Annotated in this window: 93 protein-coding genes and 1 riboswitch (2 of these 94 running past the window's edge); of the genes, 24 read left to right on the top strand and 69 right to left on the bottom strand. The window is 72.1% G+C overall.

Annotation, left to right across the window (positions count from 1 at the left end):
* Positions 1–1,476: the 5' portion of a type VII secretion integral membrane protein EccD gene (gene eccD, locus AAFN69_RS26450; RefSeq protein WP_347731277.1), read on the bottom strand. It extends 24 nt beyond the left edge of the window; the window shows 1,476 of its 1,500 coding nt (coding positions 1–1,476); the start codon lies at positions 1,474–1,476; the stop codon falls past the left edge of the window.
* A gap of 554 nt (positions 1,477–2,030) precedes the next feature.
* Here eccD and eccCa point away from each other — a divergent pair.
* From eccCa to AAFN69_RS26430, 4 genes are all read left to right on the top strand, one after another.
* The gene (gene eccCa / locus AAFN69_RS26445) at positions 2,031–6,002 is read left to right on the top strand and encodes a type VII secretion protein EccCa (RefSeq protein ID WP_347731276.1); all 3,972 of its coding nucleotides are present in this window, start codon (positions 2,031–2,033) and stop codon (positions 6,000–6,002) included.
* A gap of 159 nt (positions 6,003–6,161) precedes the next feature.
* The gene (locus tag AAFN69_RS26440) at positions 6,162–6,671 is read left to right on the top strand and encodes a hypothetical protein (RefSeq protein ID WP_347731275.1); all 510 of its coding nucleotides are present in this window, start codon (positions 6,162–6,164) and stop codon (positions 6,669–6,671) included.
* The gene (locus tag AAFN69_RS26435) at positions 6,671–8,953 is read left to right on the top strand and encodes a hypothetical protein (protein WP_347731274.1); all 2,283 of its coding nucleotides are present in this window, start codon (positions 6,671–6,673) and stop codon (positions 8,951–8,953) included. The genes AAFN69_RS26440 and AAFN69_RS26435 overlap by 1 nt, the downstream gene beginning before the upstream one ends.
* A gap of 20 nt (positions 8,954–8,973) precedes the next feature.
* Entirely contained in the window at positions 8,974–9,549 is a 576-nt protein-coding gene (locus AAFN69_RS26430) for a hypothetical protein (protein ID WP_347731272.1), read from the top strand.
* A gap of 129 nt (positions 9,550–9,678) precedes the next feature.
* Here AAFN69_RS26430 and AAFN69_RS26425 read toward each other — a convergent pair whose 3' ends face one another.
* The 7 genes from AAFN69_RS26425 to eccB all read right to left on the bottom strand — a co-directional run bounded on the left by AAFN69_RS26425 (position 9,679) and on the right by eccB (position 17,166).
* The gene (locus AAFN69_RS26425) at positions 9,679–9,978 is read right to left on the bottom strand and encodes a WXG100 family type VII secretion target (RefSeq protein ID WP_347731271.1); all 300 of its coding nucleotides are present in this window, start codon (positions 9,976–9,978) and stop codon (positions 9,679–9,681) included.
* 105 nt (positions 9,979–10,083) lie between these two features.
* Complete coding sequence (locus tag AAFN69_RS26420; protein ID WP_347731270.1) at positions 10,084–10,446, bottom strand: WXG100 family type VII secretion target; 363 nt, start codon at positions 10,444–10,446, stop codon at positions 10,084–10,086.
* 97 nt (positions 10,447–10,543) lie between these two features.
* Complete coding sequence (locus AAFN69_RS26415; RefSeq protein WP_347731268.1) at positions 10,544–11,785, bottom strand: S8 family serine peptidase; 1,242 nt, start codon at positions 11,783–11,785, stop codon at positions 10,544–10,546.
* 61 nt (positions 11,786–11,846) lie between these two features.
* Positions 11,847–13,670: a hypothetical protein gene (locus AAFN69_RS26410; RefSeq protein WP_347731267.1), complete on the bottom strand. Its 1,824-nt coding sequence runs from the start codon at positions 13,668–13,670 to the stop codon at positions 11,847–11,849.
* A 3-nt stretch (positions 13,671–13,673) separates the two neighbouring features.
* Positions 13,674–14,099: a hypothetical protein gene (locus tag AAFN69_RS26405; RefSeq protein WP_347731266.1), complete on the bottom strand. Its 426-nt coding sequence runs from the start codon at positions 14,097–14,099 to the stop codon at positions 13,674–13,676.
* 251 nt (positions 14,100–14,350) lie between these two features.
* Entirely contained in the window at positions 14,351–15,613 is a 1,263-nt protein-coding gene (gene mycP, locus AAFN69_RS26400; protein WP_347731264.1) for a type VII secretion-associated serine protease mycosin, read from the bottom strand.
* Between the two features lie 14 nt (positions 15,614–15,627).
* Complete coding sequence (gene eccB, locus AAFN69_RS26395) at positions 15,628–17,166, bottom strand: type VII secretion protein EccB (RefSeq protein WP_347731263.1); 1,539 nt, start codon at positions 17,164–17,166, stop codon at positions 15,628–15,630.
* A 178-nt stretch (positions 17,167–17,344) separates the two neighbouring features.
* On the opposite strand from eccB, the gene eccE reads away from it, so the two are divergent.
* The 5 genes from eccE to AAFN69_RS26370 all read left to right on the top strand — a co-directional run bounded on the left by eccE (position 17,345) and on the right by AAFN69_RS26370 (position 24,522).
* Positions 17,345–18,703 (top strand): type VII secretion protein EccE, encoded by a 1,359-nt coding sequence (gene eccE / locus AAFN69_RS26390; protein ID WP_347731262.1) that lies wholly within the window; start codon positions 17,345–17,347, stop codon positions 18,701–18,703.
* Positions 18,700–19,410 (top strand): hypothetical protein, encoded by a 711-nt coding sequence (locus AAFN69_RS26385; protein ID WP_347731261.1) that lies wholly within the window; start codon positions 18,700–18,702, stop codon positions 19,408–19,410. The genes eccE and AAFN69_RS26385 overlap by 4 nt, the downstream gene beginning before the upstream one ends.
* A gap of 233 nt (positions 19,411–19,643) precedes the next feature.
* Positions 19,644–19,877: a DUF397 domain-containing protein gene (locus AAFN69_RS26380; RefSeq protein WP_347731260.1), complete on the top strand. Its 234-nt coding sequence runs from the start codon at positions 19,644–19,646 to the stop codon at positions 19,875–19,877.
* A gap of 460 nt (positions 19,878–20,337) precedes the next feature.
* Complete coding sequence (locus tag AAFN69_RS26375) at positions 20,338–23,388, top strand: SCO5717 family growth-regulating ATPase (RefSeq protein WP_347731259.1); 3,051 nt, start codon at positions 20,338–20,340, stop codon at positions 23,386–23,388.
* Between the two features lie 207 nt (positions 23,389–23,595).
* Complete coding sequence (locus tag AAFN69_RS26370; RefSeq protein ID WP_347731258.1) at positions 23,596–24,522, top strand: DMT family transporter; 927 nt, start codon at positions 23,596–23,598, stop codon at positions 24,520–24,522.
* A 79-nt stretch (positions 24,523–24,601) separates the two neighbouring features.
* Here the strand turns inward: AAFN69_RS26370 and AAFN69_RS26365 are convergent, their stop codons facing one another.
* The 11 genes from AAFN69_RS26365 to rimP all read right to left on the bottom strand — a co-directional run bounded on the left by AAFN69_RS26365 (position 24,602) and on the right by rimP (position 40,542).
* Positions 24,602–25,561 carry a bifunctional riboflavin kinase/FAD synthetase gene (locus tag AAFN69_RS26365; protein WP_347731257.1) on the bottom strand — a complete coding sequence of 320 codons (960 nt, stop codon included), beginning with the start codon at positions 25,559–25,561 and terminating at the stop codon, positions 24,602–24,604.
* Positions 25,562–25,606: 45 nt separating this feature from the next.
* Complete coding sequence (locus tag AAFN69_RS26360; protein WP_347731256.1) at positions 25,607–29,248, bottom strand: serine protease; 3,642 nt, start codon at positions 29,246–29,248, stop codon at positions 25,607–25,609.
* Positions 29,249–29,512: 264 nt separating this feature from the next.
* Positions 29,513–30,961, bottom strand: a complete 1,449-nt coding sequence (locus tag AAFN69_RS26355; RefSeq protein ID WP_347731304.1) for a S41 family peptidase — start codon at positions 30,959–30,961, stop codon at positions 29,513–29,515.
* Positions 30,962–32,311: 1,350 nt separating this feature from the next.
* A complete protein-coding gene (locus tag AAFN69_RS26350) occupies positions 32,312–32,842 on the bottom strand; it encodes a GNAT family N-acetyltransferase (protein ID WP_347731254.1) in 531 nt (176 codons plus the stop codon).
* 134 nt (positions 32,843–32,976) lie between these two features.
* On the bottom strand, positions 32,977–33,876 hold the full coding sequence (gene truB / locus AAFN69_RS26345; protein ID WP_347731253.1) for a tRNA pseudouridine(55) synthase TruB: 900 nt from the start codon (positions 33,874–33,876) through the stop codon (positions 32,977–32,979).
* A complete protein-coding gene (gene rbfA, locus AAFN69_RS26340) occupies positions 33,873–34,316 on the bottom strand; it encodes a 30S ribosome-binding factor RbfA (RefSeq protein ID WP_347731252.1) in 444 nt (147 codons plus the stop codon). Before rbfA ends, truB begins: the two co-directional genes overlap by 4 nt.
* A gap of 38 nt (positions 34,317–34,354) precedes the next feature.
* Positions 34,355–34,648: a DUF503 domain-containing protein gene (locus AAFN69_RS26335; protein ID WP_347731251.1), complete on the bottom strand. Its 294-nt coding sequence runs from the start codon at positions 34,646–34,648 to the stop codon at positions 34,355–34,357.
* Between the two features lie 168 nt (positions 34,649–34,816).
* A complete protein-coding gene (gene infB / locus AAFN69_RS26330; RefSeq protein ID WP_347731249.1) occupies positions 34,817–37,951 on the bottom strand; it encodes a translation initiation factor IF-2 in 3,135 nt (1,044 codons plus the stop codon).
* A 168-nt stretch (positions 37,952–38,119) separates the two neighbouring features.
* The gene (locus AAFN69_RS26325; RefSeq protein ID WP_347731247.1) at positions 38,120–38,407 is read right to left on the bottom strand and encodes a YlxR family protein; all 288 of its coding nucleotides are present in this window, start codon (positions 38,405–38,407) and stop codon (positions 38,120–38,122) included.
* Between the two features lie 552 nt (positions 38,408–38,959).
* Positions 38,960–39,970 carry a transcription termination factor NusA gene (gene nusA, locus AAFN69_RS26320; protein WP_347731246.1) on the bottom strand — a complete coding sequence of 337 codons (1,011 nt, stop codon included), beginning with the start codon at positions 39,968–39,970 and terminating at the stop codon, positions 38,960–38,962.
* A gap of 2 nt (positions 39,971–39,972) precedes the next feature.
* Positions 39,973–40,542, bottom strand: a complete 570-nt coding sequence (gene rimP / locus AAFN69_RS26315) for a ribosome maturation factor RimP (RefSeq protein WP_347731245.1) — start codon at positions 40,540–40,542, stop codon at positions 39,973–39,975.
* A 153-nt stretch (positions 40,543–40,695) separates the two neighbouring features.
* Between rimP and AAFN69_RS26310 the strand changes: the two genes are divergently transcribed.
* From AAFN69_RS26310 to AAFN69_RS26300, 3 genes are all read left to right on the top strand, one after another.
* Positions 40,696–41,184, top strand: a complete 489-nt coding sequence (locus tag AAFN69_RS26310) for a hypothetical protein (protein WP_347731244.1) — start codon at positions 40,696–40,698, stop codon at positions 41,182–41,184.
* A gap of 82 nt (positions 41,185–41,266) precedes the next feature.
* The gene (locus AAFN69_RS26305; protein ID WP_347731303.1) at positions 41,267–41,734 is read left to right on the top strand and encodes a DUF4439 domain-containing protein; all 468 of its coding nucleotides are present in this window, start codon (positions 41,267–41,269) and stop codon (positions 41,732–41,734) included.
* Between the two features lie 446 nt (positions 41,735–42,180).
* Positions 42,181–43,044: an aminoglycoside phosphotransferase family protein gene (locus AAFN69_RS26300; RefSeq protein ID WP_347731243.1), complete on the top strand. Its 864-nt coding sequence runs from the start codon at positions 42,181–42,183 to the stop codon at positions 43,042–43,044.
* An 88-nt stretch (positions 43,045–43,132) separates the two neighbouring features.
* Here AAFN69_RS26300 and AAFN69_RS26295 read toward each other — a convergent pair whose 3' ends face one another.
* The 10 genes from AAFN69_RS26295 to AAFN69_RS26250 all read right to left on the bottom strand — a co-directional run bounded on the left by AAFN69_RS26295 (position 43,133) and on the right by AAFN69_RS26250 (position 58,953).
* Complete coding sequence (locus AAFN69_RS26295; protein ID WP_347731242.1) at positions 43,133–44,830, bottom strand: proline--tRNA ligase; 1,698 nt, start codon at positions 44,828–44,830, stop codon at positions 43,133–43,135.
* A 70-nt stretch (positions 44,831–44,900) separates the two neighbouring features.
* Entirely contained in the window at positions 44,901–45,449 is a 549-nt protein-coding gene (locus tag AAFN69_RS26290) for a GNAT family N-acetyltransferase (protein ID WP_347731241.1), read from the bottom strand.
* A 29-nt stretch (positions 45,450–45,478) separates the two neighbouring features.
* Positions 45,479–46,321 (bottom strand): GNAT family N-acetyltransferase, encoded by an 843-nt coding sequence (locus tag AAFN69_RS26285; RefSeq protein WP_347731302.1) that lies wholly within the window; start codon positions 46,319–46,321, stop codon positions 45,479–45,481.
* A gap of 549 nt (positions 46,322–46,870) precedes the next feature.
* A complete protein-coding gene (gene ispG, locus AAFN69_RS26280) occupies positions 46,871–48,025 on the bottom strand; it encodes a flavodoxin-dependent (E)-4-hydroxy-3-methylbut-2-enyl-diphosphate synthase (protein WP_347731240.1) in 1,155 nt (384 codons plus the stop codon).
* 183 nt (positions 48,026–48,208) lie between these two features.
* A complete protein-coding gene (locus tag AAFN69_RS26275) occupies positions 48,209–49,513 on the bottom strand; it encodes a site-2 protease family protein (RefSeq protein ID WP_347731239.1) in 1,305 nt (434 codons plus the stop codon).
* A complete protein-coding gene (gene dxr / locus AAFN69_RS26270) occupies positions 49,510–50,763 on the bottom strand; it encodes a 1-deoxy-D-xylulose-5-phosphate reductoisomerase (RefSeq protein ID WP_347731238.1) in 1,254 nt (417 codons plus the stop codon). The genes AAFN69_RS26275 and dxr overlap by 4 nt, the downstream gene beginning before the upstream one ends.
* A 104-nt stretch (positions 50,764–50,867) precedes the next feature.
* Positions 50,868–52,814, bottom strand: coding sequence for an acyl-CoA dehydrogenase family protein (locus AAFN69_RS26265; RefSeq protein WP_347731237.1), 1,947 nt, complete (start codon positions 52,812–52,814; stop codon positions 50,868–50,870).
* A 381-nt stretch (positions 52,815–53,195) separates the two neighbouring features.
* Positions 53,196–54,641, bottom strand: coding sequence for an aldehyde dehydrogenase family protein (locus AAFN69_RS26260; protein WP_347731236.1), 1,446 nt, complete (start codon positions 54,639–54,641; stop codon positions 53,196–53,198).
* Between the two features lie 236 nt (positions 54,642–54,877).
* Positions 54,878–56,695 (bottom strand): PucR family transcriptional regulator, encoded by a 1,818-nt coding sequence (locus AAFN69_RS26255; protein WP_347731235.1) that lies wholly within the window; start codon positions 56,693–56,695, stop codon positions 54,878–54,880.
* A 128-nt stretch (positions 56,696–56,823) separates the two neighbouring features.
* Complete coding sequence (locus AAFN69_RS26250) at positions 56,824–58,953, bottom strand: ATP-binding protein (protein ID WP_347731234.1); 2,130 nt, start codon at positions 58,951–58,953, stop codon at positions 56,824–56,826.
* A 410-nt stretch (positions 58,954–59,363) separates the two neighbouring features.
* Between AAFN69_RS26250 and gabT the strand changes: the two genes are divergently transcribed.
* Together gabT and AAFN69_RS26240 are read left to right on the top strand one after the other, a co-directional pair.
* Positions 59,364–60,698 (top strand): 4-aminobutyrate--2-oxoglutarate transaminase, encoded by a 1,335-nt coding sequence (gene gabT / locus AAFN69_RS26245; protein ID WP_347731233.1) that lies wholly within the window; start codon positions 59,364–59,366, stop codon positions 60,696–60,698.
* Positions 60,699–61,120: 422 nt separating this feature from the next.
* Entirely contained in the window at positions 61,121–61,720 is a 600-nt protein-coding gene (locus AAFN69_RS26240; protein ID WP_347731231.1) for a phosphatase PAP2 family protein, read from the top strand.
* Here AAFN69_RS26240 and AAFN69_RS26235 read toward each other — a convergent pair.
* The 8 genes from AAFN69_RS26235 to AAFN69_RS26200 form a co-directional block, all read right to left on the bottom strand.
* Positions 61,671–63,482 carry a glycoside hydrolase family 18 protein gene (locus AAFN69_RS26235; protein WP_347731230.1) on the bottom strand — a complete coding sequence of 604 codons (1,812 nt, stop codon included), beginning with the start codon at positions 63,480–63,482 and terminating at the stop codon, positions 61,671–61,673. The two genes, AAFN69_RS26240 and AAFN69_RS26235, sit on opposite strands and share 50 nt — an antisense overlap.
* Before the next feature lie 263 nt (positions 63,483–63,745).
* The gene (locus AAFN69_RS26230) at positions 63,746–64,207 is read right to left on the bottom strand and encodes a hypothetical protein (RefSeq protein ID WP_347731228.1); all 462 of its coding nucleotides are present in this window, start codon (positions 64,205–64,207) and stop codon (positions 63,746–63,748) included.
* Positions 64,208–64,571: 364 nt separating this feature from the next.
* Complete coding sequence (locus AAFN69_RS26225; RefSeq protein WP_347731227.1) at positions 64,572–65,996, bottom strand: FAD-dependent oxidoreductase; 1,425 nt, start codon at positions 65,994–65,996, stop codon at positions 64,572–64,574.
* Positions 65,997–66,033: 37 nt separating this feature from the next.
* Positions 66,034–66,831 carry an ABC transporter permease gene (locus AAFN69_RS26220; RefSeq protein ID WP_347731226.1) on the bottom strand — a complete coding sequence of 266 codons (798 nt, stop codon included), beginning with the start codon at positions 66,829–66,831 and terminating at the stop codon, positions 66,034–66,036.
* Positions 66,831–67,775, bottom strand: a complete 945-nt coding sequence (locus AAFN69_RS26215; protein WP_347731225.1) for an ABC transporter permease — start codon at positions 67,773–67,775, stop codon at positions 66,831–66,833. The genes AAFN69_RS26220 and AAFN69_RS26215 overlap by 1 nt, the downstream gene beginning before the upstream one ends.
* Positions 67,772–69,001 (bottom strand): ABC transporter ATP-binding protein, encoded by a 1,230-nt coding sequence (locus tag AAFN69_RS26210; protein ID WP_347731224.1) that lies wholly within the window; start codon positions 68,999–69,001, stop codon positions 67,772–67,774. Before AAFN69_RS26210 ends, AAFN69_RS26215 begins: the two co-directional genes overlap by 4 nt.
* Positions 69,002–69,051: 50 nt before the next feature.
* Entirely contained in the window at positions 69,052–70,299 is a 1,248-nt protein-coding gene (locus tag AAFN69_RS26205; RefSeq protein ID WP_347731223.1) for a spermidine/putrescine ABC transporter substrate-binding protein, read from the bottom strand.
* A 118-nt stretch (positions 70,300–70,417) separates the two neighbouring features.
* On the bottom strand, positions 70,418–71,923 hold the full coding sequence (locus AAFN69_RS26200) for a gamma-aminobutyraldehyde dehydrogenase (RefSeq protein ID WP_347731222.1): 1,506 nt from the start codon (positions 71,921–71,923) through the stop codon (positions 70,418–70,420).
* Positions 71,924–72,196: 273 nt separating this feature from the next.
* Here AAFN69_RS26200 and AAFN69_RS26195 point away from each other — a divergent pair, with 273 nt between their 5' ends.
* The gene (locus AAFN69_RS26195; RefSeq protein WP_347731221.1) at positions 72,197–72,796 is read left to right on the top strand and encodes an NADAR family protein; all 600 of its coding nucleotides are present in this window, start codon (positions 72,197–72,199) and stop codon (positions 72,794–72,796) included.
* A 77-nt stretch (positions 72,797–72,873) separates the two neighbouring features.
* Here the strand turns inward: AAFN69_RS26195 and AAFN69_RS26190 are convergent, their stop codons facing one another.
* A complete protein-coding gene (locus tag AAFN69_RS26190; RefSeq protein WP_347731220.1) occupies positions 72,874–73,638 on the bottom strand; it encodes a DUF4190 domain-containing protein in 765 nt (254 codons plus the stop codon).
* A 119-nt stretch (positions 73,639–73,757) separates the two neighbouring features.
* Here AAFN69_RS26190 and AAFN69_RS26185 point away from each other — a divergent pair, with 119 nt between their 5' ends.
* From AAFN69_RS26185 to AAFN69_RS26175, 3 genes are all read left to right on the top strand, one after another.
* Positions 73,758–74,783, top strand: coding sequence for an adenosine deaminase (locus tag AAFN69_RS26185; RefSeq protein WP_347731219.1), 1,026 nt, complete (start codon positions 73,758–73,760; stop codon positions 74,781–74,783).
* A 110-nt stretch (positions 74,784–74,893) separates the two neighbouring features.
* On the top strand, positions 74,894–75,631 hold the full coding sequence (locus AAFN69_RS26180; protein WP_347731217.1) for a glycerophosphodiester phosphodiesterase: 738 nt from the start codon (positions 74,894–74,896) through the stop codon (positions 75,629–75,631).
* Positions 75,632–75,695: 64 nt separating this feature from the next.
* A complete protein-coding gene (locus AAFN69_RS26175) occupies positions 75,696–76,484 on the top strand; it encodes an SAM-dependent methyltransferase (RefSeq protein WP_347731216.1) in 789 nt (262 codons plus the stop codon).
* A gap of 107 nt (positions 76,485–76,591) precedes the next feature.
* Here AAFN69_RS26175 and AAFN69_RS26170 read toward each other — a convergent pair whose 3' ends face one another.
* Positions 76,592–78,031, bottom strand: a complete 1,440-nt coding sequence (locus AAFN69_RS26170; RefSeq protein ID WP_347731215.1) for a gamma-aminobutyraldehyde dehydrogenase — start codon at positions 78,029–78,031, stop codon at positions 76,592–76,594.
* A gap of 188 nt (positions 78,032–78,219) precedes the next feature.
* On the opposite strand from AAFN69_RS26170, the gene AAFN69_RS26165 reads away from it, so the two are divergent.
* The 5 genes from AAFN69_RS26165 to AAFN69_RS26145 all read left to right on the top strand — a co-directional run bounded on the left by AAFN69_RS26165 (position 78,220) and on the right by AAFN69_RS26145 (position 82,950).
* Positions 78,220–78,711 (top strand): Lrp/AsnC family transcriptional regulator, encoded by a 492-nt coding sequence (locus AAFN69_RS26165; RefSeq protein WP_347731214.1) that lies wholly within the window; start codon positions 78,220–78,222, stop codon positions 78,709–78,711.
* The gene (locus tag AAFN69_RS26160) at positions 78,696–80,075 is read left to right on the top strand and encodes an aspartate aminotransferase family protein (protein ID WP_347731213.1); all 1,380 of its coding nucleotides are present in this window, start codon (positions 78,696–78,698) and stop codon (positions 80,073–80,075) included. Before AAFN69_RS26165 ends, AAFN69_RS26160 begins: the two co-directional genes overlap by 16 nt.
* Positions 80,076–80,275: 200 nt before the next feature.
* Entirely contained in the window at positions 80,276–81,004 is a 729-nt protein-coding gene (locus AAFN69_RS26155; RefSeq protein WP_347731212.1) for an ATP-binding cassette domain-containing protein, read from the top strand.
* Complete coding sequence (locus tag AAFN69_RS26150) at positions 80,986–82,128, top strand: hypothetical protein (RefSeq protein WP_347731211.1); 1,143 nt, start codon at positions 80,986–80,988, stop codon at positions 82,126–82,128. The genes AAFN69_RS26155 and AAFN69_RS26150 overlap by 19 nt, the downstream gene beginning before the upstream one ends.
* Positions 82,129–82,452: 324 nt before the next feature.
* Positions 82,453–82,950, top strand: coding sequence for a nuclear transport factor 2 family protein (locus tag AAFN69_RS26145; RefSeq protein WP_347731210.1), 498 nt, complete (start codon positions 82,453–82,455; stop codon positions 82,948–82,950).
* A gap of 35 nt (positions 82,951–82,985) precedes the next feature.
* On the opposite strand, the gene AAFN69_RS26140 is transcribed toward AAFN69_RS26145, so the two are convergent.
* The 9 genes from AAFN69_RS26140 to rpsB all read right to left on the bottom strand — a co-directional run bounded on the left by AAFN69_RS26140 (position 82,986) and on the right by rpsB (position 93,328).
* Positions 82,986–84,011 carry an ABC transporter ATP-binding protein gene (locus AAFN69_RS26140; protein WP_347731209.1) on the bottom strand — a complete coding sequence of 342 codons (1,026 nt, stop codon included), beginning with the start codon at positions 84,009–84,011 and terminating at the stop codon, positions 82,986–82,988.
* Complete coding sequence (locus AAFN69_RS26135; RefSeq protein ID WP_347731301.1) at positions 84,011–85,633, bottom strand: iron ABC transporter permease; 1,623 nt, start codon at positions 85,631–85,633, stop codon at positions 84,011–84,013. Before AAFN69_RS26135 ends, AAFN69_RS26140 begins: the two co-directional genes overlap by 1 nt.
* Positions 85,634–85,710: 77 nt before the next feature.
* A complete protein-coding gene (locus AAFN69_RS26130; RefSeq protein WP_347731300.1) occupies positions 85,711–86,802 on the bottom strand; it encodes a thiamine ABC transporter substrate-binding protein in 1,092 nt (363 codons plus the stop codon).
* Between the two features lie 95 nt (positions 86,803–86,897).
* A riboswitch (TPP riboswitch) is annotated at positions 86,898–87,007 on the bottom strand.
* Positions 87,008–87,136: 129 nt separating this feature from the next.
* Entirely contained in the window at positions 87,137–88,243 is a 1,107-nt protein-coding gene (gene rlmN, locus AAFN69_RS26125) for a 23S rRNA (adenine(2503)-C(2))-methyltransferase RlmN (protein ID WP_347731208.1), read from the bottom strand.
* A gap of 229 nt (positions 88,244–88,472) precedes the next feature.
* Complete coding sequence (locus tag AAFN69_RS26120) at positions 88,473–89,711, bottom strand: phosphatidate cytidylyltransferase (protein WP_347731207.1); 1,239 nt, start codon at positions 89,709–89,711, stop codon at positions 88,473–88,475.
* On the bottom strand, positions 89,711–90,268 hold the full coding sequence (gene frr / locus AAFN69_RS26115; RefSeq protein WP_347731206.1) for a ribosome recycling factor: 558 nt from the start codon (positions 90,266–90,268) through the stop codon (positions 89,711–89,713). Before frr ends, AAFN69_RS26120 begins: the two co-directional genes overlap by 1 nt.
* Before the next feature lie 159 nt (positions 90,269–90,427).
* The gene (pyrH, locus tag AAFN69_RS26110) at positions 90,428–91,222 is read right to left on the bottom strand and encodes a UMP kinase (RefSeq protein WP_347731205.1); all 795 of its coding nucleotides are present in this window, start codon (positions 91,220–91,222) and stop codon (positions 90,428–90,430) included.
* Between the two features lie 193 nt (positions 91,223–91,415).
* Positions 91,416–92,261: a translation elongation factor Ts gene (gene tsf, locus AAFN69_RS26105; protein WP_347731204.1), complete on the bottom strand. Its 846-nt coding sequence runs from the start codon at positions 92,259–92,261 to the stop codon at positions 91,416–91,418.
* 140 nt (positions 92,262–92,401) lie between these two features.
* Positions 92,402–93,328, bottom strand: coding sequence for a 30S ribosomal protein S2 (gene rpsB, locus AAFN69_RS26100; protein ID WP_347731203.1), 927 nt, complete (start codon positions 93,326–93,328; stop codon positions 92,402–92,404).
* Between the two features lie 588 nt (positions 93,329–93,916).
* On the opposite strand from rpsB, the gene AAFN69_RS26095 reads away from it, so the two are divergent.
* A complete protein-coding gene (locus tag AAFN69_RS26095; RefSeq protein WP_347731202.1) occupies positions 93,917–94,453 on the top strand; it encodes a M23 family metallopeptidase in 537 nt (178 codons plus the stop codon).
* A 55-nt stretch (positions 94,454–94,508) separates the two neighbouring features.
* On the opposite strand, the gene AAFN69_RS26090 is transcribed toward AAFN69_RS26095, so the two are convergent.
* The 21 genes from AAFN69_RS26090 to AAFN69_RS25990 form a co-directional block, all read right to left on the bottom strand.
* Positions 94,509–95,069: a helix-turn-helix domain-containing protein gene (locus tag AAFN69_RS26090; protein WP_347731299.1), complete on the bottom strand. Its 561-nt coding sequence runs from the start codon at positions 95,067–95,069 to the stop codon at positions 94,509–94,511.
* A 70-nt stretch (positions 95,070–95,139) separates the two neighbouring features.
* The gene (whiG, locus tag AAFN69_RS26085) at positions 95,140–95,976 is read right to left on the bottom strand and encodes an RNA polymerase sigma factor WhiG (RefSeq protein WP_347731201.1); all 837 of its coding nucleotides are present in this window, start codon (positions 95,974–95,976) and stop codon (positions 95,140–95,142) included.
* A 274-nt stretch (positions 95,977–96,250) separates the two neighbouring features.
* The gene (gene dprA, locus AAFN69_RS26080; RefSeq protein WP_347731200.1) at positions 96,251–97,420 is read right to left on the bottom strand and encodes a DNA-processing protein DprA; all 1,170 of its coding nucleotides are present in this window, start codon (positions 97,418–97,420) and stop codon (positions 96,251–96,253) included.
* Complete coding sequence (locus AAFN69_RS26075) at positions 97,417–99,027, bottom strand: YifB family Mg chelatase-like AAA ATPase (RefSeq protein WP_347731199.1); 1,611 nt, start codon at positions 99,025–99,027, stop codon at positions 97,417–97,419. The genes dprA and AAFN69_RS26075 overlap by 4 nt, the downstream gene beginning before the upstream one ends.
* Positions 99,027–99,389: a YraN family protein gene (locus AAFN69_RS26070; RefSeq protein ID WP_347731197.1), complete on the bottom strand. Its 363-nt coding sequence runs from the start codon at positions 99,387–99,389 to the stop codon at positions 99,027–99,029. The genes AAFN69_RS26075 and AAFN69_RS26070 overlap by 1 nt, the downstream gene beginning before the upstream one ends.
* Positions 99,390–99,541: 152 nt before the next feature.
* On the bottom strand, positions 99,542–99,850 hold the full coding sequence (locus AAFN69_RS26065; RefSeq protein ID WP_347731196.1) for a DUF2469 domain-containing protein: 309 nt from the start codon (positions 99,848–99,850) through the stop codon (positions 99,542–99,544).
* Between the two features lie 55 nt (positions 99,851–99,905).
* Positions 99,906–100,463, bottom strand: coding sequence for an NUDIX hydrolase (locus tag AAFN69_RS26060; protein ID WP_347731194.1), 558 nt, complete (start codon positions 100,461–100,463; stop codon positions 99,906–99,908).
* The gene (gene lepB / locus AAFN69_RS26055) at positions 100,453–101,205 is read right to left on the bottom strand and encodes a signal peptidase I (protein WP_347731193.1); all 753 of its coding nucleotides are present in this window, start codon (positions 101,203–101,205) and stop codon (positions 100,453–100,455) included. Before lepB (AAFN69_RS26055) ends, AAFN69_RS26060 begins: the two co-directional genes overlap by 11 nt.
* A 34-nt stretch (positions 101,206–101,239) precedes the next feature.
* Positions 101,240–102,172, bottom strand: a complete 933-nt coding sequence (gene lepB, locus AAFN69_RS26050; RefSeq protein ID WP_347731192.1) for a signal peptidase I — start codon at positions 102,170–102,172, stop codon at positions 101,240–101,242.
* On the bottom strand, positions 102,057–103,151 hold the full coding sequence (gene lepB / locus AAFN69_RS26045; RefSeq protein WP_347731191.1) for a signal peptidase I: 1,095 nt from the start codon (positions 103,149–103,151) through the stop codon (positions 102,057–102,059). The genes lepB (AAFN69_RS26050) and lepB (AAFN69_RS26045) overlap by 116 nt, the downstream gene beginning before the upstream one ends.
* Positions 103,144–103,938 (bottom strand): signal peptidase I, encoded by a 795-nt coding sequence (gene lepB, locus AAFN69_RS26040; protein WP_347731298.1) that lies wholly within the window; start codon positions 103,936–103,938, stop codon positions 103,144–103,146. Before lepB (AAFN69_RS26040) ends, lepB (AAFN69_RS26045) begins: the two co-directional genes overlap by 8 nt.
* A gap of 331 nt (positions 103,939–104,269) precedes the next feature.
* Positions 104,270–104,620: a 50S ribosomal protein L19 gene (rplS, locus tag AAFN69_RS26035; RefSeq protein WP_064070301.1), complete on the bottom strand. Its 351-nt coding sequence runs from the start codon at positions 104,618–104,620 to the stop codon at positions 104,270–104,272.
* A gap of 129 nt (positions 104,621–104,749) precedes the next feature.
* Positions 104,750–105,571, bottom strand: coding sequence for a tRNA (guanosine(37)-N1)-methyltransferase TrmD (gene trmD / locus AAFN69_RS26030; RefSeq protein WP_347731189.1), 822 nt, complete (start codon positions 105,569–105,571; stop codon positions 104,750–104,752).
* The gene (gene rimM / locus AAFN69_RS26025) at positions 105,571–106,170 is read right to left on the bottom strand and encodes a ribosome maturation factor RimM (protein ID WP_347731188.1); all 600 of its coding nucleotides are present in this window, start codon (positions 106,168–106,170) and stop codon (positions 105,571–105,573) included. The genes trmD and rimM overlap by 1 nt, the downstream gene beginning before the upstream one ends.
* A 170-nt stretch (positions 106,171–106,340) precedes the next feature.
* On the bottom strand, positions 106,341–106,580 hold the full coding sequence (locus AAFN69_RS26020) for an RNA-binding protein (RefSeq protein ID WP_005311361.1): 240 nt from the start codon (positions 106,578–106,580) through the stop codon (positions 106,341–106,343).
* A 2-nt stretch (positions 106,581–106,582) separates the two neighbouring features.
* On the bottom strand, positions 106,583–107,029 hold the full coding sequence (gene rpsP / locus AAFN69_RS26015) for a 30S ribosomal protein S16 (RefSeq protein ID WP_347731184.1): 447 nt from the start codon (positions 107,027–107,029) through the stop codon (positions 106,583–106,585).
* Between the two features lie 205 nt (positions 107,030–107,234).
* Positions 107,235–107,828 (bottom strand): hypothetical protein, encoded by a 594-nt coding sequence (locus AAFN69_RS26010; RefSeq protein WP_003958960.1) that lies wholly within the window; start codon positions 107,826–107,828, stop codon positions 107,235–107,237.
* 1,053 nt (positions 107,829–108,881) lie between these two features.
* On the bottom strand, positions 108,882–110,297 hold the full coding sequence (proS, locus tag AAFN69_RS26005) for a proline--tRNA ligase (RefSeq protein ID WP_347731182.1): 1,416 nt from the start codon (positions 110,295–110,297) through the stop codon (positions 108,882–108,884).
* 137 nt (positions 110,298–110,434) lie between these two features.
* On the bottom strand, positions 110,435–111,985 hold the full coding sequence (ffh, locus tag AAFN69_RS26000) for a signal recognition particle protein (protein WP_347731181.1): 1,551 nt from the start codon (positions 111,983–111,985) through the stop codon (positions 110,435–110,437).
* Between the two features lie 176 nt (positions 111,986–112,161).
* Complete coding sequence (locus tag AAFN69_RS25995; RefSeq protein WP_347731180.1) at positions 112,162–114,615, bottom strand: [protein-PII] uridylyltransferase; 2,454 nt, start codon at positions 114,613–114,615, stop codon at positions 112,162–112,164.
* A 429-nt stretch (positions 114,616–115,044) separates the two neighbouring features.
* Positions 115,045–115,343 carry the 3' portion of a P-II family nitrogen regulator gene (locus AAFN69_RS25990; RefSeq protein ID WP_347731179.1) on the bottom strand. The gene runs 40 nt beyond the window's last position, so only the last 299 of its 339 coding nucleotides appear in the window; its start codon lies off the right edge, out of view; it ends in the stop codon at positions 115,045–115,047.

Genomic DNA, 115,343 nt, shown 5'->3' with positions numbered 1-115,343 from the left:
GTGGTAGACGTCGAAGACCGCCAGCGCGAGGGGTACGAGGGTGAGCAGTACGGTCGTCTCGGCGATCTCCAGGAACCGGCCCCAGAACGGGGTGACGCCCTTGCTCGGCACGATCAGCCCGATCGCGGTGATCAGGGCGGCGACCGCGGCGACCGCGGTGGCCAGCCAGATCGTCCGGATGTCCAGGGCCGCGGTGTCGCCGCGCAGGGCTTCCCGGATCAGGCCCTGGGGCGGATTGAGGCAGAGCCCGATGCCGAGCAGGAGCAGCGCGCCGAGGCCGGCGGCGAGGGAGCAGCCGACCTGGGCGGTGTAGCGGAAGAGGTGGGCGCGCATCAGCATCGCGATTCCGGTGCCGAGGGCGAGGAGCTGGGCCCAGACGCTGTCGGAGAAACCGAGCACCGCGGCGGAGCCCGCGGCCACCAGAGCGCAGCCGCCGACCAGGCCGACCAGCAGCTCATGACCGCGGCGGGCCCGGATCGCGATGCGGGCGGCGTCGACGGGGCCCTGCGGCGCACCCTCCGACCCGTGGTCTCCGATGGCGGTGCGCGGCGGGTCGAAGCCGATGGGCAGCCGGGCGAAGCGGGTGGAGAGGCCGGGCAGGAAGGCGAGCGTGCCGACGGCGAGCGGGGCGCAGACGGCGGCGCTCTCGGCGGGCGTCAGCCGGTACAGGATCGCGGCGAAGGTGACCAGGACACCGATGGCGGCGGCGAGGACGAAGGCCACGAAGGGCCCGTCGCCGCCGGGGGCGACGATGGTGAGGATCACGGCGACGACGAGGACGGCGGCACAGGCCAGCAGGAACTGGAGCCGGCCGATGCCCTGGCCGTCGGCGGGCGGCAGCAGCCCGGATCCGGCGACGGCGGCGTTGGCCATGGCGCCGATGCCGAGGGCGACGGCGGAGCCGCGGTCCTCGTACACCCGGGCGCGGACGGCGGCGAGGGCGAGCAGGAGCACTCCGGCCACGGCGGCGAGGATGCCCTGGAGGCCGTGCATGTCGTGGCCGGGTACCGCGCTCCACAGGACGAAGGCGAGCAGCAGGAGCAGCGCGCCGCCGCCGAGGAGTCCCGCGCCGCGCATCAGGGCGTCGCTCCACAGGGTGCGGTCCCGGGCGACGGCGGTGGCGACGGCGTCGGTGACGTCGTCGAAGACGGCCGGGGGCAGGGAGTCGGCGAAGCGGCGCATGGAGAGGAGCTCGCCGTCGAGGATGCGCTGGGCGCCGAGGGAGCGGGCGCTGTCGAGCACGGTGCCGTCGCGGCGGACCAGGTGGTAGCCGACCGGGGCGCCGGGCTCGGCGCTCTGGCCGGAGAGCCGGAGGATCTCCGGGTAGAGGTCGGCGACGGCGATGTCCTCGGGGAGCGCGACATCGACCCGGCCGTCGGGGGCGACGACCGTCACCCGGCAGAAGCCGGTTCCGCCGCCGGACGCGCTCGCCTGACCGGGGTGACCGGTTCCGGTGGCCGCCGCTGAGGCCGTCATACTCACCTGCTGCATCCCCTCGTGGTGTGCTGGTTGTCCGCTGCTCCGTGCGCCGGCCGCGTTCGCCGCGCGGGTGTCGCGGCCGGCCGCCTTGCGGGACGGGACGGGGCGCGGGCGCCGGGTGCGGACCGTCCGTCCGTCGTCCGGTGCCGCGGGTCCCGGTGGGACCGTACCGGGCCCGTGCGGTGGGCCGCGGTCGTTGACCCGTACGGGTGAGGCGTTCCGCGGTGCCCTGTCCGGCGGGTGTGCCGGCGGATGTGCCCGCGGCGGAACCGGTCCGCACCGCCGCGCACGGCGAATCCGGATCGGTGCCCCGCGGATGTGCCGGAACAGCGCGTACGGCGAGTGAAGGCATTCCGCTCGCCGCAACTCCGGCATTCTCCTCCGAATACCCATTCCCCGGCGGTGATTCACCGGTGTGGGCGACACCTCGCGTCACCCTACCGCCCGCCCCTCGGCGGGGGCGCAAGTAGGATCCCTCCCCGCGGACGGAACCCGTCGCCACGGGGGCGCCGATAGGAACATTCCCGTCCGGCGAGGGAATTGGTGAGCTTGTGAGTCAGATCGTCGTCAAGCGCCCACCGCGGGTCCTGCCTTCGGAAGTGCCCGGCGAGCAGGTGCAGTTGCAGCCGCCTCCGGAGCTGCCGCGCGGTGAGCGCGAGGGCGTGCTGATGCAGTTGCTGCCCACGCTCGGTATGGGCGGTTCGGTGGTGTTCTTCTTCATCACGCCGAATCCGATCATGCGCATCATGGGCATGGTGATGATCGCCTCGACGGTCGCCATGGCGATCGCGATGATGGTCCGCCACCGCCGGGGCACCCAGGGCGAACTGGCCGATCTGCGGCGCGACTATCTCAAGTACCTGACCCAGACCAGACGTGCGGTCCTGCGGACCGCCAGGCTCCAGCGCGACGCCCAGTACTATCTGCACCCCTCCCCCGAGCAGCTGTGGGCACTGGTCGCGGAGGGCAGCCGGGTCTGGGAGCGGCGCATCGGCGACCCCGACTTCGGGCAGGTGCGCGTCGGTCTGGGCAGTCAGCGGCTCGCCACCGAGCTCATCGCGCCGGAGACCGCGCCGGTGGACGAGCTGGAACCGCTGACCGCGGGCGCGATGCGGCAGTTCCTGGCCACCCACGGCACGCTGGATGGGCTGCCGCTGGCGATATCCCTGCGCGCCTTCTACCACCTGACGATCGGCGGTGAGGCGGAGTCGGTGCGGGCCACCGCGCGCTCGGTGATCGGCTCGCTGGCCGCGCTGCACTCCCCCGAGGATCTGGTGATCGCCGTCGGGGTGAGCCGGGACGCGGCGCCCCACTGGGAGTGGGCGAAGTGGCTGCCGCATGCGCAGGCGCCGGGCCCGGGTGACGGCGCGGGCAGCCGGCGGCTGATCGCGGTGGACCACCGGGAGCTGGAGGAGCTGCTGGCGGCACGGCTGGAGGGCCGTCCCCGCTTCCAGGGCGGCGGGCATCCGCTGCTCGACCAGCCTCATGTGGTGGTGGTCCTGGACGGCCAGTCGGTGCCTTCCACCTCTGCCCTGGCGGCGGCCGAGGGGCTCCAGGGGGTGACGGTCGTCGAGGTGGTTCCGGGGGAGGTCAGCGGGGCGCGGGGCAGTCTCTCGATCACCGTCCACCCCGATTCGCTGCGCCTGGAATCGGGCCACGGCATGGTCTACGACGGGGTTCCGGATCTGCTCAGCTCGGCGGCGGCGGAGGCGCTGGCGCGACAGCTGGCGCCGCTGCGGGTGGGCACCGGCGGGGACGACGACCAGCCGCTGCTGGCCAATCTGGACTTCACCGATCTGCTCAATCTGGGCGACGCGGCGTCGGTGGACGTGAGCCGTACCTGGCGCCCCCGGTCCCAGTCGGAGCGGCTGCGGGTGCCGATCGGCGTGGGCGAGGACGGCACTCCGGTGATGCTCGACCTCAAGGAGGCGGCACAGGAGGGGATGGGCCCGCACGGGCTCTGTGTCGGTGCGACCGGTTCCGGCAAGTCGGAGCTGCTGCGCACACTGGTGCTCGGGCTGGCCGTCACCCACTCGTCGGAGACGCTGAATTTCGTCCTCGCGGACTTCAAGGGCGGTGCGACGTTCGCGGGAATGTCGCAGATGCCGCATGTGGCGGCGGTCATCACCAACCTGGCGGACGATCTGACGCTGGTGGACCGGATGGGCGATTCCATCCGGGGTGAACTGAACCGCCGGCAGGAAATGCTCCGCGACGCGGGCAATTACGCCAATATTCACGACTACGAGAAGGCGCGGGCGGCGGGTGCGCCGCTTCAGCCGATTCCCTCACTGGTACTGGTGATCGACGAGTTCAGTGAACTCCTCACCGCCATGCCGGATTTCATCGAGATGTTCGTCCAGATCGGGCGTATCGGCCGTTCGCTCGGTGTCCATCTGCTGCTGGCTTCGCAGCGCCTGGAGGAGGGCAGGCTCCGCGGGCTGGAGACCTATCTCTCGTACCGCGTCGGTCTGCGCACCTTCTCCGCGGCCGAATCGCGGGCCGCGCTGGGGGTGCCCGACGCGTACTCCCTGCCGAATGTGCCCGGCTCCGGATATCTGAAGTTCGGCACGGATGAGATGGTGCGGTTCAAGGCGGCCTATGTCTCCGGTGTGTACCGGGCGGACGGGCGCCACGCGGTACGGGCCGGCGGGCAGCTTCCGGTGGACCGCAGGCCGGTGCCGTTCACGGCCGCGCCGGTGCCGGTGCGGTACGTGGAGCCGTCGGTGACGGCCCCGGTGCCGGACGCGCGCGCCGCCGAGGACGACGCGCTGGCCGATTCCGTACTGGATGTGATCGTGCGGCGGCTGGAGGGACGGGGCGCGGAGGCCCATCAGGTGTGGCTGCCGCCGCTGGACAATCCGCCGACCCTGGACGAACTGCTGCCGGGTCTGGCGAGTGTGCCGGGGCGGGGTCTCGCCCAGCCGGGGTACGAGGGCGCCGGGCGTCTGGTGGTCCCGCTCGGGGTCGTGGACAAGCCGTACGAGCAGCGCCGCGACACGCTGTACCGGGACTTCTCGGGCGCGGCGGGGCATATGCAGATCATCGGCGGCCCGCAGTCGGGCAAGTCGACCCTGCTGCGGACGCTGATCTCGGCGTTCGCGCTCACGCACACCCCGCAGGAGGTCCAGTTCTACGGTCTGGACTTCGGCGGCGGTGGTCTGTCGTCGGTCTCGGGGCTGCCGCATGTCGGCGGAATCGCCTCCCGGCTCGATCCCGAGCGGGTGCGGCGGACGGTCGCCGAGGTGTACGGGATCCTCTCCCGGCGGGAGGAGTACTTCCGCGCCTCGGGCATCGACTCCATCGCCACGTTCCGCCGGCTGCGGGCCCGCGGTGACATCTCGCCGGCGGACCAGCCGTGGGGCGATGTCTTTCTCCTGGTCGACGGCTGGGGCAATTTCCGGACGGATTACGAGAGCCTGGAGCCCGCGGTGGTCGACCTGGCCGCGCGCGGTCTGGGCTACGGCATCCATGTGGTCGTCACCGCCTCGCGCTCGATGGAGGTCCGCGCCAATCTCAAGGACCATCTGATGAACCGGCTGGAGCTGCGGCTGGGTGACACGATGGACTCCGAGCTGGACCGCAAGGCCGCGGTCAATGTCCCGACCGGGGTGCCCGGGCGCGGTCTGACCCCGGAGAAGCTGCACTTCATGGCGGCGGTGCCGAGGATCGACGGCATCAACTCCGACAGCGATCTGTCGGAGGCGACGGCGGCGATGACACAGGAGTCCGCCCGGCACTGGACGGCGCCGGGCGCTCCCCCGGTACGTCTGCTGCCGCGCGAGCTGCCGGCGGCGACACTGCCGGCGGGGGCGGCGGATCCGCAGCGCGGGGTCGCCTTCGCGATCGACGAGAACAATCTGGAGCCGGTCTTCGCGAACTTCGAGCGCGATCCGTTCTTCCTGGTGTTCGGCGAGAGCGAGTCGGGGAAGTCGAATCTGCTGCGGCTGCTGATCAAGGGGCTGACGGAGCGGTACGACGGGAACTCCTGCAAGTTCTTCGTGATCGACAACCGGCGCGCGCTGCTCGATGTCACACCGGATTCGCATCTGGCCGAGTACGTCCCCATGTCCAACAACATGGAGCACCATGTGGACGCGCTGGCGGATCTGATGCAGCGCCGTACTCCGTCGGCGGATGTCACCGCTCAGCAGCTCAGGGACCGCAGCTGGTGGCACGGTCCGTCGATCTTCGTGGTCGTGGACGACTACGACCTGGTCTCGACCTCCAGCGGCAATCCGCTGGCGAAGCTGACGGAACTGCTGCCGTTCGCCCGGGACGTGGGCGTCCGCTTCATCATCGCCCGCAGTTCGGCGGGGGCGAGCAGGGCGTCGTACGAGTCCTTCATGCAGCGGATGATGGAGCTGGGCGCGCAGGGCGTGCTGCTCTCGGGCGATCCGCAGGAGGGCGATGTGCTGGGCGGCGTCCGGATGCGGCCGATGCCGGCGGGCCGGGGTGTGTTCGTGTCGCGGCAGCGCGGGAATCCGCTGGTGCAGACGGGGCTGATGCCGCCGGTGGAGTAGGGGGTGGGGCGAGGGTGTCGGCGGGGTGCCGGCGGGGGCTGTCGGCCCGGGGTTCCGCCCGTGGCCGGGTGGCCGGGGTTGCGCCCGGCCCGCCCTCGCTCCGTGATGTGCTGAGTGGCCCGGCGGGCTGTTCCCGTCCGGGGGAAGGGAGCCAGGGGTATGACCTGGGATGAGTGGGAGTCGCTGAAGGCGTCCGCGGCCGAGCGGAGTTCGGCCCGGATGCGGTTGAACGGTTTACCCGCCGAGGGCGGAGGCGGATCGGCCGGGAGCGGGCAGGGCGACCTCCGGGTCAGCCAGAAGGATCTGGCGGGCATCGGTGACCAAGCCTTCAAACTCCACAACCGGTTACAAAAGGAGGCCCGGGTCGCGGTCCCCAGCAGCGACCGTGCCGCCGGTGATCTGGCCGGGCAGGGGTTCGCGGTCGGCGGTGCCCTGCGGCATGTGTCAAAGCGCTGGGAGCGACAGCTGAAGTCGCTGATGGACGCGTGTGCGCACATCTCCAACCATATGAAGTTCAGCGAGAAGACCCATCGCGACGACGATGAGTTCATCCGGCGCGGCATGAGCGGCATCGCCACGCTCGATCAGGGATTCGACGAGTCCTACGCGCCGGCCGGGAAGAGGAACCCGGTCTACGACCCGCCGGCCAAGGGCAAGAGTGACAGCTGATGGATCTGGAAGCACTGCGGTTCGCCCGGTTCCAGCTGCTGGACGAAGCCGTCGCCGACTGGTCCACCATGGTCACCAACCTCGACGACCTGGAGAAGGAGGCCCGCGACGGGTTGCGCGGCCGGGCGAACAAGGCCAACTGGGTGGGTGTGAACGCCACCGTGTCACGCGAGTTCATCGGCCGTACGGCGGGGGAGTTCGCCGACGCCCGGACGCAGGCGACCTCGATCCGGAACATCCTGAAGGACGCCCGGGACGAGTTGCGGGACTGGCAGCGCAAGCTGAACGAGGCCATCGAGCGGGGCCTCGGAAGGAATCTGACGGTCACCTCCACCGGTGCCGGGGAATTCACCGTGACGATGAACATCCACCCCGACCGGGCGGCGATGGGGAAGAGCCTTCCCGACCACTCGACTGGGGATGTGACCGCTCTCCGGGACGAGATCCAGTCCATCCTGGACAAGGCCACGGAGAGCGATACCTCTGCCGCCGCGGTCCTCAAGGCCCTGGCGGACCAGGCCGACCACGGATTCTCCGGCGCCCGCTACGCCGACCGGGATTCGGCGGCGAACGCCATCCGCGAGGCGGAGAAACTGGCCGCGCTGGCGAGGAAGAAACCCGAGGATCTGACAATCGCGGACTTTGACGCGATCAACGCCGGTCTGGGCAAGTACTCCGGCGACGAGCTCTTCGCCTCCCGGTTCGCGGAGCGACTGGGCCCGAAGGGCACGCTGGAATTCTGGGGCGGGATGAACGACCCCCGCAGGCTGGACTGGGAGCTCGGCAGCGAGCGCTCCGGCCGGTTCGACGAGCTCCAGAGAAATCTCGGACTGACCCTCGCGCAGGCCACCCAGAGCGACACCCAGGGCATGACTCAGTGGAAGCGCGAGATGGTGACGCTGGGCGGGCAGCCCGTTTCCCAGTACAGCTCCGCGCTGGGGTTTCAGGTGATGGGCAACCTGATGCGCTGGGGAAACTACGACGACCAGTTCCTGAGGAGCTACGGCACCGAACTCGTCACGACCGAGAAGAAGCTGACGGACAACGGCGGCCATGGAGCATGGCGACGGCTGGGCGGGGATCCCCTTCTGAACAGGACGGGAACGGATTCCGGCTGGGATCCCGTGGTCGGGTTCATGAAAGCGCTCTCGAACAGCCCGGACGCGGCGACTGGATTCTTCAACGACGCCTTTGTGACGAAGGGCGAGGACCACGACTTCAAGGACGGAAAGGGCAGGGCTGAGCTCAGCAACTTCGACTACTTCTTCGAAGAGCGGGATTGGCCGACGGATCAGGACCACCAGGGCGCGGACAGTATCGACGGACGCAACTCCATGGCACTGGCCCTGGAGGCGGCGACGACCGGACACCCGGCAGGCCAGTTCGCCACGGTGGACACACCACCGCACAGTGCGGAGCAGGCGCGGTTGATGGAGAACATCGTCGCGTCCATTTCGGATGATCCCGCACGCCTCACGGAACATAAATACATGGGGGACAGTATCGGGCAGATCGCTTCGGAGTATCTGCCGGATATCAACCGGGCCACCGCGGATGACAAGTTCGGTAACACGGAGAGGCTGTTCCCCATAGTGGGCGCACAAGCGGACCTGAGCCATACGGATGTGACGCGGTTCCTCACCACGGTGGGTCAGAGCCCGCAGGGATTCGCGGCCGTTGAAATCGGCCAGGCCGCGTACGTCGGCGCACTCATGGAATACCACCTCAACCCCGACCTGCCTGCGGACCAGCGATATCCGCACCCGCCTCAGAGCATCATCGAGAGCATCGCCAACAGGACCGGCGAAGTCAGCGGAACGCTGGCGATCGGCAGACAGGAAGCCATCACGGGCCCGGCGGCGCAAGCCGCGAGCGATTTCACGAACTCGGTGGCACAGCAGAAGAACACCTGGTCGGGGGCGATCGGTACCGGTGTGGGTGTCGGGGTCAGCTTCATCGCGACGCCGGTTGGCGGCGCGATCGCAAGTGGCGTCGCGGGCACGGTCAGCAGCGTGGTTCTGGAGCACGTCTTCCAGCAGTCCGAGACCGACATCCTCAAGAACGCCGGCAGGGAGGCGAGCAAGCTGTGGGAGGTCAGCATGGAAAACAGCTTCCAGGTGAGCCAACTGGCTGCTCAAGCGGCGGCCGAGAAGTACGGAATCGATCCGAGGGGACAGTTCACGGATTGGGCCAAAGCAGGAACCGAACAGGGGTTCAATTCCGCCGAGACCAATGCATCGCGTTCGGCCGACGACCTGACCACGGATATTCAGCCCGGATGATTCTTCGACACGGAAATTCAATGACTCGTCTCAGCAGGGCGGACCGCCCGGCCAAATGGATCACGGCCCCGGCATGGGTGGCGATCCTCTCAACCATGGCCTTCGGGTGCGGCAAAACTGAGCCGGAAGCCGAGAGAAACTACGCGACTCCGGAACGGATCTGCGGCACAGAGATCCCGGCACGCATTCTTGAACCAGCCCTGCCACCGGGAGAGGAGATCCGGGAGAAAGTGAAGGATCTGTCCGGGTACAAGCGGTGCACACTGCTGGTGGACGGCGAGTCGGAGATCTCACTGGCAACCGACTGGAACGATCAGGACTTCCCGATGGAGGGTATGGCGAGTGCATCCTTCGGCCCTCTCTACAGGGGCATGAAGATGATCTGGAAGGAAACTCACGGCTTCTCGGCCACGGGCGCGGTGGGCAAGGTGGACTGCCCCAGCCCGCGCGTCGCCCATCGGAGCGAGGACATGCAGCTCTTCGTCATCGTCAACACATATGAGCGACAGGTGAAGGAAGAGGACATGGAGGCTCTTGTCACCGGCTTCGCCAGGGCGGTTGCGGTATCGGACGAGTGCACCGCGAGAAGGGCGTGAGGTAGCCGGTCGTCCGGCAGCCGACGGCCCCCGGGCCGGTCCCGGACGACGCGAACAGGGTGGGCATCTCCCGCACATGCCCCCCCTGTTCGTGTATTCGTGTTCGTACCGCTCGCCGGGCGTCCGGACCTAGAAGTAGCCGGACGCCTTCTTGTCTCCGGCCTGGTACGTCGGGGCCGCCTCGCGGACCGCCCGCGCGATGCTCTTCAGCGCCTGGTGGATCATCCGCGTCTCGGTGTCCCACTGCTTGTGGTACGCGTGGGCGGCGGTCGCGGCCTCACCCTCGAAGGTGGCCGACACGACCTTGATCTTCGTCTGAATGGCTTCCAGGCTCTCGTCGAGACGGTCCGCCTGGCGGTCGATGGCAGCCGCCGCGTCGGTCAGCGAACCATAGGTGACGACCATCTGACCGGGGTCTTTGGGGGACATCGATCCTCCGACTTCTCTCTGTGTTCATTGCACTGGTACTCAATACACTCGATGTGATGAACGCACCGGGTGCGAGGAGGGTGACTCGGGTGACGTCACCCGCTCCTAGTAGCTGCTGAGCCTCGACGTGGCGGCCCGCTCGGCACCCGCGTCACCGGAGAATCCGGCGGTGACATCGACGCCCTTCAGCGCCGCCTGGACCTCGTCCTCGGTGTTGCCGGTGGTGGTGCGGGTGACCTGAATCGCTTCCTGGAAGTGGAGCAGCATCTTGGCGACGCGCACCATGCCCTGGTTGATCTCGGTCTGCTTCGCGTCGAAGGCGCCGGCACCAATGCCCTGCCAGTTGCCCTCCAGGCTGTCGATGACCCCCTGGAGATTCTGAAGCTGAGACTTGACGTCCTCGAACTTCGTGCTGATTTCGTCCTGGAATTCCTTGAGGCTCTGATCGCCGACCTTCAGGACTGACATATGCCCGTATCCCTTCCCGCGTTCATTCTCGGTGTACTGAATCGTGCTGGTTCATGAATCCGCCGCGCCAAAACACAGGGAGCGCGGACGGTGACGGTCATGCGTTACGGCGCTTCCGGAGGACCAGGAATCCCGCGCCGGCGAGAACCAGCAAGGCCGCGCCCCCGCCCAGGACCGGGCCCACCCAGCCCGCGTTCCCCGCCTTCTCGGCCTCGCGGGAGCCTGCCACAGCCTTGTCCCCGCCGGGCCCGCCCTTCGGCGGTTGTGACGAAGCCGGTGCGGAGGGAGACTTCCCGGCCTCCGGCGAGGCCGACGCCACGGTGGTCTTCCGGTTGGTGAGCGGGCTGATGTCGGGGGCACCCGGGTCACCCTTCCCCTCCAGGAGGATCTGCCGGGGGCGGATCAGTCCATGGCCGAGATAGGTGCTCTTGGTGCCCTTCTTCCAGTCTCGCCCGGCGGTGTCGATCATCGCCCGCAGCACCTGGTTCGCGGTCCAGTCGGGGTTCGCGGACCAGATCAGCGCGGCGGATCCGGAGGCGATGGCGGTGGCGGAGCTGGTGCCGCCACTCCCGTCGCAGTAGCGGGTGAAGGTGGTGTCACACCATCGCGGAACGATGCCGCCGGGAGCGCCGAGATCGACGTTGTCCCCGTGCTGGGAGTAGTCGGCCACGAGCCCCGTCCTGTCCGCTGCGGCCACGCCGACCACGTCGGGGTACGCAGCGGGGTACTGGGGTTTGTTGCCGTCCTCGGCGTTGTTGCCGGTGCCGGCGAAGAACAGCTTGCCCTTGCTCCTCGCGTACTCCACCGCAGCTCTTTCCGAGACCGTGGAGAACTCACTCGCGAACGACATGCTGATGATCTGGGCACCGCTGTCAGCCGCAGCTCGAATGGCGTCCTCGGAGTCCTGGGCGTTGGTGTCGCCCTCCTGATTGTCGCGTTCCGTGTCTGCGATTCTGAAGGGAATGATCTTGGCACTCGGAGCCATGCCCCGGATCCCGCCGTTCTTACCAGTACCGGCGATCAACTCGGCCATGGTCGTGCCGTGCCCGGAGTAGTCGTCCGTCTCATCACCTGGCAGGCCCGAGGCATCCAGCCCTTTGAGGGCCCGGCCCTGCAGAGAGGGAGTGTCAACCTTCACGCCGGTGTCGATGACAGCAACAGTGATGCCCTTGCCGGTGGAGACCTTCCACATCTCCTCGACGCGCATCGTCTCGAAGTACCACTGCTCCAGCCGGCTGTTCGAGGCCGACGCTGGCTGAACAGTGCCCGTGACTCCGACCGCCCAGACGCCGGCCACGGCGAGGGCGCGCCATACCCCTCGGCGCAGCGAACGAGGCATGCCTTTTCTCCGGTCCTGGCCCATTCCTGGCGTCATTCTGACTTCCGAACCTTCCCTGTCCCTACTCGACAACTGGGGGTACGGTGCCGCGCCGCTGCACCGCCCATGTCTGCTGGTCCTCCGTCAGGTAGTCAGGCCGCGGAGATCCCGTGTCGAGCTCTTCTTCGTCGGACTGCGGACGACGGGCAGGACCACGGACAAGGCCCGCACCGCCCTGGGTGAATTCTCCGGTTCGCGAGCGCGGCACCGGAGCATTGCCACGAGGTGTGCCGACGACTCCGTTCGCGCTGGGAGTGCCTCGTCCTCCCTGGCTGGTGGCACCGTTGACCGGATTCGCACCGACGACTCCGAACTGACCGGGGCGTCCCGTCGAGGCACGCCCCTGCGGCGTGCCCTCTCCTCCGACGACGGTGCCAAGTGGAATACGTGTTCCCGAAGTGCCGGGCGAGGCAGCGCGCTGAGGAGTACCGCCCACGACTCCGTCGGGGCGGCCCGGACGTGAGATTCCCGCCGGGCCCGTGGATGCACGTCCGGAGATTGCCTGTCCCGCTGCACCGGAGCGGCCTGCCGTCGGAGCTTGCCCCATCGGTCCCATGGGGCCTGTGCCACTGGCACGGCCCGCCATGGGGCCCTGCCCACCTCCACCGACCGGTCCGGTCATGCCTGTCCGGCCGGCTGTGGGCTGCTGGCCTGCGGTACCGGGCACGGCGGGACCAGCCACACCGGCACGACCCGCTGCGATGGGACCACCGCCAACAGCGCCCGGACGGCCGGCCACAGGAGGAACGCCCGCGCCGGCCACACCCTTGCCACCCATCGCGGGTGCGCCCTGGGCTGCCGGTCGACCACCGCCGCGCGCACCCGACTGCGGTGCCGGCTGAATGGGCGGAACCCTGTTCATCACGGGAGGTGGTGGCAACGTCTGCTGTCCGGGTACCGCAGCGACCGGCGGAGTCGGTGTTCCACCGGTCGCTGCCGGTGGCGCCACAGGCGTGGCGACGCCGTCGATCTGCATCGACGTGTCCGGCCTGTTCTGCACAGGTGGCGGGACGGTACTGACCGCTTGGGGCTGCGGTGCACTGGTGAGAGGATCAACACGAGAGGGCCCTGATTCGGGGCCCGCCGCAGGGCTGGCCGAGCTTGAGCCGCGCCGGCCCAGGGGAGCCCCGCCGGGGTCCCAGACGTTCCCGGCCGGCGGAGGCACCTTCGCGCCCAGCGCCCGGTCGAACCTCGGCGCCTCCTGCCCCGCCAGGCGTTCCTCCGACACCGCGTAGAACGACGCCAGGCGGTTCATCTGGTTGATGGCCTCCTGGCGGTTCTTCTCCGCCTTCAGGGCCGCCGCGTACTCCGGGTTGCCCTCCACCCGCTTCGGCAGCGCGATTTCGCTGACGTTCTGCTTGTTCAGCCGGGTGTCGCGGGCGGGCATCGACTTCTGGACCGAGGCCAGGCCGGTGCCCGCCACCGTGATCTGGGTGCCGGCCACGTCGGCGAAGGCGGCCAGATTGTCGGCATGCCGGACCAGAGCCTCGCCGAAGGAGCGGAATTCGTCGCCCGCCGTGCCCTTCCACTGGACCTCGCCCACATGGTGCTTCAGCTCCCGCGAGGCGGACTTCAGGGCGTCCCTCGCCTGCCACAGCGCGCGGCCGGCCTCTTCAAGGTCGGCCGGGTTGGAGTGCTCCACCAGGTCGACCATGGCGTTGAGCTCGTGGTTCTCGAAGCTGGTGCGGGAGTGGGGGCCGGGGCCACGGGAGCTGCCGAAGATGCCGCTGAACACCTTGGAGACCACGCGGGTCGCCTCGGTGACGCCCAGTTGGGCCTGGACGCGGGCCAGGTCCTCCTGGTGCTGTTCCGCGGCGGTCGGTTCCTGGGGAGTCTGATCAGTCATCGGTCACCACTCACCGCTCTTGTCGTTGGTGGTCGGCTGCTCCGGCTTGACGGTCTGCTTGTCCCGCTCGGCCGCCAGGTCGCGGTCGATGCGGGCCTGGATCTCCGCGTACCGCCGGCGGACGTCCTCCTCCACATTGTCGAAGCCGACATCGGCGGCATGGACGCCGATGCTCAGGCTCTCGATCTGGTCGCCCAGGCTCCGGGAGAGCTGGACCAGCGCCTCGTGTACGCGGTTGTACTGGCTGAAGAGGCCGTCCGCCTCGGCGAACGGCGCGTTGGTGCCGCTCAGGGACGTACGCGGAACCGCCTGGGCGGCCACCTTCGTATTCCCCGCCGCGCTGTTCTCCAGGTCCGCCAGGAGAGCGTTCACCCTGGTCTGAAAGGTCTTCAGCGCTCCGACACCGCGCTCCAGATCACTCGGGCTCACACCACGCCCCCCGCCGCACCGCTCTCTGCACAGAGCACGATGACCGTTCCTCCCCGTTCACTTCCGCATGCCGGCCGCGTACCGCGCGTACCGCCTCCGAAGGCCGCCGATCGACCGATTGTCACTCTAGTCACCGGCTCTGACACTCCCAACCGCGTTAACTGCGCTCCCCGTCACGCGTGGTGACGGTTGAGGGGAGCCGGAACGGCGGCATCCGATCCCAACATGTTCGTCCTGTACCGGTCAATTGCTCATCCTCCGGTGATACGCCGGGTCCGGCGGCGGGCGTCGCGGAGCGCCACCGCGCTTCCGGTGATCGCGGCGACCAGTACGCCGCCGCCGACCACCGCGTAGGTGGCGAGGCGGGCCTCGCGTTCCTCGGGGCTCTCGCCGAGGTGGAGTTCGGCCGGGGTCGGCGCCTCGGCCCGGGTCAGGCCCTCGCCCGCGACGGGGCGGTCGATGCGTTTGTCGTCCTCGGTGAGGGCGCGCACCGGGTCCACCACCCCCCAGCCGACCAGGCGGTCGTGGCCGGGTGTCGAGCGTTCGGCCGTCTGCTGGAGCTGGGCGACGATCTCCTCCTGCGTCCAGTCCTTGTGCTTGCCCCGGATCAGTGCCGCGATCGCGGCGACATAGGGGGCGGAGAAGCTGGTGCCGTTGTCGGAGCAGTGTCCTCCGCCCGGGACGGTGGAGACGATGTCGACGCCCGGGGCGGCGATGCCGACGAAGTCGCCCGACTGGGAGAACGCGGCCCGTTCGTTGTTGCGGTCGGAGGACGCGACGGCCAGCACTCCCTCGTAGGAGGCCGGGTAGGTCTTCTTGACATTGCCGCCGAGCCCGTCGTTGCCCGCCGAGGCGACCACCACCACGTCCTTGTCGAGGGCGCGGTCGACGGCCCGCTTCAGCAGCGGGGTGGGCTCCACCGCCTTGGCCGTGTCCTGGGAGATGTTGATGACATGGGCGTCCGCCTCGACCGCCGCGTCGATGGCGTCGGCGAGGGTCTCGGCGGTGCCGTTGCCCTCCGCGTCGTTCTGCTGGATGGGAATGATCGTGGCCTGCGGCGCGAGGCCGACGAAGCCGGTGCCCCGGGCCGGGCGGGCGGCGATGATGCCGGCGACCTTGGTGCCGTGGCCGACTCTGTCCGTGGTGCCGTTCTCCGCGCCGCGCTCGATCGCGTCGCCGTTGGCGTCCTTGATGTCCCGGCCCATCAGATTGAGCCCGCTCCCGGCGTCCACGGCGGGTCTGAGCTGGGGGTGGACGATGTCGACGCCCGTGTCGATGACCGCGACGCGCACCCCCTTGCCGGTGGACTGCTTCCACAGTTCGTCCAGGAGCACCCGCTGGAGGGCCCAGGGGGTGCCCTCGTACGGCTCTCCCGGGTACTGGCACTGGGTCGACGCGACGGCGGCGGTGCGCGGTACGGGGAGGGCGAGGGAGGCGATCGTGCAGGCGGCCGTGACCGCGCAGGCGGCGAGCAGGCGCCGCCGGGCGGCGCGCCGGGCATGGGGGTGTGTCATCTCGGTCTCCGCCCTCACGAACCCTGCGGGAGCTTCGCCGAGCCCGTGGAGAGCCGGGGGCCGGTCGGCAGGAAGGCCGACCAGGCGGCGGGCACCGGCTGCGGATCGACGTCCTTGTAGCCGAGGCGGTTCTGCGCCTGCTGTGCCTCCTCCCGGCGGGCCCGCTTCTCCTCGGCGGTACCGGACTCGCCGATGCCGGAGCCGTCCGTGTCACTGTCGCTGTTGGACTGCATGGCATAGCGCAGTCCGGTGTCGGTCACCAGGAAGAGGAATCCCGCCGTCGTGGTCGAGCCCTTGAACTGGCGGAACATCTGGCCGGAGCCGGGGGTGACATACGCGCTGGTCGAGCCGGGCGGCAGCGGGGCCGGGAAGTCGGCGCCCGCCCAGGTGCTCAGTGTCGTCTCACCACTGTCCCGGTCCACGTTGCGCAGCACATTGCAGACGGTGTTGCGGCTTCCCTCGGTGGTGCTCGCGGTGTTCACCGACTCGGGGGCTTCCTGCGGCCACTTCTTGTCGGCGTTGAACGCCTCCCCCGGCCGGAAGGACGAGGGGTGGACGGAGGCCGGTTTTCCCGCCTGCCCAAGGACGGCCAGTTCCCTGCTGCCGAGCAGGAGTTTCGCGGTGAAGTCGGAGACGGGGGCCACCCGGCCCCGCAGCACCAGATAGTGCTGTTCCCTCGTGCCGTCGGTCGCGGTGAGGACCATGCCGATCCTGTTCGCGTCCTTCTCCAGGCCGCCGGGGACCCCGGCGTCCGCACCGGGCCTGTCCTCGATCCGGGGGAAGTCGACCGGATCGCCCTCGCGGAGCGTGTCCAGCCAGGCGGCCGAGACCCGCTGGGGCACCCGGTCCCTGCCCCGGTCCTGGCCGACGACCTGGCGCAGCAGCAGTTCGTCCCGGCCCACCGGGTAGGCCGTCCCCCGGGCGTCGACGATGTGGCGGTTCCGGTCGGGCCCTTCCACGTAGAGGAGTTCGCCGCCGGTCAGCCGGTTCTCGCCGTCGGTCCGGCCGTGCTCCCGCTCGGCGAGGACGAACGCGGCCTTCTGAATGGCCCGGCCGCCCGCGCCCGGGCGCTCGCAGACCGCCCAGCGCTTCGCGGCGCCGGCCTCCTGCGCGGAGGGCAGCCGGTCGGGGGCGTAGGGGATGCCGAGGGTCGCACCGCGCGAGATCTTGCTCTTGTCGAGCAGCGACTCATCGACATTGATGACCTTCCCCTTGTCGGGAAGGAGCAGGAGTTTCGCGGACGACATATTCAGCACGGGATGCAGATAGGTCTTTTCGCCGGTCTCCAACACCACATAGCGCGTGGTGGATTTACTGGCGATGATGACATTCTCCCCGGGCTTGTCCCAGCCTTTGGGGGCAACCGGCTTGAACATTCCCCAGGCCGCGAATCCCGCCAGAATCACCACGCCGATGATCACGCCCGGCAGCACCGCGCGCAGCGGCCGGGGCGCGCCTTCCTCCGAACCGGTTGTACTGGGCTGCAAGAACTGCGCGATCAGCCTTCGCTTGGCGAAGGTGTAGGCGTTGAGTTCGTCCCGACGTGATGCCATCTGTCCGCTTGTCCCTCTCCCCGCTGGCGGCCGGGCTCCGTACTCACCGGGACGCCCGCCCTCTACCGCCCCCCTACTATGCCTGCTGGTGGTTGCCGGTTACTGCTCAGGTAGGGTGATCGCCCGGTCAACGCCCATGGTAATTCGGCAATTACGGACACGAGGGGGCAACGCGGCGATGGGTACGGCGACGCGCGCGCGAAATGGGCGGACTTCGGAAGGGCGGCGACGCGCTTCCCGGAGAGTGCGCGCCGATCAGCCGGAGCCCGCCGGACACTCTTCCGGTTCCGCTTCCGAGTCGGTGCTCGGCCCGCCCACCACCACACCGCGCCCGCTGTCGCGGACCAGCCGTGTCGGCCCCTTCCAGTTGCGCCAGCTCGCCCTGGTGGAAATCGCCCTGGCCCTGGCCCTGATCGGGGTGGTGCTCGGCGGATTCTGGCTGATACCCGCGGTCGCCGCGGGCACGGTGCTGGTGCTGCTCGCCTTCGTGCGGCGCCGCGGCCGGCCCCTCCAGGACTGGCTCTCCACCGCCGGCGCGCTGCGGGCGCGCAGACGGGCGGCCGGCGCGCCGGCGGCGGACACCGACCCCTCACTCGCCCCGGTGGCGGAGGCGGTACCCGGATTCCGCCCCTCCCCCTACGTCGACCGCAACCGGCGCACGGTGGGCATGCTGGGCGACGGCACCTTCCTGACCGCGGTGGTCCGCGTCGAGGCCAGCGGTGACGGTCTGCGCCCGGCCGCCGGCGAGCGGGCGCTGCCGCTGGCCGCGCTGGCCGGCGCGCTGGCGGTGGACGACATCGTGCTGGAGTCGGTGCAGCTGGTGCAGCAGGTACGCCCGGCTCCCGCGCCGCATCTGCCCCAGCAGGCGATGGCCCGCCTCTCGTACGCCCCCCTCCAGGAGCGGACCGGAGCGCCCGCGCTGCGGATGACCTGGGTGGCGGTGAAGCTGGATCCCGAGCTGTGCCGGGAGGCGGTGGCGGCGCGCGGCGGCGGGCTCGAAGGGGCGCAGCGCTGTCTGGTGCGGGTGGCGGACCATGTGGCCAGCCGGGTCACCGGAGCCGGATTCCAGGCCGTCGTCCTGGATCAGCAGGAGCTGAATTCCGCGCTGGCGACGGCGACCTGTGCGAGCCCCCGGCTCGCGGCGCGGGCCGCCCGGCCGGACGCGGCGCCGCAGCGGCGGACGATGGAGACGGCCCGGGTCTGGCGCTGTGACGACCGCTGGCACACCAGTTACGCGGTGGCCCGCTGGCCCGAGCTCGGCCGGGCCGCGGTGCCGCTGCCCCGGCTGGTGTCGCTGCTGACGGCGGCTCCGGCGTACGCGACGACTCTCAGCCTCACCCTGCGGCGGGGCGCGCATCAGGGGGAGATGTCCTTGGCCGGTCATGTCCGGGTCACCGGTGGTTCCGACACCGAACTCATCGGGGTGCGCGGGGCGCTGGAGCAGGCCGCGCGGGGGGCCGGGGTCGGTCTCGTCCGGCTCGACCGCGAGCAGCTGCCCGGTGCGCTGGCCACGCTTCCGCTGGGCGGTGCGCGGTGAGGGCGGGGATCCGCGCGGCGCGCGGGCTCCTCGGCCCCGGGCATCCGGGGCACACCGTGGCCGCCGGCGATCTGCGGGCGCTCTCGGTGCCGGTCGGCGACGACGGTGTGGTGATCGGCGAGGACTCGGACGGACGCCCGCAGATCGTGGGGTTCCACCGGGCGGCGCCCTATGACGTACTGCTGATCGGCGGTCTGTGGACGGCGCAGGTGATCGCGCTGCGGGCGGCGGGCACCGGTGCCCGGGTGGCCGTGGAGACCGGCCGTCCCCAGGCGTGGGCCGGGCCGGCGCGGGCCGCCGGTGCCGGGCTGGACTGCGTCACCCTGCACGAGGTGGGCCGGGTCCCGCCGATGGGGGCCGCGGTGGGCAGTCCGGTGGTGGTGGTGCGCGACTGCGGTATGCGTCCGCCGCGCGGCCGGGTGGTCTCCTCGCCGTGGCAGTCGGTGCTGACGCTGCTGCCCTATCTGAGCCCGGTGGCGCCCCGGCTGCTGCGCGATTCCACGCTGGTGGGTGTTCAGCGGGTGTCGCCGCAGGAGGCGGAGCAGATCGGCCGGATCCTGGGGCTGAACACGGAGGAGACCTCCGCGCTGCCGTCGCTCTCGGACGGGGTGACGCTCTGGTGCTCCAGCCGCGAGCGGACCTGGGTGCGGACGATCGGCACGGACGCGGAGAACGGCCTGCTCGGCGCGGCCCGGCGCATCGACTGACCGGCGAGGCGCATCCGTACGCGTGTACGAGCAGACACTCGTTCCCGTGATTCCTTGCCTCCGGGTCCCGCTCATACACGGCCGATTCCGCCGGAAACAGCGGCCGTTGCCCCGGTGGAGTCCGCCTAGACTGCCGGGAGATGTGGACCGGCCGCGCCCGTCCGGCCTTCGCGGCGGTACGGGCGGGCGGCGCGGACCGGTCCGTTCCGAATACCGAAAGGGAGCCCGAACCGATGGGGAGCGAACAGGAGAAGGACGAGCTCTACGCCCTCGACATCTCGGACGTCGAGTGGCTGAGTGCTCCCGGCACGAGTGAGGACGAGGAGCGGGTCGAGATCGCCCATCTGCCCGGTGGCGCGGTCGCGATGCGGTCGTCCCTGGACCCCGACACCGTGCTGCGCTACACGGAGGCCGAGTGGCATGCCTTTGTGCTCGGCGCCCGCGACGGGGAGTTCGATCTGCGCTGACCCACCGGGGCGTGGGTGGCCTCGCGGACGAGGTCGGACGAACAGGCGGCCGATGGATCGGCCGCCTGTTCGTTCTCCGGGCACGGCGGCCGATCCCCCGGCCGGGCGGGTACGGGGAAGTCCGCGCCGGGTGCGCCGCCGGGGCCGTGTGGGGTCGGGCGGCCGATATGGCGGGCCTCTGTACGGCGTTCATCCCGTTCGCCCCTTCTTCCTGCACTTCGTCCGTGTGCCGCGCCCGGCGGAGCGGCCGGACGCGCCGCGCGGGGCGGCCGGCGGACGTCAAGGGAGCGGTCGGCCCTGCCGGGTTGTCATGGTTGGCGACTAGGGTGGGACGGACAGCGGCAGAGGACCTGTGGGGACGCGATCCGCGTCCCCGGGCGGAGAGCCGGGCCGGTCGGAGGACAGCGACCGCCCCCACCCACGACGGCACAGAGGGTGCTCGACCACACCAGGAGGCACAGTGAACGGCGATCGGGACGAGATCCGCGGGGGATGGAACCTTCCCGCCGACGAGTCCGACGCGGAGCCCGCCGAGATGACGGGTGAGTTCACCATCGACTACACCCCTCCCGCCTGGTACACGCAGAACGCGTCGGGTGACGGCGGCACGGGCGGGGGCGCGCCGGGGTCCGCCCCGCCGCCACCGTCGCAGGCGGCTCCGGGACTGCCGGCGGGGAGTGGATTCGAGCCGGGCCCGCTTTCCGCGCCTCCCGCCGGGCAGAGTCCGGCGCAGGGGTACGGCGACGGCGGCCGGGGCTCACAGCTACCTCCCTTCGCGGCTCCGGGCGGGGCTTTTCCGGCTGCGGCACAGCCGTCGCCGGAGGCCACGGACGCGCGGGCGGGCGCCGGGCCGGCTCCGGATCAGCCGGAGCCCCACCGCGGCGGGACCGAGGAGAGCGGCGCCACCATGCGTTTCTCCCCGACCGCGCTGAAGCATGAGTTCGCCAGGCTGGACGCCGCCAAGGAGCAGGAGGAGCGCGCGCGGGCGGAGCGGGCCGCGGCGGGGGACGGCGCGGTGGCCGAGGTTCCGGTTGCCGCTTCCGCGGAGAGCTCCGGCGGGTCCGATGGCGCGCTGTCCGGCGGTTCCGCCGGGCCCGATGGGCGTGCGGAGTACGGGGATTACGGGCTCGCCGCACCCGATTCCGACCCCGATTCCGGGGCAGAGTCCGAGGCCGATGGTGGAAGCGGGGGCGGTGCGGCCGGCGGGGAGTCCCGGGAAGCCGGCACGGACAGCGGCACGGACACCGGCGCCGACTTCGACGGGCCGACCGGTTCGGCCGGTTCAGCCGGTTCAGCCGGTTCAGCCGGGCAGGGTCCCGCCGCCGACGCCGCTCCGGAGCCCGGGGAAGCCGGTTCCGGTTCGCACGGGGCCGGTGAGCCGGAGGGCGCGCGGCCCGGGGCCGGGGTGCCGGGGGACGGCGCTCCGCCGCCGTTGCCCGCTCAGCCGTGGGCCGCGGCGCCCGCCGCCCAGGAGCCCGGGCTGCCTCCGCTGCCGCCCGCCTTCCAGCCCGCGGCACCGGCCGCTCCCCCGGCCGCACCGCAGTGGCCGGTCTCCCCGCAGAGCCCGCAGCAGCCGGCGGCACCGGCTCCGGTGCCGTCCCAGGGCGGCGTCCGGCAGCCGCCCCCCGCCCCCGGGGGCTTCGGCCCCGTGCCGCCGGCCGCCGGTCCCGGACCGCAGGGGCCGGAGGTGCGGATTCCGCAGCCGGGGACCGGGTTCCCGCAGCAGGGTCCGGAGGCGCCGCAGGGCATGCCCCCGGCCGGTTACGGCTTCCCGCAGCCGCCGCCCGGAGCGCTGCCGCCGCAGGCCGGGTACGGCTACCCGCAGCAGCCGGGGGCCGGGGCGGAGTCGCCCGTACCGCAGCAGCCGCAGGCCCCGGCGCCCCACCAGGGCGGGCAGCCGCAGCCGCCGCAGTATCCGTATCAGCAGGGGCCGCCGCAGGCCGGGCCGTACGGCGGGGCGCCGGCGGATCCCCGGTCGGGTGCCGCCTGGCCGAGTGCGGTGACACACGATCAGCGCGAGCGTTCGGTTCCGGGGGCGCTGCTCGGCTACACCGCGGCCGTCGAGCTCTCCTCGGACCGGCTGCTGCGCAACAACAAGCAGAAGGCGAAGTCCAGCCGCAATCCGTCCGGGGCCTCCCGGTTCAAGCTGGGCGGCCGGAAGGAGGAGGCGGAGCGGCAGCGGAAGCTCGAACTCATCCGCACTCCGGTGCTCTCCTGCTACCGGATCGCCGTCATCAGCCTCAAGGGCGGCGTGGGCAAGACCACCACGACCACCGCACTGGGCTCGACCCTGGCCACCGAGCGGCAGGACAAGATCCTGGCCATCGACGCCAACCCGGACGCCGGAACACTCGGCCGCCGGGTGCGCCGGGAGACGGGGGCCACCATCAGGGATCTGGTCGGGGCGATCCCGTATCTCAACTCCTACATGGACATCCGCCGGTTCACCTCGCAGGCGCCGTCCGGCCTGGAGATCATCGCCAATGACGTCGACCCGGCGGTCTCCACGACCTTCAACGACGAGGACTACCGGCGCGCGATCGATGTGCTCGGACGGCAGTATCCGATCATCCTCACCGACTCCGGCACCGGTCTGCTCTACAGCGCGATGCGCGGTGTGCTCGATCTGGCCGACCAGCTGATCATTGTGTCGACGCCTTCGGTGGACGGCGCGAGCAGCGCCTCCACCACGCTGGACTGGCTCTCGGCGCATGGCTACGCGGAGCTGGTGCAGCGCTCGGTGACGGTCATCTCCGGAGTGCGCGAGACCGGCAAGATGATCAAGATCGAGGACATCGTGGCGCACTTCGAGACGCGCTGCCGGGGTGTGGTCGTGGTCCCCTTCGACGAGCATCTCGCGGCCGGCGCCGAGGTCGATCTGGACATGATGCGGCCCAAGACGCGGGAGGCGTACTTCAATCTCTCCGCGCTGATCGCCGAGGACTTCATCCGCGCCCAGCAGCAGCAGGGCCTGTGGACGGCGAACGGCAACCCGCCGCCGACGATGGCCCCGCCGATGCCGGGACAGCAGCCCGGACCGATGCCGGGCGGGCAGCCCGTGCCGCCGGTGCCGCCCGGTCTGCCGGGGCACCATCCGGGCGCGCAGCCGGTGCCCGGCCAGCAGCACCTGCCCCCGGGCGCGCGGGGTTCCGTGCCGCCGGGGCCGCCCGGGGGTCCGCCGCCGGGACAGGGTTACCCGGAGCAGGGCTTCCCCGGGCAGCAGCCGACGCCGGGCCAGGGCTTCCCCGGGCAGCCCGCGCCGGGGCAGCCGCCCGCGCAGCCGATGCCCGGATACGCCTATCCGCCGCAGCCCTGGGCCCCGGCGGCCGGCGGGGCCGGGGCGCCGTCGCCGTACGGACCGCCGCAGCACCAGGGCGGCCCGCAGCCGTATCCGCCGCAGCCGCAGGCGCCGGGGGGTGCCGGGCCGGAGCAGCCGGGCGAGCCCGGGCAGCAGCCGGAGCCGCCGGCCGGATGGCCGCAGCAGCCCCCGCAGGGACCGCCCCGGCAGTAGGCGGGCCGGACCGTCCGGCGAGGGGCCCGTACCGCACCGTGTGAGCACGGCACGGCGGTACGGGCCCCTCGGGCATTCCCCGCGGCAGATGCCGGCGGCGGGGCCCGCGCACACCCCTGTTCCGGAATGGATCAAGCCGGTACCGTCATCGTTCCGTGTACGAGCCAACGAGGTCTCGAACGTACTCCGTACTCCCGGGAGACCGCCGTGTCGTCGTTCGCCGTACCCTCCCCCGCCCTCGCCCCGAGACGGGCCTGGCTCACCGATCTGCCCGTGCTGGCGGTGGCCGTCGTCTGGGGCGCCAGCTATCTCTCCGCCAAGGGCATCACCACCACCCACACCGTGATCGCCGTCCTGGTGCTCCGGTTCGCGCTGGTGCTGCCCGTGCTGGTGGTGGCCGGACACCGCAGGCTCCGGGCGCTCACCGCCGCGCAGTGGCGCGCGGGCGCGCTCCTCGGCGCCATTCTGAGCGTGGTCTTCCTGCTGGAGACCTATGGAGTCGTCCACACCTCGGCCACCAACGCCGGACTCATCATCAGCCTGACGATGATCTTCACCCCGCTCGCGGAGGCGGCGGTCACCCGGACCCGGCCGCCGAGGGCGTTCACGGGCGCGGCGGCGCTGTCGGTCGGCGGGGTCGTGCTGCTCACCCAGGGAGGCGGATTCACCGCGCCGCCGGCGGGAGATCTGCTGATGCTGCTGGCCGCCGTGGTCCGTACCGTCCATGTGCTGGCCATGGCGCGGCTGAAGGCCGCCCGGGGTGCCGACTCGCTCTCGCTGACGACCGTTCAGCTCGGCGCGGCGGTGGCGGTCTTCGCGGTTCTCGCCGCGCTGCCGGGAACCGGTGCCGGACCGTGGTCGGTGGCGATCGGCTTCGGGCCGCGCGAGTGGGCCGGGCTGGTCTTCCTCGCCGTCTTCTGCACGCTGTTCGCCTTCTTCGTGCAGATGTGGGCGGTGCGCCGCACCTCGCCGTCGCGGGTCAGCCTGCTGCTCGGCACCGAGCCGCTCTGGGCGGCGGCGGCCGGGATCATGATCGGCGGGGAGCGGCTGGGCGCGGTCGGGCTGCTGGGCGCGGGGCTGGTGCTGATCGGTACGGCGTGGGGACGCCGTACCGTCGACCGCGCGGCCGGGTGAGCGGGTGAGCGGGTGAGTGGACCCCCGGCCCTCCCCGGCGGGCTCCGGAACGCCCGGCGGGTTCCGGAGTGCTCGGCCCTCAGCCGGTTCCGGAGTCCTCCGCGGCCGTCAGCTCACGGCACTTCTTGACGTCGTCGCCCATCGCCACCAGCAGCGAATCGATCGAGTCGAACTTCTGCTGGCCGCGCACATAGGCGAGGAAGTCCACGAACACGTGGAGCCCGTAGAGATCGAGGCCGACACGGTCGATGGCGTACGCCTCCACGCTCCGCTCCGTGCCGTTGAACTGGGGGTTCGTGCCCACCGAGATGGCCGCCGGCATCCGCTCGCCGTCCGCGGTCAGCCAGCCCGCGTACACCCCGTCCGCCGGGACCGCGGTGTGCGGCAGCGTCTCCACATTGGCGGTCGGGAAGCCCAGTTCACGGCCGCGCCGGGCGCCGTGCACCACCACTCCCTCGACCCGGTGCGGACGGCCCAGGATCTCGTGGGCCCCCGCGACGTCGCCCGCGGCGATCAGCCGGCGGGTGAGGGTGGAGGAGAACGGCTCCCCGCCGCCCGCCTCGCCCGTGACATGGAGATCGATGACCTCGACCTCGTAGTCGTAGGTGGCGCCCAGCTCGGCGAGGAAGGCGACATTCCCGGCGGCCCTGTGGCCGAAGCGGAAGTTGGGGCCCTCCACGACCCTGCGCGCGTGCAACTTGTCGACCAGCACCTTCACGATGAAGTCCGCCGGGGAGAGCTTCGAGAACTCGGCCGTGAACGGCAGGATCAGCACGGCGTCGACGCCCAGTTCGGCCATCAGCTCCGCGCGCCGGTGGTGCGGCGCGAGCAGCGGCGGGTGGCTGCCGGGGCGCACGACCTCGCTGGGGTGGGGGTCGAAGGTGACGACGACCGAGGGTACGGAGAGCTCGCGGGCCCGCTCCACCGTCCGCCCGATGATGAGTTGATGCCCGCGGTGCACCCCGTCATAGGAGCCGATGGTGACGACGCTGCGTCCCCAGTCCTGGGGAATGTCCTCCAAGCCACGCCAGCGCTGCACTGTGACCGCTCCTCGCCCGGTATGAAACGACTGTCTCTTGCGCTCTCACGCAGGTCTAAGACTGCCATGTCCACGGCCCGCCGTTCGCATCGGCATCGGACTGCCCAGGGTCTCCAGCGCCCGGCGGGTCTCCGGGGCGATCAGCGGGGACCAGTCGCCGGGGTCGTGGGCCACCCAGCCGGCGACCCGGGCCGCGAAGCCGGGGACCTCCCGGGCGAGCCGGATGAGCTGCTGGTCGAAGCGGTGCGCGCCGTCGGGGGTGCGGGCGAGCAGCACCCCGGTCCGGTGCGTCAGCTCGCGGGTGCGGGCCTCGGGGCGGGCGGTGCAGCCGAGGGCGGCGGCCCGGAGGAGGGATTCCAGTACGGCTTCGCCGGTGGCGGCGTCGGGGTCGGCGTCGGGGGTGCCGGGGGTGCAGGGGCGCGCCCGGTCGTGCAGCGCGTCGAGGAGGACGGCGAGCAGTTCGCGCCGCAGGGGGCCGGAGCGGGCGGTGCCGGGGGCGGCGAGCACCGGTGCCAGGGCCAGCCCGACCCGGTGGGGCCGCTCCCGCAGCATCTCGCTCACCAGCGGGAACAGTACGGAGCGGACGGCGGGTCCGTGTTCCAGCCGGCGGTCCACGAAGGCGGCGGCCCCGGGTGCCCCGGACGGGTGCCGGTCGAGATGCTCGGTGACGAGGGCCGCCGCGCGGCGGGCCTGGGTGAGTGTGGTGGTGTCCGCGAGGGCGGTGAGCACGGGTACGGCGTCGGTGTCCGTCCGCAGCCGGGCGCGGAAGGCCGCGAGGACCTGCTCGGGATGGGTCTCGACGGCGGCCATCAGCGCCAGGGCCGGCGGTCCCGCGGGCCCGGCGGCGGCGAACGCGTCGAGTGCCCGTTCCAGATGGCGGGAGCGGGTGTGCGGATCCCGGACGAGCAGGGCCAGCGCGGCTCCGTGCGGTCCGGGGTCGTCCGGCCGGCCGAGCAGGGCGAGCGCGGCATGGCGCAGCAGCAGCCGCTGGGCCCCGGTGGTGATGTGGGGGGCGACGGCCGGCGCGTGCGCGGCGGCGGCGGCCCGGCGGGAGGGGCGGGGGTCGTGGGCCCAGCGGTCGACGGCCCGGGCGAGGGCGGACGGCTCGTCCTCGGCGAGGGCGAGGAGCAGTTCGCCGGCGCGGGGGTGGTTGGCTGCCAGCAGGGCCTCGGTGAGGTCGTCCACGGCGAGGGTCCGGCGGGAGTGGAGCAGCGCCTGGGCCGCGACGGCGACCGTGGGGCGCTGCTCGGCGCCGGGGGTGACGGGCAGCGGGGTGCCGTCGATGAACCAGCGGCAGAGCAGCGGCTGGACGCCGACCGGGTCGGCTTCGAGCAGGGCGGCGACGGCGTCGAGGAACCGGGGGCGGGCGGGGGTGCGCGCATCGGGCGGCGGTGTGCGGAGGGTGCCGGACGGCGGGGGTCGCAGGGCGCCCGGTGGCGGGCCGTCCGCCGGGATGAGTCGGCGCAGGAGATCGAGCCGGTCGGATTCGGACACCCGCAGGCTCAGCCAGAACCAGGGGCCGAAGAGTCCGGTCCCGGCGGGCCGGTCCGGTCCGCCGCGCACGGAGCGGCGCGTGACGCGTTCGGCGAGCAGATGCAGCACGGGGAGGTACGCGGAGGGGTCCGGGAGCCGCAGCAGGGTGCGGGCGAGCAGCTGGGCGCCCCACCAGAGCGGGTCCCCGGTGCCGGCCGGGAGATCCACGGCTTCGACGAGCTCGCGGAGCCGGCGGGTGAGGGCGGGCGGGCCGTGGACCCGGTCGAGCAGCAGCAGGGCCTGGACGACCGGGCCGATGCGATGGCGCGGCACGGGCAGCGCGGTCGGGGGTTCGCTTCCCGCCGAACCGGGCGGCGGCGGGACATGACTGCCCGGGAGCCGGGTGCCGGGGCGGGCGGGCAGGCCCCTGGGGGGTCTGGTGTGCCGGCGGTGGACCAGGGAGTACAGGGCGGCGTCCAGATCGAGATGGGCGCCCTGGATCCACTCGGCGACCTCCTCGTGGGCGAAGCGGTAGCCGGTGCCCGCGGGGACGAGCAGGCCCTCGGTGAGCACCGCGGCGGCCCAGCCGGACCGCCAGGGGAAGAGCTCCTCGAAGGATTCCCGGTCCAGAGCGCCCTGTCCCGCTCCCAGACAGCGCCGGGCCGCCTCGTGGACCCGCCCGGACACCCCGGCGGCGAGCCGGCGCACGGCACGGCCGCCCGGCGGGGACGGGGACCCGGCGGCGACGCGCACCGCCGTGCGCAGACAGACCAGGGCGAGATGGGCGGCGAATATCTCCTCCCGGGCGGGGCACCCGGGGACCTCGCCCGGCAGGGCCTCCCGGACCTCGGCGAGCAGCCGCAGTGCGAGGGGGTGCCGGGCGTCGGCGTCGGCGATCGACCCGGGCGGGATGCCGTACCGGGCGCGCACCCGCTCGGCCTCGGCGGCGCCGAGGTCACCGAGGTGGGCGGCGGGCAGCCGGACGGCTCCGGGGGGATGGAGCGGGGCGGCGTACTCCCAGTACTCGGGTCGGCAGCCGATGGCCAGGCCCGCGCCCCGGGTGCTCAGCCAGTGCACGGTGCCGGCGGTCCACTCGGGCAGCCGGCGGGCGAGCGGGGGCGGCATCTCCTCGGGTCCGTCGAGCACCACCAGCAGGGGGCGGCCGGCCTCCTGCGCGAGGTGGGCGACGCGCTCGGGGGTGACGGCGTCCCGGTTCCCGGTGGCGCGGGCGGGCTGGGAGGCCGTGAGGCCCCGTCCGGCGCGCCGCAGGGCGCGGGCGACGGCGTCGGCGACCGAGGTGTCGCCGGTGCGCAGGTCGGCGCCGCGCAGCCAGACGGTCGGGGCGGGCTCGGGGCCCCGCGCGCGGCGGGCGGCGAGCGCGGCGAGCTCGGTGGTGCGGCCGGTACCGGGGGCGCCGGTCAGGGCGAGGACGAGACCGGGTGCGGCCCCGGCGCCGCCGGCCCCGCCCGGGTCGGTGAGGGCACGGCGTCCGCCCTGCTCGGCGGCGGAGTGGAGACCGGGTCCGAGGGTGCCGGCGGTGAGTTCGAGGACGGCGGCGAGATTGAGATCGTCGCCGTGGCCGGGGACGGTGGCCGCGTTGCGGCGCAGCAGTACGGGGAGGGGGCCGTCGGAGAGCCCGCCGAGGGGGCACAGGGGCAGCGCGAAGCCGGCGGCCCGCCGGCCGGACTGGAGCGCGGTGCCGAGGACGGCGAGCGCGGCGCCGGTGGCGGCGTCGAGCACCGGGCCGCCGGCGGCCTCGCTGCCCAGCCGCAGCATGTCGTCGCACCCCGGTCCGAGGAGCAGTTCGGCGGCCTCGGCGATGAGATGGAAGCGGTCGGTGGCCGTGTAGGTCACCGGGACGGAGCGCAGTACCCGGGCCTCGTACCAGCCGCGGGCCGGAAGCCGTACCGGGGTGCCGGGGTCGATCCGCTTCCGGGCGCTGATGGGCACCGGCCGCAGCCCGAGCCCTTCGGTGCGGACCAGGGCGAGGCCGTACGCGGGCAGGGGGGTGATGTCGGCGGCCTCGGCGAGGCAGGTGCGCGCACCCGGGGCGTGCAGTACGGCGCGGGCGAGGCCGTCGATGGTCTCGTGGCTGGTGACGACCGTGCCCAGCCGGTCGGCGGCGAATCCGGTGCCGCGCGGCCGGCCGGCGAGATCGCGGATGTCCACGAGTGTCGGCAGCTCCGGGTCCCCGTGGTTCATCGCTCCGGCCATGCTCCGACGGTAGGCACGGGCCGGCCGGCCGGTGAAGAACGCCTCGCGAACGCGCCCCCGGGGTGCCCCTCCGTTCGCTCCGAGCGCCTGCCCGTTGGGGTGAACGGCCGGGCCTCGCCGGTGGACGGACCCGCCGCGCAGAGGGATCCCGGGGTGGGCGGGCGGCCCGGCCGTGCCGTGCCGACCGTGCCGCGCCGGCTGTCCCGGGCTGGCTGTCCCGGGCCGCACCCCGCCCGGACGGGGCGGGGCACGGCGCGGCGGGACTCAGGGGCGCCGGGTGAGCAGCGCCCTGGCGCGGTCGAACGCCGAGTCGCGGTCCGCCGCGAACTCCTCCTCGGTGAACACGGGGGTGGATATGTGCGGGGGGATCCCCGGCCCCTCGTGGGAGAACCCGCCGGGGGTGGTGTATTTCTCGTTGGAGAGCGTGAACTGCCAGCCGTTGGGGAGCGAGCGGCCGAGGGTGTCGGAGAGGATGCCCTGGGTGTTCTCCCCGATCAGGGTCGTGGGGGCGGGGCGCTCGGCCAGTGCCTTGGCGAAGGTCTCCCCGGCGCTGACCGTGGATCCGCCGGCCAGGAGTGCGATGGGGCCGGTGTAGCGGGGTGAGCCGGCGGCCGGGACCACGCGCAGGGTCTGGCGCCGGGTGAACCGGGTGTCGTCGGCGGGGTGGTTGCGGGCCTGCTTGGCGTAGGCGGGGTAGGAGCGGTTGGTGAGCCGGGACGCTATCTGGAGCCCCAGGGCGTCGCTCCCGCCCGCATTGACCCGGGCGTCGATGATCAGACCGCGCCAGGCGCGGGGGCCGGAGGTGCGGGCCCGGGTGATGATCCGGTCCAGCACCCGGGTGAGCTCGGCGGTGTCGGCCTCGAAGTCGGGGGTGCCGGCGGCGTAGGCGACAAAACGGTTGATCCGCAGATAGCCGATGCCGCCGGGCAGCTCCGCGTATCCGATGGCGCCCTGCGCATGCTGTTCGAGCGGGGTGCCGCCGAGATCGCGGCGCTCGATGAACTCCCGGACCCGGTCGTCGTACTCCTGGCTCGGCGGAATGGTGCCGGGCCGGATCATCCGGAAGGAGCGGGTGAGCTCGGGGCTCTCCGCCTGGAGGGCGACATGGGCGTCCTGGAGCGGTGCGGTCATCTCGCTCAGGATGTCGAAGAGCTCGCCGGGGGCCGTCCCGGCGTGGACCTTCGGCCGGTACTTCGCGCGGGCGGCGTCCCAGTCGACTCCCCGGCTCGCGAAGAAGGCGTAGTTCTCCTTGAACGTCTGCCAGAAGACGTCGAAGGAGGCGACCGGCCCGGCCGGCTGTTCCCGGCCGCAGAGCTCGGGCAGTGCGGCGATCCGGCGCAGTGCCCGGTCGCCCACCGTGCCGTGGACGCGCAGGGCGGCCCGGTCCCGGGTCTGCGGCCGTACGGTCAGGGCGAGTCCGTCCGCCGCGAACCCGACGGCACCGCCGGGACCGGGGGTGCCCCGCTGCGGGACGGTGAGGGCGGGACGGCAGCTGATGGCCGTGGTGTCCCAGCTCCGCAGCTCGCCGTCGCGGACGGTGACCACCATTCCGTAGCCGTCCATCCGCCAGATGCCGTCCGCCGAAGGGCTCTTCCCGGCGGGCTGCCGGGCCGCGGTGCCGGCGTCCGGGGAGCGGGTGCCCGGCTGTGCGGAGGGTGCGGCGGCGGCCGTGCCGAGCGATCCCGCGAGCGCGAGGACGGTCCCCGCCGCCATGAGCGCGCCGCGCCGGGCGCGGCGGCGCGGGGCGGGGGTGTCCGGGCCGCCGAGGGGTCCGCCGGCGGCGACCGGACCGTATGGTCCGCCGGCCGCATCCGGGCCGGCGGTACCGCCGGCTTCCCCGGCACCGGCCGAGGGCATCGCTGATGTCACTGGGTTCCTCCCCATGGATCGATCGGCCTTCATCGTTCCGCGCCGGGTGCCTCCGGCGCGTCCTCCGAGGGGTGTCATCGTGATCAACCCGCAGGTGGAGAGGGGGAGTTGCGGGCCCCTAAGGGCGCCCCGGACCGGAATCGGCCGGAGCTGGAGTCCGCCGCGGCCCGGCGGGGCGGGGTGGCCGGGGGCGCCCCCGAGGGCGTACCCGCGCGCGGCGGCCGGCGGCCGTCCGGACCCGTAGGGGCGGCGGGGCGGATCGCCCCGCCGCCCCTACGGCTGTCCCCTACGCCCATCCACCGCCGGTGTGGCACCGCCCGCCTGAAGCGGACCTCGCGACTCCTCCTCGCCTCAGCCGTATCCGGCGGGCGGCCCCTTCGGACACCGGGGGCGCGAAGGCCGGCACGGGCCGGTGGCATCTGTGCCCGGGGCCCTTGCCCACTACCCGTGGCGGCGGCCGGCGCCCGGGGCCGCCGCCTCGCGTTGCGGCACGCACCCCGCTCGGCGCGGAACACCGCCCGAAGCGGCGCGGCCGTCCGGCGGGGCGCGGCCCCTGCCGGACAAGGACGAGCCGGCGGCCCCGCATCCAGAGGGCGGGGTGCCGCCGGGACGGCCCGGCGGACGCGGGGCGCCGGGCCGTCCCGGCGGCACCACCGGCGTACGAGCCGCCCCGCACACGGCGTGGCAGCTCTGCCGGGGCCGCGCGGAGGCCGGGCAGCCGTCCCGCGACGACGGCGTACCACCGGCGCCGGGTCCGGAGGCCGACGCCATCGGTGGACAGGCCATGCCCGACACGGCCCAGCAGCTCTGCCGGGGCGGCAGGGAGGACGAGCGGGTGCCCCGCCCCGCGACGACGAGCCGAGAGTGTTCGATCCGGGGCCGGCACCACCCGCGTACGGACCGCGCCGCACACGGCGTGGCAGCTCTGCCGGAGCCGCGCGGCAGCGGGCAGGCGTCCCGCGACGGCGCCCGCGGAGGGAGCGCTCTCCACGCAGGAGATCGCCGACCGGGCACTCCGGCAGTTCCGGACAGCGCTGGACGGTCCGGCGGCTCACTCCCGGGCGCCGGTTCCACCGCCGAGCCCACAACCCCGGCCCCGGCAGCCCCTCCTCAAAGCGCCGCGATCAAACCGCCGGGATCAAACCGCCGGGATCGAACCGCCGCGATCAAAGCACTCCGATCAGAGCACTGCGATCAAGGCGCCGAGATCCGGTAGACCACATTCCGGCGCAGGGGACCCGCCGGGACGTCCGGGTCGTCGAAGTCGTCGGCGGGGTCGTGGGTCATGCCGAGCCGGCTCATGACCGCCCGCGAGCGGACATTGCCCTCCGCCGCGACCGCCAGGATCTCCGGCAGGGCGAGACTCTCGAAGCCGAAGGCCAGCACCGCCCGGCCGGCCTCGGTGGCGATGCCGCGGCCCCATGCCGCACGGGCGAGCCGCCAGCCCGCCTCCACCCCCGTGAAGGGCACACCCGCGTCGACCGGATCCAGCCCGGCGAAGCCGGCGAACTCTCCCGAGGCCACCTCCTCGACGGCCCACCAGCCCCAGCCGCGCCCGTCCAGATCGGCCTGGAAGGCGGCGGCCGACGCGTCCGCCCGCTCCCGGGTCAGCAGTTCCGGGAAGAACTCGCGGACCTCGGGGTCCGCGTTCAGCGCGGCCCAGGGGGCGAGATCGGATTCCCGCCAGTCGCGGAGCAGCAGACGTTCGGTACGCAGTTCGGGCATCACGCAATCATGGGGTGATCATCTGCCCGGAGCAATCGGAATACCGCTCCAAGGGGACGGAACGGCCCGGCGGGCGGCCCGAAGGCCGCCCGCCGGGCGGTGAGAAAACGGGCCGGCACGGGGCCGGCCGGGGATCAGCCGAAGACGGCCAGGCTCTTGGCCTTGCCCTTCACTTCCTCCACCAGGGCGAGGAAGCGGTCGCCGGGGCCGAAGACCGCGACCGGGGAACGGTCGTGGGTCGGCATGTCCAGGCGTACCCCATTGGCGAGAAGCTTGGCCCGCCGCTCGTCCACGTCCCAGCGCGGGAAGGCCGCCGAGGCCGCCTCCGCGATGGGCATCACGGTCAGCTCCTCCTGGAGCTGGTCCAGGGTCCGTGCCGCGTCCAGGCCGTACGGTCCCACCCTGGTGCGCCGCAGCGCCGTCAGATGACCGCCGACGCCGAGACCGGCGCCGAGGTCGCGGGCGATGGCGCGGATGTACGTACCCGAGGAGCAGACCACCGAGACGACGAGGTCGAGCACGGCGGTGCCGTCCTCGGCGACGGCCTCGCGGATGTCGTAGACGCGGAAGGAGGAGATGGTGACCGGACGGGCCGGGATCTCGAATTCCTCGCCGCTGCGGACCCTGGCGTAGGACCGCTTGCCGTCGATCTTGATGGCGCTGACCTTGGACGGCACCTGCATGATGGCGCCGGTCAGGGCCGCGACCCCGGCGTCGATGGCGTCCCGGGTGACCCGGGAGGCGTCCGCGGCGGAGATGATCTCGCCCTCGGCGTCATCGGTGACGGTGGTCTGGCCGAGACGGATCGTGCCCAGATACTCCTTCTCGGTGAGGGCGAGATGCCCGAGGAGCTTGGTGGCACGCTCCACACCGAGGACGAGGACTCCGGTGGCCATGGGGTCGAGGGTCCCCGCGTGTCCGACGCGGCGGGTCCGTGCGATCCCGCGCATCTTGGCGACGACGTCGTGAGAAGTGAATCCCGACGGCTTGTCGACAATGACCAGGCCGTCGGGAGGGGTGATGCGCTCTGTCATTCGGACGCTTCGTCCTCGTCCTCCGGCTTGCGGTACGGGTCCGCCTCGCCGGCGTAGCTGGCGCCCGAGGACGCCTCCCGGACCTTGGCGTCCGACGCCCGCGCCTTGTCGAGCAGGGCGTCGATCGTCTTGGCGTTCTCCGGCAGGGCGTCCGCCACGAACGTCAGGGTGGGGGTGAATTTGGTGCCCGCGGCGGCACCGACCGCGGAGCGCAGTACGCCCTTGGCGCTCTGGAGCCCGGCCGCGGCACTGGCGCGGTCCTCGTCGTCGCCGTAGACCGTGTAGAAGACCGTGGCCTCCCGCAGATCGCCGGTGACCCGGGTGTCGGTGATCGTGACATGGGTGCCCAGCCGCGGGTCCTTGATGCCGCGCTGTAGCTTCTCGGCGATCACTTCCCGGATGAGGTCCGCCAGTTTCTTCGCCCGCGCGTTGTCGGCCACTGGTCCTTCTCCTTCTTACCTGCTTGCTTGCCTTGCCGTCAGTCTTCGTCGCTGTGGAGCCTGCGTCGAACCGACAGCAGTTCCACCTCGGGCCGGCCGGCGACAAGGCGCTCGCACCGGTCCAGTACCTCGGCGAGGTGGCCTGTATCGCCCGACACCACCGCCAGGCCGATCTCGGCCCTGCGGTGAAGGTCCTGGTCCCCGGTCTCCGCCACGCTCACCGCGAATTTCCGCTGGAGCTCGGCGACGATGGGGCGGATCACGGAACGCTTCTCCTTCAGCGACCGCACGTCGCCGAGAAGCAGATCGAAGGACAGTGTCCCCACATACATGAATGATCCGGATGTCCCGCCGGTTCGGGTTCAGGACGCCTGCCAGCGCTTGGCAGGGACATCCTGAACCGTACACGCGGCGGCCGGGGCCGATCGACGGATTTAACCCCGCCCACCGGCCCCGGCCACCGCGCTGCCCGGGGGCCGGAGCCCCCGGGATGTGCACGATCAGCCGCGCGGCTTCTCGCGCATCTCGTACGTCGCGATGACGTCGTCGATCTTGATGTCGTTGAAGTTTCCGAGGTTGATACCGCCCTCGTAGCCTTCGCGGATCTCGGTGACGTCGTCCTTGAAGCGGCGCAGACCCTCGATGTTGAGGCTCTCCGCGATGACCTTGCCATCGCGCAGCAGTCGCGCCTTGGTGTTCCGCTTGACCTCGCCGGAGCGGATGAGAACACCCGCGATGTTGCCCAGCTTGGAGGAGCGGAAGACCTCGCGGATCTCCGCCGTACCGAGCTCGACCTCTTCGAACTCCGGCTTGAGCATCCCCTTGAGGGCTGCCTCGATCTCCTCGATGGCCTGGTAGATCACCGAGTAGTACCGGACGTCGACACCCTCGCGCTCCGCCATCTGCGCGGCACGGCCGGCCGCGCGGACGTTGAAGCCGATGACGATGGCGTCGGAGCCCATGGCCAGGTCGATGTCCGACTCGGTGACCGCACCCACACCGCGGTGCAGGACACGGATGTCGACCTCTTCGCCGACATCGAGCTGGAGCAGCGAGGACTCGAGGGCCTCGACGGAACCGGAAGCGTCACCCTTGATGATGAGGTTGAGCTGCTGGATCTCGCCGGCCTTGAGCACCTTGTCCAGGTCCTCGAGGGAGACGCGGCGGACGCGCTTGGCGAACGCTGCGTTCCGCTCACGGGCGGCACGCTTCTCGGCGATCTGACGGGCCGTACGGTCCTCGTCGACGACCAGGAAGTTGTCGCCCGCGCCCGGGACATTGGTGAGACCGAGGACGAGGACCGGAGTCGACGGACCCGCCTCTTCCACGTTCTCGCCCTTGTCGTCGAGCATGGCGCGGACTCGGCCGTAGGCGTCACCGGCGACCATCGTGTCACCGACGCGCAGCGTTCCGCGCTGGACCAGGACGGTCGCGACGGCGCCGCGGCCGCGGTCGAGGTGGGCCTCGATCGCGATGCCCTGTGCGTCCTGCTCCGGGTTGGCGCGCAGGTCGAGGGAGGCGTCCGCGGTCAGGACCACGGCCTCCAGCAGGGATTCGATGTTCAGCCCCTGCTTGGCGGAGATGTCGACGAACATGGTGTCGCCGCCGTACTCCTCGGCCACCAGACCGAACTCGGTGAGCTGTCCGCGCACCTTGGTCGGGTCGGCACCCTCGACATCGATCTTGTTGACCGCGACCACGATCGGCACATCGGCCGCCTTGGCGTGGTTCAGCGCCTCGATGGTCTGCGGCATGACACCGTCGTTGGCCGCCACCACGAGGATCGCGATGTCGGTCGACCGGGCACCGCGGGCACGCATGGCGGTGAACGCCTCGTGACCGGGGGTGTCGATGAAGGTGATGCGGCGGTCCTCGCCGTTGACCTCCGTCGCGACCTGGTAGGCACCGATGTGCTGGGTGATGCCACCGGCCTCGCCCGCGACGACGTTCGTCTTGCGGATGGCGTCGAGCAGACGGGTCTTGCCGTGGTCGACGTGACCCATGACGGTCACGACCGGCGGACGGGAGACGAGGAACTCCTCGCCGCCCTCGTCCTCGCCGAACTCGATGTCGAAGGACTCGAGAAGCTCGCGGTCCTCCTCCTCCGGGCTGACGATCTGAACCGTGTAGTTCATCTCTTCGGCCAGCATGACGAGGGTGTCGTCGGAGACGGACTGCGTCGCCGTGACCATCTCGCCGATGTTCATCATGACCGCGACGAGCGACGCCGGGTTGGCGTTGATCTTCTCCGCGAAGTCGGTGAGGGAGGCACCGCGCGACAGGCGAATGGTCTCGCCATTGCCGCGGGGCAGCATCACGCCGCCGACCGACGGGGCCTGCATGGCCTCGTACTCCTGACGCCTCTGCCGCTTCGACTTGCGGCCGCGACGGGCCGGTCCGCCGGGACGGCCGAAGGCGCCCTGTGTGCCACCGCGGCCACCGGGGCCGCCGGGACGGCCCGCGAAGCCGGGACGACCGCCGCCGAAGCCGCCGCCGCCACCGGGAGCGCCGCCGCCACCGGGACGACCGGCGAAGCCGCCGCCGCCACCGGGACGACCGCCGCCGCCACCGCCACCGGGACGACCGGCGAAGCCGCCGCCGCCACCGGGACGGGCGCCGGTGCCGGCACCGCCGGGACGACCGCCGCCGCCACCGGGACCACGACCGCCGCCACCGGGACCGGGACGGGGGCCGGCAGCCGGACGCTGCGGCATCATGCCCGGGTTCGGGCGGTTACCGGCCGGAGCGCCGCCGGGGCGCGGGGCCTGCGGACGGGGCATGCCGCCGGGAGTGGGACGAGCACCGCCGGGAGCGCCCTGGCCGCCCTGGGGACGGGGTGCGCCACCGGGACCGCCCTGCGGACGCGGGGCACCGGGGGCGCCGCCGCCGCCGGGGCGGGGGGCACCGCCGGGACGGGGCGCCTGGGGGCGCGCCATGCCGGTGGAACCGCCGGAGGTGAAGGGGTTGTTGCCCGGACGGGGACCCGCCGGACGGTTGCCGCCGGGGCGGGCACCGCCCTGGCCGGCCGCGGGGCGGGCCGGACGGTCACCGCGGTCGCCGCGGGCACCGTCGCGCTGACCGCCGTCACGCTGGCCGCCGTCGCGCTGACCGGCCGGGGCCGGACGTGCCGGACGCGGGCCGGGGGTGGCGGCGGGGCGGGACGCCTGCGGGGCGGCGGGCTGCGCCGGAGCCGGGGCGGAGAACTCCGCCTGGGGCACCGGTGTCACCGGACGCGCGGGGGCGGGCTTGGGACCCGGACGCGGGCCCGGGGCGGCCGGAGCCGCTGCGGGGGTGCTGCTCGCGGGGGCCTCCGCGGCGGCCGGCTTGGGAGCCGGGGCGCCGGGCTTGGGGGCACCCGGACGGGGCGCGGCCGGAGACGGCGCGCCGGGGGTGGGTCCGCCCGGACGGGGGGCGGGGGAAGGCGCTGCCTTGCGGGGCGCGCCGGGCTTCGCTGCGGACTTGCCGGCGCCTGCGCCGGGTCCCTGCAAAGCATCAGTCAATTTGCGTACAACCGGCGCCTCGATCGTCGAGGAAGCCGAACGGACGAATTCACCGAGTTCTTGGAGCTTGGCCATGACGACCTTGCTCTCGACGCCGAACTCCTTGGCGAGTTCGTATACCCGGACCTTAGCCACTTCGCTCCTTTTAGGTCCGGGTTACCGCCGGACCGTCGCTACTTCATGGGCGTACTCATCGCGTACTCATCGAGTGCTCATCGCAATCTCGACCTACTTCCAACTCGCGAGGTACCTGACCGCACGGGGTATCCGTGCCGTGCTTATTGCAACGGGGCCTGCCGCTCCTTACGGGGCTTGCCGCTCCGCCTCTTGCACATATCGCTGCACTCCGGCCGTGTCGAACGGTCCCCTGCCCCGGAAGGCCCGGGGGAAGGCCCGGCGTCGTACAGCCAGATCGAGACAGACCGTGACGGGGTGTACATATGCACCCCGGCCGGGCAGCGTACCGCGATCATCGGGGACGCATTCATCCCCGACGGCCACGATGCGCAGCAGATCGGTCTTGGCCGCTCGCTCCCGGCATCCCACACAGGTGCGTTCAGGGCGTGCGCAGGCGTGCGTCCGGCCAGACATCACTAAGTCTACCTCCCCGTAGCGACCTCACCCCTATGGGGCAGGAATCGAACGATCGTTGTTCCGTATTCCGTCGGTGCCGCTGCCTCCGCGACAACACAGGTCACGGCGTTCCGCTTCCGCACCCGGGGACGATGCCCTGGTCAGGGCGGTGCCGGGGGGCCGGTGGAGCCCGGGTCGAGGCTCCGTCGGAGCGGTGTCCGAGATCACGGCCGGTACTCCGGTCGGGCCCGGGCGGGGCGTCGGCCGGAGCCCGCTCCGGGGCCCGGCGGCGACCGGGTCGGGCCGGAGCGGCGCGGCCGGCCGGCGGTGACACCCGCGAACGGGCGGCACCGGTGCGCCGGCCGGGAACGGAACCCGATCGGTACCTTCCGGGCCGTGCGCGGGACCTTTCCGGAAGCCGGCCGGGGACCTCGGGGCCGTACGCCGCGACTCCCGGTCCCGGCTCGATCCCGGTCCGATCCCGGCCCGGGCCCGGCTCCATGGAGGGCCGGGCTCCGGTTGGGCCCGCCGACCGGCCCTCGCCCGTCGTGCCCGGGCGCCCGGTCCCCGTCAGTCGCGCTCGGGTGCCCGGTCCTCGTCGGTCTGCTCGGTGTCGGGGCGGATGTCGATGCGCCAGCCGGTGAGACGGGCGGCCAGGCGGGCGTTCTGCCCCTCCTTGCCGATCGCCAGGGAGAGCTGGTAGTCGGGCACGGTCACCCGGGCGGAGCGGGCGCCGAGGTCGACGACCTCCACCTTGTTGACCCGGGCCGGGGAGAGCGCGTTGGCGACCATCTCGGCCGGGTCGTCCGACCAGTCGACGATGTCGATCTTCTCGCCGTGCAGTTCGGCCATCACATTGCGCACCCGGCTGCCCATCGGGCCGATGCAGGCGCCCTTGGGGTTGAGGCCGGAGCGGGTGGAGCGGACCGCGATCTTGGTGCGGTGGCCGGCCTCGCGGGCGATGGCGGCGATCTCCACACTGCCGTCCGCGATCTCCGGGACCTCCAGCGCGAAGAGCTTCTTCACCAGATTGGGGTGGGTGCGGGAGAGCGTCACGGACGGACCGCGGACACCCTTGGCCACCCGCACCACATAGGTGCGCAGCCGCAGGCCGTGGGTGTACTCCTCACCGGGGACCTGCTCCTGCACCGGCAGGATCGCCTCCAGCTTGTCGTCCAGCCGGACGAGGACGTTCTTCGGGTCCTTGCCCTGCTGCACCTGGCCGGAGACCACATCGCCCTCGCGGCGGGCGTACTCGCCGAAGGTGACGTCGTTCTCGGCGTCCCGCAGCCGCTGCTGGATGACCTGGCGGGCCGTGGTGGCGGCGATCCGGCCGAAGTCGGTGGGGGTGTCGTCGAACTCCTTGGCCTCCTGCCCCTCGTCCAGATCGGCCGGGTCCTCCTTGGCCCACACCGTCACATGGCCGGTCTCCCGGCTGAGCACGGCACGGGCGTGCCGGCGGCTTCCCTCGGTGCGGTGGTACGCGATGAGGAGGGCCGACTCGATCGCCTCGACCAGCAGGTCGAAGGGGATCTCCTTTTCTTGTGCCAAGCCCTTCAGGAGCTTTACGTCAATGTCCACGGCTACGCCTCCTCTTCCTTCTTGTCGGTGTCGATCTCGGTGTCGATCTCGATGTCGGTGCCGGCGGTACCGGAGGCGGGCTCGGGCTCGGCCGCCTTGCGGTTGAACTCGATCTCCACCCGGGCGCGGGCGATGTCGGCGAAGGCGATCCGGTGGGCCTTGGGCTTGCGGCCCTTCACACCGGGCACTTCGAGGTCGAGTCCTTCGCCGTCCACGGCGCGGATGCGGGCCACGAGCTCCCCGCCCTCCTCATTGAGCTGGAATCGGACCAGCCGGCCGACGGCACGCGTGTAGTGGCGGTGCTCGGTCAGCGGGCGGTCCGCGCCGGGCGAGCTGACTTCGAGGACGTACTCGCCCTCGCCCATCGCGTCGGTCTCGTCCAGCTTCGCGGAGACGGCGCGGCTCAGCTCCGCACAGGCGTCCAGAGTGGCGCCTTCCTCGGAGTCCACGATGATCCTCAGCTGGCGGCGGCGTCCGGCGCGGGAGATGTCGATCTCTTCCAGATCCAGGCCCGCGGCGCCGACGAGCGGCTCCAGCAGCTCGCGCAGCCTGTCGCTCTGGGTGGTGCTCATCCGGGTGACTCCTCGGCCGCGTGTGCTGTTGTGGGTTCGTCGCGTGTCGAGACAAAGGGTATCCGGTCCCGCAGGGTGTTGCCGTCCACCCGCGGCCCGCCCACGGGTACGCTCGCCTGCGGCGATGATCATCGACGGTCGAGGGAGACTCGCATGGGGCGCACGGGGACGACGCGCAGGCGGGCGCTCATGGTCACGGGAGTGATCGCGGCGGGCACACTCAGCGGCTGCGCGGGTGGTTCATCCGCCCGTGTGAGCGGCTCACCGGCCGCGCGGGCGAGCGCCGACGCCGAACTGCGGAAACGGTTGGCCACGGCGAGCGGCACGCTGCGGGACCGGTACGACGCCACCCTCGCGCTCCATCCGGGGCTGGCGGAACGGCTCAGTCCGATGCGGGCCTCGGTGACCGAGCACATCACGGCGCTGGGCGGGCCGCCCGGCAACGCCCCGCCCGTACCGCTGCCGCCGCCCGTACCGGCGGACGAGACCGCGGCGCTGGCCTCGCTGGCGGCGGCGGAGCGGCACACCGCGGACACCCACACGGCCGCGCTGGACGACGCGGGACCGGAACTCGCCCGGCTGCTGGCCTCGCTGGCCGCCGCGGGGGCGGCGCATGTGTATCTGCTGGGGGGCGCCCGGTGAACCGGGCCGTGGTGCCGGAGCGTGCGAGGGAGCGGCGCGCGGGCGCGCGCCGGGCGATGGACAGGGGTGCCGGATGAACGGGATGAACCGGACGGACACGGCGGACGGCGTGCTGACGGCCGTGCAGGCCGCTCTCGCGGCGGAGCATGCGGCGGTGTACGGGTACGGGGTGGCCGGAGCCGGGGTCGGCGAGGGCCGCGCGGGCGAGGCCGCCGCGGCTCATGGCGCGCACCGCGCCCGGCGGGACGCACTCGCCAGGGCCGTCCGCGATCTGGGGGGCGAGCCGGTGGCCGCGGCCCCCGCGTACGCGCTGCCCTTCCCGGTGCGGGACGCCGAGGCGGCCGTCCGGCTGGCGGTCTTCCTGGAGGAGCGGGTCGCCGGGGTCTGTTCCGATCTCGTCCGGGCGGCCGAGGGGCCGCTGCGGCGCGAGGCGGCGGCGGCGCTGCGGGAGGCCGCGGTGCGGGCCGCGCGCTGGCGGGGCGGCGGCGTAGCCTTTCCCGGGCTCGCGGAGCGGGGGGAGCGGGCGGGGGCCGTGGAGCCGGCCGGTTAGGTCGTTTCTTACGGATCAGGCTGGATCAGTGAGCGGGGTCTGGTGCCGTGGATCGCAAGGCGGAGGATTGAGCCACTGCGGAGCATTGGTGATTGACGACAACGCGGCGAGGCGCGGTGCCAGGGCACGCGAGCCCAGCAAGATCCGTAAGAGACGGCCCAGCCGTCGGCGTACGGGCGGGCACGGTGCGCCGGCCGGATGTGCGGGGCCGGTGGCCGGTCCGGGTGGCTCCCGAACGGGGCGAACGATGCGGACCGGTCGAGTCCGGTTGACTTCCGTATCCGTATAGTCCGGTTGTCCGGTTCAGTCGGTTCGTTCGTTTCAGTCGGTTTCAGTCCTTCTCCGGTCCGTTCGGTTCCTCTCGGTTCCTCTCGGCCGGCGGTGTTCGTCCGCGGAGTTCGTTCGGCTCGTTCCATGAAAGATCAGCGGAAGGGAGGAACGCGCGCATGGGTTTCGAAGCGCCCCGGCGTCTGGCACGGGCGCTGGGCGAGAGCGGCACATGGCTCGGCCGGCTGCCCGCGATCACCGAGGAGACCGTGGCCCGGCTGGGTCTTGAGGTCGAGCGGGTGACCGAGCCCGGCGGCCGGAGCAGTCTGGTCCTTCTGGTGCGCCTGCCCGACGCCACTCCGGCGGCGCTGAAAATCGCACCGCCGTCCGCCTCACCGGCCCTGGAGCGGGCGGCGCTGCGTCACTGGAACGGGTGGGGCGCGGTGCGCGAGCTGGGGGCGCCCGGCGCCGGGGACGCGCTGCTGCTGGAGCGTCTGCACCCGGAGGTGTCGCTGCGTTCCCTGCCGGAGGCCAAGGCGCTGCTGGAGGCGGCCGGCATCGTACGGCGGCTCTGGGTGGAGCCGCCGGCGGACCACGGCTTCGAGACGGTCGCGGAGCGGACCGCCCGGCAGGCGCGCGCGCTGCGGGAGCTGGACGACCCGCTGGCCTCGGCCGCGCTGGACGCGCGGGAGGAGCTGATCGCCGATCCCGGGCAGGGGGAGGCGCTGCTGCTGCACGGCTGTTTCCGCCAGGGGAAGGTTCTCGCGGCGGACCGGGTCCCCTGGCTGACCGTGGGCCCCGATCCGCTGGTCGGTGAGCGCGCCTACGATCTGGCGCGGCTGGTCCGCGACCGGGTGGAGGATCTGATCGCGGCGGCGTCGGGCCCCTCGGTGGCGCGCCGCAGGGTGAACAAGCTGGCGGACTCGCTGGAGGTCGATCCGGAGCGGCTGCGGAAGTGGGCGCTCTTCCGTGCGGTGGAGTCGGGGATGCGGGCACCGGCGCGGCAGGCGGAGTCCTCGCTGGAGTTCGCCTCCTGGCTCTGACACTCCCCCGGGTCCGGCATCCGGGGACACGGCACCGGCCGGGACGCGTGACGCGTCCCGGCCGGTGTCCGTCTCCCCGCGGCGGCGGTCAGCCGCGCAGCCGGGCCACCGCTTCGGCGACCGGGAGCTCCTCGCGCTCACCCGTCCTGCGGTCCTTCAGCTCCACCACTCCCTCGGCGGTGCGGCGGCCGGCGACCAGGATCTTCGGGACGCCGATCAGCTCGGCGTCGGTGAACTTGACGCCCGGGGAGACCCCGGGCCGCTCGTCCACCAGCACCCGCAGGCCCGCCGCCGCGAGCTGGTCCGCGACCTCCAGGGCCAGCTCGGTCTGGGCGGCCTTGCCCGCCGCCACCACATGGACATCGGCCGGGGCGATCTCGGCCGGCCAGCACAGGCCCTTGTCGTCGGCGGTCTGCTCGGCCAGCGCCGCGACCGCGCGGGAGACGCCGATGCCGTACGAGCCCATGGTGACCCGGACCGGCTTGCCCTGCTGCCCGAGGACATCGAGCTGGAAGGCGTCCGCGTACTTGCGGCCGAGCTGGAAGATGTGGCCGATCTCGATCGCGCGGTCGAGCTTCAGGCCCGTACCGCACTTCGGGCAGGGGTCGCCGTCGCGGACGACGACGACATCCGCGTACTCGTCGACCTCGAAGTCGCGGCCCGCGACGACATTGCGCGCGTGCACGCCCTCCTTGTTGGCGCCGGTGATCCAGGCGGTGCCGGCCGCGACCCGGGGGTCGGCGAGGTAGCGGACCTTCCCCAGGCCCTGCGGACCGACATAGCCGCGGACGAGGTCGGGGCGGCCGGTGAAGTCCTCGGCGGTGACCAGCTCGACCTCGGCCGGGGCGAGGTGGTCGGAGAGCTTGCCCAGGTCCACCTCGCGGTCGCCCGGGACGCCGACCGCGATGATCTCGCCGTCGACCTTCACCAGCAGGTTCTTCAGCGTCGCGGAGGCCGGGACGCCCAGGTGGGCGGCGAGGGTCTCGATGGTGGGGGTGTCGGGGGTGTCGATCTCCTCGGCCGCCGGGTGGTCCGCGGCGGCCGGGGCGCCGGCGGTGAAGGTCACGGCCTCGGTGTTCGCCGCGTACTCACAGCCGGTGCAGTGGACGAAGGTGTCCTCGCCCGCGGCGGCCGGGGCCAGGAACTCCTCGGAGGCGGAGCCGCCCATCGCGCCGGAGACGGCCGACACGATGCGGTGGTCCAGGCCGAGCCGCCGGAAGATCTTGATGTACGCCTCGCGGTGCAGGGCGTAGGACTCGGCGAGGCCCTCGTCGGTGGTGTCGAAGGAGTAGGAGTCCTTCATCAGGAACTCGCGGCCGCGCAGGATGCCGGAGCGCGGACGCGCCTCGTCGCGGTACTTCGACTGGATCTGGTAGAGGGTCACCGGCAGGTCCTTGTAGGACGTGCACTGGTCCTTGACCAGCAGGGTGAAGATCTCCTCGTGGGTGGGGCCGAGGAGGTACTCGGCGCCCTTGCGGTCCTTGAGACGGAACAGCTCGGGGCCGTACTCCTCCCAGCGGCCGGTGGCCTCGTACGGCTCCTTCGGGAGCACGGCCGGGAGCAGCACCTCCTGGCCGCCCATGGCGTCCATCTCCTCGCGCACCACACGGGTGACGTTCTCCAGGACCTTCTTGCCGAGCGGCAGCCAGGACCAGATGCCGGCCGCGTTCCGCCGGACGTAGCCGGCGCGGACGAGCAGCTTGTGGCTCAGGGTCTCGGCGTCCGCGGGGTCGTCGCGCAATGTCTTGACCATCAGACGGGACATGCGCTGGACCTGGGCTGCCATGGGGGAATCTCCTGCGTCGGATCGGGACTGCTCTGCGTGAGGTTAGCCGGGCGGTGGCGGCGGGCGGAAATCAGTTCCGCCGCAGCAGCGGCAGCGGGGCCCCCATCACGGCGTACGGGCTGGGGGCGCTCGGGAAGACCACCCGGCGGGCGAGGTCCTCGTAGCCGAGCGCGCGGTAGAGCCTGCGGGCCGGTGACTCGATGTCGATCGCGGAGAGGATGGAGCGCGGCTGCTCCGCCGCGTCGGTGATGGTGGTGATCAGCGAGCGGCCGATGCCCCGGGCGTGGAAGGCGGGGTGCACATGGAGTTCGGTGATCACGAAGGAGTCGTCGAGCCAGTGTTCACGGCCGGTGTGGCGCAGATACGGCTCCACCACGGTGGACCACCACTGGCCGCGGTCGTTGGGCATTCCGTAGACGAATCCGACCAGCCGGCCGGTGCCGGTGAGCGCGCCGAGCGCGCGGGCGCCGGGCTGGCGCAGATGGCGGTGGACGATATGGCGGCGCAGCTCGATCTCGTCCTCGGTGAGACCGAAGGCGAGGGCCTGTACGGCGAGGGCTTCGTCGATCCGCGCGTCCAGGTCGAAGGGCTCGACGGCGACATCGGGGGGTGCTGCCATGCGGGAACCCTACTTGCCGCGGGGCGGGGTCAGAACAGCACGCTCATGAACGCTCCGACCTCCTGGAAGCCGACCCGGCGGTAGGCGGCCCTGGCGGGGGTGTTGTAGTCGTTGACATAGAGGCTGACCACGGGTGCGACATCGGCGAGGGCGTACCGCAGCACGGCGGCCATACCGGTCTCGGAGAGGCCCCGGCCGCGGAATTCGGGGTCCACCCAGACGCCCTGGATCTGGCAGGCCCGGTTGGTCGCGGCGCCGATCTCGGCCTTGAAGATCACCCGGCCGTCGTCGATCCGGGCGAAGGCGCGGCCGGCGCCGACGAGTTCGGCGACCCGGGCCTGGTAGAGCAGACCGCCGTCGCCGACCATCGGGGAGACGCCGACCTCCTCGGTGAACATGGCCACACAGGCGGGCATGATCACATCCATCTCGTCCTTGCGGATCCGGCGGACATACGGGTCGGGGGTGATGTCGGCGGGGACACCGTCGGTCACCATCAGGGGCTGCCGGGTGCGTACGTCCCGGGCGGGGCCCCAGCTCGGTTCGAGCAGCCGCCACAGCTGGGCGGTGGGCTCGGCGGGGCCGACGATGGAGGAGCAGCGGCGGCCGGCCCGGCGGGCCCGGTCGGCGAAGGCGCGGACGGCTTCGGGGCCGGCGCAGATGGGGACGAGATTGGCGCCGGAGTAGCAGAGGGAGCGGAGTCTTCCGCCGGTGTACCAGCCCCACATCTCACCGCCGAGCCGCCAGGGGTCGAGGCCGGCGACCTGGACCCTGGACGTGACAAAGGCATTGGCGACGGGGTCGCTCTCCAGCACGGCGAGGGCGGCGCCGAGGTCGCTGGGTTCGAGGACCCGGGTGGTGGTCTGCGTCAACACGAGGGGGCCTCACATACCGTCTGCTGATCTCCGAACTGTACCTGGCGGGTGGGGTGGGTGCCGAGGGGAGCGGGGGCCCTGGCGGGGGCGGGCTCGCGGGTGCGAGGGCGGGGCGGGTGCGAGGGCGGGGCGGGTGCGGGGGCGGGGCGGGTGCGTGCGGGTACCGGTCCGCGCGGGTGCCGGTCCGCGCGGGTGCCGGTCCGCGCGGGTGCCGGTCCGCGCGGGTGCCGGTCCGCGCGGGTGCCGGTCCGCGCGGGTGCTTGCGGGGCTCCGCCCCGGACCCCGCGCCTCAATCGCCGGCGGGGCCTGACAGGGGCGCCCCCGCCCCTGCGGGGCCACTGGTGACGGCCGGCCGGGACGGAGAAGCCGGGATGCGCGGGCCACCGCGGCGGAGCTTGATCGGTGCTCCCGGCAGGGCTTGATCGGTAACCCGCGCCGCCGACGGGGTGTCAAGGGGTGGCTGTCGGCCGGAAGGGGGCGGGAAATGGCTCGGGCCCGCCCCGCTCCCGGTGGGGAGCGGGGCGGGCCCGGAGGGTCGGGGTGGGGTCAGCCGACGGAGACGCTGGGCTCGCCGGACATCACGCCGTCCTTCTCCATCTGCTCGGCGATCTTCATCGCCTCGTCGATCAGGGTCTCGACGATCTTCGACTCGGGGACGGTCTTGATGACCTCGCCCTTGACGAAGATCTGGCCCTTGCCATTGCCGGAGGCGACGCCGAGGTCGGCCTCGCGGGCCTCGCCGGGGCCGTTGACGACACAGCCCATCACCGCGACGCGGAGCGGGACCTCCATGCCCTCCAGGCCCGCCGTGACCTCCTCGGCCAGCTTGTAGACGTCGACCTGGGCGCGGCCGCAGGAGGGGCAGGAGACGATCTCCAGCCGGCGCTGGCGCAGATTCAGCGACTCCAGGATCTGCATGCCGACCTTGATCTCCTCGGCCGGGGGGGCCGACAGCGAGACGCGGATCGTGTCGCCGATGCCCTCGGCGAGCAGGGCGCCGAAGGCCACCGCCGACTTGATCGTGCCCTGGAAGGCCGGGCCCGCCTCGGTGACGCCGAGGTGGAGCGGGTAGTCGCACTGGGCGGCGAGCTGGCGGTAGGCGTTGACCATCACGACGGGGTCATTGTGCTTGACCGAGATCTTGATGTCCCGGAAGCCGTGCTCCTCGAAGAGGGACGCCTCCCACAGGGCCGACTCGACCAGGGCCTCGGGGGTGGCCTTGCCGTACTTCTTCAGCAGCCGGGCGTCGAGCGAGCCGGCGTTGACGCCGATCCGGATCGGGGTGTTCGACGCGGAGGCCGCCGCGGCGATCTCCTTGACCTTGTCGTCGAACTGCTTGATGTTGCCCGGATTCACCCGCACCGCGGCACAGCCGGCGTCGATCGCGGCGAAGACGTACTTGGGCTGGAAGTGGATATCGGCGATGACCGGGATCTGGGACTTGCGCGCGATGGTGGCGAGCGCGTCGGCGTCGTCCTGGGTGGGGCAGGCCACCCGGACGATCTGGCAGCCGGACGCGGTGAGTTCGGCGATCTGCTGGAGCGTGGCACCGATGTCGGAGGTGCGGGTGGTCGTCATCGACTGGACCGACACCGGGGCATCACCGCCCACCGCCACGGACCCGACCTGAATCTTCCGGCTGACGCGCCGCTTGGCGAGCGTGGTCGGAACGGAAGGCATACCGAGAGAAATCGCGGTCATCTGCTGTGCAACCCCAAGGTGTGGATCGAGAGGTCCCGAGTACGGCGGGCTCCAGCATCCGAGATTACGGCACAGGGGTTACGACAAGCACATCGCCGAGGAAAACACGGCGATCAGTGATCGGCCGGGTGCAAAGTGCACCCGGCCGACATACCGAAGCGATCAGCAGATATACCGAAGTGATCAGCTGATCTTCACGGGATTCACGATGTCCGCGACGAGAACCAGCAGGGTGAAGCAGATGAAGATCCCCGCCACCACATAGGCGACCGGCATCAGCCTCGCCACGTCGAAGGGGCCGGGGTCGGGGCGGCGGAAGATCCGGGCCGTCCTGCGGCGCACGGACTCCCAGAGGGCGCCCGCGATGTGCCCGCCGTCCAGCGGCAGCAGCGGCAGCATGTTGAAGAGGAAGAGCGAGAGATTGAAGCCCGAGACGAGGAGCAGGAAGGTGGCGATGATGTTCTGGCTCGGGATGTCGAGATTCATCACCTCACCGCTGATCCGGGCCGCGCCGACGACTCCGACCGGGGAGTCGTCCTTGCGCTCGCCGTCGCCGAAGGCCGCGCTCCAGAGATCGGGGACCTTCGCCGGGAGGGCGATGATCGACTGGACACCGTCCTCGATCATGGTGCCCATGCGGTCGACCGAGGCGGTGAAGGAGAGCGGCAGGATCTCGGTCTTCGGCTGGAAGCCGAGATAGCCGGCCGGGACGAAGTCGTCCGGGATGACCTCGCCGTCGGAGTTCTTCGCCACCACCATGTTCTTGATGAGGTCGACCGGAAGCGTCCGCTCGGCGCCGCCGCGCTCGATGGTGAGCGTGGCCGGGCCGATCGTGGCGCGGATGCGGTCGGAGAGGGTGTCCCAGTCGCCGACGGGCTTGCCGTTGAACCCGGTGATCTTGTCGCCCACCCGCAGGCCGGCCGCCTGGGCCGGTGAGACCGGATCGCTCGCGGCGCAGGTGTCGCGCCGCTTGAGGCTCTGGTCGATCGCGCACTTCTGGACGCCCGCCACCGTGGTCGTCTCGGTGGCGAAGCCGAAGGACATGGCCACCCCGAGGAAGATCGCCACGGCCAGGATCAGATTCATGAACGGCCCGGCGAACATCACGATCACGCGCTTCCACGGCTTGCGCGTGTAGAAGAGCCGCTTCTCGTCCCCCGGCTGGAGCTCTTCGTACGCGGCGGTCCGCGCGTCCTCGATCATGCCGCGCCAGGGCGAGGTGGAGCGGGCCTCTATCCGGCCGTCCTCACCGGGCGGGAACATGCCGATCATGCGGATGTAGCCACCCATGGGGATGGCCTTGATGCCGTACTCCGTCTCGCCCTTGCGCCGGGACCAGAGGGTCGGGCCGAAGCCGACCATGTACTGCGGCACCCGGATGCCGAAGAGCTTGGCCGTGGAGAGATGGCCCAGCTCGTGCCAGGCGATGGAGAACAGCAGGCCGACGGCGAACAGCGCTATGCCGAGAACCGTCAACAACATCGTCATGCGTGAGCCTCCGCTGTGGCCTTCACTGCCAGTTCCCGGGCCCGCGACCGGGCCCAGCTCTCCGCTTGCAGGACGTCCAACACCGTCAGCGGAGTTCCCGTTCCGGGCACTCCGTGCTCGGTGACGACCTCCGTGACCGTATCCATGATTCCGTTGAAGGGCAGTCGGCCGGCCAGGAAGGCCGCCACGCACTCCTCGTTCGCGGCGTTGAACACCGCCGGGGCGGTGCCGCCCGCCTCACCCACCTGCCGGGCGAGCCCGACGGACGGGAACGCCTCGGTGTCGAGCGGGAAGAACTCCCAGGTCGAAGCCTTGGTCCAGTCGAAGGCGGGGGCGGCGTCCGGGATTCTCTCGGGCCAGCCGACACCGATGGCGATGGGACCGCGCATGTCCGGCGGGGTGGCCTGCGCGATGGTCGAACCGTCGCTGAATTCCACCATCGAGTGAACATAGGACTGCGGGTGGACGACGACCTCGATGCGGTCGAAGGGGATGTCGTAGAGGAGGTGCGCCTCGATGACCTCCAGCCCCTTGTTGACCAGGGTCGCGCTGTTGACGGTGATCACCGGGCCCATCGCCCAGGTCGGGTGGGCCAGGGCGTCGGCGGGGGTGACATCGGCCAGCTCGGCGCGGGTGCGCCCGCGGAAGGGGCCGCCCGAGGCGGTGACCACGAGCTTGCGCACATCGGCGCGGGTGCCGGCGGCCAGCGCCTGGAAGAGGGCGGCATGCTCGGAGTCCACCGGGATGATCTGGCCGGGCCGCGCGAGGGCCTTCACCAGGGGCCCGCCGACGATCAGGGATTCCTTGTTGGCGAGCGCGAGGGTGCGGCCCGCCCTCAGCGCGGCGAGGGTGGGAGCGAGGCCGATGGAGCCGGTGATTCCGTTGAGCACGGTGTGGCACGGCGAGGCCGCGAGCTGGGCGGCGGCGTCCGGGCCGGCCAGGATCTCGGGGAGGCGTTCGCCGGCTCCGTACCGCGCGGCCAGTGCCTCGCGCAGCGCGGGGACCGCGTCCTCGCGCGCCACGGCCACCGTCCCCGCGCGCAGCCGCCGCGCCTGCTCGGCCAGCAGCTCCGGCCGGCCGCCGGCCGCGGAGAGCGCGGTGACCCGGAAGCGGTCGGGGTTGCGCAGCACGAGATCGATGGCCTGCGTGCCGATGGACCCGGTCGATCCGAGGATGACGAGGTCCCGGCGGCCGGCGGCCGGGTCGAAGGCGGTGTGCGGGTCGGCGAGGGGGGATGGGCTGTCGCTCATCCCCCCATTGTGTCCGCAACGGCGCCGGGTCCGAACCGGGGTGCCCGTGAATCCTGCGCCCGTGTCGGGGCGGGTGTCCGCGAATGAGGCGCGTGTGCCGGGGATCAGGGGATGGGGCGGTGCAGATTCTCCCGTTCCGACGGGCCCGGGGCGGCGTCCGCGATCCAGGGGCCGTCGCCGCTGGGGTCGATGACGCCCGCCTCCAGCCACTCGTACCGCCCGGCCAGGACACCGTCCACCACCTTGGCGTCGATCGCGTCCGTATTGGACCAGAGCCGCCCGAAGAGCTCCTCCACCCGGAGCCGGGACTGCCGGCAGAAGACATCCGCCAGCTGGTACGCCTCCCGGCCGTGCTCGCCGGTGGTGCGCAGCAGCTCCGCCCGTACGCAGGAGGCGCTCATCGCGAAGAGCTCGGCGCCGATGTCCACGATCCTGCCGAGGAACGCCTGCTTGGTCTCCATCCCGCCCTGCCAGCGGGCCATGGCCAGGAAGGTGGCGCGGGCCAGCCGGCGGGAGGAGCGTTCGACCCAGCGCAGATGGACGGCGAGATCGGTGTGGCCGGCCGGGTGGAATTCACCGTACGTACGCGGCAGCTGTCCGGCTCCGGTGACCAGTTTCGGCAGCCAGCGGGCGTAGAAGGCGGTGGCCTGGGCTCCGGCCCGCGCCTTGTCGCCGAGCGGTTTGCCGGGGTCGATCAGATCGCCCGCCACCTTGAGATGGGCGTCGACGGCCTCGCGGGCGATCAGCAGATGCATGATCTCGGTGGAGCCCTCGAAGATCCGGTTGATGCGCAGATCCCTCAGGAGCTGTTCGGCCGGTACGGCGCGTTCGCCGCGGGCGGCGAGCGAGTCGGCCGTCTCGAAGCCGCGTCCGCCGCGGATCTGGACCAGTTCATCGGCCATGAGACAGGCCATCTCGGAGCCGTAGAGCTTGGCGAGGGCCGCCTCGATACGGATGTCGTTGCGATTCTCGTCGGCCATCTGGGAGGAGAGGTCGAGCACGGCCTCCAGCGCGAAGGTGGTGGCGGCGATGAAGGAGATCTTGGTGCCGACCGCCTCGTGCCGGGCGACCGGTTTGCCCCACTGCTCCCGGACCGCGGACCATTCACGGGCGATTTTCAGACACCACTTCCCGGCGCCGACACACATGGCGGGCAGCGAGAGCCGTCCGGTGTTGAGCGTGGTGAGAGCGATCTTCAGGCCCTCCCCCTCGGCACCGATCCGGTTGGCGGCCGGGACTCTGACCTGGTGGAAGCGGGTGACTCCGTTCTCCAGCCCGCGCAGCCCCATGAAGGCGTTGCGGTGCTCCACGGTGATGCCCTCGCTCGCCGCCTCCACGACGAAGGCGGTGATGCCGCCGGGCCGGCCCTCGGACCTCGGCACCCGGGCCATCACCACGAGAAGGTCGGCGACCACGCCATTGGTCGTCCAGAGCTTCACCCCGTCGATGAGGTAGGAGTCGCCGTCCGGGACGGCGGTGGTGGCCAGCCGCGCCGGGTCTGAGCCGACATCCGGTTCGGTCAGCAGGAAGGCGGAGATGTCGGTACGGGCGAGGCGGGGCAGGAACCGGTCCTGCTGCTCCTTGGTGCCGAAGAGCTTCAGCGGCTGCGGTACGCCGATGGACTGGTGGGCGGAGAGCAGCGCGCCGATCACCGGACTGGCGGAGCCGGCGAGGGCGAGCGCCTTGTTGTAGTAGACCTGGGTGAGGCCGAGACCGCCGTGGGCGACATCGATCTTCATCCCGAGCGCGCCCAGCTCCCTGAGACCGTTGATCACCTCGTCGGGGATGCGGGCCTCGCGCTCGATCAGCGCGCCGTCCACCCGGGTCTCGCAGAATTCGCGGAGCCGGGCGAGGAATTCCTCGCCGCGCCGGGTGTCCTCGCCCGCGGGCAGCGGATGGGGGTGGATCAGATCGAGCCGGAAACGGCCCAGGAACAGCTCCTTGGCGAAGCTGGGCTTGCGCCAGTCCTGTTCCCGGGCGGCCTCGGCGACCTGCCGGGCCTCCGCTTCGGTGACCTTCGGAGGACGGTTCTTCTCCAGTGGTGCGGTCATGAGGTCCACCTCGCCGCGAGTCGGGGTTGCGGGCGTCGGAGGGCGGCGGCGGGAGCGCCGCGCACAGCCGTGCGACGGGCCGTGCGACCGGCCGCGCCGGCCGCCCGCCTTCCGGTGCTACTCGTCCGTCGTACCCGATGGCGGGGGTGTGCACCAGTCTCCGTACTCCGTACGCCTCCGGTGCGCCGCGCGCCGCCGGTCGAACGGGTGACGGGGAGGAGCCGGGGCCGTACGGGAAAAACCGCGGCCGGAGCCCCCGCACAGTGGGCTCCGGCCGCGGTCGTCCTTCCGGCGGCACCGGTCCCGGGACCGGCTCCCGGACAGCGCGTCGGATCGTACTCCGGCCGGCTCTCGCGCCGGGCCGGCTGTGCTCGTGTCCGGCTAGAGAGCGAGGCCCGTCAGGACCAGTACCCGCTCGTAGGTGTAGTCGGCCATCGCGTGGGCGACGCCCTCCCGGCCCACACCGGACTGCTTGGCGCCGCCGTACGGCATCTGGTCGGCGCGGTACGAGGGTACGTCACCGATGATCACACCGCCGACCTCCAGGGCCCGGTGGGCCCGGAAGGCGGTCTGGACGTCATGGGTGAAGACGCCCGCCTGGAGGCCGTACGGGGAGTCGTTGACGGCCGCGAAGGCCGCCGTCTCGCCGTCCGCCCTGGCGACCGTGAGGACCGGTCCGAAGACCTCCTCGCAGGCGATGGTGGTGCCGGCCGGGACATCGGCGAGGACGGTGGGCGCGTACGCGGCGCCGTCCCGCTTGCCGCCGGTCAGCAGCGCGGCGCCGGCGGCGACGGCCTCGTCCACCCAGGACTCGACGCGCTTGGCGGCGTCCTCGCTGACCAGCGGGCCGACGTCGGTGGCGTCGTCGGAGGGGTCACCGGTGACCTGGGCCTCGACGGCGGCGACGATCTTCGGCAGCAGCCGGTCGTAGACGGAGGTGTCCGCGATCACCCGCTGGACGGAGATGCAGGACTGGCCGCCCTGGTAGTTGGAGAAGGTGGCGATCCGGGTAGCCGCCCAGTCCAGGTCCTGCTCGGAGGACCAGTCGGGGAGCACGACCGCGGCGCCGTTGCCGCCCAGCTCCAGGGTGCAGTGCTTGCGCGGCACCGAGTCCATGATCGCGTAGCCGACCGGGCCGGAACCGGTGAAGGAGATCACCGGCAGCCGCTCGTCCCGCACCAGGGCGGGCATCCGGTCGTTCGGGACCGGCAGCACGGACCAGGAACCGGCCGGGAGCTCGGTCTCGGCCAGCAGCTCGCCCAGGATCAGGGCGGAGATCGGGGTGGCCGGGGCCGGCTTGAGGATGATCGGGGCGCCGACGGCGATGGCCGGGGCGACCTTGTGGGCGCTGAGGTTCAGCGGGAAGTTGAACGGCGCGATGCCGAGGACGGTGCCCTTGGGGACGCGGCGGGTGAGCGCGAGCCGCCCGGTGCCGCCGGCGTCGGTGTCCAGGCGCTGGGCCTCGCCGCCGTTGAAGCGGCGGGCTTCCTCGGAGGCCAGCCGGAAGACGGAGACGGCACGGCCGACCTCGCCGCGGGCCCACTTGATCGGCTTGCCGTTCTCGGCGGAGATCAGCCGGGCGATCTCCTCGGTGCGCTCGGCGAGGCGCCGGGAGACATGGTCGAGGGCGGCGGCGCGCACATGGGCGGGGGTGGCGGCGAACTCGTCCCGCACGGCGTGCGCGGCGGCGACGGCCTCTTCGACCTGCGCCTCGGTCGGAATGGAGACCTGGCCGACGAGACGTCCGTCCCACGGGGAGGTGACATCGAAGGAGGTCTCACCGGTGGCCTGGCGACCGGCGAGCCAGAAGGCGTGGGTGGAGGTCATGTCCCGGCCCTTCGGAGATGGATGCGGGTGCGGACAGCGGTGTGTCCGGGCGGACAAGGGTGTGTCCGCCCCCACGGTAGGTCGGCGGGGGCGTTCCCGCGTTGGACGGGGTGGAGTGATCGGAGGTGATTTGCCTACGGAATGGCGGGGGCGCCGGTCGGCGGTGAGCGCCGCCGACGCGTTCAGGGGGTCGGCGGGGCGACCCGTCAGGGGCGGCGGGCCGGCGGTCCAGGCCGTCAGGGGGTCCGCGGGTCGGCCGTCGTCTTGAGCGCGAGCCACAGTTCCATCCGTACGTCCGCGTCGTCCAGGGAACGGCCCAGGATCTCCTCCACTCTGCGCATGCGGTAGCGGAGGGTGTGCCGGTGCACCCCGAGCTCGGCCGCGGCGGCGTCCCACTGGCCGTGGCGGGAGAGCCAGGCCCGCAGCGAGGCCACCAGATCGCCGCGGCCGGTCGCGTCGTGCTCGTACAGGGCGCGGAGCATGCCGTCGGCGAAGGCGCGCACGGCGTCGTCGGCGAGGAGCGGGAGGATCGAGCCGGTGGCGAGCTCCTCGTGCTCGACGAGCGCCCGGCCGCGCCGGCGGGCGACGGAGAGGGCCTGTTCGGCCTGTTTGTACGCGCCCGCGGCGGCGATGGGGCCGGTCGGGGCGGAGAGGCCGAGGACGATCCCGGTGTCCCCCTCGCGGCCGGCGGGGACGCTCCCGTACACGGCGAGACACTCGGCCACGACCGCTCCCCCGTCGGCGGCGAGGACCACCAGGCGGTCATCGGTGTCCGGGACGGCGAGGAGGCTCTCACCGGTGCGGGTGGCGGTCGCTTCGAGGGTCTCGGCCAGTTCCCGGAGGAGCCGGCGGGGGTCGGGGGTCCCCGCCGGGGCGGTGCCCGCCGCGCCGGACTTCCCGGCGGCGGCGGGTCCGGCTGTCCCGGTGGTGCCCGTCCGGCCCCGGGTTCCGGTACCGGTTCGGCTCGGGGTTCCGGTTGGGGTTGCGTGCCCGGTTCCGGTTGGGGCTCCGGTTCCGTCCGGGTTCGCGGGCGGTGCGGGGGTGCCGGTGCCCGGCTCCGCCGCGGCCTCCGGTGCGGAATCCGCCGCCGTCACGGGCGCCGGGGGCCCGGATACGGCCGGTTCCGCGATCAGCAGCCGGAAAGGGGCGTCGAGCAGGGTCCCGTAGAGATCCCCGGCCACCGTGCGGGCGGCGTCGGACTGCCCGGAGAGCAGCATGCGCAGCACGGCCGCGCCGAGGCGTTCCCCGGCGAGCCGCAGCGAGCGGGAGCGTTCGCCGGCGAGGGTGAGCAGGGCGACCGCCGAGTGCACCGCGTACCGCTCGGCGGTGCCGAGGGCCGCTCCCGTGCCGACGGCGAGAGCGCCGCGCATCCGCCGCCCGGTGCCCAGGGACTGGAGCTCGACCCGGTCGTCCCCGGTGCCGGCGACCACCGCGCTCGCGGGGGCGGGGCGCTCCCTCAGGCGGGTCACATCGGCGCCGAGACGGGCGGCCCGGCGGGCGGCCCACTCCGGGGAGGCGGCGACGACGGATCCGGCCGCGTCGTAGAGGGCGGACCAGCCGTCCACGTATCCGGCGAGCCGGGCGACGACCGCGGCGGGCCCGTCGGTGAGCGCCGCGCGGGTGAGCTCCCGCTGGGCCTCGAAACCGGCGGTGACGGCACGGTACTGATCGGCCGCGATCGCCGCCGATACGGCCTTGCTGATGGCGAGGAAGGGGGTGCGGCGGGGGACCGCGAGCAGGGGGAAATCCGCTTCCCGGGCGGCGTCGAGCAGGGCCGAGGGGATGTCGTCGTACGAGACGCCGATCCCGAAGCCGAGGCCCGCGACGCCCGCGCGGTCGAGTCTGCGCACATAGCGGCGCATCGCCTCGGGATCCTCGGCGTCGAGGGTCATCGCGGTGACGAGGAGGAGCTCCCCGCCCTCCATATAGGGCACGGGGTCGGTCAGCTCGCTCGCGTGCGCCCACCGGACGGGGGTCGCCAGTCTCGCCTCTCCGGCACGCACGGTGAGTTTGAGCGCCGAGTGCTGGACGAGTGAGGCGAGGGTGGGCGGCATCGGACCTTCAGGGTCTCTCGGGCTCGGTCGGGTGAGGGACACCATGTACGCGGTGTACCAACGGTGTGGTCCGATTCTGCCAGCCCGTAGCAGTGCGGGTCATGTCCGCGGCTCCCCCGGCGCCGCGGTCATGACCGGAGGTCGACCAGGAGGGGCGGGGCGTGCTCGCCGCTGACGGAGGTGAGGGAGAGCACCGCATGCCCGGCGGGTACGGAGTGGGCCAGATCGGACGCGGACCACCGGGCGCGTTCCACCTCGCGGACGGTGATCGCCTCGGCGGTGGCCGCCTTGCCGGTGACCAGGCGGCGCATCATGTGCATCGCCTTGGTGAGGGGCTCGTCCGAGATGATCTGCCGGTTGGTGACATCGCGGGTCTGCACCCATTCGGTGCCCCAGGTCTCCGCGAACCGGTTGCCGTCCCAGGGCGCGAGCCCGGAGAAGGCCATCCGGCAGCCGACCGCGCCGAGCAGCGGGCCGCGCAGCGGCTCGGGCACATCCTCCAGGGTGCGCAGGGCGAGGACGACACCGGCGTTCGCGGAGCGCAGCCGCTGGACGGCCCCCACGGAGTCGGCGGTGACGGTCCGGGTCGCGTCGTCGAGTACGAGGGCGGCGAAGAGCGACCGGTCGGCACGGTGCAGGGCGGCCTCGGTGAACTGGGCGAGGAGCAGCCGGGCGATGATCCGCGAGGCTTCGGCGTGGCCCCGCTCGGGGAGGTCGACCCGGACGCGCAGCGGATGCTCGATGGCGCGGAGCGAGAAGCGCCGGCCGCCGCCGTCGGTGCGGAAGAAGCCGGCGAAGGCGGGCCGGTCGAGGAAGGCGATGCGTTCGGCGAGCAGGACCCCGATGTCGTCGGCGCGGGCGGCTTGGCGCTGCCGGGCGTCCAGCTCCCGCAGCTGCGCGGCGTCGCCGGGCCCGCCCCGGGCGGTCAGCGCGTCCCGCAGCGCGGTGTGGGCGGCGGGGGCGCCGCCGAGGAGCTCGCGCAGTTCGGGCACGGAGGGGAAGCGGCCGTGGACGGCGTGGAAGGGGCCGATGAGCTGGGCGATGGCGGTGGCGGCGCGTCCGCTGTCGCCGCCGGGCAGGCCGGCGGTGAGATCGCCGACCAGGGCCTCGGCGAGGGTGCGGGCGGATTCGTCCGGGTCCTCGGTGCCGCCGTAGAGGTCGAGGTCATGGGTGGCCCCGGGCCGGCCGACGGCGATGACCAGGTCGAAGGCGTCGTCGGGGGCGAGGCCGGCGCCATGGGCGGTGACGGCGACGACGGCGGCCCGGTTGGCGAGGGCGAGCAGACACATGGACTCGACGACGGGCCGGACCAGCCGGGCGCTCTTGCCGGAGCCGGAGGGGCCGACGGCGAGGAGCGAGGTGCCGAGCAGAGCGGGGTCGAGGGCGACGCCGGTGGTGCGGCGGGGGTAGGGGTTGCGCACCCCGCCGTCGGCCGTGCCGATCCGTACCTGCTGGAGCAGGAGATCGTGCCGGGCGGCCCGTACGGGCAGATCCCGGACGCGCGAGGGGTGGGTGAAGGCGGCGGCTCCCTGGTTGAGCACCCCCTCCGTGAAGGCTGTCAGCCGGGAGGGGTCGGCCTGCACGCTCTGCCAGGCGCGGCGGATCCGGGAGTGGTCGACATCATTCATCCGGCCGGAGCCGGCCTCCTGCGCGAGCCGGTCGGCCAGGGCCGTCTGACCGGCGCCGCGCAGCTCGGGCCATTGGGCGGGATCCGCGGGCGAACCGGCCGGTACAGCGGCCACCGGCCTGATTCCCGATGGGCGGCGCACCCCGACGATTGGCAGCAGATAGCGGCGGGCGACCTCGGCCCAGCGGCCGAGCCGGGCGAAGAAGACGATGCCGCCCACGATGAGGGCCACCTCGACGGTGCGGGCGATGATTCCCTTGAGCACGGCGTCATCGGTGAGTTTGACCAGCGCGCCGGCCCAGTAGAGCGGGTCCAGCCAGTAGGGGAAGTACTGATTGTCGTAGAGCGACCAGAGCAGCACCATGGCGAGGAACGAGATCAGTGCCCCGCTGACCAGGCTCCGCCCGGCGACCCGGTCGGGCTCCTCCGCCGGGCGCGGCCGGTGACCGTATCGCCAGGTTCCCAGCGCCGCTTCCGGCCGCGGGATCCGCAGCCACTCGCCGAGCGACGGTCCCGCGCCGGGCACGTGGGGCGGCAGGGGCGGGCGGGGCGGCAGCGGGGGCGGGCCCGCGGGACGCGGTACTCCATCCGCCCGGGTGCCACGAGCGTCGTAGCTGCCCTCAGTGTCCATGTCGCCTTGTCTCCCCTGCCCCGATCACGACTTCGCGCGGCACGGCGCGACGGTCCCGCCCTGCACAAAACCTCAATCTAACGCCACGGTCCGGGTAGTTCGGCGATCGGCGGCGATCCGGTGGCACCGGTTCACCGGCGGTGCCACACGGCCCGGCACCGGGGCACCCGGGGAAGCGGCGGGGCCGGCCGGAAGGCCGGTCGCGATCACCTCGGGCGGGTCCGTGCCGCCCGCGCCCCCTCCCCGGCCCCCCTCCCCTATGTCCGGCGCGGACAACCCTCCCCCGGCAACACTCCCGATCGGCACATGCCCATCTCCCTCCCCCAGCCCTAGCCTGCGAGAAACAGATCCAGCACCGATCCAGCAGCGTCCCCGAGCACGCCGGACATGATCACCCCCAGGAGCCCCTCATGACTGCGATCCCGCAGGAGCGCCGCATCGTCACCGCCATTCCCGGACCGAAGTCGGCCGAGCTCCAGGCCCGGCGGCTGGCCGCGGTGGCCGGTGGTGTCGGGTCCGTACTGCCCGTCTTCACGGCTCGCGCCGGGGGCGGGATCATCGAGGACGTCGACGGGAACCGGCTGATCGACTTCGGCTCCGGCATCGCCGTCACGAGCGTCGGCGCCAGCGCCGAGGCCGTGGTGCGCCGGGCGTCCGCGCAGCTCGCCGACTTCACCCACACCTGTTTCATGGTCACGCCGTACGAGGGTTACGTGGAGGTCGCCGAGGCGCTCGCCGAGCTCACCCCGGGCGACCACCCGAAGAAGTCCGCGCTGTTCAATTCGGGCGCCGAGGCCGTCGAGAACGCGGTGAAGATCGCCCGTGCGTACACCAAGCGGCAGGCCGTCGTGGTCTTCGATCACGGCTACCACGGCCGGACCAACCTCACGATGGCCCTGACGGCGAAGAACATGCCGTACAAGCAGGGCTTCGGGCCGTTCGCGCCCGAGGTGTACCGGGTGCCGGTGGCGTACGGCTACCGCTGGCCGACCGGGGCCGAGAACGCCGGGGCCGAGGCTTCCGCGCAGGCGATCGACCAGATCAGCAAGCAGATCGGCGCGGAGAACGTGGCCGCGATCATCATCGAGCCGGTGCTCGGCGAGGGCGGTTTCATCGAGCCGGCCAAGGGCTTCCTGCCGGCGATCGCCCGGTTCGCCCGGGAGAACGGGATCGTCTTCGTCGCGGACGAGATCCAGTCCGGCTTCTGCCGTACCGGCCAGTGGTTCGCCTGTGAGGACGAGGGCATCGTTCCCGACCTGATCACCACCGCCAAGGGCATCGCGGGCGGTCTGCCGCTCGCCGCCGTCACCGGCCGCGCCGAGATCATGGACGCCCCGCACGCGGGCGGTCTGGGCGGCACGTACGGCGGAAACCCGGTGGCCTGCGCCGGTGCGCTCGGGGCGATCGAGACCATGAAGGAGCTCGACCTCAACGGCCGGGCCAAGCGGATCGAGGAGGTCATGAAGGGCCGCCTCACCGCGATGCAGGAGAAGTTCGACATCATCGGCGACATCCGCGGGCGCGGCGCCATGATCGCGATCGAGCTGGTGAAGGACCGGGCGGCCAAGGAGCCGGACGCGGCGTCCACTGCGGCGCTCGCCAAGGCGTGCCACGCGGCGGGTCTGCTGGTGCTGACCTGTGGCACCTATGGCAATGTGCTGCGCTTCCTGCCGCCGCTGGTGATCGGCGAGGAGCTGCTGAACGAGGGCCTGGACATCATCGAGGAGGCGTTCGCGGGCATCTGAGCCGGTCGCGGACCCGGGGGTCCCACCGGACGGAACCCCCGGGAATCGGACGGCGGGACCAGGCGGAACGTTTGCTACCTGTGAAGAAGGTGTGGGGGGCCGATGGCGGGATGGGAATCCGGCTGTCGTCCCCCCTCACCGCTGCCGTACGGTTTCTGCAGATGAGCGAGACACCCCGCCCGCGGGAAACCGGGGGCGAAGCCGAGGCCGGGCTTCCCCGGCCCAGCCCCGGCCGTGGCTTCGCGCACACCACTGGAGCCACTGGCTCCGGAACTCCTCACCGATCGGATGGCCGTACGTCCCAAACCCCCCGGGACGCACGGCGGGCCGGTCCGGCCGGCCGCCTCGGAACCACCCCCCCTGTTCCGAGGCGGCCGGCCATCTTCGCGCCCGGGACCCTTCCGCTGTTCGCGCTCTGCGCCGTGCTCTTCGTGGTGATCACCTGGCAGGTGGCGGCGGACGGCCCGCTGCGGGCCCTCGACGAGCGCGCCGAACGCCGGATCGCCGGGCTCGGCCCCGCACGGGTCACCGAATTCCTCGCCGACCTGGGGAATGTCCAGATCGCGCTGCCGGCGCTCGGCGCGGCCCTCGCGTACGCCCTGTGGCACGGCCGCCGGGACACGGCCGCCGGCCCGGGTGCGGTGCGGAGGCGGCGGTACGGCCTGCTCGCCGTCGCGCTCGCCATGGCCGCCGTCCCCGCGCTCGTCGTCCCGCTCAAGGCGCTGATCGGCCGCCCGGGGCCGGTGGGCGGGGAGACCGGCTACTACCCCTCCGGCCATGCGGCGACCGCGATGGTGGCCTACTGCGGCGCGGCCCTCGCGCTCATGTCGTGCGGCGCGGTACGGAGGAGACTGGCGATGCCCGCCGCCGGGGTGCTCACCCTGGCGACGGGCATCGGGCTGGTGCTGCGCGGCTACCACTGGCCGCTCGATGTGCTCGGCAGCTGGTGTCTGTGCGGAATGCTGCTGCTGATCAGCTCCAGGGGTACGCGTCGAAGTTCCGCGAGAACTCCCACTGGTTGAAGCGGTCCCAGTTGATCGACCAGGTCATCAGCCCGCGCAGGGCGGGCCAGGTGCCGTGGGTGGTGTAGGAGCCGCAGTTGGTCTTCTTCGTCAGGCAGTCGATCGCCTTGTTCACCTCGGCGGGCGAGGTGTGGCCGCCGGCCGCGTGGGTGGAGGCCGGGAGGCCGATCGCGAGCTGGTCGGCCCGGAGCGGCGGGAAGATCCGTGACTGGTTGCCCGCCACCGGGAAGCCGGTGAGCATCATGTCCGCCATGGCGATGTGGAAGTCCGCGCTGCCCATGGTGTGGAACTGGTTGTCGAGACCCATGATCGGCCCCGAGTTGTAGTGCTGGACATGGAGCAGGGTCAGATCGTCCCGGAGCGCGTGGATGACCGGAAGATACGATCCGGCACGCGGGTCCTGGCCGCCCCAGGGTCCGGATCCGTAGAACTGGTAGCCGAGCTGGACGAAGAAGGTCTCCGGCGCCATCGTGAGGATGAAGTCGGGGCCGTACTTGGCCTTGAGGGTCTTGATCGCCTGGATCAGATTGACCACCACCGGTGTGGTCGGTGCGCGGAAGTCCGTGTCGCCGGTGTTCAGGGAGAGGGAGTGGCCCTCGAAGTCGATGTCGAGACCGTTCAGGCCGTACTCGTCGATGATCTTCGACACCGAGGTGACGAAGGCGTCGCGGGCGCCGGTGCTCGCCAGCTGCACCTGTCCGTTCTGGCCGCCGATGGAGATCAGGACCTTCTTGCCGGCGGCCTGTTTGGCCTTGATGGCGGCCTTGAAGTCGGCGGTGGATTCGACATTGGGGCACTGCGCGACCGGGCAGAGGCTGAAGCGGATGTCGCCCGAGGTCACCGAGGTCGGTTCACCGAAGGCGAGGTTGATGACATCCCAGGAGTCGGGGACATCGGCCATCCGGGTGTAGCCGGAGCCATTGGCGAAGCTGCTGTGGAGATAGCCGACCAGGGCATGGCGCGGCAGACCGCCGCCGGTGCCGCCGCCACTGGTGGTGGTCGCGGTCACGGACGCCGACTTGGGTGATTCACCGGCCGTGTTGGCGGCCGTGACCTGGAAGGTGTATCCGGTGGACGGTGTCAGGCCGGTCACCGTGGCCGAGGTCCCGGTCACCGAGTCGACCCGGGTGGTGCCCCGGTAGACGTGGTACTGGGTGGCTCCCGGCACCGGGTTCCAGTTCAGCGGCACGGAGGTGGAGGACGGCGATCCGGCGGTCAGTCCGGTGGGCGCCGCGGGGATCTCCACCGGGCCGCCGCCCGGGCCGAGGAGCGAGATGTTGTCGGCGTGATAGGCCGGGGTGCCGTACCAGCCGTGGGTGTAGATGGTGACCGAGGTGGTGGACGCGCCGGTGCGGAAGCCGGTCGTGAGCTTCTGCCAGCTGCTCGCGGACGGGGTCCAGGTGTATCCGTCGGTGGTGCCGGTGCCGGAGACACCCAGATAGGTGTAACCGCCCTGGACCCAGCCGCTGAGTGTGTAGGCGGAGTTGGGCTGGACGGTGACCGTCTGGCTGCACTTGGCGTTGTCGCTGCCGGCCGGGGTCGCCTTCAGCGCCCCGGTGCCGCTCTGGACCGGGGTGGTGACGGCGGTTCCGCTGTTCGCGGTGCAGGTCCAGCCGGTGAGTCCGGCCTCGAAGCCTCCGTTGACGGCGAGCTCGGCGTCAGAGGCTTCCGCGGTGCTCGCCGCGGCGACGAGCCCGGTGGCGGCGAGGACGGCCGCGGCCAGAGCGGCCACGAGTCTGTTGCGATGTCTGGTGCGTTCCACAACTGCCTCCGTGCGTGGGGGGATGGAAGTGGGAGCGCGGTCAATTTGGTCCAGACCAATCAGGTTGTCAAGGGGTCCGGCAAGGACAGGGCCGGTGATACGGCCCCCGGGCGGGCCGGCGAGCCGGACGGGGACACCGGCACCGACCGGGCCGGGGACACATACGCGTACGCGGACCGGCCCGGCGAGGAGGAACCGCCCGGCGATACGGACCCGGCCGGCCGCGGACGCCGGGGTGATGGCGGAATGCGTCATGCGGGCCCTCATTCGCTCTCGTCGCGCGGGAGAGCCGCCGCCGCCTCGTGCATCGCCAGTTCCAGCGGCACCGGGTCGGTGAGGGTGCCGGAGCCGTCCGGTGGAATGAGCCACCGGACCCCTCCGCCACCCGCCCGGCCCGGATGCGGAACGACGATCCAGCTGCCCCGCCCCGCGCCGCGGATGCCGGTGCCGAGCCAGCCCTCCACCGTGCCGGGCGGTACGAAGAAGCCCATCCGGATGTCGCCGAAGTCGGCGAGGACCGGCCCCGGCCGGCCGGTCAGCCGGCCCAGCACCTCAAGGGTGGGATAGCCCAGTTCCCCGGGCACGATCAGTACGTCCCAGCGCCGTCCGGCGGGAAGCAGCGCGATCCCCAGGGGATTGCGCTCCCATTCCCGCCGGCATGCCTCCGGGTTCGGCGCCACCGACGCCAGCCACTCCACCGCGGTCTTGGCCCCCGAGCCAGTCATGGAACCCAGCCTCCGTCCTTCGCTCCGTGTGTGATGCGCGGCGCTGTCGCGCCACTGCGGAGTGAGAGGGGGCCGGGGCCGGATGATGACGCGACTTTCGGCTACTCGTTGGTAGTGAATTGGCTCACGTCATGATCCACGGTTGTGCGCCCCTGGCGGGCGAGGGGACCGGAGCCGGATGGGCGTACGGAATCGGCGGGGCCGGCCGCCCCATGGGGCGGTCCCGGAACCCCCGGCGCGGAGCTGCCGCTCCGGGCGCGCGGGCCCGGCGGGAGCCGAAGTGCCGGAGCCGGGGGCAAAAAGTGCCGGAGAGCCGGGAGCCGGAATGCCGGCCGGCGAGCCCTCCGGCTGTCCTGCCACCGTGCTAGCTGTCGAAACCCAGCCCCAGCCGGTCCATCGTGCGCAGCCAGACATTGCGCCGCCCGCCCCGGGCGTCCGCCCTGGCCAGCGACCACTTGGTGAGCCCGATCCCCGCCCAGGCCACCGGCTCCGGCGGGAACGGCAGCGGCTTGGTGCGCACCATCTCCAGCTCGGTGCGCTCGGTCCGCTCCCCCGCCAGCAGATCCAGCATCACCTCGGCGCCGAACCGGGTGGCCCCGACCCCGAGACCCGTATAGCCGGCCGCGTAGCCGACCCGCCCGCCGTGCGCCGTGCCGAAGAAGGCGGAGAAACGGGAGCAGGTGTCGATGGCACCACCCCAGGCATGGCTGAATCTCAGCCCCTCCAGCTGCGGGAAGCAGCGGAAGAAGTGCCCGGCGAGCCGGAGATAGGTCTCCGGCCGGTGGTCCAGTTCCGGATCGAGCCGGCCGCCGTACGGATAGACGGCGTCGTAACCGCCCCAGAGGATCCGGTTGTCGGCGGTGAGCCGGAAGTAGTGGAACTGGTTGGCGGAGTCGCCCAGCCCCTGACGGCCGCGCCAGCCGACGGAGTCCAGCTGTGCCGTGCTGAGCGGTTCGGTCATCAGGGCGTAGTCGTAGACCGGGACGGTGTACGGGCGCAGCCTGCGGACCAGGGACGGGAAGACATTGGTGCCGAGCGCGACCCGGCGGGCGAAGACCCGCCCGTAAGGGGTGCGCACCGCCATTCCGTCGGCGGTGCGGGCGAGTTCCAGGCCGCGGGTGTTCTCGTGGATCCGCACGCCCAGCTCCAGACAGGCCCGTTTGAGGCCCCAGGCCAGTTTCGCCGGGTGGAGCATGGCGACCCCGCGCGGATCGAAGAGGCCGCCGAGGAAGGTCGGCGAGTCCACCTCGGCCCGTACGGCCTCCCGGTCCAGCAGCCGCAGCCCGCCGAAGCCGAGGGCGCGGGCCTGCTCGTACATCTCGGTCAGTTCGGCGACCTGGTGCGGCTCGGTGGCGACATCGATCTCGCCGGTGCGCTCGAAGTCGCAGTCGATGCCGTGGGCGGCGACGGCCGCCTCGATGGCGTCGAGATTCTCGCCGCCCAGCCGCTCCAGTTCGGCGATCTCGCGGGGCCAGCGGGCGAGTCCGTTGCCGAGGCCGTGGGTGAGCGAGGCGGCGCAGAAGCCGCCGTTGCGGCCCGAGGCGGCCCAGCCCACCTCATGGCCCTCGATCAGGACCACATCCCGGCCGGGGTCGCGCTCCTTGGCGAGCAGCGCGGTCCACAGCCCGCTGTAGCCGCCGCCGATGACCAGCAGATCGCAGCGCTCGTCGCCGGTGAGCGCCGGCAGCGCGGGCGGCCGGGCCGGGTCGTCCAGCCAGAAGGAGACGGGCCGGGCATCGGACAGGGACGAGGCGGAATTCATGGCGGCCGGGGCCGGGGCTGAGGCCATGGGGGTCGTCCACTCCTTAACGGGCCCGCTGGGGGCCTTATCCGGTCTGTGCGCTTTTCCTGCGCCGGTTGCTGATGAGCTGCCCGATTACCACGATCAGTACGGCGATGGCGAACATCGCCGTGCCGATGACATTGATCTGAACGGGTGTGCCGCGCTGGGCCGAGCCCCAGACGAACATGGGGAAGGTGACAGTGCTGCCCGAATTGAAATTGGTGATGATGAAGTCGTCGAAGGAGAGCGCGAAGGCGAGCAGCGCGCCCGCCGCGATTCCGGGAGCCGCGATGGGCAGCGTGACCCGGAGAAAAGTCTGCACGGGTCCGGCGTAGAGATCCCGGGCGGCCTCCTCCAGACGGGGGTCCATCGACAGGACGCGGGCCTTGACCGCCACCACGACAAAGCTGAGGCAGAACGCGGTGTGGGCGATGAGAATCGTCCGGAATCCGAGCTCGGCGCCGAGGTTGAGAAAGAGCGTCAGCAGCGAGGCGGCCATCACCACCTCGGGCATCGCCATCGGGAGGAAGATCAGCGAATTGATCGCGGAGCGCGCCCGGAAACGGTAGCGGACCAGCGCGAAGGCGATCATCGCGCCGAGCACGGTGGCGCCGATGGTGGCGAGAAGGGCGATCTGGAGCGAGAGCGCGAGCGCGCCGCACATGTCGGCGACCCCGCACGGGTCCTTCCAGGCGTCGAGGGAGAACTGACGCCAGGAGTAGTTGAACTTCCCCGCCGGATCATTGAACGAGAACACCATCACCACGATGTTCGGCAGGATCAGATAGGCGAGTGTGAGCAGTCCCGCGATGACGACGAGATTGCGCCGGAGCCATGCCATCAGACCAGATCCTCCGTTCCGGCCCGCCGGATGTAGACGGTCACCATGATCAGCACAATGGCCATGAGAATGAACGACAGCGCGGCTGCGGTCGGATAATCGAGCACCCGCAGGAACTGCGACTGGATGACATTGCCGACCATTTTGGTGTCGGTGGAGCCGAGCAGTTCGGCATTGACGTAGTCGCCGCTGGCGGGAATGAAGGTGAGCAGGGTGCCGGAGACGACTCCGGGCATGGAGAGCGGCAGGGTCACCTTGCGGAAGGTGGTGGCGGGGCCGGCGTACAGATCCCCCGCGGCCTCGTGGAGCCGGGGGTCGATGCGTTCCAGCGAGGTGTAGAGCGGCAGGATCATGAAGGGCAGGAAGTTGTAGGTCAGCCCGGTGACCACGGCGAGCGGGGTGGCCAGGACCCGGCTGCCGTCCGTCATCCCGAGCCAGTTGGTGACATCGAGGAAGCCGGCGGTGTTCAGCACGTCCACCACCGGCCCGCTGTCCGCCAGGATCGTCTTCCAGGCGAGGGTGCGGATCAGAAAGCTGGTGAAGAAGGGGGCGATGACGAGCACGAGCAGCAGATTGCGCCACCGTCCGGCCTTGAAGGCGATGAGATACGCCAGCGGGTAGCCGAGGAGCAGACACAGCGCCGTGGCGGTGCCCGCGTAGAGGACCGAGCGGATGAAGTGCGGCCAGTACTCGGTCAGGGCGTCCCAGTAGGTCGGGAAGTGCCAGGTGACCGTGAAGCCCTCCTCCAGGGAGCCGGTCTGTACGGAGGTGGACGCCTGGTAGACCAGCGGCAGGGCGAAGAAGACCAGCAGCCACAGGATGCCGGGGAGCAGCATCCAGTACGGGACGAGGCGGCGGCGCACGGACGGCCGGTGGACGGCGCCGGGGCGGCCGGGGGCGGTGCCCGGTTCGGGCGCGGGGGGCGCCTGGACGGCGGCGGTCACGGTGCCTCCCCCGCGGCGGCGGGCACGACCGGGGTCGCGGTCGCGGGCACGGCCGGGCCGGCGGTCGCGGAGGTCTCCACCCCGGCGTCGGTCACCGTCCCCGCGCTCACGGACTGGGCGGCGTCCAGGCCGAAGGTGTGCTCCGGATTCCAGTGCACGACCACCTCGGCCCCCGGCACCAGCCGGGAGTCCCGCTCGATGTTCTGTACGTACACCTCCATGGCGGGCCCGCCGGGTGTCTCCACGATGTACTGGGTGGAGACACCGATGAATCCGGCCGCGGCGATGGTTCCGGTGAAACGATTCCGCCCTTCGCCGACGGCTCCCGCCCCGTCCGCGTGGACCAGCGAGATCTTCTCCGGCCGCACCCCGGCCAGCACCCTGCCCCCGGTGACCGGCGCGGTGGCGCAGCGGGCGGCGGGCAGCCGGAGCACGGCACCCGCGACGGAGACCGCCACCTCCCCGCCCCCCTGGGACACGACCTCGGCCTCGATCAGATTGGAGGTGCCGAGGAAGTTGGCGACGAAGGTGGTCCGCGGGTTCTCGTAGAGATCGGCGGGCGCGCCGAGCTGCTCCACCCGGCCGCCGTTCATCACCGCGACCGTGTCGGCCATGGTCATGGCCTCCTCCTGGTCATGGGTGACATGGACGAAGGTGATGCCGACCTCGGTCTGGATGCGCTTGAGCTCCAGCTGCATCTGCCGGCGCAGCTTGAGGTCGAGCGCGCCCAGCGGCTCGTCCAGGAGCAGGACCTGGGGGTGGTTGATCAGGGCGCGGGCGACGGCCACCCGCTGCTGCTGTCCGCCGGAGAGCTGATGCGGTTTGCGCTGGGCGAAGTCGCCGAGCTCCACCAGGTCGAGCATGTCGCCGACCTGCTTCTTCACCGACTTGATGCCGCGCCGGCGGAGTCCGAAGGCGACATTCTCGTGAATGGTCAGATGCGGGAAGAGGGCATAGCTCTGGAAGACGGTGTTGACCGGCCGTTTGTGCGGCGGCAGCCGGGTGACGTCCCGGTCGCCGAGGAATATCGCGCCGGTGGACGGGTCCTCCAGGCCGGCGATCATCCGCAGTGTGGTGGTCTTCCCGCAGCCGGAGGCGCCGAGCAGGGCGAAGAAGGCGCCCTGCGGGACGGTCAGATCGAGCGGGTGCACGGCGGTGAAGGAGTTGGCGTAGGTCTTGCTGATCCCGGTGAGGCGGACATCGCCGCCCGCTGTGGTGTCATTCACGGTTCGCGGTCCCTGTGGTGGGCGGATGAGGGGGCGGAGGGCGGGGCGGGTCAGGCGCCGATGAGCTTGGCGAACTTCTCCTCGTACGCCTTCTCCTCCGCGCTGCTGAGGGAGCGGACGGCACGGGACTTCGCCGCCATCGCCCGGTCCGGGAGGATCAGGGTGTTCTCCGCCAGCGCGGGATCGATCTTCGCCAGTTCCGTACCGACTCCGTCGACCGGGCAGACATAGTTGATGTACGCGGCGAGCTGGGCGGCGACGCGGGGCTCGTAGTAGTAGTCGATGAGCCGGGTGGCGTTCTTCCGGTGTCCGGCCCCTGCGGGGATCAGCAGGTTGTCGCTGGAGGTGATGTATCCGGCGGCGGGGATGGCGTACTTGATGTCCGGGTTGTCGGCCTGGAGCTGGATCACGTCACCGGCCCAGGCGAGACAGGCGGCGAGATCCCCCTTGGCGAGGTCCGAGGTGTAGTCGTTGCCGGTGAAGCGGCGTATCTGCTTCTTGTCGACGCCCTTCCGGAGCCGTCCGATCGCGGCGTCGTAGTCGGCGTCGGTGAAGGTTCCCGGGTCCTTGCCGAGGTCGAGCAGGGTCATGCCGACGGTGTCGCGCATCTCGGTGAGGAAGCCGACCCGGCCCTTGAGGGAGGGGTCGTCGAGCAGCTGGGAGACCGAGTCGACCTTCCGCCCGCCGGTCGCCTTGGAGTTGTACGCGATGACGGTGGATATCCCGGTCCAGGGATAGGAGTGGGCGCGGCCGGGATCCCAGTCGGGGCTGCGGAACTGCGGGGAGAGGTTGGCGTACGCATGCGGCAGCAGCGCGGCGTCCAGCCGCTGGGCCCAGCCGAGGCGGATCATCCGGCCGGCGAGCCAGTCGGTGACACAGATCAGATCCCGGCCGGTCGCCTGTCCGGCGGCGAGCTGGGGCTGGATCTTCCCGAAGAACTCGACGTTGTCGTTGATGTCCTCGGTGTATTTGACCTTGATGCCGGTGCGCCGGGTGAACTCGGTGAGGGTGGGGCGGCTCTTCTCGTCCTCGCTGACGTCCATGTACTCGGTCCAGTTGGAGAAGGTGACCTCCTTCTCGCTGTCCGAGCGGTCGTCGGCGGCCTCGTCGCCGCCCTCGCGCTTGGCGGGCGGGATGCCGCAGGCGCCGAGGGCGGCGATGGAGCCGAGGGCGAGGGCGCCGGCGCCGGAGGCGCGCAGCAGGGAGCGGCGGGTGAGCGCGCCGCGTCCGCCGGTCAGGCTGCGCCGCACCGCCGCCAGCTGGGCCGGGGACAGGCCGTCGGGCTCGGGTGTGTCCATGAGGGTGCCCTTTCGGGTGGAGGCCGGTGCGGAGGTGTCTCGGGTGGGTGTGGCGGGGTGTGGCGAGGAGCAGGGGCGCAGTGTGGGTGGGGCGGGGGTGTTCGACGGGCCGGAGGTGTTACCGGTCGCCGAAGACCGTGCGGTGCCAGTCCTTGCGGACGGTCGCGGTGTTGTCGAACATCACATGCTTGACCTGCGTGTACTCCTCGAAGGAGTACTCGGACATGTCCTTGCCGTGGCCGGACGCCTTGTAGCCGCCGTGCGGCATCTCGCTGATGATCGGGATGTGGTCGTTGATCCATACGCACCCGGCGGCGATCTCCCGGGTGGCACGGTTGGCGCGGTAGACATCCCGGGTCCAGGCGGAGGCGGCGAGGCCGTAGGGGGTGTCATTGGCGAGCGCGATGCCCTCGTCGTCTGAGTCGAAGGGCAGGATGACCAGGACCGGGCCGAAGATCTCGGACTGGACGATCTCGCTGCTCTGCGCGGCGCCGGCGATGAGGGTGGGCCGGTAGTAGGCGCCGGGTGAGTCGGGGGCCTCGCCGCCGGTCACCACGGTGGCATGGGCGCGGGCGCGGTCCACCAGGCCGGCGACCCGGTCGCGGTGGGCGTGGGAGACCAGCGGGCCGAGGTCGGTGGCCGGGTCGAAGGGGTCGCCGAGGCGCACGGTCGCCATCAGATCGGCGATGCCGTCTCTGACCCGGTCGTACAGGGGACGCTGGACATAGACGCGGGTGGCGGCCGTGCAGTCCTGGCCCGCGTTGATGAGCGAGGCGGCGACGGCGCCGTGGATCGCGGCCTCGGGGTCGGCGTCGTCGAAGACCACGAAGGGTGCCTTGCCGCCGAGTTCGAGGTGGAGCCGTTTCGCCGTGGCGCCGGCGATCTCGGCGACCCGCCTGCCGACGGCGGTGGAGCCGGTGAAGGAGGTCATGGCGACGTCCGGGTGGCCGACCAGGTGTTCGCCCGCGTCCCGGCCCGCGCCGGAGACGATGTTGACGACACCGTCGGGGATGCCCGCGGCGGTCGCCGCCCGGGCGAGGAGCAGCGAGGTCAGCGGGGTGATCTCGGCGGGCTTCAGCACGATGGTGTTGCCCGCCGCGATGGCCGGGAGGATCTTCCAGGCGGCCATCTGGAGGGGGTAGTTCCAGGGGGCGATGGAGCCGATGACCCCGATCGCCTCGCGCCGGGTGTACGAGGTGTGGTCGGCGCTGTACTCGCCGGCGGACTGCCCCTGGAGCCGGCGGGCGGCGCCGGCGAAGAAGGCGGTGTTGTCGATGGTGCCGGGGACGTCGAACTCGGTGGTGAGCTTGATCGGCTTGCCGCACTGGAGCGATTCGACCCGGGCGATGTCGCCGGCCTCCCCGGCCAGGACGGCGGCCAGGCGGTGCAGGGCGTCGGAGCGCTCGCCGGGGGTGGCGCGGGACCACTCGGGGAAGGCCGCGCGGGCGGCGGCCACGGCGTCGTCGACATCGTCGGTTCCGGCGAGTTCATAACTGTGCACCCGCTCGCCGGTCGCGGGGTCGGTGATGTGCTGGGTGCGCCCGGAGGTGCCCGGTCTCGGGCGTCCGCCGATGTACTGCGCGCCCTCGGCGAAGCGGTCCAGTACGTGGTGGCGGTTGCCCATGGGGTGTCTCCGTGTCTCCGTGTCCCGGTGTGATGGCGGTGTCGGTGGCGGTCGGGGGCGGCGGAGGGGCGGCCCGGGATCCGGGCTCCCGGGAACCGTCGCCGGGTCATGACCTTGGCTGGAATTGAGTGCCGATCCTGGCAGAGCGGTCCGGTGTCAACAAGTGATTCCGTTGTTGCCTTTTGGTTACGCGACGGAATCGGTGGACCAAGTGTCGGGTCGGGAGGGCAATGTGCGTACGGAGTGTCAGTGGTGGATGCGAGACTCGCGTGCATGGATGGTTCCACGGCGATCAGCACACTGATTCAGCAGGTCAGCACGGGCGAGCGGGTGAAGTATCTGCACTTCTGGGGTCACGCCCCCCGGAGGGACGGACAGCTCGGGGCGAGCTGTCTCAGCCAGTGGTGGCCGGCCTCCTTCGTGGTGGGCGGGGAGCGGTATGCCACGGCGGAGCACTGGATGATGGCGGCGAAGGCGCGGCTGTTCGGCGACGCGGAGGCGGAGCGGCTGGCGCTCGACGCGAAGGGTCCGGCGCAGGCGAAGCGGGCCGGGCGGCTGGTGCGCGGTTTCGACGAGGCGATATGGCGGCGCGAGCGGTTCGGCATCGTGCGCGAGGGCAGTGTCCACAAATTCGGCGGGGACCCGGCGCTGCGGGAGTTCCTGCTGGGCACGGGTGACCGGGTGCTGGTCGAGGCCAGTCCGCTGGACCGCGTCTGGGGTATCGGGCTGGCCGCCGACGACGAGCGTGCCGGGGACCCGGCCCGCTGGCGGGGGCTGAATCTGCTGGGGTTCGCGCTGATGGCGGCCCGGGACGAGCTGCGCGGGGCGCCGGTGCCGGAGGACGGCGGGAGCGGGCGGGCACACACCGGGTGACCGCGAGGGGGAGCCGTCGCCGCGTGCCCGGGCGGCTGCGGCACCCGGCCGGCCGGGACGGGGCCGGGGCGGGACGGTCAGCCGAGGCGGGCCGGGGGGCCGCTGTCGACGGGGCGCTCGATCGCCGGGGCGCCGGAGCGGACACTCTCGCCGCTCCGGGAGCTCTCCTCCGCCGCGTAGGCGAAGACCCAGATGAGCAGGGCCGCCAGCCCGAGCACGAGCCCGATGGAGCCGAGGATGATGCCCGAGAGCGCCATGCCGTCGTTGGTGGCCTCGCCCCGCCGCGCCCGCTTCCGGCCGAGGATGCCGAAGGTCAGCGCGAGGGCGCCGAACACGATGCCGGGCACACCGGCGAAGCAGAAGAACGCGACGGCGAGGATGCCGAGGACCATCGCGGCGGTGCCCTGGCCGTTGGAGGGAGCCATGGGCGGCTGCCAGCCGAGCCCCTGCTGCGCGTAACCCGGGTAGCCCGGGTAGGCGGGATAGGCGGAGTGCGTCATGCCGTGGGTGTCACCGGGGCCGGCCGGGGGGTGCTGGCCTCCGGGGGCCGCGGGGTAACCGTAGGCGCCCGTCGGGGGCTGCCCGGCCGCGCCGGGGGCGGGCGGCGGAGGCGGTACGGCACCCGCGTCGCCCAGCGGCACCGAGGTGACCGTGGGCTGGCTGTGCACATGCGGCGACGGCCCGCCGAATCCGGGCTGAGCCGTCCCCGGCGCGGGCGTCTCGCCCTGTCCGGGAGCGGGCCACTGATGCGCTTTCCGGCCGGGGTTGTGCTGCGGCGGGGCCCAGGGATCGCTGTCCCGGGGCTCCGGCGCGCCCGACGGCTGGGGCCGCTGATCTGACATCTGTCTCTCCCCCGATGGTGGTCCGGCCATGCTAAAGCCTGTGCGCCGGGAAGGGACCGGCGGCCTACGATGATCCCCGACCCGTACCCACCCCGCACCGCGCACACCCGGAGGACCCGATGACCGATCCGCACCCGTTCATCGCGGGGCTTCCCAAGGCCGAGCTCCATGTCCACCACGTCGGATCGGCCTCGCCGCGGATCGTCGCCGAGCTGGCCGCCCACCACCCCGACTCCAAGGTGCCCACCGACCCCGAGGCGCTGGCGGACTACTTCACCTTCACCGATTTCGCGCACTTCATCGACGTCTATCTCTCGGTGGTGGATCTGATACGGACCCCGGAGGACGTCCGGCTCCTCACCTTCGAGGTGGCCCGTGACATGGCCCGGCAGAACATCCGCTACGCCGAGCTGACCATCACCCCGTTCAGCTCCACCCGCCGGGGCATCGACGAGCGCGCCTTCATGGCCGCGATCGAGGACGCCCGCAGGGCGGCCGAGTCCGAGCTGGGCGTCGTGCTGCGCTGGTGCTTCGACATCCCCGGCGAGGCGGGGCTGGAGGCGGCCGAGGAGACCGCCCGGCTCGCGGTGGACCTGCGCCCGGAGGGCCTGGTCTCCTTCGGTCTGGGCGGACCGGAGATCGGTGTCCCGAGGCCGCAGTTCAAGCCGTACTTCGACCGGGCCATCGCGGCCGGGCTCCACTCCGTGCCGCACGCCGGGGAGACCACCGGGCCGGAGACGATCTGGGACGCGCTGCGCGAGCTGCGTGCCGAGCGGATCGGTCACGGCACCAGTGCCGTGCGGGACCCCGCCCTTCTGGCCCATCTCGCCGAGCACCGCATCCCGCTGGAGGTCTGCCCCACCTCCAACCTCGCCACCCGGGCCGTCACCGACCTGGAGCTGCACCCGATCGGGGAGATGGTGGCCGCCGGGGTGCTGGTGACCGTCAACAGCGACGACCCGCCGATGTTCGGCACCGATCTCAACAACGAGTACGCGGTGGCGGCGCGCCTGCTCGGCCTCGACGAGCGCGGTATCGCCGGCCTCGCCAAGAACGCGGTGGAGGCGTCGTTCCTCGACACCGCGGGCAAGGCGAGGATCAGTGCGGAGATCGACTCCTACACGGCGGAGTGGCTCGCCCGCTGAGGCCGGCCGCCGGGGCATCCGGCACCGCCGTGACGGGTGCCCCGGGCCCGTCCGCCGGGGGCGCCCGGTCCGGCCATGACGGGCGTCCGCGGCCGGGCCACAATGGGCTCATGCGTACCGTCACCGCCGTTGGGCACCGAGGCGATCCGTACCTCGTCCGTGAGAACACCCTCCCCTCCCTCCGCTCGGCCGTCGCGAGCGGCGCGGACGCGGTGGAGATCGATGTGCGGGTCACCCGGGACGGTGTGCCCGTACTGCTCCACGACTCCACTCTGAAGCGGCTGTGGGGAGTCGACCGGAGGCTCGCGGAGCTCACCCGTGCCGAGGTGGCGGAGGCGACCGCCGGCGGAGTGCCCACGCTGCGCGAGGCCCTGGAGGAGCTGTCCGGACCGGGGGGCCACCGGGTCATGGTCGATCTGCCGGGCGCCCGGCCGGAGTCGGTGCGGGCCGTGGTCGGCGCGATCCGGGAGCACGGCGCGGCGGACCGGGCGTACTACTGCGCCGGCCCGGTGACCATGCTCGCCGTGCGCGAGGCCGACCCCGCCGCCGAGATCGCCCTCACCTGGACCTCACTGGCCCCGCCGCGCCCGGTGCTGATCGAGGCGCTCCGTCCCCGTACGCTCAACTACCGCTTCGGACTGGTCAGCCGGGCCCTCGCGGACCGGGTTCACCGGGATGGGCTGCTGGTGTCGGCCTGGACCGCCGACACCCGGCGCACCATGCGCCGGCTGATCGCCGCGGGCACCGACTCGATCACCACCAACCGGGTGGGCACCCTGCGCGCCGTACTCGAACACGCCTTCCGGACCGGCGAATTGGACGCGGGGCGGCCGCCGGGGGCTTCTTGATCCTTCCGGCATGATGAAGGGCGGACCCGCGTACCCGTCCGCCCGCCCGCCGAGGAGCACCGAGATGACCGACAGGATCCGCACCGACGTCGCCCACAACGCCAGGGTCTGGAACCACTGGCTTCACGGCAAGGACAACTATCCGGTCGACCGTGCCGTCGGCGACCACATCACCGGCCTCTATCCGAGCATCGGCGACGTCGCCCGCGCCGACCGGGCGTTCCTCGGCCGGGTGGTGACCCATCTGACCGGGGAGGCGGGCATCCGGCAGTTCCTGGACATAGGCACCGGACTGCCGACCGCCGAGAACACCCATGAGGTCGCCCAGCGGCTGGCGCCCGGCTCCCGTGTCGTCTACGTGGACAACGACCCGATCGTACTGGCGCATGCGCGGGCCCTGCTCACCAGCTCCCCCGGCGGGGTCACCGAGTATCTGGACGCGGACGCCCACGACCCGCGGGCGATCCTCCGCTCGGTGCGGCCCACACTGGACCTGACGCGGCCGGTGGCGGTGATACTGCTCGGCATCCTGAACTTCGTCCTCGACACCGCCGAGGCGCGTTCCATCGTCCGCACCCTGATGGACGCGGTGCCGTCCGGCAGTTTTCTGGTGCTGACCCATCCCACGCTGGAGCTGGGCGGCGAGGGCAATGTGGACGCCATGGCCTTCTGGAACGAGAACGCCACCCCGCCGATCACCGCGCGCAGCGGTGCGGAGATCGCGTCCTTCCTGGACGGCCTGGAGCTCTTGGAGCCGGGGCTGGTCTCCTGCTCCCGCTGGCGCCACGAGCCGGCCGGCGGCCCGGAGCCGGTCCTGGTGGCGCAGTACGGCGCGGTGGCCCGCAAACCGTAGAGCGCGGTACAGCGGCGCCGTGCACGGCCCGCGAACCATGAGAACGCGGAGCCGGGAGAGGGGGCGCGGCAGCGGCCGTGCCCCCTCTCCCGCGGCGGTGCCGGGGATCAGCCGTCCAGCGACGTCATCACGTGCTTGATCCGCGTGTAGTCCTCGAAGCCGTACGACGACAGGTCCTTGCCGTACCCCGACTTCTTGAAGCCGCCGTGCGGCATCTCCGCCACCAGCGGGATGTGGGTGTTGATCCAGACGCAGCCGAAGTCCAGCGCCTTGGACATCCGCATGGCGCGGGCGTGGTCCTTCGTCCAGACCGAGGAGGCGAGCGCGTACTCCACGTCGTTCGCCCAGGCCAGGGCCTGCGCCTCGTCCGTGAAGGACTGGACGGTGATGACCGGGCCGAAGACCTCGTTCTGGACGATCTCGTCGTCCTGCCTGAGGCCGGAGACCACGGTCGGGGCGTAGAAGTAGCCCTTCTCGCCGACCCGGTGACCGCCGGCCTCCACCTTGGCGTGGGCGGGCAGGCGGTCGATGAAGCCGGTGACCTGCGCGAGCTGGTTGGCGTTGTTGAGCGGGCCGTAGAGGACGTCCTCGTCGTCCGGCGCGCCCGTCCTGGTCTCGGCGGCGGCCTTCGCCAGGGCGGCGACGAACTCGTCGTGGATCGACTCCTGGACCAGGACGCGGGTCGCGGCCGTACAGTCCTGGCCGGCGTTGAAGTAACCCGCGACCGCGATGTCCTCGACGGCCTTGGGGATGTCGGTGTCCTCGAAGACCACGACGGGGGCCTTGCCGCCGAGCTCCAGGTGGACCCGCTTGACGTCCTTGGCGGCGGAGGCCGCGACCTGGATGCCGGCCCGGACGGAGCCGGTGATGGAGGCCATCGCCGGGGTGGGGTGCTCGACCATCGCGCGGCCGGTGTCCCGGTCGCCGCAGATGACATTGAAGACGCCCTTGGGCACCAGCGCGCCGATGATCTCGGCGAGCAGCACGGTGGAGGCGGGGGTGGTGTCCGAGGGCTTGAGGACCACGGTGTTGCCCGCGGCCAGCGCCGGGGCGAACTTCCACACGGCCATCATCATCGGGTAGTTCCACGGCGCGACCTGCGCGCAGACGCCGACCGGCTCGCGGCGGATGATGGAGGTGAAGCCCTCCATGTACTCGCCGGCGGAGCGGCCGTCCAGCATCCGGGCGGCCCCCGCGAAGAAGCGGATCTGGTCCACCATCGGCGGAATCTCTTCGGTGCGGACCAGCTCCAGCGGCTTGCCGGTGTTCTCCGACTCGACGGCGATCAGGTCCTCGGCGCGCTCCTCGACCGCGTCCGCGATCTTCAGCAGCACGCGCTGGCGCTCGGCGGGGGTGGCGTCCCGCCAGGCGGGGAAGGCGGCTTCCGCGGCGTCCATGGCGGCATCGACATCGGCCTGGGCCGAGAGCGGGGACGCGGCGTACACCTCGCCGGTCGCCGGGTTGGTGATGTCGATCGTCCGCCCGTCGGCGGCGTCCCGGAACTCGCCGTTGATGTAGTTGCGCAGACGACGCGGCTCGGTGGTCACGTGGCCACCCCTTCTGTCGATTCCAGTGGGTCCCATGGGTGAGACAACTCCACCCTAATCCCACCAGTGACGCTTTCGACAGCCCCGACTGGTCGCATCTGCGGAATCAGCAAAAATCAGCCCCATAAACAACGAATTTCATCGCTCAGGGCTTGCGATACGGAGGACTCCCGGTGCAGAGTGAGTACGTGGCCAGCCGAAGCGCAGACTCCAGGACCGGGAATGGGTCGTCCCCGACGATCGACGCCGTGTCCCTCGCGATCATCCAGCAGCTCCAGGAGGACGGCCGCCGTCCGTACGCCGCGATCGGCAAGGCCGTCGGCCTCTCCGAGGCGGCCGTGCGGCAGCGCGTCCAGAAGCTGCTCGATCAGGGCGTCATGCAGATCGTCGCCGTCACCGACCCGCTCACCGTGGGATTCCGGCGGCAGGCGATGGTCGGCATCAATGTCGAGGGCGATCTCGATCCGGTGGCCGACGCGCTGACCGCGATGGACGAATGCGAGTACGTGGTGATGACCGCGGGCTCCTTCGACCTGATGGTGGAGATCGTCTGCGAGGACGACGACCACCTGCTCGAAGTGATCAGCAAGCGGATACGCGCACTCCCCGGTGTGCGGTCCACCGAGAGCTTCGTCTACCTCAAGCTCAAGAAGCAGACCTACATGTGGGGAACCCGATAGCCGTGACCCAGGACCTCTCCAAGACCGCGTACGACCACCTGTGGATGCACTTCACCCGGATGTCGTCGTACGAGAACTCCCCTGTGCCCACCATCGTCCGCGGTGAGGGCACCTACATCTACGACGACAAGGGCAAGCGCTACATCGACGGCCTGGCCGGCCTCTTCGTGGTGAACGCCGGTCACGGCCGTACCGAGCTGGCCGAGACCGCCTACAAGCAGGCGCAGGAGCTGGCCTTCTTCCCGGTCTGGTCCTACGCCCACCCCAAGGCCATCGAGCTGGCCGAGCGGCTGGCCCACCACGCCCCGGGCGACCTCAACAAGGTCTTCTTCACCACCGGCGGCGGCGAGGCGGTCGAGACCGCGTGGAAGCTCGCCAAGCAGTACTGGAAGCTCCGCGGCCACCACACCAAGTACAAGGTCATCTCGCGCGCGGTCGCCTACCACGGCACCCCGCAGGGCGCCCTCTCCATCACCGGTCTGCCGGCCCTCAAGGCCCCCTTCGAGCCGCTGGTCCCCGGCGCGCACAAGGTGCCCAACACCAACATCTACCGCGCCCCGATCCACGGCGACGACCCGGAGGCCTTCGGCCGCTGGGCCGCCGACCAGATCGAGCAGGAGATCCTCTTCGAGGGCCCCGAGACGGTCGCCGCGGTCTTCCTGGAGCCGGTGCAGAACGCCGGCGGCTGCTTCCCGCCGCCGCCCGGCTACTTCCAGCGGGTCCGCGAGATCTGCGACCAGTACGACGTACTGCTCGTCTCCGACGAGGTCATCTGCGCCTTCGGCCGGCTGGGCACCATGTTCGGCTGTGACAAGTTCGGCTACATACCGGACATGATCACCTGCGCCAAGGGCATGACCTCGGGCTACTCCCCGATCGGCGCCTGCATCATCTCCGACCGGATCGCCGAGCCGTTCTGGAAGGGCGACAACACCTTCCTGCACGGCTACACCTTCGGCGGCCACCCGGTCTCCGCGGCGGTGGGCCTGGCCAACCTCGACATCTTCGAGCGCGAGGGCCTCAACCAGCACGTCCTGGACAATGAGGACGCCTTCCGGGCCACCCTGGAGAAGCTCCGCGACCTGCCGATCGTCGGCGACGTCCGCGGCAACGGCTTCTTCTACGGCATCGAGCTGGTCAAGGACAAGGTCACCAAGGAGAGCTTCACCGACGAGGAGACCGAGCGCGTCCTGTACGGCTTCCTCTCCAAGGCGCTGTACGAGAACGGCCTGTACTGCCGCGCCGACGACCGGGGCGACCCGGTGGTCCAGCTCGCGCCGCCGCTGATCGCCGACCAGTCGACGTTCGACGAGATCGAGCAGGTGCTGCGGACCGTGCTCGCGGAGGCGTGGACCAAGCTCTGATCCCGCCCGGACCGCTCACCCGGTCCTGATCCGGCGTCCCGCCCCGGCCCGGGTGCGCCCATCCGAGTGGATGGCGCGCACCCGGGCCGTGTGGTTACCCGGACCCCGCATCCGGCTGCCTAGCGTGCGAGTGACCGATCGGCACTGAGCCGTTCCCCCGTTCGGGGCGGACGGATCTGATCAGAACCGAGGTGCACGCCATGGCCGCCCCGCCGGACAACGATGTGATCCGGGCACACTCCCTCCGCCACGCCCACAACGGATCGCCGGCGCTCACCGGGGTCTCGCTCGCGGTCCGGGAGGGGGAGATCCTCGCCGTGTGCGGCCCGCGCGGCAGCGGGAAGACCACCCTGCTGCGCTGTCTGAGCGGCCAGACCGTCGCCGACGAGGGCGAGGTCTGGTTCCGGGACCGCGCCGTGCACACCCTCTCCGCGCTCCGTCGCGAGCGGCTGAGGCGGGAGAGCTTCGGCTGGCTCGGCTCCGATCCCGGCCTCGTACCCGAGCTCACGGCCTGGGAGAACGCGGCGCTGCCGCTGCTGCTCCGCGGCACCCCGCGCAAGCGGGCCAGGGCCGCCGCCATGGAGTGGCTGGAGCGGCTGGACGCCGACGCCGTCGCCCGCCGCAGACCGGCCGCGCTCAGCGGGCCGGACGCGCTGCGGATCGCCGTCGCCCGCGCCCTGGCCGCCACCCACGCGGTCCTCTTCGCCGATGAGCCCACCGCCGCCCTGCACCGCGCGGACCGGGCGCTGGTGCTGCGGACCCTGCTCGCGGTGGCCCGCACCCAGCGGACCGCCGTCGTCCTCGCCACCCACGATCCGGAGATCGCGGCACTCGCCGACCGCACGATCACCCTGGTGGACGGTGGCCGGACGGGCTCCCCGGCCGCCGGCGACACGGAGGGTCTCGCGGCATGCTCGCTCTCCGTCTAGCCCGCGGCGCCTCGCCGCCCGCGCTGCTCCGCCGGCTGCTGGTCGCGGCGGCCTCGGCCGGGGTCGGATTTCTGCTGCTCTCCGCGCTGGCGTACGCGCTGGCCCACCCCGGTGACCCGGCGGGCGGCCGGCGGCTGATGTGGTGTGCGGTCCCGCTCGCCGCCGCGGTCTACCTGGCCGTGGTGGTGGCCCGGATGGACCCGGGCACCCGGCCCCGTACCGGACTCTCCGCCCTCGGTCTCGGACCCGGGCGCCTCGCCGCGCTCGCCGCCGGTTCCACCGCGCTCTCCGCGGCGCTGGGCAGCGTCCTCGCGCTGCTGCTCTTCCTCCGGCTGCGCGGCGATCCGCCCGGCGGGACGGCGGCCGAGGTACTCGCCGCGGGCCGGCCGCTGCCGCTCGCGGCCACCCTCACCCTGCTGGCGCTGGTCCCGCTCACCGCGTCGGCGGCCACCGCGCTGGTCCTGCGCCCGCGCGGCGAGCCGGCGAAGGCTCCGCCGGCGGTGCGGCGGGGCGCGGAGGAGACACCGGGCGGGCTGCCGTGGGGCTGTGCCCTGACCGCCGCCGGACTCGCCATCGGCACCTACGCGGCGCGCAGCGGTACGGGAAAGGCGTTCCCGCTCCCCGGTGAGCTCGGCGCGCATCCGGCCGGGGTGCTGATCGGCTGGGTGCTCACCGCCGTGGGACTGGCGGTCGCGGGGCCCGCGCTGACGCACTTCTGCGGCCGTCTTCTCCAGAGCGCCCGCCCCGGCGCGGTCCGGCTGCTGGCCGGACGCGTGCTGATGGCGGAGTCCGGACGGATCGGCCGCCCGCTGGGCGTGGTGTGCGCGGTCGCCTCCGCGCTGATCGCGGCCTGGACACTGGACGGCGCCGGCCCGCGCCCCTTCGGCCCGCTGACCGCCGCGGGCGCCTGGCTAGTCGTGGCCTGCACGACGGCGACGCTGATCACCTCGGCGGCCGAGGCCCGGGTCGACCGCGCCCCGGTCATGGGCGAACTGCGCCGCCTGGGTGCTCCGGCGGGTGCGCTGCGCACCGCCGCGCTGCTGCGGATCGTCGCACTGGTGGTGATCCTGGCACCGCTGACCTGGGCGGTGGCCACCCTGGCGGCGGCACCGCTGACGTCCTGAGCACGGGCCCGGCGGGCCTCGGCGGCGCTGACGGTTGAGCCCCGGCGCGACCGCCCCGGGCACCGCCGGCGGTGCCCGGACGGCGGACCGGATCCGCTCCGGCGGCGGGGGACCCTGCTCCGGCACCCGGCCCGTTCGGCCGGCCCGCCCGCCCGCCCCCGGCCGGACGGGTTCGGCCGAACGCCCGGAGAGCCGGGCCGGCGGATGGGCCCGGCCGGGGCCACCCGCCCCGGCCGGCCCCGCGCGATGACCTCCGGGGTAATCGACCCCGTCCGCCGGGCCCGCGAGGATCGTCCCGTCAGCCGACGAGCCCGAGGGGACCCGATGACCACGGACCACCACACCGCAGACGCCCCGGCCGCCGGCCGTGACGACACCACCGAGCGGACCCGCGCCACCCTCATGGCCTTTCTCGGCCGGCTTCGGGAGGGCGACCCCGAGCGGATCGCCGAGCTCTTCGCCGAGCGGGTCGACTGGACCATCGCCGACAACCCGGCCGTGCCGTGGATCCGCCCCCGGCACACCCGGGCCGATGTCGCCGATCACTTCAGGGAGCTGGCGGCGGGGCAGCGGGCCGATCCGGCGGGGACCTCCGTCGACACCATCGTCGTGGAGGGGACGGCGGCGATGCTCAGCGGCTCTCTCGCCGGCACCGTGATCAGCACCGGAAAGCGGTTCAGCTCCCCCTTCGCGATGCGGCTCACCGTCCACGGCGGTCTGATCACGGGGTATCTGGTGGTGGAGGACAGCCTGGCCATCGCGGAGGCATGCACTCCGCCGTGCGCCTCCCGGCCACGGGGCACCGGCAGGGCCCGGCACTGAACACAGCCGCCCGCGCCCGCCGCGCACCCCCGGCGCTACGCGCCCAGCACCACCACGGCGTCCGGGGCGAAGACGACCCCCACCCGGGCACCCCGCTCCGGCGCGTCCACCAGCGGAATCTCGGCTTCCAGCGGTGGGCCGGTCTCCGGGCGGAGCCGGACGGCCACATGGTCGCCCCGGAAGGTGCACGCCTCGGCCGTGCAGAGCAGGCCCTCGGACGCGGAGGTGACCCGTACCCCCGAGGGGCGCACCAGCACCCGGCGCTCGCCGCCGGGCGAGTCCTTCGGCACCGGGATCCGGCCCCAGACCGTCTCCGCGGCACCGCCGCCGACCGTCGCGCCGACCACATTGTCGAAGCCGAGGAAGCGCGCCACGAACTCGTCGGCGGGCCTGCGCCAGACCTCCAGCGGGGTACCGGTCTGGGCGATCCGGCCGTCCCGCATCACCACCACCCGGTCGGCGAGGGCGAAGGCCTCGCCCTGGTCGTGGGTGACGGCCAGCACCGTGGTGCCCAGCCGTCCGAAGAGCCCGCGCAATTCGCCGACCAGGCGTTCCCGCAGGCCCCGGTCGAGCTGTCCGAGCGGTTCGTCCAGCATCAGCAGCCGGGGTTCGGGGGCGAGCGCCCGCGCCAGCGCCACCCGCTGCTGCTCTCCGCCGGAGAGCGAGGTGATGGCCCGGCGCCCGGCGCCGGGGAGGCCGACCAGTTCCAGCAGCTCGGCCACCCGGCGGTCGCGCTCGGCCCGCCCGACGCCGTGCATCCGCGGCCCGAAGGCGACATTCCCCCCGACATCGCGCTGCGGGAAGAGCTGGTGGTCCTGGAACATCAGGCCGACCCCGCGCCGGTGGACCGGTACCCCGGCCTGGTCGGCGCCGGAGAGCAGCACCCGGCCGGCGTCCAGGGGCTGGAGCCCGGCGACCACCCGCAGCAGGGTGGACTTGCCGCTGCCGCTGGGGCCGAGGACCGAGACGATCTCGTGCTCGGCGACCTCGAGGCCGACCGCGTCGAGCGCCGCCCGCTCCCCGAACCGCACGGTCACCTGGTCGAGTCCGAGCAGAGCCATCAGAATTCTCCTGAGCCTGAGGAAGTACCGCGCCCGCGGGAGCGCTCCAGCAGCAGCAGCGCCGCCGCGCACACCACCATCAGAATGGTGGAGAGGGCCATCGCCTGGCCGTAGTTGAGCTCCCCGGGCATGCCGATCAGCCGGGCGACGGCCACCGGGAGGGTCGGATTGTCGGGGCGGGCGATGAAGACGGTCGCGCCGAATTCACCGAGCGAGACGGCGAAGGCGAAACCCGCCGCGATCAGCGCGGCCCGGCGCACCATCGGGAAGTCGACCTCGCGCCACACCCGCAGCGGGGAGGCGCCCAGCACCGCCGCGGCCTCCCGCAGCCGCCCGTCCACGGCCCGGAGCACGGGCAGCATGATGCGTACGACGAAGGGGACCCCGACCAGGGCCTGCGCCAGCGGCACCAGGATCCAGGAGGTGCGCAGATCGAGCGGCGGCTCGTCCAGAGTGATCAGAAAACCGAATCCGACGGTCACGGCCGAGACCCCGAGCGGCAGCATCAGCAGCCCGTCGAAGCCGCGCAGCAGCCGTCCGCCGGGACGGGCGAGCGCCGCCGCGGCGAGCCCGCCGACGACCAGCGCGATGACGGTGGCGGCCACCGCGTACTGGAGGGAGTTCCCGATGGCGTCGATCGGCGGTACGAGGAAGGCGCCGCCGCGTTCGTCCACGGTGGTGAGCGCGCGGTAGTAGCCGAAGCCGTACCCCTCGGAGGTGCTGAGGGAGCGTTCGACGAGCACGAGCAGGGGCGCCAGCATCAGCGCGACCGTGACGAGCACGCCCCCGAGCAGCGCCTTCTGGCCGAATCCGCGCGGCCGGCGGGCGGTCGAGGCGGGGTCCACCAGCCGCAGGGCGCTCTCCCGCTTCCGTACGGTGCGGGCGTGCAGGGCGAGGACGGTGCCGACGGCCGCGAACTGCACCAGGGTCAGAACGGCCGCCGTGCGCAGATCGAGGAGCTGGGCCGTCTGCCGGTAGACCTCCACCTCCAGGGTGGCGTAGGTGGGTCCGCCGAGGATCTGGACCACGCCGAAGGAGGTGAAGGTGAAGAGGAAGACCATCAGCGCGGCGGCGGCCACGGCGGGCGCCAGCGCGGGGAGGGTGACCCGGCGCCAGGCGGTGAACCGCCCGGCGCCCAGCACCCGGGCGGCCTCTTCCTGGCGGGGGTCGAGCTGGGACCAGAGCCCGCCGACGGTCCGGACGACCACCGCGTAGTTGAGGAAGACATGCGCGAGCAGGATCGCCCAGACCGTGGTGTCCAGCCGGATGCCCCAGAGCTCGTCCAGGAGTCCGCCGCGTCCCAGCAGTGCCAGGAAGGCGGTGCCGACGATCACGGTGGGCAGGATGAAGGGGACGGTCACCACGGCGCGCAGCAGCCCCTTGCCCCGGAAGTCGAACCGGGCCAGGACATACGCGCCGGGCAGGGCGATCAGCAGGGTGAGCGCGGTGGAGGCGAGGGCCTGCCAGGTGGTGAACCAGAGCACACGCTGAAGGTCGGCGCGGCCCAGCACCTCGCCGATCCGGTCGAACTGCCAGGCCCCGCCGATCCGCAGGCCGCGGCCCGCGATGGCGGCGACGGGGTAGGCGAAGAAGACCGCGAAGAAGGCGGCGGGCACGGCCAGCAGGCCGAGCCGGGCCGCGGTCCCGTGCCGGGGCCGCCGCTGTGGTGCGGGTGCGGCGGCCCCGGCCTCGGGCCCGGCTACTTCACGACGAGCGAGGACCACGTCTGAATCCACTGCTCACGGTTGTCGGTGATGCGGTCGGGGGCGATGGTGCCGGGCCGGTCGGCCTGCTCGCCGTGCTCGGTGAAGAGCGCGGGCAGCTTCGCGCCCTCGACGACGGGATTGACGAACATGTTGAGCGGCATGTCCTCCTGGAACTGCTTGGAGATCATGAAGTCCAGCAGGGCCTTGCCGCCCGCCTCGTTCTTCGCGCCCTTCAGCAGTCCGGCGAACTCGATCTGCCGGAAGCAGGTGCCGGTGGCGACACCGGTGGGCGCCACCTTCGGCTGCGGCTCGGCGTAGAGCACCTCCACGGGGGGGCTGGAGGCGTAGGAGACGACCAGCGGTCGGTCCCCCTTGGCCTTCTTGCCGCCGGCGGAGCCGGAGAACTCCTCGTTGTACGCCTGGTCCCAGCCGTCGACGACCTTGACGCCATTGGCCTTGAGCTTCTTCCAGTACTCCTGCCAGCCGCTGTCGCCGTACCTCGCGATGGTGCCGAGGACGAAGCCGAGGCCGGGCGAGGAGGTCGCGGCGTTCTCGACCACCAGCAGATTCCGGTAGGCGGGGTCGGCCAGATCGTCGAAGGTCTTCGGCGGGGCCAGCTTCTTGTCCGCGAAGTACTTCTTGTCGTAGTTGACGCAGATATCGCCGGTGTCGATGGGGGTGACGCGGTTCTTCGCCTTGTCCAGCTGGACCTCGGGCACCACCCGGTCCAGGCCCTTGGCCCGGTAGGAGGTGAACAGGCCCTGGCCGAGGGCGCGGGAGAGCAGGGTGTTGTCGACGCCGAAGAAGACATCGCCCTGCGGGGAGCCCTTGGTCAGGATCTCCTTGTTGAGGGCGGCCCCGGCGTCACCGCTCTTGAGCACCTTGACCGTGTAGCCGGTCTGCTGGGTGAATGCCTTGAGCACCGACTCGGAGGCGTTGAAGGAATTGTGGCTGACGAGGGTGACGGTCTTGGACTTCTCGCCGCCCGCGCCGTCCTTCTCCGCCTCGCCGCCGCAGGCCGCGAGGACGGTGACGCCCAGCGCGGTGACGACCGCGGTGGCCGTGATTCTCCTGGTGCCGCTCATGCTCACTGAGATCACTGAATTCCTCCTGGGTGTGACCAGGAAGAGACGCGGCCCTGACCGGCTCCCGGGAAGGGAGCGCGGGCAGGGCGCAACAGCTTGAGTAATGACCGAACTCCCTACCCGGAATGACCCGGGCGAGGTTCAGAGGGTCTGCGGCCTGCGACGGCCGCACTCTCAGCGCTGTGGCGCTCCCCTGTCGGAAAATGTATGCAGATGTCATCCATGTGGATGTTCGAGCCCAGCGTACAGGGCGGCCCCGCGGGGCGGCAGACGCCGGTACGGGACCTGTTCGGTCCCGTACCGGCCGCGGGGTCCGGTGCGGCGGCGGTCCGCGTCAGCGCTCCGCGGCGGCGAGCTGGCCGCAGGCGCCGTCGATCTCCTGGCCCCGGGTGTCCCGGACGGTCACCGGCACCCCGTGGGCGGCGATGGCCTCGACGAACGCCTTCTCGTCCTCGGGGCGGGAGGCGGTCCACTTCGACCCCGGGGTGGGGTTGAGCGGGATCAGATTCACATGGACGCGCTTGCCCTTGAGCAGCCGGCCCAGCAGATCGCCCCGCCATGCCTGGTCATTGATGTCGCGGATCAGGGCGTACTCGATCGAGACCCGGCGGCCGGACTTCTCCGCGTACTCCCAGGCCGCGTCCAGCACCTCGCGGACGTTCCAGCGGGTGTTGACCGGGACGAGGGTGTCGCGCAGCTCGTCGTCCGGGGCGTGCAGCGAGACGGCGAGGCGGCACTTGAAGCCCTCGTCGGCGAAGCGCAGCATGGCGGGGACCAGGCCGACGGTGGAGACGGTGATCCCGCGCTGGGAGATGCCGAGGCCGTCCGGCTCGGGGTCGGTCAGCCGCCGGATGGCGCCGACGACACGGTTGTAGTTGGCCAGCGGCTCGCCCATGCCCATGAAGACGATGTTCGAGAGCCGTGCCGGGCCGCCGGGGACCTCGCCGTCGCGCAGGGCGCGCATGCCGTCCACGATCTGGTGGACGATCTCCGCCGTGGAGAGATTGCGGTCGAGTCCGGCCTGGCCGGTGGCGCAGAAGGGGCAGTTCATCCCGCAGCCGGCCTGCGAGGAGATGCACATGGTGACCCGGTCCGGGTAGCGCATGAGCACCGACTCGACGAGGGTGCCGTCGTGGAGCCGCCACAGTGTCTTGCGGGTGGTGTCGTTGTCGCACGAGATGTGCCGGACAACGGACATCAGATCGGGCAGCAGCTCGGCGGCGAGCTTCTCCCGGGCAGCGGCCGGGATGTCGGTCCACTGGGCCGGGTCGTGGGTGTACCGGGCGAAGTAGTGCTGCGAGAGCTGCTTGGCGCGGAACGGCTTCTCGCCGATCGCGGCCACGGCGTCTTTGCGCTCGGCGGGGCTGAGGTCGGCGAGGTGCCGCGGCGGCTTCTTGGCTCCGCGGGGCGCGACAAACGTGAGTTCTCCGGGCTTGGGCATGGTGCATCCAGTGTCGCAGAGATACGACAAGAGGCTCGCCACCCTGTGGATAACGAGCCTCTTGTGGAAAACATGCAGGTCAGCCGCTTGCCCTGCACGGGCCGGGAGCACCGGCACCCGGTCCCGCCCCGGCCGCGCGCGCGTTCCCCGCAGGGCCCGCGTGCGCGTTCACCGGACCCGCGTACGCGTACACCCGGTCACTTGGTCACCCGGTCATCCGGTCACTTGGTCATCCGGAGCCGACGAAGATCACCAGCAGCAGCCAGACGATCGGCGCCGTCGGCAGCAGCGAGTCGAGCCGGTCCATGATGCCGCCGTGACCGGGGAGCAGCCTCCCCATGTCCTTGATGCCCAGGTCCCGCTTGATCATCGATTCGCCCAGGTCACCGAGGGTGGCGCTGACCGCGACGGCGAGGCCCAGCAGCAGCCCCTGCCACCAGGTGCCGCCGTCGATCAGGAACTCCATGCAGAGCGCGCCCGCAGCCATCGCGAAGGCCACCGCCCCCAGCAGACCCTCACGGGTCTTCCCGGGGCTGATGCGCGGTGCCAGCTTGCGCTTGCCGAAGCGCCAGCCCACCGCGTACGCACCGGTGTCGCTGACCACGGTGAGCACCAGGAAGGTCAGGACCCGGTCGGGTCCGTCCTCCGCGGTGAGCATCAGCGCCACGAAGGTCGCCAGGAAGGGCACATAGAAGGCGGCGAAGATCCCCGCGGTGACATCCTTGAGATATCCCTCGGGAGGCTCCGTCATCCGCCAGACGAGCACGGCCAGCGCCGTGAGCGCCATGGCGACCCAGGCCCCCTCGGCGCCCCGGGCGTACCCGGCGACCACCATCGCCGCGCCGCCGACCGCGAGCGGTACGAGCGGCGCCTTGATGTCCTTGCGCTCCTGCAGCCGGCTGGTGAGCTCCCAGAGCCCGACCACCACGGCGATCACGATCACGCCGATGAAGACGGCCTGAACGACATAGAGCGAGGCCACGATCACCGCGCCGAGGCCGACACCCACCCCTATGGCCGCCCGCAGATCGCGGCCGGCGCTCTTCTTCGCGCGCTTCTCCCGCTTCTCGCGCATGTCCCGGTTCTCCCGCTCCTCGCGCTCCGCCCGCCCCGCGGGGCCGGCCGGGCGGCTGCCCGCGCGCCTGCTCCGCGGCGGCTCGGGCGCCGGCTGCGGGGCGGCGGGCATGGGCGGCTGCGGAGTCTCGTCGCGGAACAGGGGGCCGCTCAGCCGAGCGGTCCCCTGGTCACGGTCGTCGCGACGGTCGCGGTCGTCGTGGCCGGGTCGGCCATCAGGGTGTTCGGCGTCTCTACCTGCGTCGGGAAAGTCCGGCACGATGGGCATGGGCCGAGTCTGCTGTGCGGGATGCACATCGTACGCGGGACCCGCCGAGGCAGAGCCCTGGTCGGTCGGCGGCCATTCTCCGACGAACCCGGCTCTCTGCGCGGCTCCCCAGGAAGAGTCGTTCATCAGACTTCGAGCAGCTCGGCTTCCTTGTGCTTCAGCAGCTCGTCGACCTGCGCCACATACTTCGAGGTGGTGTCGTCGAGCTCCTTCTCCGCACGGCGGCCCTCGTCCTCGCCGACCTCGCCGTCCTTGACGAGCTTGTCGATGGCCTCCTTGGCCTTGCGGCGCACGGAGCGGATCGAGATCTTCGAGTCCTCGGCCTTGGTCTTGGCGACCTTGATGTACTCGCGGCGGCGCTCCCCCGTGAGGTCGGGGAAGACCACCCGGATGATGTTGCCGTCATTGCTGGGGTTGACGCCCAGATCCGAGTCGCGGATCGCCTGCTCGATGTTGCGCAGCGCGCTCTTGTCGAACGGGGTCACCACGGCCATCCGCGGCTCCGGCACCGAGAACGAGGCCAGCTGGTTGATCGGGGTCAGCGCGCCGTAGTAGTCGGCCACGATCTTGTTGAACATCGCCGGGTGCGCACGCCCGGTGCGGATCGCGGCGAAGTCCTCTTTCGCGACCACAACGGCCTTCTCCATCTTCTCCTCGGCTTCGAGGAGGGTCTCTTCGATCACCACTTGCTCCTGCGTGTCTTGAGTGGGCCCGGCGTGTGCACCTGGGCGGGCGGAACGTGTGTCGCGTCTTGACCCTGCACGGTGTCCGACCGGCAGGGCTTTGTCCATCCCCGGACGGCCGTCCCGGGAATCCCGGGAGTACCCGGGGGCAGCGGGGTCTCAGCCCCGGGTGCCCTGGTCGCTCACGAGGGTGCCGATCTTCTCACCCTTGACGGCCCGCGCGATATTGCCCTCGGCGAGAAGCTCGAAGACGAGGATCGGCAGATCGTTGTCGCGGCAGAGGGTGATGGCGGTGGCGTCGGCGACCTTGAGGTTCCGGGAGAGGACCTCGCCGTACTCCAGCGCGTCGAACTTCACCGCGTCCGGGTTGGCCTTGGGGTCGGAGTCGTACACTCCGTCGACGCCGTTCTTGCCCATGAGCAGGGCTTCGGCGTCGATCTCCAGGGCGCGCTGGGCCGCGGTGGTGTCGGTGGAGAAGTAGGGCATGCCCATGCCGGCGCCGAAGATGACGACACGGCCCTTCTCCAGGTGGCGCACGGCGCGCAGCGGAATGTAGGGCTCCGCGACCTGGCCCATGGTGATGGCGGTCTGGACGCGGGAGTCGATGCCCTCCTTCTCCAGGAAGTCCTGGAGGGCGAGGCAGTTCATCACGGTGCCGAGCATGCCCATGTAGTCCGAGCGCGCCCGGTCCATGCCGCGGACCTGGAGCTCGGCGCCGCGGAAGAAGTTGCCGCCGCCGATGACGATGGCGATCTCGGCCCCGTCGCGGACCACCGCGGCGATCTCGCGGGCGATGGCGTGGACGACGTCGGGATCGACACCGAGTCCCCCGCCCCCGGAGAACGCCTCGCCGGAGAGCTTGAGCATGAAGCGCCCGGCATTCTTCACTTCATGGTTCCCGTCGTGGTGGCTGTTGTCGCCGGCAGCCTTGTTGGCGTCCGCGCCCTTGTTCATGGAGATCTCCTCGTGCACATACGAAGAAGGCCACTGCCGCTGGGTGCTGTGTCCCTGCCCGGCAATGGCCTCCTCGTCAGATCTGCGGTCGTCCGGCGCCTCAACGTCGTGGCGCCCGAGGGCACACACGGCCGATGACTGCGTGGGAAACCCTATCGGGCTCCCCGGCCGATCGCGTACTCGCCGTATTCGCTCAGGCGCCGACGCGGATGCGCGCGAAGCGCTTCAGCTCGACACCGGCCTCGTCAAGAACCTTCTTGACGGACTTCTTGTTGTCCTTCGCGAACGGCTGGTCGAGGAGGGTGACCTCCTTGAAGAAGCCGTTGACGCGACCCTCGACGATCTTCGGGAGGGCGGCCTCGGGCTTGCCCTCCTCACGCGAGGTGGCCTCGGCGACGCGGCGCTCGTTCTCGACGACCTCGGCCGGAACCTCGTCACGGTTGAGGTACTGCGGCGAGAAGGCGGCGATGTGCTGCGCGACGTCCTTGGCGATGACGGCGGCCTCGTCACCGGCCTTGTCCAGCTCGACCAGGACGCCGACCTGCGGCGGGAGGTCGGGCATGGTGCGGTGCAGGTAGACACCGACGTACCCGCCGGTGAACTGCGCGAAGCGGTCGAGGACGATCTTCTCGCCGAGGTTGGCGTTGGCCTCGTCGACGTACGCCTGGACGGTCTTGCCGGCCTCGATCTCAGAGGCGAGCAGCGCGTCGAGGTCCGCCGGGGAGGTCGCGGCGACGTGCGCGGCCAGCGTGTTGGCGACGGTCTGGAACTTGTCACCCTTGGCGACGAAGTCCGTCTCGCACTTCAGCTCCAGCAGAACGCCGGAGGTCTTGTCGTCGGAGATGAGGGCGACAACGGCGCCGTTCTCCGCGCTGCGGCTCTCGCGCTTGGCGACGCCCTTCTGGCCCTTGACGCGGAGGAGCTCGACGGCCTTGTCGACATTGCCGTCGGCCTCGACGAGCGCCTTCTTGCAGTCCATCATGCCGGCGCCGGTCAGCTCACGCAGCTTCTTGACGTCAGCGGCGGTGTAATTCGCCATGTCCCTGAATCTCTTCTCGAAAGTCGAAAGTCGAAGATCTGCCGGTCCGGGGGGCGGCCGGTGATCCACGGGTGAGCGGCGGGGGCCGGTGCCAGTGGCACCGTCCCCCGTCATTCACCTACCGAAGCTGTACGGCGAGGTCAGCCCTGCTCGGCGTCGGCGGCGGGCGCCTCGGCCTCGGCAGCGGCGGGAGCCTCGGCCTCGGCGGCCGGGGCGTCGGCGGCGGGCGCCTCGGCGGCGGCGTCCTCGGCCGGCTTCTCGGCGGCCTCGTCGGACTCGGCCTTCTTCTCGCCACCCTCGAGCAGGTCGCGCTCCCACTCGGCGAGGGGCTCGCCGGCGGCCTTCTCGCCCGGCTTGGAGTCACCGGTGGCGACGCCGGAACGGGCGATGAGGCCCTCGGCGACGGCGTCGGCGATCACGCGGGTGAGCAGGGTGACGGAGCGGATCGCGTCGTCGTTGCCCGGGATCTTGTAGTCGACCTCGTCGGGGTCGCAGTTGGTGTCGAGGATCGCGACGACCGGGATGTGGAGCTTGCGCGCCTCACCGACGGCGATGTGCTCCTTCTTGGTGTCGACGATCCAGACGGCGCTCGGCACCTTCTGCATCTCGCGGATGCCGCCGAGGGTCTTCTCCAGCTTGGCCTTCTCGCGGGAGAGAACCAGCAGCTCCTTCTTGGTGAGGCCGGAGGCGGCCACATCCTCGAAGTCGATCTGCTCGAGCTCCTTGAGGCGCTGCAGACGCTTGTAGACGGTGGAGAAGTTGGTCAGCATGCCACCGAGCCAGCGCTGGTTGACATAGGGCATGCCCACGCGGGTCGCCTGCTCGGCGATCGCCTCCTGGGCCTGCTTCTTGGTGCCGACGAACATGATGGAGCCGCCGTGGGCGACGGTCTCCTTGACGAACTCGTAGGCGCGGTCGATGTACGACAGCGACTGGAGCAGGTCGATGATGTAGATGCCGTTGCGCTCCGTGAAGATGAAGCGCTTCATCTTCGGGTTCCAGCGGCGGGTCTGGTGACCGAAGTGGACGCCGCTTTCCAGCAGCTCCCGCATCGTGACGACGGCCATGGCCGTATCTCCTTGGGTTCTCGGTTATGTACCTGACGCCCCGGCGCGCCGTGCCACGAGGGACCGAGGGGCGCGGCCACCGACTGCGGAAAGCGAGCTGGTGGCGGGGCGTGCGAAGTCGACCCGGTGACCCGGATCGCCAGAAGAAGTGTACGGGACCCGCACACCTCCGGGTGACGGCACTGTCCACAACCAGCCGGTAATCCACAGTTACGGACCATGATCCACTCGATACCGGTCCCCCGGGGCACCGTATGGCACATGTACCGCAGCCCTCCGGCACCCGTGCCGATGCCCTTCCCGCCGCCATCCCCCGATTCCCGGATCCCGTCCGCCCGGCTGTTCCCGCGGGCCGGACCGGGGATTCGGGCGCGGGGCCGGCCTCCGTCCCGGCAGGTCCGGTGGGTCCGGCAGGTCCGGTGGGCTCCCGTTCTTCTGGCGTCGCTGCTGGTTTCACCGCCGGCGCCCGGCGGGGCGGGGGCGGGGGCGGGCGCCGGTGCCGCCCCGGTGGCGGCTGCCGGGGTGTTCGCGGGCAGGAGTCCGGGCCCGGCCCCGGGCCCGGCTCCGGGGACGGATCGTGTCTGGCCGGTGGGTCCGCCGCGTCCTCGGGTCGTACGGGGCTGGGAACCTCCCCCCTCGCCGTACGGGAGAGGTCACCGGGGTGTCGATCTGGCCGCCCCGCCGGGGACCGGGGTACGCGCGGCGGCCGGCGGCCGGATCGTCTTCGCCGGCCGGGTGGCGGGCCGCGGCGTACTGACGATCGCCCTCGGCGGACCGGCCGGGGGTACGGAACGGCCGCCGCCGCGTCTCACCCATGAGCCGGTGACCGCGCTCCTCCCGGCGGGCACGGCGGTACGGGCGGGCCAACGGGTGGGCGTCACCGAAGCGGGCGGCTCGCACTGCGCGGCGGGCTGTCTGCACTGGGGGCTGATCAGGGACGGCGTGTACGCCAATCCGCTCATCCTGCTGCGCCCGGCCCCGTCCCGGCTGCTCCCCCTGACGTCCGCCCCGCCGGCGGCGGGCGCGGGCACGGATCCGTTACGCCGCCGGCACCGGGGCCGAGGGGGCGGCGGGGGTCGCGGGACACCCGCGGCGCGGGGGCACGCGCCGCCGCCCCGAAGCTGAACCTGAGGGGGTGGGGGGGGAGGGAGGGGGCGGGGGGGCGGGGGGGAGGCCCCGGTCAGGGGGCGGTGACGCCGCGCAGCGCCATCGACACCGCCGCGTCCGCGATCACCCGGGGGTCCTCCGCCGCGCCGAGCTCGATGCGGCGGACCGCCGCGTCCACGACGCCCTGGAGGAGCATCGCGGCCAGTCGCGGCTGCTCATGGCCGAGCAGCAGCAGGGCTTCGCCGATCATGGTGATGAGCCCGCCGTGTGCGGCCCGGATCTTCTCCCGCGCACCGGCGTCCAGCTCACTGGCGGAGATGGCGACCACGGCACGGTGGCGGCGGTCCCCGACCAGTTCCAGCTGCCGGCGGACATACGCCTCGATCTTGCCGTCGGCCGTGTCGGCCCGCTCCATGGCGGACTCGACCTCCGCCGCCCAGACGGGGAAGTCGACGGCGCAGAGCTCCTCGACGACCGCTGCCCGTGAGCGGAAGTACTCGTACACGGACGACCTGGCCAGACCGGTGCGCTCGGCGAGGGCGGGGAAGGTCAGCGCCTCCGTACCCCCCTCGGACAGCAGGGATCGCGCGGCGTCGAGCAGGGCGTCGCGCTGCATGGTCCGGTGCTCGGCCACTGAGGCCGCTCGAATCCTGGGCACGTCTCCACTTTACGGATACCCGCAAGAGCGAGCGACGATTCGGCCGTCAACGGCCCATGTCGGCGAGCTTCCCGCGCAGCTGGAGGACCGATTTGGTGTGAATCTGGCTCACTCGGCTCTCGGTGACCCCGAGCACATTGCCGATCTCGGCGAGGGTGAGTCCCTCGTAGTAGTACAGGGTGACCACCGTCTTCTCCCGGTCCGGGAGGGTGTTGATGGCGCGGGCGAGGAGTCTGCGCAGCTCCCGGTCCTCGGCGACCTCGACCGGATTGTCGGCGGCGGTGTCCTCCAGGGTGTCCATCAGGCTGAGCCGGTCGCCGCCCTCGCCGCCCGCATGCAGCAGCTCCTCCAGGGCGACGACATTGGCGAGGGACAACTGGCTGAATACCGCGTGCAGTTCCTCGACCGCGATGTCCATCTCGGCGGCGACCTCGGTCTCCGACGGGGTGCGCCGGAGCTGGGCCTCCAGGGTGGCGTACGCGCGTTCCACCGCACGGGCCTTCTGGCGGACGGAGCGCGGGATCCAGTCGAGCGCCCTGAGCTCGTCGATCATGGCGCCGCGGATCCGGGTGATCGCATAGGTCTCGAACTTGATGGACCGCTCGATGTCGAACTTCTCGATGGCGTCGATGAGACCGAAGACCCCGGAGGAGACGAAGTCGGCCTGCTCCACATTGGACGGCAGGCCGACGCTCACCCGGCCGGCGACATATTTGACCAGCGGCGAGTAGTGCAGGATCAGTTGCTCGCGCAGCCGCTCGTCTCCCGTTGACTTGTACGACCGCCACAGCTCGTCCAGCGAGGTGGGAGCGGGGGGCCGCACGGCGCCGCGGGCGGCGGGGGGCGCTGCCGCGCGGTCAGACCCGGAGATGTGCTGGGGCATGCGTTGCCTTGAGCCGTTCTGCTGTGAGGGGACTCGGGAGGGGGCGGGGAGCGTCTTGGGCCGGAAATGGTGAGCGTAGCGTGACTATGCGATTGCGGTGGGCGAAGTTCAGGGGATGACCCCTCTGCGGGGGTATCGCGCTCAGGGGCCTTCCCGGCCCGTGCCCACTGGCCGGGGAAGCCGGCCGCACTCCGGCCCGGCGGGCTTCCCGGGCCGGTCGGCACGGGGTGCTGTCATCACCATTTCACCCGAATGATCCATACCGGTTGTCGTTTCACCGGGCGGGCCGGCGGCGGATCGCACGGAGTGTCAACTGCCACGTGTCGCCGATTCGTTCGACGAACCCCAGACCGTGGAGTTCCTGGAGCCTGCCGAGGGTCTCGTCGAGCGAGGTGCCCGCCTCCCGGGCGAGACGCGGTCCGGTGACCGCGCCCCGGGCGGGGAGGGCTTCGAGTACCCGGGCGGTCGCGGGGGCGAGCAGATCTCTGGGGAGCACCGGACCCCGCCGGGCGGGGGCGAGTTCGCCCATGTCGCCGATGAGTTCGGCCACCTCGGCGGCGTCGGTGACGAGCACCGCCTCCCCGCGCAGCAGCTCGTGGACCCCGGCGGAGAGACCGCTGGTGGCGGGGCCGGGGATTCCCATGGTGTGACGGCCGAGCGACTGGGCTCTGCGTGCGGTGACCAGTGATCCGCTGCGGTGCTCGGCCTCCACCACGACCGTGCCTCTGGTGAGCGCGGCGATGAGCCGGTTCCGGAGGACGAATCTGCTCGCGGTGGGGTGGTCGCCCGGCGGTAATTCGCCGATGATCAGGCCCTGTTCGGCGATCCGGCCGAGGAGTTCGGCGTGGCCGCGCGGATAGACCGTGTCGACTCCGCAGGCGAGTACGGCGACGGTGGCCCCGTTCGCGGCGAGTGCGCCCCGGTGGGCGGCACCGTCGACGCCGAAGGCCGCCCCGGAGACCACGGTCCAGCCCCGCTCGGCGAGCCCGGTGCCGAGGGTGGCCGCCATGTACGCGCCGTAGGGGGTGCATGCCCGGGCGCCGACGACGGCGACGGAGCGCAGCGCCCAGTGCCGCAGATCGAAGCCGCCCCGGATCCAGAGCCCGACGGGGCGGGCCGCGCCCAGGTCGTCCAGCTGGGTGGGCCACTCCGGGTCGCCGGGGCAGATGAACCGACCGCCCGCCGCGGCGGCGGTGTCCAGGTCACGGCGGGGGTCGGCGGCGTCCGCCCTGGCCCGCAGGCCCGCGAGGCGGCGGGGGCCGGCGCCGGGCAGGGCGCCGGGGTCCGGATCGGCCGTGCCGAGCAGGGTCAGGAGCTTCCGGGCTCCGTGCCGCAGCAGCCATGCGCCGACCTGTTCGTCACCGGGTTCGATCACGCGGGTGAGGGCCGCCCGGGCGATCCGCTCGGCCTCCGCTGCCGGGGTGGTGCGGCCGTCGGGGCTCACCGGTGGCCCCCTCGGGCGGCGGCGGTGCCGCGCGGGACGCCGGTGCGCAGCTCCAGGGCGTGATCGACGTCGGGTGCCCCGGGGCGGTCGCGGCCCGCCAGGTCGGCGAGGGTCCAGGCGACCCGGAGGACCCGGTCGAGGCCGCGGGCGGTGAGGAGGCCGCGCTCCAGATCGCGCTCGGCAGCGCCGAGGGCGCCCGGGCCGACCTGCCAGCGGGTGCGCAGCTCATGCCCGGGTACTTCGCTGTTGACCTGCCACGGGGTCTCCCGCAGCCGGGCGGCGGCGCGCTCGCGGGCCTCCCGCACCCGGGCGGCGACCGCGGCCGTGGACTCCCCCGGACCGGTGCGGCCCAGCAGCTCGGCGCGGCTGACGGGTTCGACCCGGACGCGCAGATCGACCCGGTCGAGGAGCGGGCCCGAGAGCCGGGCCTGATAGCGCCGGACGGCCGCGGGCGGGCATTCGCATCCGGCGCCGTTCAGTGTGTGGCGGCCGCAGGGGCAAGGGTTGGCGGCGAGGACGAGCAGGAATCGGGCGGGCAGCCGGACCACTCCCCCGCTGCGGGCGACCACCACCTGTCCGGATTCCAGTGGCTGCCGCAGGGCATCCAGGGCTTTGGAGGTGAATTCGGGTGTTTCATCAAGAAATAACACCCCGCGATGGGCGAGCGAGACCGCTCCGGGCCGGGGCAGGCCGTTCCCCCCGCCGACGAGGGCGGGCATGGTGGCCGAGTGGTGCGGTGCGCAGTAGGGCGGCGTCCGCACCAGGGACCGGCCGGGCGGCAGGATGCCCGCGACCGAGTGGACGGCCGTGACCTCCAGGGATTCCCGGCGGGTCAGCGGTGGCAGCACGCCGGGCAGCCGCTCCGCCAGCATGGTCTTCCCGGCACCGGGCGGGCCGTGCAGCATCAGATGGTGGCCGCCGGCCGCGGCGGCCTCCAGGGCCCGCCGCGCGCTGTGCTGACCGGCGACATCGGCCAGGTCGGGGGGTTCGGCCGGCGCCACGAGACCTGTGCCGACCCCGGCGCCGGGCACCATCAGCCCGGCCAGCAGCGGGTCCGGGCTGCCCTCGGGCAGTGGTTCCTCGTGCGGGACGGGTTCATCGGCCAGGATCGCGATGAGCTGGCGCAGGGTGCGTACGCCCAGGACCGAGACGCCGGGGACCAGCGATGCCTCGCCGACGGTCGGCTCGGGCACCACCACCTGGCGGTATCCGGCCTCGGCGGCGGCGAGCACCGAGGGCAGCACCCCGCGCACCGGCCGCACCCGGCCGTCGAGACCCAGCTCCCCGATGAGCATCAGTTCCGCGATGACCCGGGGATCGATCCGCTCGGCCGCGCCCAGCACGGCGGCCGCGACGGCGAGATCGAATCCGCTCCCGCTCTTGGGTACGGATGCCGGGCTGAGGCCGACCGTCAGCTTCTTCTGGGGCCACTGCTCCCCGGAGTTGACGACCGCCGCCCTGACCCGGTCGCGGCTCTCCACCAGGCTCTTGTCCGGGAGGCCGACCAGGGTGAACGCGGCCACCCCGGGCTCCAGATCGGCCTGGACCTCGCAGACCACGCCCTCGACGCCCACCAGCGCCACGGAACACGCGCGGGCGAACCCCATCAGGCCACTCCCCGCGCATGCTCGATCCGCGGTGCGCCGCGCGGTGGCAGCACGATGCCGATGAGGTCGATGCGGACCCCGCCCGCCGGCGGTACCCCCTGCCGCTCCAGCCAGCAGGCGGCGAGATGCCGCAGCCGGCCGGCCTTGGCCGGGGTGACCGCCGCCATCGGATGTTCGAAGCCGCCCGCTCTGCGGGTCTTGACCTCGCACACCACCACGGTGTCGCCGTCGCGGGCGACGATGTCGATCTCCCCCGCCCGCCCGCACCGCCAGTTCCTCGCGAGAACCGTCATGCCGGCGTCCGCCAGCAGCCGCGCCGCCAGTTCCTCACCGTACCGTCCGAGTGCCCCCGTAGCGTTCATCCCGGCACCACCTCCGGTACCGAGAGTGACGCCTGCGCGGCCCGGCTGTGGATCTTGGTGGACAACCGGGCCGTTGTGGATAACTCCGTCACCCCGGATACCGGCCACCCGCCGGCCGGGCAGCCCGGGCGTCAGCCGCCGGCGCCGGGGTGTCAGCCGCCGGGAAGTTCGAGATCGCTCTTGTTGAGCTCCTCGATATTCACGTCCTTGAACGTGAGCACACGCACTTGCTTGACGAATCGAGCCGGTCGGTACATGTCCCAGACCCACGCGTCCGCCATGGAGACCTCGAAGAAGACCTCGCCCTGTACGGAGTGGATCTGCATCTCATAGTCATTGGTGAGATAAAAACGGCGCTCGGTCTCGATCACGTACTTGAACAACCCGACGACGTCTCGATACTCCCGGTAGAGCTTCAGCTCCATCTCGGTCTCGTACTTCTCGAGGTCCTCGGCGCTCATGGCATGTTCCCCTTCAGCCGTGCGTCCCCCCATTGTGCTCCAGGGCCCCGGACCCCTAAACGATTTCGGGGGCGAGAACCACAGGTGTGCTCGGAGGGCCCTCGTCGAGCAGCGTGCGCAGCAACTCGGCGAGTCTGGTCGGGTACACCGTCTCACGCGCCGCCGACAGTTCGGCGGAAGTCCACCACCTCAGCCCGGTGACACTCCGCAGCTCCAGCTCCGTCAGCCCGCCGGGGGCGGTGACGGTCTGTTCCGTACGTGCCAGGAAGTACCACTCGTCCTGATCCCAGCGGCGCCCGTCGAAGGGAAAGGAGCAGATCCGCCGCCACAGCACCGGCCCGAGCTCGACCTCCGTGATCCCGGTTTCCTCCGCCAGCTCGCGCAGCGCGGCCTCCGCACGGGTCTCATAGCCCTCCAGCCCGCCGCCGGGGGTGAACCACCAGTCGTCGGAGGGATCACCGGGTTCACAGCCGTGCATCAGCAGCACCCGGTCCCGGGGATCGAGCAGAACCACCCGCGCCACCCGCCGCAGCGGACGCCCCGCCACCGGGCCCGCGTCACCGGGAGAGCCCTGCGGCGGGCCGGCCGGCCGCCGCGCCTCGTCATCCGGCATCCGCCGCCCCTCCCCGCCCCTGCCCGCCCGCCCTGCGCGCGAGGCGCTCCACGACCGGCCCGTACGCGGCGCCGCCGACGATCAGTGCCGCTCCGAGCAGTACGGAGGAGGTGATCAGCCGTATCGGGCCGACCTCCGAGACCCCGCCCGGCAGCCGGGCGAAGCCCCCCGGCCGCTCCAGTACCTCACCGGGCAGCGGCCAGGCCACCGCGTCCAGCCGTCCCACTACCGACGAACGCGCCACCGACCCCTCGCCCGCCTCCTGGAGCCGGGAGCGCGAGTCCAGCGAGCCCGTGCGCTCGTCGCCCAGCAGAAACAGCTGTCCATCGGGCACATCCGCGGTGAACTTCTCGGCGGAGGCCGGCCCGCCGGAGCTCAGATACGGTTCGTCGACCGGTTCGCCGTTGACCGTCAGCCGGCCGCCCGCACCACAGCAGGCCACGGTGTCCCCGCCGACACCCACCACGCGCTTCACCATGAGGACATCGCTCCACTCCCGGTCCCGGAAGACCACGATGTCGCCGCGCCGCACCCGGTCGCCGTCCACCCGCTGGGCCAGCACCCGGTCCCCCGCCCGCACGGCGGGAGACATGGAATCGGTCGGTACGGTGTACGGCTGGTAGATCACGGCGCCCCAGATGAAGCCGCCGAGGAAGAGCACAAAACCGACGGCCACGGCCACACCCGACAGTGCACTGCCGAGGCGGCCGCGGCCGTTGTTCTCGCGTCCTGCTGCTGCCATCCCGCTCCCCTGCTCGGAGGTCCGGGACGGCACCCTACCTGGCGGTATCGCCCGCGGTCAGCCTCTTGCGGCGCCAGAGCACGATGGGCAGCGCGCCGAGCGTGCCCATCGCCAGGGGAGCACCCGCCGCGGCGGCCGAGGCCGCCGCGTTGAGACCCGGCTGATCGAAGGTGGACGGGATCGGCAGGGTCGACCAGCGGTTGATCGGCCACGCCACCACGAAGGCACGCCCGACGACCTCGTCGACCGGCACGAAGCCGCCGTTGACATCCTCCACGTGATACCGCGAGTCCCGGGAATTCTGCCGGTGGTCGCCCATCACCCAGATCCGGTCCTTCGGCACCTTGAAGGGGCCGAACGGCTGATCGTCGCAGGCCGAATTGCCGGGGAAGATGTACGGCTCGTCGAGCGCCTTCCCATTGACCTTGACCGGGCCGCCCTTGCGGCACTCCACGGTGTCACCGGCGACCGCGATCGTCCGCTTGATCAGGTCCTTCTCCTCGGCCGACGGCATCAGGCCGATGAAGCTGAGGAACTTCTGGAAGGCGTTCGGATCCGGGGTGGGCTCGCCGTCCAGCCAGCCGCCCGGGTCGTGGAAGACCACGACCTCTCCGCGCTCGGGCTCCGAGCCGAACCACGGGGTGAGCTTGTCGACCAGCACCCGGTCGCCCCGCTGGAGGGTGTTCTGCATCGAATCCGAGGGAATCGAGAACGCCTGCACCAGGAAAGTCTTGATCAGCAGCGCGAGAATCAGCGCGATACCGATCAGCAGCGGAAGCTCCTTCCAGAAGGACCGGTGCTTGCGCTGCTCCCCGCCGTCACCCCCGTCCGACGCTCCGTCGCCGGGACCGTCATCTGCCGGGGGCTGCCCCGACGGATCGTCGCCCGTCACGTGCGGGGAGGTCCCGGCGGGATTCCCCGGCCGTTCCTCCGGCTGCTCGTGTCCGGACCGTGCGCCGACCGCCACGTCCCCCACATCCACTCCTCACTCGTGCGAACCGCCTGCTCCGAACAAGAAGCAGGCCCACTACTCCCATAACGAGCGGGAGTTCCGCAGGGGTCGGGAGCAGGACCATTCCATTGCGATCCTGATAGGACAGACTATTCGACAGCGCTGGTGACCCGGTCGATCCGGCCGCCGCGTCCGGCACCGACGCGAAGGTCTCGCGCTCCTCCAGGGTGCGCCAGTGGCGCATCGGCCACGCGATCACCACGGCACGGCCGACCACCTCGTCCTCCGACACCGTACCCCGGTCCTCCCCGTCGAGGTGGGCACGCGAGTCGGCGGAGTTGGACCGGTGGTCCCCGAGGACGAAGAGGCGCCCCGGCGGGACCGCGACCTCGAACTTCCGGTCCGACGGTGTGTTACCCGGGTGGAGATAGGGCTCGCTCAGCGGTACGCCGTTGACCGTGATCCGGCCCTGCGGATCACAGCACTTCACGGTGTCCCCGCCGACCGCGACCACCCGCTTGATCAGATCCTGTTCGTCGTCGGAGGGCAGCACACCGATGAAGGTGAGCCCCTGCTTGATCTGTTTGACGACCACCGGGTCGTCGTTCCCGGCCGGGGCGGCCTCCGCCTGGAGCCAGCCGCCGGGATCCTTGAACACCACGACGTCCCCGCGCTCGGCCCTCGACCCGAACCACGGCGTGAACTTGTCCACCAGCACCCGGTCCTGGATGCGGATCGTCTGTTCCATCGACCCGGAGGGGATGACGAACGCCTGGACGAGGAAGGTCTTGAGGATCAGCGCGATCGCCAGCGCCACCGCCAGCAGCAGCGGGATCTCGGTGACCACGGACCTGCGCCGCTTGCGCCGCACCTTGCGGGCGAGTCTGCGCCGCTCCGCCCGGCCGCCCGGGAGAGCTCCGCCGCCGGCGGGCCCGGTTCCGGCGGGCAGCCCGGCATCGTCGCGCCGGCCCGGGGGACGTCCCCGCCTACCCACCGCCGTCTCCCGGTGTCCCCGGGGCCTGCGGTACGCGGCCGAACACCGCGCCGCCGCCGTCGAGCGAGCTCCACCGCCCCAGCGGCCAGCCGATCCACTCCGCCCGGCCGATGACCTTCTCCACCGGGACCATGCCGCCGCCGGGCTTCCCCAGCAGATCGCGGGAGTCCACCGATCTGCTGCGGTGGTCGCCCATCACCCACAGGGTGCCCGGGGGGACGACGATGTCGAACGGGACATCGGAGGGGCGGTCGCCGGGGTGCAGATAGCTCTTCTCGTCGAGCACCGCGCCGTTCACCCGCAGCCCGCCGCCCTTGTCACAGCAGACCACCCGGTCGCCGCCCACCCCCACCACGCGCTTCACGAAGTCGGTGTCGTCCGGCTCCGCCAGCCCGACCGCGGCGAGCGCGCCCCGGGCGGCGGCCGCGACCGGATTCCCCCCGGCCGTCTCCCCGACGAAGGAGCCCCGGCCGTCGAAGACGATCAGCTCGCCCCGGCGGGGCTCCGATCCGAAGCGGTACGCCAGCTTGTTCACCAGCACCCGGTCCCCGACCTGAAGGGTCGGCTCCATGGAACCGCTGGGAATCTGGAACGGCTGGAGCACGAACCGGCTGAGGAGGAGTACGGCCGCGGCCACCGCCGCGCCCAGCAGGGCGACCCGGTTCCAGGACATTCCCGGCGGGGGCGTCTCCGGAGGAGCGGGGAGAGCGGCGCCGTCCGCGTCCGTCTCGCCGGACCGCTCCGTACCGGCCCCGGCACCGCCCGTATGGAGAGCGGCGCTCTCCATACCGCCCGCGCCGGACTCCGCACCCCCCGCGGCCGTGTCCGTATCGACAGCGGCGCTCTCCATACGGGCGGCCCGCTCCGCCGGGCGGCGTCCGCGGGACAGGAACCGGGTGTACCGGAGCCCGCCGCGGGCCCGGGGGCGGGAACGCGAAGAGCGCGACCGCTCCTCCCCGCCCCTGGGGGCGTCCCCGCCGATGGGGAGGGAGGAGTGGTCGCGCTCGGTGTTCTTCGCTTCGGTGTCCATACGAGGGCGAAGCCTATCCGGCCCGCCTGTGGACCCGGCCGGTGTCCGACCCGGGGATCCGGGGTCATCCGGCCGATGTGCCCGAAGGTCAGTTGTCGCGCTTCTCCTTGATCTTCGCGGCCTTGCCGCGCAGCTCACGGAGGTAGTACAGCTTGGCGCGGCGGACGTCACCGCGGGTGACCAGCTCGATCTTCTCGAAGATCGGGCTGTGCACGGGGAAGGTCCGCTCCACACCCACGGAGAAGGACACCTTGCGGACCGTGAAGGTCTCGCTGACGCCCGCGCCCTGGCGGCGGATGACAACACCCTTGAACTGCTGGATACGGGAGCGGTTGCCCTCGATGACGCGAACGTGGACGTTCACGGTGTCACCGGGACGGAACGCGGGGACGTCGGTCCGCAGCGAGGCGGAGTTGACGGCGTCGAGCACATGCGCCATTTTTGTCTGCTTTCTTCGCCAATGCCACAGGTCATCAGCGGGAGAGAGGATGAAGTCAGGGGCTGCCGCATCGGAGCGGGCGTCGTATCCCCCTGTGGCAGGGGCGCGCGCCGGACACACAGCAGCGGCCTATTCTTCCACGGTCCCCGGCCTGCGCCAAAATCGGCCACCGGGCTCGGGTGCCCAGCCCAGGATGGAGAGGGTTTCCCGGTCCTTCTTGTCGAAGGCGGCGGGGTCGCAGCGCTCGATCAGATCGGGACGGTTCAGGGCGGTGCGGCGGAACGCCTCGTCCCGGCGCCAGCGGGCGATCTTCCCGTGGTGCCCGCTGGTGAGCACATCGGGGATGCCGCGTCCGCGCCACTCGGGGGGCTTGGTGTAGACGGGGCCCTCCAGGAGATTGGCCATGGTGCCGGGCGCGAAGGAGTCGTCGCGGTGGGATTCGGCGTTGCCGAGGACCCCGGGCAGCAGCCGGGCCACGGCCTCGGTGATCACCAGGACGGCGGCTTCGCCCCCGGCCAGGACATAGTCGCCGATGGAGACCTCGTACACCGGTATCCGGGTGGCGTACTCGTCGGTGACCCTGCGGTCGATGCCCTCGTACCGGGCGGGCGCGAAGATCAGCCAGGGGCGGGCGGCGAGCTCCACCGCGACCTCCTGGGTGAAGGGCCGGCCGCTGGGGGTGGGGACGACCAGGGCCGGGCCGCGGGCGCCGGTCTCGTACCCGTCGGCGAGGACATCGTCCAGGCACTCGCCCCAGGGCTCGGTCTTCATGACCATGCCGGGGCCGCCGCCGTAGGGGGTGTCGTCGACCGTGTTGTGGCGGTCGTGGGTCCACCGGCGCAGATCGTGCACCCGGACGTCGAGCCGGCCGCGCGCGCGGGCCTTGCCGACGAGCGAGACGTTCAGCGGTTCCAGATACTCCGGGAAGATGGTGACGACGTCGAGCCGCATCAGACGCCGCCGTCCCGGGAGCCGTCCCCGTCGGCGGCGGTGCCGTCCGCCCCGGTCCCGGCGGCGTCGCGCGCGGAGGCGATCTCGGCCCGGTCGTCGATCAGGCCGGGCGGCGGGTCGATCACGGCGCGCTGCTCGTCCAGGTCGATGGAGGTGACGATCCGCTCCACGAACGGGATCATCACCTCGCTGCCGTCCGGCCGCTCCACGATGAAGAGGTCCTGCGACGGCAGATGGCTGATCTCGGTGATCCGGCCGACCTCGGTGCCGTCCGCGGTGACCACGTCGAGATCGATGAGCTGATGGTCGTAGAACTCCTCGGGGTCCTCGGGGGACTCCTCGGGGTCGACATCGGCGATCAGCAGGGTGTTGCGCAGGGCCTCGGCTCCGGTGCGGTCGCGTACGCCCTCGAAGCGGAGCAGCAGCCTGCCGCTGTGCACCCGCCCGGTCTCGATGGTGAGCGGGCCGGCGGCGGCGGGGTCGGTGGCGAGTACGGCTCCGGGGCCGAGCCGCAGCTCCGGCTCGTCCGTCCGCACCTCCACGGTGACCTCGCCCTTGATGCCGTGCGCACGGCCGATTCGGGCGACTACCAACTGCACTTCGCACTCTCTCCTGTCACACGACGGTCAGACGCCGGTCAAAGCGGCGGTCCGGTGGCCTCCGGACGGGCATCGGGAGATGTCACCGCCGCCGGATTCCGGCCGCCGGACGACTACGGGCCGGGGACGGCCGCAATGGCCCTCCCCGGCCCGAGCCGGTGTTCAGCTGTTCAGCGGACCTGATCCACATCGACGAGGTCGACACGGATACCACGGCCACCGATGGCGCCCACGACAGTGCGCAGCGCGCGTGCGGTGCGGCCATTGCGGCCGATCACCTTGCCGAGGTCGTCGGGGTGAACCCTGACCTCCAGCACACGCCCGCGGCGCAGATTGCGCGAGGCGACCTGCACATCGTCGGGGTTGTCGACGATGCCCTTCACGAGGTGCTCAAGAGCCTCCTCGAGCATACTCAGGCTCCGGTCGACTCGGCGGTCTCAGCGGAGTCGCCCGCCTCGTCCGCCTTCTTGTCGGCCTTCTTCGCCTTCGGAGTGATGGCCTCGCCCTTGGGCTCGCCGCCCTCGAGGGCCTTGGCGAACTCGTCGAACGCGGCGCGCTTGCTGACCTTCGGCTCGGCGACGAGCAGCGGCGCCGGGGCCGGGAGGCCCTTGTGCTTCTGCCAGTCACCGGTGAGCTTCAGGATGGCGAGAACCGGCTCGGTCGGCTGGGCGCCGACGGAGAGCCAGTACTGCGCACGCTCCGAGTCGACCTCGATGCGAGAGGGGTTCTGCACCGGGTGGTACAGGCCGATCTCCTCGATGGCCCGGCCGTCACGGCGGGTACGGGAGTCGGCGACGACGATGCGGTAGTGAGGCGAACGGATCTTGCCCAGACGCTTCAGCTTGATCTTGACTGCCACGGAAGTGGTGTCTCCTGGTCTTGACGTGGTTGGGCACAACGAGATGCCACGTGGGGTTGCGGTACTCGGAGTGCCCGATGGACGCGTCAGCCGGAGGAGAGAGGGGTCCTTTACGGCCGTCGAGTACAGCTAGCCATTGTGCCACACGCCGGAAGCGAACCTTCCCCCGGACCTGCGCCGCCCCCGTCAGGCGGCCGGGCCGGAGTCAGCTCGCCGCGGCGACCGGCTCGGGAATTCGGAACGGCTTGCCGCAGCCGCCGCAGACGATCGGCGCCTGGGCGAGGACCGACGGCACCACCCGCACATTGCGACCGCAGTCGCAGACGGCCTTGACCCGCACACCGCCGCCCGAGGAGCCGTGCCGGGCGGCAGGTCCGCGGAAGGAGCGCTTGGTGTCGGAGGCCGTGGCGACCGTGTGCGCCTTGAGGGCGCGCTGGAGCCGGTCGATCGTGGGGCGGTACCGGCGCTTCGCCTCGGGGCTGAGCACGACCAGGGAGAAGCCGCTGCTGGGATGCGGCTCCTCGGCATGGTCGAGGCCCATTTCCTCGGCGATGGCCAGAAAGCGTCGGTTGTGGTAGCGGCCGGCGCGGGAGGTGTCTCGGACACCTCGCGCGGCGGCGATGCCATGGACCGCTTCGTGAAGCAGTCGCTCGAAGGAGAGCTCGGCGCCGCAGGCGGACGACGACTCTCCGATCAGTGATTCGGGCGCGGCGAGATCTGGCAGTTCAGGGTGGTGCCGCTGAATATCGGCCCATGCCTGTGCCAGCTCTGCGGCGAGAACAGGTGGTGTCGTGCTCACGTCGTGATAACGAGCCGAACCTCCCCCGGGTTCCATTCCGGGGCATCCCAAATAATTTGCACGTACCCGTCAGTTGGCATTGTTGCGCCGCGAGGAGGGCGGGTGCGGGGATCTGCGGAGAAGTCTCACAGCTCGCATCAAGGTGGTACGTAACACCGCGTATGTGATGGGGTGCGTTCCGTTTGGTGCGGGGCGGGTCTTCGCGGTCGGGGCGCGGGGGTGGGTTCGCCGGGCCGCCGGCGGGGGGCGCGTCTCAATTCCCGGGGCGCATCGGGCAGTTCACCACACCGGGTGGGCCGGGGCGCACCCGGCCCGGCCCTTGCGGGTGCCGGGGGGCGGGTGCCGGGGGTGCGGGTGCGCCCGGGTGGTTCGGGGGCTCCGCGGGGCGCGGGGCCTTGCGGGGCTCCGCCCCGGACCCCGCGCCTCAATCGCCGGCGGGGCTGACAATTGGGCACCGTCGCCCGCCGGCGGGGCTGGGGACGGCACCGTCTCGCCCGCCTGCGGGGCTGGGGTGACGGCACCGTCTCGCCCGCCTGCGGGGCTGGAGGTGGCATCCCCTCATTCCCTGACGAGGCCGGGGTGATGTCCCTTCGCCCGTCGGGGCTGAAGTGGCACCTCCTCACCCGCCGGCAGGCCCCGAGAGCGGCGTTTCCCTGCCCGCCGACGGGGCTGGAGAACGTCCTCTCACCCACTGACCAGGCAGGGGCCGGCATTTCCCTCGGCCGCTGACAGAGCTGAAGAGGCGGGTCTCCGACATCGCGGGGAGGGCCGAACGCGGCGCCCTCCCGCCCGTCGGCGGGACTCAAGGCAGAGGCTCCCCCGCACCGGTGGGGCTGGGGTGGCGGCATCTCGCCCGCCGAGGGGGCTCAAGGAGACAGCATCTCGCCCGCCGGCGGGACTGAAGGCAGCGCCACCCCGCCGCGCCCGCCCACCGGCCGGGCCCGAAGCGGCGCCGCCCCGTCCCGCCGGCTGGTGGAGAAGAGCGGGCCCGCCCGCCGGCTGAGCCGAGGACCGCGTCGCCCCGCGCGCCGCGACGCGGGCGGGGGCAGGGGGTCAGTAGGCGCGGGAGACGATGGCGATCGCGCCGGGGGTGTCATCCGCCGTGGGGACGGATCCGTCCTCGGAGATCAGGCAGCGGACGGAGACGGACCGCTCGGCCAGGGCCGCCTCGCCCTCTTCGCCCAGGACCGCCCAGGGGATGCGGGCCCAGCCGCCGGCGAGGGCGGCCTCGGCGGCCTCCGGGATCGTGGTCGTGTCCGAGGTGCGGGACTCCCGGCGCTCCCGGGATTCCCGCAGCAGCTGTTCCTGGTCCTCCTCCAGGACACCGGGCAGCAGTGCGGCGAGTTCGTCCACGCGGACCGGTTCCTTCCCGCCCGGGATGCGGCGGGCGAGCATCGCGGTTCCCGCCGCCAGGTCGCGCGGGCCGATCTCGATCCGTACGGGCACGCCCTTCAGCTCCCAGTCGACCGCTCTGCGGCCGAAGGGGACGTCGGTCCGGTCGTCCACCCGGACCCGGAGCCCGGCGGCTTCCAGCAGGTCGCCGATCCGGCGGGCCTCGGTCACCGCCTCGTCGCCCTTGATCGCCATCACGACGATCTGGACGGCGGCGAGCCGGGGCGGGACGCGCAGGCCGTTGTCGTCCCCGTGGGACATGATCAGCCCGCCGACCATCCGGGTGGAGGTGCCCCAGGAGGTCTGGTGGACCAGTTCCTGCCGGCCCTCCCGGGAGAGGTAGCGGGTGTTGAAGGCGCGGGCGAAGTTGGTGCCCAGCTCATGGCTGGTGCCCAGCTGGAGGGCCTTGCCGTCGCCCATCATTCCCTCCAGTGTGAGGGTGTTGATCGCGCCGGCGAAGCGTTCCCGGGGTGTCTTGCGGCCGAGGACCACATCGATGCCGAGCACATTGACCATGAAGTCCGCGTAGACGTCGCGGTGGATGCGGGCGGCGTAGTCGCGGGCCTCCTCGCGGGTGGCGTGGGCGGTGTGGCCCTCCTGCCAGAGGAATTCGGTGGTCCGCAGGAAGACCCGGGGCCGCATCTCCCAACGCACCACATTGGCCCACTGGTTGATGAGCAGCGGAAGGTCCCGGTAGCTCTGCACCCATCTGGAGAAGTAGTCGTTGACGATCGTCTCGGAGGTGGGGCGGACCACGACGGGCTCCTCCAGCTCCTTGCCGCCGCCGCCGTGGGTGACCACCGCCAGCTCGGGTGCGAAGCCCTCGACGTGTTCGGCCTCGCGGGCCAGATAGGACTGCGGGATGAAGAGCGGGAAGTAGGCGTTCTGCGCACCCGCGGCCTTGATCCGGGTGTCCATCTCCCGCTGCATCCGCTCCCAGAGGCCGTAGCCGTACGGCCGGATGACCATGGTGCCCCGCACCGGGCCGTTCTCCGCGAGTTCGGCTTTGGCGATGACGTCCTGATACCAGCGGGGGAAGTCGTCGGCCCGGGGCGTGAGAACGGGTGCTTTTGCCATGGCGCGCATCGTACGGCCGGGCGGGCCCGGCCGTGGATCAATTTTCACGGGCCCGCGCGGCGAAACGGCGCCGGCAACCGCGGAGAGGCGGGTGCCGGCGCCGTGCTCGTGCACGTGCTCGTGCTCGTACTGAGCGGTCAGCCCATGAACTTCTTGAACTCGTCGGGGAGCTCGAAGTCCTGGCCCTGCGCACCGGCCGGCAGGCCGAAGGCGCCGCCCTGGGCGGCCTGCTCGCGCCGGGCCGCGGCCTCCTGCTCCTCGGCCTTGCGCTTCATCGGGTTGCCGCTCTTGCGCTTGCCCTTGGCCTGCTTGACCTGCTTCTTCTGCCGGCCGGGGCCGCCACCCATGCCCGGCATCCCCGGCATGCCGGGCATTCCGCCGCCCTGGGCCATCCGGGACATCATCTTCCGGGCCTCGAAGAACCGCTCCACCAGGCTCTTCACCGCGCTGACCTCGACACCGGAGCCCTTGGCGATCCGGGCCCGGCGCGAGCCGTTGATGATCGTCGGCTCATGGCGCTCGGCCGGGGTCATCGACTTGATGATCGCCGCGGTGCGGTCCACATCGCGCTCGTCGATGTTGTTGATCTGGTCCTTCATCTGGGCCATGCCGGGCAGCATCCCGAGCAGCTTGGAGATGGAGCCCATCTTCCGGACCTGCTCCATCTGGGCCAGGAAGTCATCGAGGGTGAAGTCCTTGCCCTTGCTGCTCGCCAGCTTGGAGGCCATTTTGGCGGCCTCTTCCTGGCTGAAGGTCTGCTCGGCCTTCTCGATGAGCGAGAGCACATCGCCCATGCCGAGGATGCGCGACGCCATCCGGTCGGGGTGGAAGGCGTCGAACTCGTCCAGCTTCTCGCCGTTGGAGGCGAACATGATCTGGCGGCCGGTGACATGCGCGATGGAGAGCGCGGCACCACCGCGCGCGTCGCCGTCGAGCTTGGACAGGACGACACCGTCGAAGCCGACGCCGTCGCGGAACGCCTCGGCGGTGTTGACGGCGTCCTGGCCGATCATCGCGTCGACGACGAAGAGGATCTCGTCGGGGCTGACGGCGTCGCGGATGTCCGCGGCCTGCCGCATCAGTTCGGCGTCGATGCCGAGGCGGCCCGCGGTGTCGACGATGACGACGTCGTACTGCTTGGCGCGGGCGTGCTCGATGGAGTCCTTGGCGACCTTGACCGGGTCGCCGGTGCCGTTGCCGGGCTCGGGGGCGTAGACCGCCACCCCGGCGCGCTGGGCGACGACGGAGAGCTGGTTGACGGCGTTGGGGCGCTGGAGGTCACAGGCGACGAGGAGCGGGGAGTGGCCCTGCGCCTTCAGCCAGAGGCCGAGCTTTCCGGCGAGGGTGGTCTTGCCCGCGCCCTGGAGACCGGCGAGCATGATCACGGTCGGCGGCTGCTTGGCGAAGCGCAGCCGGCGGGTCTCCCCGCCGAGGATCGCGACCAGTTCCTCGTTGACGATCTTGATGATCTGCTGCGCCGGGTTGAGCGCCTTGGAGACCTCGGCGCCGCGCGCCCGCTCCTTGACGTTCCCGATGAACGCGCGGACGACGGGGAGGGCGACATCGGCTTCGAGCAGCGCGATACGGATCTCACGTGCCGTGGCGTCGATGTCCGCCTCGCTGAGGCGGCCCTTGCCGCGCAGCGTCTTGAAGGTATTCGCCAAGCGGTCGGAGAGAGTATCGAACACGGCGCTCGTCGGTCCTCAGGGTCGGGGGCGGTGGGAATCGGTCTCCAGGGTATCCGGCCGGGCAAAGTGTGTGCCCCACCGTCCCGGAACCCACCGCTCGGACGTCCCGGAACCCGTCCTCCCGGGACCGGCGGCACCGGCTTCCGGGCTCAGGCTCAGGCCTCAGGGCTCAGGGCTCAGGCGAGGGCTTGCTCCAGGGCGCGGGCGAGCCCGGCCGCGATGTCACCGGGCAGCGGCCGCCCGTCCGCCGAGGTCACATAGAAGGCGTCCACCGCGTTGGCGCCGAGCGTGGAGACACGGGCGCTGCGCACCCGCACCCCGGCCCCCTCCAGCGCCCGCCCGATCCGGTGGAGGAGCCCCGGGGCGTCGGGGGCGCGGATCTCCAGCACGGTGGCGCTCCGGGAGGCGGCCGGCGCGACCCGGACGCGGGGCGGCGGCGGGGTGATCCCGCGCCGGCGCGGCTGGGCGGCGTCCCGTTCGGCGAGTCTGGTCCGGATGTCCAGGGTGCCGTCCAGGGCCCGTACGAGATCGGCGCGGAGCCGGGTCTCCTCGGGCAGGGCGCCGAAGGCCGCCGCCACCCGCCAGTTCAGCAGGAGGACGGTGGCCGCCGGATCGGCCGGTGACTCCGCGGTCCGCAGGTCGGCGGAGTGGACGGTGAGGCGGTGCAGGGCGAGGACTCCGGCGGCGGCGGGCAGCACGCCCGGCCGGTCCGGGACGGCGATCAGCAGCTCCGCCCCGATGAGGCCGGGCTCCGCCGTGTCCGGCCCCTCCCGCAGGGCTCCGGTTCCGGTTCGCAGCGTGAGTACCGGGCCGCCGGTGCGCAGGGCCTCCATGGCGAGGCGTTCCTGATCGGCGCTGGGCGGGGTGAGTTCCGGTTCGGCCGGCTCCAGGCCCGCGAGCAGGGCGGCGACCCGGCCGGTGAGATCGGCGACGAGCGAGCCGCGCCAGGCGGACCAGGCGGCCGGTCCGGTGGCGAGCGCGTCGGCCTCGGTGAGCGCGTGCAGCAGTTCGAGGGTGGAGGTGGTCCCGACGGCGGAGGCGACCGCCCGCACGGTCGCCGGGTCGTCCAGATCGCGCCGGGTGGCGGTCTCGGCCAGCAGCAGATGGTGGCGTACGAGGGTGGCGATCACGGCGACATCGGCCGGTTCGAACCCGATGCGGCCGGCCATGTCGCGGGCGATGGTCTCGCCCGCGAGGGAGTGGTCGCCGGGCCATCCCTTGCCGATGTCGTGCAGCAGGGCGGCGATGAGCAGCAGATCGGGGCGGCTGACGCGGCGGGTGAGGGCGGCGGCCCGGACGGCGGTCTCGATGAGGTGGCGGTCGACGGTCCAGGTGTGCACGGGGTTGCGCTGGGGGCGGCAGCGGACGCGTTCCCAGTCGGGGAGGAGCCGGCTGATCAGCCCCTCGGCCTCCAGTGCCTCCCAGACAGCGATCACCGGTTCGCCCGCGCCGAGGAGGGCGAGGAATTCCTCGCGGGCCGCGGGCGGCCAGGGCACCGGGAGGTCGCGGCCGGCCGCCGCGAGCCGGCGGACGGCGGCCGGGGAGAGCGGCACTCCGGACCGGGCCGCCGCGGCGGCGGCCCGCAGCACGAGGACCGGGTCGCGTTCCGGCTTGGCGGTACGGGCGAGAACGGCCTCGCCGTCCTGTTCGACCACCCCGTCGGCGAGCGCGGTGCGTTCCGGTTCGGCGCGCCGTCCGCCGAGCACGGCGCGCAGCCGGGGCCGGGCGGAGCGGGCCCGCAGCACCCGGTGGACCTCGCGCCAGGTCACGTCACTGGCGTACGAGACGGTCCGCGCGGCCTCGTAGACCCGGCGGAGCAGGGCGTCGGCGTCGCGGAGGCCGAGTTCCGCGGCCACCTGGTCCTGTTCCTGGAGGTCGAGCCGGTCGGTGGCGCGGCCGGTGGTCAGCTGGAGGGCGTCGCGGGTGTCGAGGAGGGTGCGGCGGGCCTCGGCGAGCCCTTCGCGGGGGGCGTCGGCGAGCCAGGAGGCGGCGATGGCGCGCAGGGCGCCGGTGTCGCGGAGTCCGCCGCGGGCCTCCTTGAGGTCGGGTTCGAGGAGGAAGCGGAGTTCGCCCTGGCGTTCGGCGCGTTCGCGGCAGAGTTCGTGGAGTTCGGGGAGGCGGCCGGCCGCCTGGTTGCGCCAGTCGGCGAGGACGGTGGTCCGCAGGGTGGTCACGAGGCCGGCGTCGCCGGCGACGGTCCGGGCGTCGAGCAGGCCGAGGTGGACCTTCAGGTCCTCGGCGGCGGTGGCGCGGGCGCGGGCGGGGGTGCGTACGGAGTGGTCGAGGGCGAGGCCGAGGTCCCAGACGGGGTACCAGAGTCGGTCGGCGAGGGCGGCGACGGCGGCCGGGTCGGTGTGGCGGTCGTGGAGGAGGAGCAGATCGAGGTCGCTGCGGGGGGAGAGTTCGCCGCGTCCGTAGCCGCCGACGGCGACGAGGGCGGCGCCGCGGACTCCGGTGGACCGGCAGGCGGTGGTGAAGAGGGCGCGCAGCCACCGGTCGGTGAGCCCGGCGAGGGCGGCGCGGCGCGGCGGGCCGGTGTCTCCCGCCCCGGTGAGCAGGCGGAGCCGGGCGGCGGCGTAGTTGCCGGGGTCCGGCTCCTCGGCTTCGGTGGTCGTTTCGGCGCTGGGCACGCGTCCGGCCTCTCTCCCGCGTGGTGTTCTCGTTCAGGGTGCGCGCCGGGCGCGCGGTGTGCGGTGGTACGCGCCGGGGGTCGGGGGTGTGGCGGGGCGCGCACCGGGTGTGGTGCGCCGTCCGCACCCGGCGGGGCGGGTGGCCGGAACCCCGGAAGGGGCCCGGCCGCCGCCGGCCGTGTCGCGGGAGGGGGCGGGCGTCCGCCGGGTCCGGTCCTCCGGGATCCCGCCGGGTGTCGCGTTCCGGCCGGCCGGCGTCGGCGGGGTGGGGACCCGGAGCCGGGGGATCGCCGTCCCCGGGCACCCCGCGCGGGGTGCCCGGGGTGCCGGATCGTCGAGGTGTCTCCGGCACGGGGACGGCCCTCCGCCTCGCGATGGCGAGTACGGGGACACCGCCGGCGCCGTCCGCCGGGCGGACGGCGCCGTTCCCTAGAGCGCGTCCGGGCCGCGTTCCCCGGTCCGCACGCGTACCGCCGTGTCGACGGGGACGCTCCAGACCTTTCCGTCACCGATCTTCCCGGTCCGGGCGGCCTTGACGATCACCTCGATGAGCTGGTCGGCCTCGGCGTCCTCGGCGAGTACCTCGATACGGATCTTGGGGACCAGATCGACGGTGTACTCGGCGCCCCGGTAGACCTCGGTGTGGCCGCGCTGGCGGCCGTAGCCGCTGGCCTCGGTGACGGTGAGGCCGTGGACCCCGAAGGACTGGAGGGCTTCCTTGATCTCGT

The organism is Streptomyces sp. CAU 1734 (assembly GCF_039888735.1).
Classification (GTDB): Bacteria; Actinomycetota; Actinomycetes; order Streptomycetales; family Streptomycetaceae; genus Streptomyces.
This window is presented reverse-complemented; position numbering and strand designations above follow the sequence as displayed.

What these genes read in the sequence shown, in the direction of transcription:
- AAFN69_RS26020 (WP_005311361.1), bottom strand. Translation starts at nt 106,580, where the DNA reads ATGCTCGAGGAGGCTCTTGAGCACCTCGTGAAGGGCATCGTCGACAAC.
- AAFN69_RS26075 (WP_347731199.1), bottom strand. Translation starts at nt 99,027, where the DNA reads ATGGGGTTCGCCCGCGCGTGTTCCGTGGCGCTGGTGGGCGTCGAGGGC.
- eccE (WP_347731262.1), top strand. Translation starts at nt 17,345, where the DNA reads ATGGGTACGGCGACGCGCGCGCGAAATGGGCGGACTTCGGAAGGGCGG.
- AAFN69_RS26305 (WP_347731303.1), top strand. Translation starts at nt 41,267, where the DNA reads ATGAACCGGACGGACACGGCGGACGGCGTGCTGACGGCCGTGCAGGCC.
- AAFN69_RS26410 (WP_347731267.1), bottom strand. Translation starts at nt 13,670, where the DNA reads ATGACTGATCAGACTCCCCAGGAACCGACCGCCGCGGAACAGCACCAG.
- ispG (WP_347731240.1), bottom strand. Translation starts at nt 48,025, where the DNA reads ATGACCGCGATTTCTCTCGGTATGCCTTCCGTTCCGACCACGCTCGCC.
- AAFN69_RS26325 (WP_347731247.1), bottom strand. Translation starts at nt 38,407, where the DNA reads ATGTCTGGCCGGACGCACGCCTGCGCACGCCCTGAACGCACCTGTGTG.
- AAFN69_RS26425 (WP_347731271.1), bottom strand. Translation starts at nt 9,978, where the DNA reads ATGTCCCCCAAAGACCCCGGTCAGATGGTCGTCACCTATGGTTCGCTG.
- AAFN69_RS26230 (WP_347731228.1), bottom strand. Translation starts at nt 64,207, where the DNA reads ATGACTGGCTCGGGGGCCAAGACCGCGGTGGAGTGGCTGGCGTCGGTG.
- AAFN69_RS26255 (WP_347731235.1), bottom strand. Translation starts at nt 56,695, where the DNA reads ATGCCGCCCACCCTCGCCTCACTCGTCCAGCACTCGGCGCTCAAACTC.
- AAFN69_RS26355 (WP_347731304.1), bottom strand. Translation starts at nt 30,961, where the DNA reads ATGGCGGCGGGGACCGTCCTCGCGCTCGCGGGATCGCTCGGCACGGCC.
- dxr (WP_347731238.1), bottom strand. Translation starts at nt 50,763, where the DNA reads ATGAGCGACAGCCCATCCCCCCTCGCCGACCCGCACACCGCCTTCGAC.
- eccB (WP_347731263.1), bottom strand. Translation starts at nt 17,166, where the DNA reads ATGGCATCACGTCGGGACGAACTCAACGCCTACACCTTCGCCAAGCGA.
- AAFN69_RS26300 (WP_347731243.1), top strand. Translation starts at nt 42,181, where the DNA reads ATGGGTTTCGAAGCGCCCCGGCGTCTGGCACGGGCGCTGGGCGAGAGC.
- AAFN69_RS26265 (WP_347731237.1), bottom strand. Translation starts at nt 52,814, where the DNA reads ATGACCGCACCACTGGAGAAGAACCGTCCTCCGAAGGTCACCGAAGCG.
- rlmN (WP_347731208.1), bottom strand. Translation starts at nt 88,243, where the DNA reads ATGCCCAAGCCCGGAGAACTCACGTTTGTCGCGCCCCGCGGAGCCAAG.
- AAFN69_RS26195 (WP_347731221.1), top strand. Translation starts at nt 72,197, where the DNA reads ATGGATGGTTCCACGGCGATCAGCACACTGATTCAGCAGGTCAGCACG.
- rplS (WP_064070301.1), bottom strand. Translation starts at nt 104,620, where the DNA reads ATGGCGCATGTGCTCGACGCCGTCAACTCCGCCTCGCTGCGGACCGAC.
- AAFN69_RS26140 (WP_347731209.1), bottom strand. Translation starts at nt 84,011, where the DNA reads ATGGCTCTGCTCGGACTCGACCAGGTGACCGTGCGGTTCGGGGAGCGG.
- mycP (WP_347731264.1), bottom strand. Translation starts at nt 15,613, where the DNA reads ATGACACACCCCCATGCCCGGCGCGCCGCCCGGCGGCGCCTGCTCGCC.
- AAFN69_RS26130 (WP_347731300.1), bottom strand. Translation starts at nt 86,802, where the DNA reads ATGAGCGGCACCAGGAGAATCACGGCCACCGCGGTCGTCACCGCGCTG.
- AAFN69_RS26260 (WP_347731236.1), bottom strand. Translation starts at nt 54,641, where the DNA reads ATGACCTCCACCCACGCCTTCTGGCTCGCCGGTCGCCAGGCCACCGGT.
- AAFN69_RS26335 (WP_347731251.1), bottom strand. Translation starts at nt 34,648, where the DNA reads ATGTATGTGGGGACACTGTCCTTCGATCTGCTTCTCGGCGACGTGCGG.
- AAFN69_RS26290 (WP_347731241.1), bottom strand. Translation starts at nt 45,449, where the DNA reads ATGGCAGCACCCCCCGATGTCGCCGTCGAGCCCTTCGACCTGGACGCG.
- AAFN69_RS26360 (WP_347731256.1), bottom strand. Translation starts at nt 29,248, where the DNA reads ATGGCCGGAGCGATGAACCACGGGGACCCGGAGCTGCCGACACTCGTG.
- AAFN69_RS26420 (WP_347731270.1), bottom strand. Translation starts at nt 10,446, where the DNA reads ATGTCAGTCCTGAAGGTCGGCGATCAGAGCCTCAAGGAATTCCAGGAC.
- AAFN69_RS26150 (WP_347731211.1), top strand. Translation starts at nt 80,986, where the DNA reads ATGCTCGCTCTCCGTCTAGCCCGCGGCGCCTCGCCGCCCGCGCTGCTC.
- AAFN69_RS26380 (WP_347731260.1), top strand. Translation starts at nt 19,644, where the DNA reads ATGGGGAGCGAACAGGAGAAGGACGAGCTCTACGCCCTCGACATCTCG.
- AAFN69_RS26070 (WP_347731197.1), bottom strand. Translation starts at nt 99,389, where the DNA reads ATGAACGCTACGGGGGCACTCGGACGGTACGGTGAGGAACTGGCGGCG.
- AAFN69_RS26190 (WP_347731220.1), bottom strand. Translation starts at nt 73,638, where the DNA reads ATGTCAGATCAGCGGCCCCAGCCGTCGGGCGCGCCGGAGCCCCGGGAC.
- AAFN69_RS26060 (WP_347731194.1), bottom strand. Translation starts at nt 100,463, where the DNA reads ATGCCGGATGACGAGGCGCGGCGGCCGGCCGGCCCGCCGCAGGGCTCT.
- AAFN69_RS26120 (WP_347731207.1), bottom strand. Translation starts at nt 89,711, where the DNA reads ATGAACGACTCTTCCTGGGGAGCCGCGCAGAGAGCCGGGTTCGTCGGA.
- tsf (WP_347731204.1), bottom strand. Translation starts at nt 92,261, where the DNA reads ATGGCGAATTACACCGCCGCTGACGTCAAGAAGCTGCGTGAGCTGACC.
- AAFN69_RS26155 (WP_347731212.1), top strand. Translation starts at nt 80,276, where the DNA reads ATGGCCGCCCCGCCGGACAACGATGTGATCCGGGCACACTCCCTCCGC.
- AAFN69_RS26310 (WP_347731244.1), top strand. Translation starts at nt 40,696, where the DNA reads ATGGGGCGCACGGGGACGACGCGCAGGCGGGCGCTCATGGTCACGGGA.
- rimP (WP_347731245.1), bottom strand. Translation starts at nt 40,542, where the DNA reads ATGAGCACCACCCAGAGCGACAGGCTGCGCGAGCTGCTGGAGCCGCTC.
- gabT (WP_347731233.1), top strand. Translation starts at nt 59,364, where the DNA reads ATGACTGCGATCCCGCAGGAGCGCCGCATCGTCACCGCCATTCCCGGA.
- AAFN69_RS26350 (WP_347731254.1), bottom strand. Translation starts at nt 32,842, where the DNA reads ATGCCCGAACTGCGTACCGAACGTCTGCTGCTCCGCGACTGGCGGGAA.
- AAFN69_RS26430 (WP_347731272.1), top strand. Translation starts at nt 8,974, where the DNA reads ATGACTCGTCTCAGCAGGGCGGACCGCCCGGCCAAATGGATCACGGCC.
- AAFN69_RS26175 (WP_347731216.1), top strand. Translation starts at nt 75,696, where the DNA reads ATGACCGACAGGATCCGCACCGACGTCGCCCACAACGCCAGGGTCTGG.
- proS (WP_347731182.1), bottom strand. Translation starts at nt 110,297, where the DNA reads ATGGCAAAAGCACCCGTTCTCACGCCCCGGGCCGACGACTTCCCCCGC.
- pyrH (WP_347731205.1), bottom strand. Translation starts at nt 91,222, where the DNA reads ATGAACAAGGGCGCGGACGCCAACAAGGCTGCCGGCGACAACAGCCAC.
- AAFN69_RS26205 (WP_347731223.1), bottom strand. Translation starts at nt 70,299, where the DNA reads ATGGACACACCCGAGCCCGACGGCCTGTCCCCGGCCCAGCTGGCGGCG.
- AAFN69_RS26180 (WP_347731217.1), top strand. Translation starts at nt 74,894, where the DNA reads ATGCGTACCGTCACCGCCGTTGGGCACCGAGGCGATCCGTACCTCGTC.
- AAFN69_RS26275 (WP_347731239.1), bottom strand. Translation starts at nt 49,513, where the DNA reads ATGACGATGTTGTTGACGGTTCTCGGCATAGCGCTGTTCGCCGTCGGC.
- rpsB (WP_347731203.1), bottom strand. Translation starts at nt 93,328, where the DNA reads ATGGCCGTCGTCACGATGCGGGAGCTGCTGGAAAGCGGCGTCCACTTC.
- AAFN69_RS26295 (WP_347731242.1), bottom strand. Translation starts at nt 44,830, where the DNA reads ATGGCAGCCCAGGTCCAGCGCATGTCCCGTCTGATGGTCAAGACATTG.
- lepB (WP_347731193.1), bottom strand. Translation starts at nt 101,205, where the DNA reads ATGGCAGCAGCAGGACGCGAGAACAACGGCCGCGGCCGCCTCGGCAGT.
- AAFN69_RS26145 (WP_347731210.1), top strand. Translation starts at nt 82,453, where the DNA reads ATGACCACGGACCACCACACCGCAGACGCCCCGGCCGCCGGCCGTGAC.
- AAFN69_RS26200 (WP_347731222.1), bottom strand. Translation starts at nt 71,923, where the DNA reads ATGGGCAACCGCCACCACGTACTGGACCGCTTCGCCGAGGGCGCGCAG.
- trmD (WP_347731189.1), bottom strand. Translation starts at nt 105,571, where the DNA reads ATGCGGCTCGACGTCGTCACCATCTTCCCGGAGTATCTGGAACCGCTG.
- AAFN69_RS26435 (WP_347731274.1), top strand. Translation starts at nt 6,671, where the DNA reads ATGGATCTGGAAGCACTGCGGTTCGCCCGGTTCCAGCTGCTGGACGAA.
- whiG (WP_347731201.1), bottom strand. Translation starts at nt 95,976, where the DNA reads ATGCCCCAGCACATCTCCGGGTCTGACCGCGCGGCAGCGCCCCCCGCC.
- AAFN69_RS26220 (WP_347731226.1), bottom strand. Translation starts at nt 66,831, where the DNA reads ATGGCATGGCTCCGGCGCAATCTCGTCGTCATCGCGGGACTGCTCACA.
- lepB (WP_347731298.1), bottom strand. Translation starts at nt 103,938, where the DNA reads ATGGAGAGCGCCGCTCTCCATACGGGCGGTGCCGGGGCCGGTACGGAG.
- truB (WP_347731253.1), bottom strand. Translation starts at nt 33,876, where the DNA reads ATGACAGAGCGCATCACCCCTCCCGACGGCCTGGTCATTGTCGACAAG.
- AAFN69_RS26440 (WP_347731275.1), top strand. Translation starts at nt 6,162, where the DNA reads ATGACCTGGGATGAGTGGGAGTCGCTGAAGGCGTCCGCGGCCGAGCGG.
- AAFN69_RS26185 (WP_347731219.1), top strand. Translation starts at nt 73,758, where the DNA reads ATGACCGATCCGCACCCGTTCATCGCGGGGCTTCCCAAGGCCGAGCTC.
- AAFN69_RS26250 (WP_347731234.1), bottom strand. Translation starts at nt 58,953, where the DNA reads ATGGACACTGAGGGCAGCTACGACGCTCGTGGCACCCGGGCGGATGGA.
- AAFN69_RS26225 (WP_347731227.1), bottom strand. Translation starts at nt 65,996, where the DNA reads ATGGCCTCAGCCCCGGCCCCGGCCGCCATGAATTCCGCCTCGTCCCTG.
- AAFN69_RS26415 (WP_347731268.1), bottom strand. Translation starts at nt 11,785, where the DNA reads ATGCCTCGTTCGCTGCGCCGAGGGGTATGGCGCGCCCTCGCCGTGGCC.
- AAFN69_RS26065 (WP_347731196.1), bottom strand. Translation starts at nt 99,850, where the DNA reads ATGAGCGCCGAGGACCTCGAGAAGTACGAGACCGAGATGGAGCTGAAG.